The 81,973-nt window shown below is 71.3% G+C and carries 79 protein-coding genes, 5 tRNA genes and 1 riboswitch (1 of these 85 running past the window's edge); of the genes, 66 read left to right on the forward strand and 18 right to left on the reverse strand.

Annotated elements, in window-relative coordinates; all coding sequences use genetic code 11:
* From gltX to ACFUJR_RS02980, 7 genes are all read left to right on the forward strand, one after another.
* Positions 1–124 carry the end of a glutamate--tRNA ligase gene (gene gltX, locus ACFUJR_RS02950; protein ID WP_383177963.1) on the forward strand. It extends 1,349 nt beyond the left edge of the window, so only the last 124 of its 1,473 coding nucleotides appear in the window; the start codon falls outside the window, past its left edge; the stop codon is at positions 122–124.
* A gap of 228 nt (positions 125–352) precedes the next feature.
* Positions 353–1,075 carry an HAD family hydrolase gene (locus tag ACFUJR_RS02955; RefSeq protein WP_383170767.1) on the forward strand — a complete coding sequence of 241 codons (723 nt, stop codon included), beginning with the start codon at positions 353–355 and terminating at the stop codon, positions 1,073–1,075.
* 93 nt (positions 1,076–1,168) lie between these two features.
* Positions 1,169–1,240 (forward strand) — tRNA-Gln (locus ACFUJR_RS02960).
* Between the two features lie 40 nt (positions 1,241–1,280).
* Positions 1,281–1,353, forward strand: a tRNA-Glu gene (locus ACFUJR_RS02965).
* A 61-nt stretch (positions 1,354–1,414) separates the two neighbouring features.
* Positions 1,415–1,490: transfer RNA gene (locus ACFUJR_RS02970), tRNA-Glu, on the forward strand.
* An 18-nt stretch (positions 1,491–1,508) separates the two neighbouring features.
* A tRNA-Gln gene (locus tag ACFUJR_RS02975) sits at positions 1,509–1,580 on the forward strand.
* Between the two features lie 43 nt (positions 1,581–1,623).
* Positions 1,624–1,699 (forward strand) — tRNA-Glu (locus ACFUJR_RS02980).
* A gap of 126 nt (positions 1,700–1,825) precedes the next feature.
* Here the strand turns inward: ACFUJR_RS02980 and ndgR are convergent.
* Positions 1,826–2,542: an IclR family transcriptional regulator NdgR gene (gene ndgR, locus ACFUJR_RS02985; RefSeq protein ID WP_005311436.1), complete on the reverse strand. Its 717-nt coding sequence runs from the start codon at positions 2,540–2,542 to the stop codon at positions 1,826–1,828.
* A gap of 140 nt (positions 2,543–2,682) precedes the next feature.
* On the opposite strand from ndgR, the gene leuC reads away from it, so the two are divergent.
* The 4 genes from leuC to ACFUJR_RS03005 all read left to right on the forward strand — a co-directional run bounded on the left by leuC (position 2,683) and on the right by ACFUJR_RS03005 (position 5,851).
* Positions 2,683–4,107, forward strand: a complete 1,425-nt coding sequence (leuC, locus tag ACFUJR_RS02990) for a 3-isopropylmalate dehydratase large subunit (RefSeq protein WP_383170770.1) — start codon at positions 2,683–2,685, stop codon at positions 4,105–4,107.
* 6 nt (positions 4,108–4,113) lie between these two features.
* Positions 4,114–4,707, forward strand: a complete 594-nt coding sequence (gene leuD / locus ACFUJR_RS02995) for a 3-isopropylmalate dehydratase small subunit (protein WP_352190338.1) — start codon at positions 4,114–4,116, stop codon at positions 4,705–4,707.
* A gap of 104 nt (positions 4,708–4,811) precedes the next feature.
* Entirely contained in the window at positions 4,812–5,039 is a 228-nt protein-coding gene (locus ACFUJR_RS03000; RefSeq protein ID WP_383170774.1) for a hypothetical protein, read from the forward strand.
* 143 nt (positions 5,040–5,182) lie between these two features.
* Positions 5,183–5,851, forward strand: a complete 669-nt coding sequence (locus ACFUJR_RS03005) for an HU family DNA-binding protein (RefSeq protein ID WP_383170777.1) — start codon at positions 5,183–5,185, stop codon at positions 5,849–5,851.
* A 207-nt stretch (positions 5,852–6,058) separates the two neighbouring features.
* Here the strand turns inward: ACFUJR_RS03005 and ACFUJR_RS03010 are convergent, their stop codons facing one another.
* Both ACFUJR_RS03010 and cofC read right to left on the reverse strand, forming a co-directional pair.
* Complete coding sequence (locus tag ACFUJR_RS03010; protein WP_383170780.1) at positions 6,059–6,268, reverse strand: hypothetical protein; 210 nt, start codon at positions 6,266–6,268, stop codon at positions 6,059–6,061.
* 10 nt (positions 6,269–6,278) lie between these two features.
* Positions 6,279–6,941, reverse strand: a complete 663-nt coding sequence (gene cofC / locus ACFUJR_RS03015; protein WP_383170782.1) for a 2-phospho-L-lactate guanylyltransferase — start codon at positions 6,939–6,941, stop codon at positions 6,279–6,281.
* Positions 6,942–7,103: 162 nt separating this feature from the next.
* On the opposite strand from cofC, the gene ACFUJR_RS03020 reads away from it, so the two are divergent.
* From ACFUJR_RS03020 to ACFUJR_RS03030, 3 genes are all read left to right on the forward strand, one after another.
* Positions 7,104–7,856, forward strand: coding sequence for a lysophospholipid acyltransferase family protein (locus ACFUJR_RS03020; protein WP_383170785.1), 753 nt, complete (start codon positions 7,104–7,106; stop codon positions 7,854–7,856).
* The gene (locus ACFUJR_RS03025; RefSeq protein WP_383170787.1) at positions 7,853–8,854 is read left to right on the forward strand and encodes an NAD(P)H-dependent glycerol-3-phosphate dehydrogenase; all 1,002 of its coding nucleotides are present in this window, start codon (positions 7,853–7,855) and stop codon (positions 8,852–8,854) included. Before ACFUJR_RS03020 ends, ACFUJR_RS03025 begins: the two co-directional genes overlap by 4 nt.
* 89 nt (positions 8,855–8,943) lie before the next feature.
* Positions 8,944–10,083 (forward strand): D-alanine--D-alanine ligase family protein, encoded by a 1,140-nt coding sequence (locus tag ACFUJR_RS03030; RefSeq protein ID WP_352190332.1) that lies wholly within the window; start codon positions 8,944–8,946, stop codon positions 10,081–10,083.
* 9 nt (positions 10,084–10,092) lie between these two features.
* On the opposite strand, the gene ACFUJR_RS03035 is transcribed toward ACFUJR_RS03030, so the two are convergent.
* Both ACFUJR_RS03035 and ACFUJR_RS03040 read right to left on the reverse strand, forming a co-directional pair.
* Positions 10,093–10,587 (reverse strand): DUF3515 domain-containing protein, encoded by a 495-nt coding sequence (locus ACFUJR_RS03035; protein ID WP_383170840.1) that lies wholly within the window; start codon positions 10,585–10,587, stop codon positions 10,093–10,095.
* Between the two features lie 23 nt (positions 10,588–10,610).
* Positions 10,611–10,844 carry an Lrp/AsnC ligand binding domain-containing protein gene (locus ACFUJR_RS03040; protein WP_352190331.1) on the reverse strand — a complete coding sequence of 78 codons (234 nt, stop codon included), beginning with the start codon at positions 10,842–10,844 and terminating at the stop codon, positions 10,611–10,613.
* Between the two features lie 185 nt (positions 10,845–11,029).
* Here ACFUJR_RS03040 and ACFUJR_RS03045 point away from each other — a divergent pair, with 185 nt between their 5' ends.
* Positions 11,030–11,992, forward strand: coding sequence for a thiamine-phosphate kinase (locus ACFUJR_RS03045; RefSeq protein ID WP_383170791.1), 963 nt, complete (start codon positions 11,030–11,032; stop codon positions 11,990–11,992).
* Positions 11,989–12,804 carry a bifunctional hydroxymethylpyrimidine kinase/phosphomethylpyrimidine kinase gene (gene thiD, locus ACFUJR_RS03050; RefSeq protein ID WP_383170794.1) on the forward strand — a complete coding sequence of 272 codons (816 nt, stop codon included), beginning with the start codon at positions 11,989–11,991 and terminating at the stop codon, positions 12,802–12,804. The genes ACFUJR_RS03045 and thiD overlap by 4 nt, the downstream gene beginning before the upstream one ends.
* Positions 12,805–12,931: 127 nt before the next feature.
* Here thiD and rpmB read toward each other — a convergent pair whose 3' ends face one another.
* Positions 12,932–13,117, reverse strand: a complete 186-nt coding sequence (gene rpmB, locus ACFUJR_RS03055; protein ID WP_003957616.1) for a 50S ribosomal protein L28 — start codon at positions 13,115–13,117, stop codon at positions 12,932–12,934.
* A 240-nt stretch (positions 13,118–13,357) separates the two neighbouring features.
* Between rpmB and ACFUJR_RS03060 the strand changes: the two genes are divergently transcribed.
* A complete protein-coding gene (locus tag ACFUJR_RS03060) occupies positions 13,358–14,938 on the forward strand; it encodes a DAK2 domain-containing protein (protein WP_383170843.1) in 1,581 nt (526 codons plus the stop codon).
* A 362-nt stretch (positions 14,939–15,300) separates the two neighbouring features.
* Here the strand turns inward: ACFUJR_RS03060 and ACFUJR_RS03065 are convergent, their stop codons facing one another.
* Together ACFUJR_RS03065 and ACFUJR_RS03070 are read right to left on the reverse strand one after the other, a co-directional pair.
* Entirely contained in the window at positions 15,301–18,168 is a 2,868-nt protein-coding gene (locus tag ACFUJR_RS03065) for a tetratricopeptide repeat protein (RefSeq protein ID WP_383170797.1), read from the reverse strand.
* Positions 18,165–19,976, reverse strand: a complete 1,812-nt coding sequence (locus tag ACFUJR_RS03070) for an HSP90 family protein (protein ID WP_383170800.1) — start codon at positions 19,974–19,976, stop codon at positions 18,165–18,167. The genes ACFUJR_RS03065 and ACFUJR_RS03070 overlap by 4 nt, the downstream gene beginning before the upstream one ends.
* Positions 19,977–20,143: 167 nt before the next feature.
* Between ACFUJR_RS03070 and recG the strand changes: the two genes are divergently transcribed.
* The 8 genes from recG (at position 20,144) to mutM (ending at position 27,566) form a co-directional block, all read left to right on the forward strand.
* Positions 20,144–22,372, forward strand: a complete 2,229-nt coding sequence (recG, locus tag ACFUJR_RS03075; RefSeq protein WP_383170803.1) for an ATP-dependent DNA helicase RecG — start codon at positions 20,144–20,146, stop codon at positions 22,370–22,372.
* 70 nt (positions 22,373–22,442) lie between these two features.
* Positions 22,443–23,027, forward strand: coding sequence for a 16S rRNA (guanine(966)-N(2))-methyltransferase RsmD (gene rsmD, locus ACFUJR_RS03080; protein WP_383170806.1), 585 nt, complete (start codon positions 22,443–22,445; stop codon positions 23,025–23,027).
* 26 nt (positions 23,028–23,053) lie between these two features.
* The gene (coaD, locus tag ACFUJR_RS03085; RefSeq protein ID WP_383170846.1) at positions 23,054–23,545 is read left to right on the forward strand and encodes a pantetheine-phosphate adenylyltransferase; all 492 of its coding nucleotides are present in this window, start codon (positions 23,054–23,056) and stop codon (positions 23,543–23,545) included.
* Positions 23,546–23,655: 110 nt separating this feature from the next.
* On the forward strand, positions 23,656–24,735 hold the full coding sequence (locus ACFUJR_RS03090) for an ATP synthase F0 subunit B (protein ID WP_383170809.1): 1,080 nt from the start codon (positions 23,656–23,658) through the stop codon (positions 24,733–24,735).
* Positions 24,736–24,919: 184 nt separating this feature from the next.
* Positions 24,920–25,525, forward strand: coding sequence for a YceD family protein (locus tag ACFUJR_RS03095; RefSeq protein WP_383170812.1), 606 nt, complete (start codon positions 24,920–24,922; stop codon positions 25,523–25,525).
* A gap of 2 nt (positions 25,526–25,527) precedes the next feature.
* The gene (gene rpmF, locus ACFUJR_RS03100; RefSeq protein ID WP_030496967.1) at positions 25,528–25,701 is read left to right on the forward strand and encodes a 50S ribosomal protein L32; all 174 of its coding nucleotides are present in this window, start codon (positions 25,528–25,530) and stop codon (positions 25,699–25,701) included.
* Positions 25,702–25,720: 19 nt separating this feature from the next.
* On the forward strand, positions 25,721–26,548 hold the full coding sequence (rnc, locus tag ACFUJR_RS03105) for a ribonuclease III (RefSeq protein ID WP_383170816.1): 828 nt from the start codon (positions 25,721–25,723) through the stop codon (positions 26,546–26,548).
* 157 nt (positions 26,549–26,705) lie between these two features.
* Positions 26,706–27,566, forward strand: a complete 861-nt coding sequence (gene mutM, locus ACFUJR_RS03110; protein ID WP_383170819.1) for a bifunctional DNA-formamidopyrimidine glycosylase/DNA-(apurinic or apyrimidinic site) lyase — start codon at positions 26,706–26,708, stop codon at positions 27,564–27,566.
* On the opposite strand, the gene ACFUJR_RS03115 is transcribed toward mutM, so the two are convergent.
* Together ACFUJR_RS03115 and ACFUJR_RS03120 are read right to left on the reverse strand one after the other, a co-directional pair.
* The gene (locus ACFUJR_RS03115) at positions 27,556–27,939 is read right to left on the reverse strand and encodes a winged helix-turn-helix transcriptional regulator (RefSeq protein ID WP_383170822.1); all 384 of its coding nucleotides are present in this window, start codon (positions 27,937–27,939) and stop codon (positions 27,556–27,558) included. The genes mutM and ACFUJR_RS03115 overlap by 11 nt on opposite strands.
* Positions 27,940–28,024: 85 nt before the next feature.
* A complete protein-coding gene (locus ACFUJR_RS03120; protein ID WP_383170825.1) occupies positions 28,025–28,861 on the reverse strand; it encodes a CAP domain-containing protein in 837 nt (278 codons plus the stop codon).
* 166 nt (positions 28,862–29,027) lie between these two features.
* Here ACFUJR_RS03120 and ACFUJR_RS03125 point away from each other — a divergent pair, with 166 nt between their 5' ends.
* From ACFUJR_RS03125 to ACFUJR_RS03140, 4 genes are all read left to right on the forward strand, one after another.
* Entirely contained in the window at positions 29,028–29,309 is a 282-nt protein-coding gene (locus ACFUJR_RS03125; RefSeq protein WP_352190318.1) for an acylphosphatase, read from the forward strand.
* A 393-nt stretch (positions 29,310–29,702) separates the two neighbouring features.
* Positions 29,703–29,918 carry a hypothetical protein gene (locus ACFUJR_RS03130; RefSeq protein WP_352190317.1) on the forward strand — a complete coding sequence of 72 codons (216 nt, stop codon included), beginning with the start codon at positions 29,703–29,705 and terminating at the stop codon, positions 29,916–29,918.
* A gap of 195 nt (positions 29,919–30,113) precedes the next feature.
* The gene (smc, locus tag ACFUJR_RS03135) at positions 30,114–33,677 is read left to right on the forward strand and encodes a chromosome segregation protein SMC (protein WP_383170828.1); all 3,564 of its coding nucleotides are present in this window, start codon (positions 30,114–30,116) and stop codon (positions 33,675–33,677) included.
* A gap of 205 nt (positions 33,678–33,882) precedes the next feature.
* Complete coding sequence (locus ACFUJR_RS03140; RefSeq protein WP_383170831.1) at positions 33,883–35,316, forward strand: sugar porter family MFS transporter; 1,434 nt, start codon at positions 33,883–33,885, stop codon at positions 35,314–35,316.
* A gap of 48 nt (positions 35,317–35,364) precedes the next feature.
* On the opposite strand, the gene ACFUJR_RS03145 is transcribed toward ACFUJR_RS03140, so the two are convergent.
* Positions 35,365–36,342: an LLM class flavin-dependent oxidoreductase gene (locus ACFUJR_RS03145; protein WP_383170834.1), complete on the reverse strand. Its 978-nt coding sequence runs from the start codon at positions 36,340–36,342 to the stop codon at positions 35,365–35,367.
* 267 nt (positions 36,343–36,609) lie between these two features.
* Between ACFUJR_RS03145 and ftsY the strand changes: the two genes are divergently transcribed.
* Entirely contained in the window at positions 36,610–37,836 is a 1,227-nt protein-coding gene (ftsY, locus tag ACFUJR_RS03150; RefSeq protein ID WP_383170837.1) for a signal recognition particle-docking protein FtsY, read from the forward strand.
* 65 nt (positions 37,837–37,901) lie between these two features.
* Here ftsY and ACFUJR_RS03155 read toward each other — a convergent pair whose 3' ends face one another.
* A complete protein-coding gene (locus tag ACFUJR_RS03155; protein ID WP_383181079.1) occupies positions 37,902–38,555 on the reverse strand; it encodes a bifunctional DNA primase/polymerase in 654 nt (217 codons plus the stop codon).
* A 418-nt stretch (positions 38,556–38,973) separates the two neighbouring features.
* Between ACFUJR_RS03155 and ACFUJR_RS03160 the strand changes: the two genes are divergently transcribed.
* From ACFUJR_RS03160 to ftsH, 6 genes are all read left to right on the forward strand, one after another.
* Positions 38,974–40,449, forward strand: a complete 1,476-nt coding sequence (locus ACFUJR_RS03160; protein ID WP_383181082.1) for a hypothetical protein — start codon at positions 38,974–38,976, stop codon at positions 40,447–40,449.
* Positions 40,450–40,805: 356 nt separating this feature from the next.
* Complete coding sequence (locus ACFUJR_RS03165; RefSeq protein WP_383181076.1) at positions 40,806–42,152, forward strand: ammonium transporter; 1,347 nt, start codon at positions 40,806–40,808, stop codon at positions 42,150–42,152.
* Positions 42,149–42,487 (forward strand): P-II family nitrogen regulator, encoded by a 339-nt coding sequence (locus ACFUJR_RS03170; protein ID WP_101390346.1) that lies wholly within the window; start codon positions 42,149–42,151, stop codon positions 42,485–42,487. Before ACFUJR_RS03165 ends, ACFUJR_RS03170 begins: the two co-directional genes overlap by 4 nt.
* 26 nt (positions 42,488–42,513) lie before the next feature.
* On the forward strand, positions 42,514–44,964 hold the full coding sequence (locus ACFUJR_RS03175) for a [protein-PII] uridylyltransferase (protein WP_383450203.1): 2,451 nt from the start codon (positions 42,514–42,516) through the stop codon (positions 44,962–44,964).
* A gap of 232 nt (positions 44,965–45,196) precedes the next feature.
* Positions 45,197–46,750, forward strand: a complete 1,554-nt coding sequence (ffh, locus tag ACFUJR_RS03180) for a signal recognition particle protein (protein WP_383181151.1) — start codon at positions 45,197–45,199, stop codon at positions 46,748–46,750.
* A gap of 138 nt (positions 46,751–46,888) precedes the next feature.
* On the forward strand, positions 46,889–48,811 hold the full coding sequence (gene ftsH / locus ACFUJR_RS03185; protein WP_383180432.1) for an ATP-dependent zinc metalloprotease FtsH: 1,923 nt from the start codon (positions 46,889–46,891) through the stop codon (positions 48,809–48,811).
* A 133-nt stretch (positions 48,812–48,944) separates the two neighbouring features.
* Here the strand turns inward: ftsH and ACFUJR_RS03190 are convergent, their stop codons facing one another.
* Positions 48,945–49,694 (reverse strand): class I SAM-dependent methyltransferase, encoded by a 750-nt coding sequence (locus ACFUJR_RS03190; RefSeq protein ID WP_383180429.1) that lies wholly within the window; start codon positions 49,692–49,694, stop codon positions 48,945–48,947.
* A gap of 381 nt (positions 49,695–50,075) precedes the next feature.
* Here ACFUJR_RS03190 and ACFUJR_RS03195 point away from each other — a divergent pair, with 381 nt between their 5' ends.
* The 18 genes from ACFUJR_RS03195 (at position 50,076) to ACFUJR_RS03280 (ending at position 63,322) form a co-directional block, all read left to right on the forward strand.
* Positions 50,076–50,669 (forward strand): hypothetical protein, encoded by a 594-nt coding sequence (locus ACFUJR_RS03195; protein ID WP_352190305.1) that lies wholly within the window; start codon positions 50,076–50,078, stop codon positions 50,667–50,669.
* 180 nt (positions 50,670–50,849) lie between these two features.
* Positions 50,850–51,290 carry a 30S ribosomal protein S16 gene (gene rpsP / locus ACFUJR_RS03200; RefSeq protein ID WP_383180425.1) on the forward strand — a complete coding sequence of 147 codons (441 nt, stop codon included), beginning with the start codon at positions 50,850–50,852 and terminating at the stop codon, positions 51,288–51,290.
* Positions 51,291–51,292: 2 nt separating this feature from the next.
* Positions 51,293–51,532: an RNA-binding protein gene (locus tag ACFUJR_RS03205; RefSeq protein WP_005311361.1), complete on the forward strand. Its 240-nt coding sequence runs from the start codon at positions 51,293–51,295 to the stop codon at positions 51,530–51,532.
* Between the two features lie 85 nt (positions 51,533–51,617).
* Complete coding sequence (gene rimM / locus ACFUJR_RS03210; protein ID WP_383180422.1) at positions 51,618–52,163, forward strand: ribosome maturation factor RimM; 546 nt, start codon at positions 51,618–51,620, stop codon at positions 52,161–52,163.
* Positions 52,163–52,984 carry a tRNA (guanosine(37)-N1)-methyltransferase TrmD gene (gene trmD / locus ACFUJR_RS03215; RefSeq protein ID WP_383180419.1) on the forward strand — a complete coding sequence of 274 codons (822 nt, stop codon included), beginning with the start codon at positions 52,163–52,165 and terminating at the stop codon, positions 52,982–52,984. Before rimM ends, trmD begins: the two co-directional genes overlap by 1 nt.
* A gap of 130 nt (positions 52,985–53,114) precedes the next feature.
* A complete protein-coding gene (rplS, locus tag ACFUJR_RS03220) occupies positions 53,115–53,465 on the forward strand; it encodes a 50S ribosomal protein L19 (protein WP_315893860.1) in 351 nt (116 codons plus the stop codon).
* A 71-nt stretch (positions 53,466–53,536) separates the two neighbouring features.
* Complete coding sequence (gene lepB / locus ACFUJR_RS03225) at positions 53,537–54,298, forward strand: signal peptidase I (protein WP_383450205.1); 762 nt, start codon at positions 53,537–53,539, stop codon at positions 54,296–54,298.
* Positions 54,291–55,349: a signal peptidase I gene (gene lepB, locus ACFUJR_RS03230; RefSeq protein WP_383177390.1), complete on the forward strand. Its 1,059-nt coding sequence runs from the start codon at positions 54,291–54,293 to the stop codon at positions 55,347–55,349. Before lepB (ACFUJR_RS03225) ends, lepB (ACFUJR_RS03230) begins: the two co-directional genes overlap by 8 nt.
* Positions 55,264–56,199 carry a signal peptidase I gene (gene lepB, locus ACFUJR_RS03235; protein WP_383177431.1) on the forward strand — a complete coding sequence of 312 codons (936 nt, stop codon included), beginning with the start codon at positions 55,264–55,266 and terminating at the stop codon, positions 56,197–56,199. The genes lepB (ACFUJR_RS03230) and lepB (ACFUJR_RS03235) overlap by 86 nt, the downstream gene beginning before the upstream one ends.
* 63 nt (positions 56,200–56,262) lie before the next feature.
* Positions 56,263–57,024 carry a signal peptidase I gene (gene lepB, locus ACFUJR_RS03240; protein ID WP_383177393.1) on the forward strand — a complete coding sequence of 254 codons (762 nt, stop codon included), beginning with the start codon at positions 56,263–56,265 and terminating at the stop codon, positions 57,022–57,024.
* Between the two features lie 20 nt (positions 57,025–57,044).
* Positions 57,045–57,572: an NUDIX hydrolase gene (locus tag ACFUJR_RS03245; protein WP_383177396.1), complete on the forward strand. Its 528-nt coding sequence runs from the start codon at positions 57,045–57,047 to the stop codon at positions 57,570–57,572.
* Between the two features lie 55 nt (positions 57,573–57,627).
* Positions 57,628–57,936, forward strand: a complete 309-nt coding sequence (locus tag ACFUJR_RS03250; protein ID WP_005311352.1) for a DUF2469 domain-containing protein — start codon at positions 57,628–57,630, stop codon at positions 57,934–57,936.
* A 121-nt stretch (positions 57,937–58,057) separates the two neighbouring features.
* Positions 58,058–58,552 carry a YraN family protein gene (locus tag ACFUJR_RS03255; protein ID WP_383177399.1) on the forward strand — a complete coding sequence of 165 codons (495 nt, stop codon included), beginning with the start codon at positions 58,058–58,060 and terminating at the stop codon, positions 58,550–58,552.
* On the forward strand, positions 58,552–60,165 hold the full coding sequence (locus tag ACFUJR_RS03260) for a YifB family Mg chelatase-like AAA ATPase (RefSeq protein WP_383177402.1): 1,614 nt from the start codon (positions 58,552–58,554) through the stop codon (positions 60,163–60,165). Before ACFUJR_RS03255 ends, ACFUJR_RS03260 begins: the two co-directional genes overlap by 1 nt.
* Positions 60,162–61,325: a DNA-processing protein DprA gene (gene dprA, locus ACFUJR_RS03265; RefSeq protein ID WP_383177405.1), complete on the forward strand. Its 1,164-nt coding sequence runs from the start codon at positions 60,162–60,164 to the stop codon at positions 61,323–61,325. Before ACFUJR_RS03260 ends, dprA begins: the two co-directional genes overlap by 4 nt.
* 239 nt (positions 61,326–61,564) lie before the next feature.
* Positions 61,565–62,401: an RNA polymerase sigma factor WhiG gene (whiG, locus tag ACFUJR_RS03270; protein WP_383177408.1), complete on the forward strand. Its 837-nt coding sequence runs from the start codon at positions 61,565–61,567 to the stop codon at positions 62,399–62,401.
* A 53-nt stretch (positions 62,402–62,454) separates the two neighbouring features.
* Positions 62,455–63,012 (forward strand): TetR/AcrR family transcriptional regulator, encoded by a 558-nt coding sequence (locus ACFUJR_RS03275; protein WP_383177434.1) that lies wholly within the window; start codon positions 62,455–62,457, stop codon positions 63,010–63,012.
* A 46-nt stretch (positions 63,013–63,058) separates the two neighbouring features.
* Positions 63,059–63,322, forward strand: coding sequence for a hypothetical protein (locus ACFUJR_RS03280; RefSeq protein WP_383177411.1), 264 nt, complete (start codon positions 63,059–63,061; stop codon positions 63,320–63,322).
* On the opposite strand, the gene ACFUJR_RS03285 is transcribed toward ACFUJR_RS03280, so the two are convergent.
* Positions 63,292–63,783, reverse strand: coding sequence for a M23 family metallopeptidase (locus ACFUJR_RS03285; protein WP_383177414.1), 492 nt, complete (start codon positions 63,781–63,783; stop codon positions 63,292–63,294). The genes ACFUJR_RS03280 and ACFUJR_RS03285 overlap by 31 nt on opposite strands.
* 255 nt (positions 63,784–64,038) lie before the next feature.
* Here ACFUJR_RS03285 and rpsB point away from each other — a divergent pair, with 255 nt between their 5' ends.
* The 11 genes from rpsB (at position 64,039) to ACFUJR_RS03340 (ending at position 75,908) form a co-directional block, all read left to right on the forward strand.
* A complete protein-coding gene (gene rpsB / locus ACFUJR_RS03290) occupies positions 64,039–64,935 on the forward strand; it encodes a 30S ribosomal protein S2 (protein ID WP_383177417.1) in 897 nt (298 codons plus the stop codon).
* 123 nt (positions 64,936–65,058) lie between these two features.
* Positions 65,059–65,895, forward strand: coding sequence for a translation elongation factor Ts (gene tsf / locus ACFUJR_RS03295; RefSeq protein ID WP_383177420.1), 837 nt, complete (start codon positions 65,059–65,061; stop codon positions 65,893–65,895).
* Positions 65,896–66,053: 158 nt separating this feature from the next.
* Positions 66,054–66,818 carry a UMP kinase gene (gene pyrH, locus ACFUJR_RS03300; protein ID WP_383177424.1) on the forward strand — a complete coding sequence of 255 codons (765 nt, stop codon included), beginning with the start codon at positions 66,054–66,056 and terminating at the stop codon, positions 66,816–66,818.
* Between the two features lie 131 nt (positions 66,819–66,949).
* Complete coding sequence (gene frr / locus ACFUJR_RS03305; RefSeq protein ID WP_158990977.1) at positions 66,950–67,507, forward strand: ribosome recycling factor; 558 nt, start codon at positions 66,950–66,952, stop codon at positions 67,505–67,507.
* Positions 67,507–68,592, forward strand: coding sequence for a phosphatidate cytidylyltransferase (locus ACFUJR_RS03310; protein ID WP_383177428.1), 1,086 nt, complete (start codon positions 67,507–67,509; stop codon positions 68,590–68,592). The genes frr and ACFUJR_RS03310 overlap by 1 nt, the downstream gene beginning before the upstream one ends.
* Before the next feature lie 216 nt (positions 68,593–68,808).
* Positions 68,809–70,425 (forward strand): MFS transporter, encoded by a 1,617-nt coding sequence (locus ACFUJR_RS03315; RefSeq protein WP_383179370.1) that lies wholly within the window; start codon positions 68,809–68,811, stop codon positions 70,423–70,425.
* Between the two features lie 85 nt (positions 70,426–70,510).
* Complete coding sequence (locus tag ACFUJR_RS03320) at positions 70,511–70,696, forward strand: CsbD family protein (protein ID WP_383179373.1); 186 nt, start codon at positions 70,511–70,513, stop codon at positions 70,694–70,696.
* 109 nt (positions 70,697–70,805) lie between these two features.
* The gene (rlmN, locus tag ACFUJR_RS03325) at positions 70,806–71,912 is read left to right on the forward strand and encodes a 23S rRNA (adenine(2503)-C(2))-methyltransferase RlmN (protein WP_260227729.1); all 1,107 of its coding nucleotides are present in this window, start codon (positions 70,806–70,808) and stop codon (positions 71,910–71,912) included.
* Between the two features lie 29 nt (positions 71,913–71,941).
* Positions 71,942–72,049: riboswitch (TPP riboswitch) on the forward strand.
* Between the two features lie 87 nt (positions 72,050–72,136).
* A complete protein-coding gene (locus ACFUJR_RS03330) occupies positions 72,137–73,216 on the forward strand; it encodes a thiamine ABC transporter substrate binding subunit (protein ID WP_383179385.1) in 1,080 nt (359 codons plus the stop codon).
* Between the two features lie 47 nt (positions 73,217–73,263).
* Positions 73,264–74,880 (forward strand): ABC transporter permease, encoded by a 1,617-nt coding sequence (locus ACFUJR_RS03335; RefSeq protein ID WP_383179387.1) that lies wholly within the window; start codon positions 73,264–73,266, stop codon positions 74,878–74,880.
* The gene (locus ACFUJR_RS03340; protein WP_383179376.1) at positions 74,880–75,908 is read left to right on the forward strand and encodes an ABC transporter ATP-binding protein; all 1,029 of its coding nucleotides are present in this window, start codon (positions 74,880–74,882) and stop codon (positions 75,906–75,908) included. Before ACFUJR_RS03335 ends, ACFUJR_RS03340 begins: the two co-directional genes overlap by 1 nt.
* Before the next feature lie 445 nt (positions 75,909–76,353).
* Here ACFUJR_RS03340 and ACFUJR_RS03345 read toward each other — a convergent pair whose 3' ends face one another.
* The 4 genes from ACFUJR_RS03345 to ACFUJR_RS03360 form a co-directional block, all read right to left on the reverse strand.
* Entirely contained in the window at positions 76,354–77,499 is a 1,146-nt protein-coding gene (locus ACFUJR_RS03345) for a hypothetical protein (RefSeq protein WP_383179379.1), read from the reverse strand.
* Complete coding sequence (locus ACFUJR_RS03350) at positions 77,481–78,209, reverse strand: ABC transporter ATP-binding protein (protein WP_383179382.1); 729 nt, start codon at positions 78,207–78,209, stop codon at positions 77,481–77,483. Before ACFUJR_RS03350 ends, ACFUJR_RS03345 begins: the two co-directional genes overlap by 19 nt.
* Positions 78,210–78,371: 162 nt before the next feature.
* On the reverse strand, positions 78,372–79,751 hold the full coding sequence (locus ACFUJR_RS03355; RefSeq protein ID WP_383181316.1) for an aspartate aminotransferase family protein: 1,380 nt from the start codon (positions 79,749–79,751) through the stop codon (positions 78,372–78,374).
* On the reverse strand, positions 79,736–80,242 hold the full coding sequence (locus ACFUJR_RS03360) for an Lrp/AsnC family transcriptional regulator (RefSeq protein WP_383181319.1): 507 nt from the start codon (positions 80,240–80,242) through the stop codon (positions 79,736–79,738). Before ACFUJR_RS03360 ends, ACFUJR_RS03355 begins: the two co-directional genes overlap by 16 nt.
* Positions 80,243–80,434: 192 nt before the next feature.
* Here ACFUJR_RS03360 and ACFUJR_RS03365 point away from each other — a divergent pair, with 192 nt between their 5' ends.
* Positions 80,435–81,871, forward strand: coding sequence for a gamma-aminobutyraldehyde dehydrogenase (locus ACFUJR_RS03365; RefSeq protein WP_383181322.1), 1,437 nt, complete (start codon positions 80,435–80,437; stop codon positions 81,869–81,871).
* Positions 81,872–81,973: the final 102 nt, after the last annotated feature.

The following is an 81,973-nucleotide window of genomic DNA, read 5'->3' on the forward strand; positions in this document are numbered from 1 at the left end:
CCCGGTCCGCGTCGCGGTCACGGGCCGCACCGTGGGCCTGCCGCTCTTCGAGTCCCTGGAGATCCTGGGCAAGGAGAAGACCCTCACCCGCATCGACGCGGCGCTGGCGAAGCTCGCGGGCTGAGCCCTTCGCGCACGTCCCGAGGGGAGGTGGGGGGGGGGGGCGCCGGTGAGGGTGGTGGGGTGGGTGGATACCCCTACCCCCCCCTCCCCCCTCCCCCACGTCGTCGGCCACGGCGTGGACGCCGGGGCCGGCTGCCTCTGCGACCTCTCGCCGGCGGAGCCTTCCCCGGCACCGAGGACGAGGACTGATCGACCACGTCCGAACGGGCGGGGGGAGTACGGTCGAGCCATGGCCATCCGTGCGGTCCTCTGGGACGTGGACGACACGATCTTCGACTACTCGCGTGCCGACCTGGCCGGCATGCGCGACCACCTCGCGGCCGAGGGCCTGGTGGACGGATTCGACTCCGTCGACCAGGCCCTCCGTCGTTGGCATGAGATCACGGTCGTCCACTGGCGGCGCTTCGAGGCCGGTGGCGTGGACTTCCACGAGCAGCGGCGCGAGCGGGTGCGGGCGTTCCTCTCGGTGCCCGGCCTGGTCGCCGCGGAGGCCGACGCCTGGTTCGAGCGGTATCTCGCGCACTACGAGGCGGCCTGGGAGCTCTTTCCCGACGCCGTCCCCGTGCTCGACCTGCTCGCGGGTGACTACCGTCACGCCGTCCTGTCGAACGCCTCGATCCACAACCAGGACCGCAAGCTGCGGGTGCTGGGCGTACGGGACCGCTTCGAGGCCGTCGTCTGCGCCGCGGAGCTCGGGGTCGCCAAGCCGGCCGCGGAGGCCTTCCACGCCGCCTGCGCCGCCCTCCAGCTGGCCCCGGAGGAGGTGGCGTACGTCGGCGACCAGCCGGACATCGACGCCCTGGGCGCGGACGGGGCGGGCCTGCGGGGCATCTGGCTGGACCGGGCCGGGACCGGCGGACGGCCCGAGCTGACCCGGATCACCGACCTCCACCAGCTCCCCGGACTGCTGCGCGGGGATACCCGTTTTGGAGCGCCGGACACCTTCGGGTAATGTTCTTCCTGCGCCGAGGGGAGCAAGCCGAAAGGCAGAAACCCACGAAGCGCAACCCGAACAAGATCCCCCATGGCGGGGATCGAGTTTTGGTGGCCTATGGTGTAATTGGCAGCACGACTGATTCTGGTTCAGTTAGTCTAGGTTCGAGTCCTGGTAGGCCAGCTCGCAGAGCTCATCTGCATCCGCGGATCTGATCCGCAAAGCCCCCGTTGTGTAGCGGCCTAGCACGCTGCCCTCTCAAGGCAGTAGCGCCGGTTCGAATCCGGTCGGGGGTACAGATCCTTCCCGCGGGATCACCTGGGTCGCACCCGGTGAACCCGATGCAGGATCGCTAGGGCCCCCGTTGTGTAGCGGCCTAGCACGCCGCCCTCTCAAGGCGGTAGCGCCGGTTCGAATCCGGTCGGGGGTACCAACTGGTCTCAACCACCAGTGGCCTATGGTGTAATTGGCAGCACGACTGATTCTGGTTCAGTTAGTCTAGGTTCGAGTCCTGGTAGGCCAGCGTAGTAAAATCATGCGATTCCGTCGCGTGGTTTAAAGATCTTGCCCCCGTTGTGTAGCGGCCTAGCACGCCGCCCTCTCAAGGCGGTAGCGCCGGTTCGAATCCGGTCGGGGGTACCAAGCGAAGAAGCCCTTCCCTTCGGGGGAGGGCTTCTTCGTCGTCTCGGACGTGAGCGCACAACTCCGGCCCACCGCTGCGGCGTTGAAGCGGTGGGCCGGTCGTAGGGGCAGGAGGGGTGAAGCGCGTCAGCCGTTGCGGCGGAGCGCCTCGGAGAGGCGGGCGGCGGCGTCGATGACCGCCTGGGCGTGCATACGGCCAGGGTGGCGCGTCAGGCGCTCGATCGGCCCGGAGACCGACACGGCGGCCACCACGCGGTTCGAGGGGCCGCGTACGGGTGCGGAGACGGACGCGACGCCCGGCTCCCGCTCGCCGATCGACTGGGCCCACCCGCGGCGCCGTACGCCCGAGAGGGCCGTCGCCGTGAAGCGGGCACCCTGAAGGCCGCGGTGGAGCCGCTCGGGCTCCTCCCAGGCCATCAGGATCTGCGCCGAGGAGCCCGCCTTCATCGTCAGCGTGGAGCCGACCGGCACCGTGTCCCGAAGGCCGGACAGCCGCTCGGCCGCCGCCACGCAGATGCGCATGTCACCCTGGCGCCGGTAGAGCTGGGCGCTCTCGCCGGTGACATCGCGCAGATGCGTCAGTACCGGGCCCGCCGTGGCGAGCAGGCGGTCCTCACCGGCCGCGGCGGCGAGCTCCGCCAGGCGCGGTCCGAGGATGAACCGGCCCTGCATGTCGCGCGCCACCATCCGGTGGTGTTCCAGTGCCACGGCGAGGCGATGTGCCGTGGGTCTTGCGAGTCCCGTCGCCGCGACCAGACCTGCGAGGGTGGCCGGACCGGACTCCAGGGCGCTCAGGACAAGGGCTGCCTTGTCGAGAACACCCACGCCGCTAGAGTTGTCCATGCAACGATATTCACGTCTCACTCTGTGAAACGCAAGTTCAATTTTCCAGGGATCTTGCGACCCTGGTGAGGCGGCCGCACAACGGCTCGCGAAACGGGTCTCTAGTTGTGCCGACGCAGACGTCGGCCGGAGGGAAAGCGATGGGTAGGACACTCGCGGAGAAGGTCTGGGACGACCACGTCGTCCGGCGCGCCGAGGGCGAGCCCGACCTCCTCTTCATCGATCTGCACCTGCTGCACGAGGTGACCAGCCCCCAGGCGTTCGACGGCCTGCGTCAGAACGGCCGGCAGGTGCGGCGCCTCGACCTCACCATCGCCACCGAGGACCACAACACCCCGACCCTCGACATCGACAAGCCGATCGCCGACCCGGTCTCCCGCGCCCAGTTGGAGACGCTGCGGAAGAACTGCGCCGAGTTCGGCGTACGGCTGCACCCGCTGGGCGACGTCGAGCAGGGCGTCGTCCACGTCGTGGGCCCGCAGCTGGGCCTGACCCAGCCCGGCACCACCGTGGTCTGCGGCGACTCCCACACCTCCACGCACGGCGCCTTCGGCGCCCTGGCGTTCGGCATCGGCACCAGCCAGGTCGAGCACGTCCTGGCCACCCAGACGCTGCCGCTGGCCCGCCCCAAGACCATGGCGATCACGATCGACGGCGAGCTGCCCGAGGACGTCACCGCCAAGGACCTGATCCTGGCGATCATCGCCAAGATCGGCACCGGCGGCGGCCAGGGCTACGTCCTGGAGTACCGCGGCTCCGCCATCGAGAAGCTCTCGATGGAGGCCCGGATGACCATCTGCAACATGTCGATCGAGGCCGGCGCCCGCGCGGGCATGATCGCCCCGGACGAGACCACCTTCGCGTACCTGAAGGGCCGCGCCCACGCCCCCGAGGGCGAGGACTGGGACGCCGCCGTCGCGTACTGGAAGACCCTGAAGTCCGACGAGGACGCGGTCTTCGACGCCGAGGTGGTCATCGACGCCGCCTCTCTGGCGCCGTTCGTCACGTGGGGCACCAACCCCGGCCAGGGCGCGCCGCTTTCGGCGAACGTCCCCGACCCGGCTTCGTACGAAGACGCTTCGGAGCGCCTGGCCGCCGAAAAGGCCCTGGAGTACATGGGGTTGACCGCCGGACAGCCGCTGCGCGACATCAGGGTCGACACCGTCTTCGTAGGCTCCTGCACCAACGGCCGCATCGAGGACCTGCGCAACGCCGCCGCCCTCCTGGAGGGCCGCAAGGTCGCCGACGGCGTCCGGATGCTGGTCGTCCCCGGCTCGGTGCGCGTCGCCCTGCAGGCCGTCGAGGAGGGCCTGGACAAGGTCTTCAAGGAGTCCGGCGCCGAATGGCGGCACGCGGGCTGCTCGATGTGTCTGGGCATGAACCCCGACCAACTGGCGCCCGGTGAGCGCTCCGCGTCCACCTCCAACCGCAACTTCGAGGGCCGGCAGGGCAAGGGCGGCCGTACCCACCTGGTCTCGCCCCAGGTCGCCGCCGCCACCGCCGTACTGGGCCACCTGGCCTCCCCGGCCGATCTGTCCGACGTCGCTACGCCCGCGGGGGTCTGAGGAACCATGGAAGCTTTCACCACGCACACCGGCCGGGCCGTCCCGCTGCGCCGCAGCAACGTCGACACCGACCAGATCATCCCCGCGCACTGGCTGAAGAAGGTCACCCGCGACGGCTTCGAGGACGGGCTGTTCGAGGCCTGGCGCAAGGACTCCGAGTTCGTGCTCAACCGCCCCGAGCGGCAGGGCGCCACGGTCCTGGTGGCCGGCCCCGACTTCGGCACCGGCTCCTCCCGTGAGCACGCCGTCTGGGCGCTGCAGAACTACGGCTTCAAGACCGTCATCTCCTCCCGCTTCGCCGACATCTTCCGCGGCAACTCGCTGAAGAACGGTCTGCTGACGGTGGTCCTCGACCAGCCCACCGTGGACGCCCTCTGGGAGCTGACCGAGGCCGACCCGACGGCCGAAATCACTGTTGACTTGGAGCGCCGCAAGGTGCTGGCGGCAGGGATCGACGCCGACTTCGAGCTCGACGAGAACGCCCGCTGGCGTCTCCTGAACGGCCTCGACGACATCAGCCTCACCCTTCAGAACGAAGCCGACATCGCCGCCTACGAGGCGTCGAGGCCGGCCTTCAAGCCCCGTACAATTACGGCCTGAGCAGCGCTTTTCCACGACTGCGCCCCCCGCCCTCCGGTGGGGGGCGCAGTCGCTTGTTGAGACCCCGTCGGGCGACAACTCGCCCTAGATGGCACAATCGGTGCATGGAACGCGACAGCCAACTCGAGCTCTACGAGGCAGTCGCCGCCCGATTGAAGGAAGCGCACACAAAAGTGCGCGCACTGCAAGTCCCGGAGGGCGTAAGGATGGCGCTGTCCCGGAAGCTGCTGGTCGTCACGGCAGCGGCGAAGCACGATCTCGCGGACGCGGCAACGCGTCTCGACCGGTTGATGAAGGACCTCGACGAGGGCCGATTCCCTGAAGACGACTGACACCAGGAACTCCGCAACGGGACTTCCGCGTTGCGGCACTAGGGTGATTAGCCCGTTTCGTGTTTGATTTGCGGTATATACATGCCTAACGTGCGAAAAAGCTTGAACACTTTCGTTCTGGCAATGTCTCCGAAGGGGAAGACGTGAACAAGGCGCAGCTCGTAGAAGCGATTGCCGACAAGATGGGCGGTCGCCAGCAGGCGGCCGACGCCGTCGACCACGTGCTCGACGCCATCGTGCGTGCCGTGGTCTCCGGAGACCGGGTGTCGGTCACCGGCTTCGGCTCGTTCGAGAAGGTCGACCGCCCGGCCCGGTACGCCCGCAACCCGCAGACGGGTGAGCGTGTGCGGGTCAAGAAGACCTCGGTTCCGCGCTTCCGTGCGGGTCAGGGCTTCAAGGACCTGGTCAGCGGCTCGAAGAAGCTCCCCAAGGGTGGCGAGGTCGCGGTCAAGAAGGCGCCCAAGGGCAGCCTGATGGGCGGCGCCTCGGCGACCGTGAAGAAGGCGGCGGCCAAGAAGGCCACCACCGCCAAGAAGGCGGCCGCGAAGAAGGCCGCCCCGGCGAAGAAGACCGCCGTCAAGAAGACCACGGCGGCGAAGAAGACCGCCGTCAAGAAGACCACCGCGGCGGCCAAGAAGACCACGGCGGCGGCGAAGAAGGCGACCCCGGCGAAGAAGACCACCACCGCGGCGGCCAAGAAGACCACCGCCAAGAAGACCGCGCCGGCGAAGAAGGCCACGGCGAAGAAGGCGCCCGCCAAGAAGACGACGGCGCGCAAGACCACCGCCAAGAAGACCGCCGCGAAGAAGTAGGAGTAAGCGGCACAAGGGTCGAGGGCCACTCACACGCCGGGCCGGGCTCCCCTCGGGGAGCCCGGCCCGCGGCGCGTCCACACGTTCTCCGACCGCGCCCCACGCCCTGCTCGGCCGCGGTCCCACGCCCTCTGCGGCGTCATCCCGCACCCTGTCAGGCCGTCGACCGGCGCACCCTGTCCGGCCCAGTGGCGCCGGACCGGTCGCTCAGAGGGTCTGCAGCGTCACCAGTGTGATCCGCAACCCCGCGCCGGCCGCGCCGGGCTCCGTCTCGATCCGCACCCGCTGCCCCGGACGCAGCAGCCGCAGCCCGCCCGCGTCGAAGGCATCGGCCCCGAACTCCACCGGGGTGCCGTCGTCGAGCAGCACACTGCCGCTGCGGGTCTCGGGGTCGTACGTGTACGCGGTCGCCTGCATGGGCCGCAGCCTATCCGGCCGCGCGATCGCCGGCCGCACGATCCCAGCGTGCGGCCGTCCGTGGGCCGATCCCCAACGCCAGTGCGGCCGCCAGATCCTCACCGGTGTCCACGTCCCGGCGTACGGAATCCACCCCGGTCAGTCTGATTTCCACCGCCCCCGACGACAAATGCCTGAGCCGCGAAGCACCTCCGAAAGCGGGCGCCAATTCCACCCCCGGGCCCGCCGAGAGGAATGTCGTACCTATTTCGGCGGCATCCGCGAGAAATGTCCGGGGGAATTCACGGGCCGCTTCCAGGACCCGGGCGAGCTCCCCCGGCCGCAGCGCGGGGAGGTCCGCGTTCAGCGCCGCCACGCGCGCGTGGGGGCGGGCGTCCCGTACCGCCTGCGCCCCGTGCGCCAGCGCCGCGTTGAGCCCGGCGGCCGGGGAGTCGGGCACGATCCGCGCCCCGAGCGCCGCCAGTGCCGCCGCGGCAGCCTGATCATCCGTGACGACCGCCACATCCCGCACCCGCCCGCACTGCAGCGCCGCGGCCACCGTGTCCTGCGCGAACGCGAGCGCGAGCCGTGGACGCAAGCCGTTCCCGGCGGTCGCGGCGAGCCTGCTCTTCGCCCGAGCAAGGGGCTTCAGGGGCACGACCAGGGACCAGCGGTCGTCCGGATCGATGTTCATCGCGGCCCATTGTGACCCGACACCACGCTCCCGCGTCCGACGGGCCGGAGAGCCCGGCGCCCGGCGCCCGCGCGATCCCGGGGCGTACGGTGTTCTCGACAGACCAGGAGCATGGGGCGACACTTGGCCCCCTGCACGCCAGTCCCAGAGGAAGGTGCACGAGTGTCCCGCCGCAGAATCGGCTTCTGGTACCGCCTGGCGGCGGTCATCGCCAAACCCCCACTGGTGGTTCTGTTCAAGCGGGACTGGCGCGGAACGGAACACATTCCGGCCGACGGCGGATTCATCACCGCCGTCAATCACAACTCGTATCTGGACCCGCTGTCCTACGCGCATTTCCAGTACAACACCGGACGTGTCCCGCGCTTTCTCGCCAAGGCCGCCCTCTTCAAGGGCTCGTTCGTCGGCACCATGCTGCGCGGCACCGGACAGATCCCCGTCTACCGCGAGACGACCAACGCCCTGGACGCCTTCCGGGCCGCCGTCGAGGCCATCGAGCGCGGCGAGTGCGTCGCCTTCTACCCCGAGGGCACCCTCACCCGCGACCCCGAGATGTGGCCCATGGCGGGCAAGACCGGCGCCGCCCGCGTCGCGCTCCTCACCAAGGCCCCGGTCATCCCGGTCGCCCAGTGGGGCGCCAACCTCGCGATGCCTCCGTACGCCAAGGAGAACAAGCTCAGCCTGTTCCCGCGCAAGACGCTGATCGTGCAGGCCGGTCCGCCCGTCGACCTCTCCCGCTTCCACGACCTGGAGCCCACGCCCGAGGTGCTGCGAGAGGCGACCGAGGTCATCATGGCGGCGATCACGTCGCTTCTGGAGGACGTCCGGGGCGAGAAGGCGCCGACCGAGCCGTACGACCACCGCAAGGCGCGACTGGAGCAGCGGCGCAAGGCCGCCGGGGAGGGCATGAAGTGACCAAGGCAGCCGTATTCGGAACCGGGTCCTGGGGTACCGCCTTCGGCATGGTGCTCGCCGACGCGGGCTGCGACGTGACGCTCTGGGGCCGCCGCGCCGAGCTCGTCGAAGCCGTCAACACGACCCGCACCAACCCCGACTACCTCCCGGGTGTCGAACTCCCCGCGAACGTCAGGGCCACCACCGACCCGGCCGAGGCCGCCCACGGCGCCGACTTCACCGTCCTCGTCGTGCCCTCGCAGACCCTCCGCGCCAACCTCGCCGAGTGGGCCCCCAAGCTGGCCCCCGACACCGTCCTCGTCTCCCTGATGAAGGGCGTCGAACTCGGCACCGCCGAGCGGATGAGCGAGGTCATCATGGAGGTCGCCGACGTGCCCGCCGAGCGCGTCGCCGTCCTGACCGGTCCCAACCTGGCCAAGGAGATCGCCGCCCGGCAGCCCGCCGGTGCCGTCGTCGCCTGCGCCGACGAATCGGTCGCGCAGCGGCTCCAGACCGCTTGCATGACCCCGTACTTCCGCCCGTACACCAGCACCGACGTCGTCGGCTGCGAGCTCGGCGGCGCGGTCAAGAACGTCATCGGGCTCGCCGTCGGCATCGCCAACGGCATGGGTCTCGGTGACAACTCCAAGGCCACGCTCATCACCCGCGGCCTCGCCGAGACCACCCGGCTCGGTCTCGCGATGGGCGCCGACCCGCTCACCTTCTCCGGCCTCGCCGGCCTCGGTGACCTGGTCGCCACCTGCTCCTCGCCGCTCTCCCGGAACAACACCTTCGGCACCAACCTGGGCCGCGGGATGACCCTGGAGGAGACCATCGCGGCGACCAAGCAGACCGCGGAGGGCGTCAAGTCCTGCGAGTCAGTGCTCGATCTGGCCCGCCGCCACGGGGTCGACATGCCGATCACCGAGACGGTCGTCTCGATCGTCCACGAGGGCAAGCCGCCGATCGTCGCCCTCAAGGAACTGATGTCGCGCAGCGCCAAGTCCGAACGCCGCTGAGACGGTGCCGGGACGGATGCCGGCCCGGACGCGCGCGGCGGGCCGGGGCTCTTAAGCGGATCGAACACGCAAGGTACGCTCAACGCGATATGAGCGAGAACACCCAGAGCCCCCGCAAGCCGCGCGTGGCCGTCGTCTTCGGCGGACGCAGCTCCGAGCACGCCATCTCCGTCGTCACGGCCGGTGCCGTCCTCAAGGCCATCGACCGGACCAAGTACGACGTGCTGCCCATCGGCATCACCACGGACGGGCGCTGGGCGCTGACCGCCGACGCCCCCGAGCGGATGGCGATCGCCGACCGCACCCTGCCGAACGTCACGGACCTCGCCGAGTCCGAGCAGGGCGGCGTGGTCCTCTCCGTCGACCCGGCCAACCGTGAGGTCGTGTACACCGAGCCCGGCTCCGTGCCGAAGGCCCTGGGCGAGGTCGATGTCGTCTTTCCGATGCTGCACGGCCCGTACGGCGAGGACGGCACCCTCCAGGGCCTCCTGGAACTCTCCGGCGTCCCCTACGTCGGCGCGGGCGTCCTCGCCTCCGCCGTCGGCCAGGACAAGGAGTACATGAAGCGGGTGTTCACGTCCTTCGGGCTGCCCGTCGGCCCGTACGAGGTCATCCGGCCGCGCGAGTGGGAGCAGAGCCCCGCGGCCGCCCGCAAGAAGATCGTCGAGTTCGCCGCCGACCACGGCTGGCCGCTCTTCGTGAAGCCGGCCCGCGGCGGCTCGTCCATGGGCATCACCAAGGTCGACGACCTCTCGGGTCTGGACGAGGCCATCGAGGAGGCCCGGCGCCACGACCCCAAGATCCTCGTCGAGTCGCTGCTGCGCGGCCGTGAGATCGAGTGCGGTGTCCTGGAGTTCGAGGACGGCCCGCGCGCGAGCGTGCCGGCGGAGATCCCGCCCGTCACCGACCACGACTTCTACGACTTCGAGGCCAAGTACATCGACTCGGCGTCCGGCCTCGTCCCCGCGCCGATCGGCGACGAGGCCACCGCGGAGGTCCAGCGGCTCGCGGTCGCCGCGTACGAGGCCGTCTCCTGCGAGGGTCTGGTCCGCGCCGACTTCTTCCTCACCGAGGACGGCGAGTTCGTGATCAACGAGATCAACACCATGCCGGGCTTCACCCCGATCTCCATGTACCCGCGCATGTGGCAGGAGAGCGGTGTCGGCTACCCCGAGCTGGTGGACCGCCTGATCCAGGCGGCCCTCAACCGCTCCACGGGCCTGCGCTAGCGGAAGGCGCTAGTCGCACTCCGGTTCCAGGGCGCAGGGAACGGTCTTCTGCACGGGGGCGGCGAGATCGACGAGCGGTCCGATGTCATGGGCGTACCGCTCGTCGAGACTCACCTCGATGTACGTCTCGCGATACACCGAGGTGAACCGGGGGCCGTCGCCCTCCCGCTGCTCCAGCATCCAGCGCACGCCGTCCACCGAGACGCCCTGCGTCTGCGGATCGCTCATCTTCTCGGGCCGGGGGACCCCGCAGCGCAGTACGATCGCCGCATCCCCCCACCCGGCGGTCAGCTCGGAGCCCGGCTCAGGATCGTTCCGTTCCAGACCCGCCACGGTGTCGGGAAGTTCCTTCGCCAGAGCCTGGCAGAGGGTCGCCTCCCCGGCCGGCGGGCTGGGAACCGGGATCGAAGCCTTCGCGTCCGTGGAGGAGCAGCCCGCGGCAGTCAGCAGCAGCAACGCGGCCGCGACGGCGGCGGGCAGGCCGAAGGGCCGGTGAGAAGACATCACCGGCCAAGGGTAGACGGGGGCTACAGATGCACGACCGGGCAGGTGAGGGTCCGCGTGATGCCTTCCACTTGCTGGACCTTGGCGACCACCATGCGGCCGAGTTCGTCGACCGTGTCGGCCTGGGCGCGGACGATGACGTCGTACGGGCCCGTCACGTCTTCCGCCTGGATCACTCCCGCGATCTTGGAGATGGTCTCGGCGACGGTCGACGCCTTGCCCACCTCGGTCTGGATGAGGATGTACGCCTGTACCACGGAACCTCCAGGGCGGCCACGAGGATCTTGTGGGAGAAAGAGACGCCACGGTACCGCGTCGCCGCGGGCCGCGGGGAGACCTGCGTGCCCCGAGGCGCCCACAGTGTGGCGTAGACAAGACAGCAGTTGACGGTCTAGACGGTTCCTCATTGACGGTACCGCACGACAACACGAGGTGAGACGCGGTGAAGGGCACAGTAGGAGAGTTGGGGGAGTTCGGGCTCATCAGAGAGCTCACCTCCCGGCTCACCTCCACCCCGGCGGTGCGGATCGGACCCGGCGACGACGCCGCGGTCGTCTCCGCACCCGACCGGCGCGTGGTGGCCAGTACGGACATCCTGCTCGAAGGGCGTCACTTCCGCCGCGACTGGTCGACGGCGTACGACGTCGGCCGCAAGGCCGCCGCGCAGAACCTCGCCGACATCGCCGCCATGGGCGCCGTCCCCACGGCGCTCCTCCTCGGCCTGGTCGTCCCGGCCGAACTCCCGGTCACCTGGCCGGCCGAGCTGATGGACGGCCTGCGGGACGAGTGCCAGGTCGCGGGCGCGGCCGTCGTCGGTGGCGATGTCGTCCGCGGCGACACCATCACCGTCGCCATCACCGCCCTCGGAGACCTGCGCAACCACGACCCGGTGACCCGGGGCGGAGCCCAGCCGGGCGACGTCGTCGCGTACACGGGCTGGCTCGGCTGGTCCGCGGCCGGCTACGCGGTGCTCTCCCGCGGCTTCCGCTCCCCGCGCGCCTTCGTCGAGGCCCACCGGCGGCCCGAGCCGCCCTACCACGCGGGCCCCGCGGCCGCCGGTCTCGGCGCCACCGCCATGTGCGACGTCAGCGACGGGCTCATCGCCGACCTCGGCCACATCGCCGAGGCCAGCAAGGTCCGCATCGACCTGCGCTCGGGACTCATCGACATCCCCACCCAGATGAACGACATCGGCCAGGCCGTGGGTGTGGACCCGCTGCAGTGGGTGCTCACCGGGGGAGAGGACCACGCGATCGTGGCCACCTTCCCGCCGGACGTGAAGCTGCCGGCCCGCTGGAAGGTCATCGGCGAGGTCCTGAACCCCTCCGCGCTGCCGCAGGTCACCGTGGACGGGGCGCCCTGGCACAGCACGGGCGGCTGGGACCACTTCGGGGGCCACGAATGACGCCGCCGCCGCTCGTCCTGACCGTCGCCGGATCCGACTCCGGCGGCGGCGCGGGCATCCAGGCCGACCTGAAGACGATGCTCGCCCTGGGCGTCCACGGCATGAGCGTGATCACCGCCGTCACCGCGCAGAACTCCCAGGGCGTGCGAGGCGCCTGGGAGCTGCCCGAGGAGGCCGTACGGGCCCAGTACCGCGCCGTCGTCGACGACATCGGCGTCCAGGCCGTCAAGACCGGCATGCTGGCCTCCGCCGCGCTGGTGGAGACGGTCGCGGAGCTTCTCGCCGGGACGGACGCCCCCGTCGTCGTGGACCCGGTCGGCGTCTCCAAGCACGGCGACCCGCTGCTCGCGGCCTCGGCGCTGGACTCCGTACGGACGAAGCTGCTGCCGGTCGCCACCGTCGCCACGCCCAACCTGGACGAGGTGGCGCAGCTCACAGGCGTACGGGTCGGCTCGGAGGCGGATCTCCGGGAGGCCGCGGCGGCGATCCTGTCGTACGGGCCGCGCTGGGCGCTCATCAAGGGCGGGCATCTCGACGGGTACGCAGGGCGGGCGGGCGGGAACGAGGCCGTGGACCTGCTCACCGACGGCGGCGAGGAGCACTGGCTGCGCGCGCCGCGCCACGACAACCGGCACACCCACGGCACGGGCTGCACGCTCGCCTCGGCGGTCGCGTCGGGTCTCGCGAAGGGGCTCGCCGTACCGGAGGCGGTGCGGGAGGCGAAGGCGTACGTGACCGGGGCGATCGCGGCCGGGTTCGCGCTCGGCGCGGGGATCGGCCCGGTGGACCACGGCTGGCGGTTCCGCGCCTAGCGGGTCGCGCTCCGGCGGGTCGCGCCGCCGGGGCGCCGGCCCCCGGGCATGGCGAAAGGCCGGTTCACCAAGGTGAACCGGCCTTTCAAGGCAACCGCAGGGGCTGCGCTACGACGAAACGTCGGCGTTAGCGCGAGACCTTGCCGGCCTTGATGCACGAGGTGCAGACGTTGAGCCGCTTCGGCGTCCGACCGACCACGGCACGCACACGCTGGATGTTCGGGTTCCAGCGACGAGACGTACGGCGGTGCGAGTGCGAAATGTTGTTGCCGAAGCCCGGCCCCTTGCCGCAGACGTCGCAGTTGGCAGCCACGGGTCACTCCAAAGACTTCAGATTTACAGTGAAATCCGGCGCACCGGAATCAGAGTTCTGAAGTGGCTTGCCGGGGGAATGGCCCGACTCTCGCCGGGCAACCGAAGCAGCATACAACGGCTGCTCCCGTAGAACGAAACTACCACGGACATCGCGGCCCCCGCCCCGGCCCCAGGTCACGAGCGGGTCTACCCTGCGGTGAGCTCACCCCGGACGGCCGCCAAGCAGGAGGATCACCAGTTGCCGCAGACCGCGCAGACCCTGGACGCCGCGGCGGTCCGATCCTGGTGTGTACGGGCGCTGGACGCGCTCGGCCGGGAGCGCGAGGAGATCGACGCGATCAACGTCTATCCGATCGCCGACGGGGACACCGGAACGAACCTGTACCTGACGGTCGAGTCCGCGGCCCAGGCGGTCGAGGCGGTCTTCGCCGCGGACGATCCCGACGCGGGTGAGGCCGTACGCGCCATGGCGCACGGCGCCCTGATCGGGGCCCGGGGCAACTCCGGAACGATTCTCTCGCAGCTCCTGCGCGGCATGGCGTCCGTGCTCGCCGACGGGCGGGACGGTGATCACCTCGCCCGCGCCCTGACGGCGGCGGCCCGCGCGGCCCGGGAGGCCGTGGCGCACCCGGTCGAGGGAACGATCCTGACCGTGGCGACGGCGGCGGCGGACGCGTGCGGGGGAGGCGGAAGCCTGGTGGCGGTGGCCAGAGGGGCGTACGAGGGGGCCAGGACGGCCCTGGAGGCGACCCCCGGCCAGCTGGCCGTCCTGGAGCGCGCGGGCGTCGTGGACGCGGGCGGACGCGGTCTGGTGGCGGTCCTCGGGGCGCTGGTGGAGACCGTGTCGGGCGAGGCGCAGCTCCGCCCGCCGAGCCGGGCGGTGCCCGCCTCCTCGCCGGAGGACTGCGCCCCGAAGGGCGGCCCGGCCTTCGAGGTGATCTACCTCCTGGAGGCCGACGACGCGGCTGTGGGCCGGCTGCGGACCAGGCTGGACGCGCTCGGCGACTCCCTGGTCGTGGTCGGCGGGGACGGACTGTGGAACGTGCACGTCCATGTCGACGACGCGGGGGCGGCCGTGGAGGCGGGCGTGGAGGCGGGTCGTCCGTACCGGATCCGTATCACGCACTTCGCGGGCGCCTCGGAGGCCCGGGAGCGGCTGCAGCGGGCGGTCGTGGCGGTCGTCCCGGGCGAGGGGCTCGCCGGCCTGTGCGCGGAGGCGGGTGCGACGACGGTGCTGGCCGGTCCGGGGGCGCCGCCGGCGAGCGGGGACCTGGTCGACGCGATCCGGCGGGCCCACGCGCGCGAGGTGGTGCTGCTGCCCAACGACACCGACCTGCGCCACACGGCGGGCGCGGCGGCCGAGCAGGCCCGCGCGGAGGGCATCCGGGTCGCCCTGATCCCGACCCGGGCGGCCGTCCAGGGCATCGCGGCGCTGGCCGTCCACGAGCCGGACCGGCGCTTCGACGAGGACGTCGTGGCGATGACCGCGGCGGCGGGCGCGACCCGCTACGCGGAACTCGCCGTCGCCGAACGCCAGTCCTTCACCTCGGCCGGCGTCTGTCAGGCCGGCGACGTCCTCGGCCTGATCGAGGGCGACGTGGCGGTCATCGGCCAGGACCTCGCCGAGACGGCCCGCACGGTCCTGGACCGCATGCTCTCGGCGGGCGGCGAACTGGTGACCCTGATCGTCTCGGACGAGACCCCGCCGTCCCTGTCGGAGTCCCTGGAACGCCACGTCCGCGAGACGTACCTGGCAGTGGACACCGCCACGTACCACGCGGGCGCGGGAGCCCCACCACTCCTGATCGGCGTGGAATAACCGCGGCCCGAGCCGTGCCCCACGGCGGGCGCGCAACGGCCCGCGCCGAGCTCCCACGGACGGCGCGGGTGTGCGGGCCGGGGCCGTGCTGGTCCCTCGCGGCGCGAAGTCGCGGCGCGTCCGGGCGCGTGTGGCCCGCGTCGGCGCCTCGCGGGGCGACGCCACGGCACAGGCTTGCGGGCTGGGGCCGTGCTGGTCCCTGGCGGCGCGAAGTCGCGGCGCGTCCGGGCGCGTGTGGCCCGCGTCGGCGCCTCGCGGGGCGGAGCCGCCGCCACCGCGCAGGGGGTTCGGGGGCGGAGCCGCCGTTCCCGTCAGGGTTTCGGGGAGGGGCGGGGTGGGGAGTCTCCGCCCCACCCCACCCGTCACGAACTCGCCCGTTCCAGGACCGACTGCGCCTCCGCCCGGCGTGCCGGGGCCGGGGGGTCCGCTGTCGTGGCGTACTCCGCCAGGACGCCCCGCGCAAGCGTCACCGCCGGCGACGGGTCGTCCAGGCCCAGGTGGAGCCAGGCCGACAGGAGCTCCGCGGCCGTGCGGGGGTCGCGGTGCTCGGGGCCCGCCTCGGTGAAGGCCGAGACCGCCCGCGTCGCGTACGACAGCGCCGCCCCCGCGTCCGTCTCCCCGAGCAGCTCCGCCGCCTGGAGGTACGTGTCCCCCCGCGCCACCACGTCCGCCCCGCACGCCTCGACCGCCGCGTCCATCAGCGCCCGGCCCTCCCCGTCCGCGCCCGCGATCCAGGCCCGGACCCGCAGGGTCCGTACATACGCCGCCGTGTCGCCCAGCGCGCTCCACAGCTCGCCCGCCCGTTCGTACGCCGCCGCGGCCTCCGGCCGCAGCTCCGCCGCGAGCAGCGCCTGCGCCGCCAGGTTCGCGAGCATCGCGTGATCCCGCTGATCCGGCCACGCCTTCGCCAGCTCCGCCGCGCGCAGCCACTGCTCCGCCGCCGCCCGGGGTTCGTTCAGCTTCGAGAGGCAGTCGCCGAGCCACCACAGCGTCTGGACGACCATCCCTCCCCCCAGGGCTTCGTCCTGGGGGGACCCCCAGCCGTGCTCCTCCACCGACAGGTCCGGCAGGACCGCCTCCAGAACCGCCGCGGCCTCCTCGACCCGCGACTCCCGAAGCAGCCAACCGCCCAGCTGATGCCGGGCGTACGCGCCGATGCCCCGGCTCTCGCCCGCCTCGTCGGCCCAGTGCGCCGCCTCCAGGGCGTGCGCCGCCGCCTCGCCGAACCGTCCCGCCTCGGCGAGGACTTCGGCGAGCTGGAGCCTGAGCCGGGTCTGCCCGGCCGCGTCGGCGTGCTCGGCACCGTGGTCGAGGGCCGCCCGGGCCGCCCGTTCGGCCGTCTCCAGGTCACCCCTGTGCAGGGCGATCCGCGAGAGCCGGGCCTCCGGCTCCACCGCGTACCAGGGCATCCCGGCCCGGTGGTACAGCTCCGCCGCGCACGTGTACTGCCGGGCCGCCGCCTCCGCGTCCCCCTCGTGCGCGGCCAGATCGCCCCGTACGGCCTCGGCCTCGGCGACCCGGTCCACGACCAGCGGATCGTCGGCGTACGGCGCGGTGAAGGCCAGCAGCTCGTCCACGGCCCGCGCCAGCTCCCCGGCGCCGTCGTGGCCGGATCCGTCGTGGCCGTCGCCGTCATGGCCGGCGCCGTCGTCCGTGTGCAGCCGCAGCAGCCCGATCCGCACCCGGCTCAGCAGTGCCCCCGCCGCCTGCCGGGGCGTGGCCGCGCCCTCCGCGTGCAGCGCGAGCACCCGGCCGATCGCCTCGTCGACCCCCTCCGCCGCCTCCGTCACCCGGCCGTCGAGCGCGAGCGCGTACGCCGCCCTGGCCCGGGCGGCCGCCGCTTCACCCCGCTCGCCGGCCGACTCGTAGCCCTCCGCCGCCCGGTGGAACAGGCCGACCGACTCCGCCGGACCGAGGTCCATCGCCATGGCCCGGTGGTCGTCGAGCTCGGCCCGCCCGAGCGCGTCCAGGTCGACCTCGGCGGCCTCCACCGCCACCCACGCGGCACGCGCGGCCGGATTCCGCTCCGACGACAGCCGGCGCGCCTCCGCGAGCAGGTCACGCGGCTCCGCCGCCTCCGGCACTCGCGCGTGCGCCGGCCTCGGCACCGGACCCGCCGCCCGTACCCCCAGCGGCAGCCGGTCCAGGAGCGGCTGAGCGTCCATCCGGGCCCGTACGAGCTCGCCGACCCGTCCCGTCCCGTTGCGTTCGTCGAAGCGGCGGGCGATCGCCAGCGCCTCCCCGCGCGCGTGGGCGGCCAGTTCGGCCGCGGTCCACGGCGCGTCCCCGGCCCGCGCGGGCCCCGGGACCGACTGCCCGCCGAGCCCCAGCGTCACCAGCCGGTCCAGGAGAAGCGCCGTCACGGCCAGGAAGTCCATGTGGCTGTCCGGATCGCCGCCGTCGGTGAGGTACGCCGGCCGCTCCGCCAGGATCTCCAGACCCCGCGCCTCGTTGCCGGTCAGCGCGCAGAACTCGATGTGCTCCGCCGCCGCACCGCGCATGCTCTCCATCGGCCGCACCAGCCGGTAGCCCCGCAGATGGTGGGCGCGGGCCTCGTCGATCCGGCCGAGCCGCACCAGCGGCAGCAGCGAGGAGGCCAGGACCGCGTGCGGCTCGTGCGCGCAGGTGTGCTCGCCCGCAAGGACCGGCGCCCAGGTCCGCAGGGCCTGCTCGTCGTCGCCGAGCTCCACCGACCACACGCCCTGCCCGTGCAGTTCGCAGGCGAGGCAGTCCGCCATCCGGTCCCGCTCGGCCGCCAGCCACGCCGCGTACGCCCGCCCGGCCCGCTCCAGGTCGCCGATGTGCCGCGCCACCCGGAACTCACCCTGCCGCACGGCCCGTTCGGAGTGCCCCGCCAGCCGGTAGCGGTGCTCCATCTCGCCGAGCCACTTCTCGATCGACGCGAGCGGGATATGGGGCTGGTCGAGCATGCCGCTGGAGACCCACTTGAAGACCCAGTGCAGGGAGTGCGTCTCGTAGGCGTCGAAGTCCGCCGGGTTGTCGTCCCACATCCGCAGCAGCCGCGAGAAGGGCACGAACATCTTCGCCTTCTCGGAGCTGTAGTTGTACGCCTGGAGCTGATGGCCCAGCGCCTCGACGACGGCCGGCGGCTCGCCGATCAGCTCGGCCTCGGCGAGGAGCTGCTCGGCGCGCGCGTTGCGCGCGGGTCCCTCCGGCTGCTGGGCGTTGTCCCGCATCGCCTCGCGGAGGGCCTCGAAGGTCAGGGTCATGCGTCGTTCTCCCCGTGGTGTGCGGCCCAGGCGAGCAGCCCCGCGAAAGCCCGGTTGAGCAGTGCCGAGTCCGCCGGGCGCAGCGGCCGCTGCGCCATCAGCAGGGCCTGCCCGTACAGCGCCTCGACGGCCGTCCCCGCCAGCTCCGGGTCGTCCAGCGAACCGATCCGGCGGATCAGCGGATTCAGGTGGTTGAGGACCAGCCGGGCCCTCGGCGCGCTGCCGCGCAGCGAGCCGAGGATGCCGGCCCACAGGTCGTCCGCCCGCTCCTCGGCCTCCGCCCGGGCCTGCTCGTGGCGGGCCGCCCGGTCGTCCAGGTGCAGCGCGGGCACGGTCAGCGGGTGGAAGGAGCGCAGCGACACGTCGCAGCCCAGCGGGTCCAGGGCGGCGCGCGCCACCGACAGGAACGACGAGAGGGCCAGCTCCTGCGCCGGGTCGACCGAGTCGAGATGCGCGGTCACCGTGTCGGCGTCGAGCTCCGCGACGACGGTGCCGGGACGGACCTCGGGGAGACGCTCGACCAGCTCCGTGTCGTACGTGTAGCCGCCGTTGACCACGCCGATGCCCTGAGCGGTCGCGATCGCGGCGACCTGCCGGTACTCCTCGACGGTCCGGGTGTAGTGCACGACCGGGTGGCGGCGGGCGAACTCCTCCAGCGAGAGCCGGCCGTCCGTCGTCTCGAACGGCAGCCACGGCAGCATCGTCCGCAGCATCTCGCCGTCGTGCCGGGCCAGCGACTTCACCCCGAGGTGGTGCACGGCCAGGAACTCCTCCAGACGCTCCGGGGCGCCGGCGGCCAGCTCGTCCAGCCAGTTCCGTACGGCGGCGCCCAGGGCGTCCCGTACGCCCGCCAGCGTCTCGTCCTCGTACAGCGCCTCGCGCGACGCGGTCGGCCGCAGACAGTCCGTGTCGAGGACGCAGCGCACGAAGAACGCCCAGTCGGGCAGCAACCCGTCGGCCCGTTCGGTGAGCAGCATTCCCTTGAGGTGGACCCGGTGGCCGGCGCGCTGGGCGGGGCTGACGGCCGACGGAAGGACGTACGCCACCCCCCGGATCCCGGCCAGCGGAAGATCCAGGTCGATCGAGTCGAGCGGGGTGAAGCCGAAGACGTCCCGGCAGTGCCCGGCGAGTGCGACCCGCCGGGCCGCGGGGCTCGGATACGAGCGGTCCCAGGGCGCGGGCAGATCGGTGACCGGCGCGTCCCCCACCCGTACTTCGTACGGAAGGAGCGAACCGTACTCGCGCGCCAGCGCGAGGACCCGCTCCTCGGTCAGCCACTCGCCGGAACCGGGGCGCGCGGTGAGGTGCACGGTGGTGCCCGGCTCGGTACGCGCGCCGTCCGGGAGCGTGCGGACGGTGTACGAACCGTCGTCGCGTGCCGTCCACTCGACCGGCGGGGCGGTGGGCGTACGGGCGCTGCGGCTGACCACCCGGATCTCGGCGGCGACCACGAAACAGGCGAGCAGCCCGATGCCGAACTGCCCCAGGAACTCGGTCCTGGCGCTCGCGATGCCGGCGGCGTCCGCCCGCTTCGAACTGCGACCGATCGTGGCCAGCAGGCTGTGGACGTCCTGCTCGGTCAGCCCGATGCCGCTGTCCTCGACGCGCAGGCTGCCGCCGTCCGCGTACAGCCGGACCCGTGCCGGGCCGTCCGGCTCCTCGGCGCGGCGCGCGGTGATCGCGTCCACCGCGTTCTGCAGCAGTTCGCGCAGGTAGACCCGGGGGCTCGAATAGAGGTGGTGGGAGAGGAGATCCACGAGTCCGCGCAGATCGACCTGGAAGGTGTGCGGTGTCTGATCAGCAGTCATCGTCGCTGCGCCGGTGGGGGAGAGACGACGGCGCGGGTCGGGCGATCCCGGCGGGCGGTGATCGCGGGGCGGCACGGGGGGAGACGCGTCATCCTAGGGGGCACGGCGCCGACGTGACCAGGAGATATCCGCAGCCTGCGGGACGGGTGTCAGTCCGGTGGTGTGCAATGGAACGCGTGCCAGTGCTCGACGAACCTCTGAAGAAGCTCCTCGGCGCCGCCACCGCGAAGGTGATGGCCGAGCACCTCGACCTGCGTACGGTCGGGGATCTCCTCCACCACTACCCCCGGCGGTATGCCGAGCGCGGCGAACTCACCGCCCTCGCCGACCTGCCGCTGGACGAGCACGTCACGGTGGTCGCGCAGGTGGCCGACGCCCGCGTGCTGACCTTCAACAAGGGCGGCCGGGGCAAGGGCCAGCGCCTTGAGGTCACCATCACCGACGGCAGCGGGCGGATGCAGCTCGTCTTCTTCGGCCGGGCCGTCCACTTCCACCAGAAGGAGCTGCTGCCGGGCCGGCGCGGGATGTTCGCGGGCAAGGTGGGCGTCTTCAACCGCAAGCTCCAGCTCACCCACCCCGAGTACAAGCTCCTGGACGCCGAGAGCAGCGACGAGACGGTCAAGGCCTTCGCGAACGAACTGCTGCCCATCTACCCCGCCTGCAAGCAGCTGGAGTCCTGGACCATCGAGCAGTCCGTCTCCATCGCCCTGGACTCCCTGGCCGCCACCGGCTGGGCCGGGCTCGCCGACCCGCTGCCGCCGGCCCTGCGCGAGGGCCGCGGCCTCGCCGAACTGCCCGAGGCGCTCCAGAAGGTCCACCGGCCCCGCACGAGGGCCGACATCGAGGTCGCCCGGCAGCGGCTCAAGTGGGACGAGGCCTTCGTCCTCCAGGTCGCCCTCGCCCGCCGCCGGCACGCCGACACCCAGCTGCCGGCCGTCGCCCGCCGGACCACCCCCGGCGGAATCCTCGACGCCTTCGACGCCAAGCTGCCCTTCACGCTCACCGACGGCCAGAAGAAGGTCTCCAAGGAGATCTTCGACGACCTCGCCACCGAGCACCCCATGCACCGCCTCCTCCAGGGAGAGGTCGGCAGCGGCAAGACGATGGTGGCCCTGCGGGCCATGCTCGCCGTCGTCGACAGCGGGGGACAGGCCGCGATGCTGGCTCCCACCGAGGTCCTCGCCCAGCAGCACCACCGCTCGATCACCGAGATGATGGGCGAGCTCGCCCAGGCCGGCATGCTCGGCGGGGCCGATCAGGCCACCAAGGTCGTGCTGCTCACCGGCTCCATGGGCGCCGCCGCCCGCCGGCAGGCGCTCCTCGACCTGGTCACCGGCGAGGCCGGCGTCGTCATCGGCACGCACGCGCTGATCGAGGACAAGGTCCAGTTCCACGACCTCGGCCTCGTCGTCGTCGACGAGCAGCACCGCTTCGGCGTGGAGCAGCGCGACGCCCTCCGCGGGAAGGGGCACTCCCAGGGGGAACGGCGGACGCCCCACCTGCTGGTCATGACCGCCACCCCGATCCCGCGCACGGTCGCCATGACCGTCTTCGGCGACCTGGAGACCTCCGTCCTGGACCAGCTGCCCGCCGGACGCTCCCCGATCGCCAGCCATGTGGTCCCGGCCGCCGACAAGCCGCACTTCCTCGCGCGGGCGTGGGAGCGCGTGCGCGAGGAAGTGGAGAACGGACACCAGGCGTACGTGGTCTGCCCGCGCATCGGCGACGACGAGGACGAGAGGCAGAAGCGGAAGGCGTCCCCCGAGGACGAGGCCGAGAAGCGGCCGCCGCTCGCCGTCCTGGAGGTCGCCGAGAAGCTCCGCGCGGGCCCCCTCGCCGGACTCCGCGTCGAGGTCCTGCACGGCCGGATGCACCCCGACGACAAGGACACCGTCATGCGCCGCTTCGCCGCGGGCGAGGCGGACGTCCTGGTCGCCACCACCGTCATCGAGGTCGGCGTCAACGTCCCCAACGCCACCGCCATGGTGATCATGGACGCGGACCGCTTCGGCGTCTCCCAGCTCCACCAGCTCCGCGGTCGCGTCGGCCGTGGCTCCGCCCCCGGCCTCTGCCTCCTCGTCACGGAGATGCCCGAGGCGAGCCCGGCCCGCCAGCGCCTCGGCGCCGTCGCCTCCACCCTCGACGGCTTCGAGCTCTCCCGCATCGACCTCGAACAGCGCCGCGAGGGCGATGTCCTCGGCCAGGCCCAGTCCGGCGTCCGATCCTCCCTGCGGATGCTCACCGTCCTCGACGACGAGGAGGTCATCGCCGCCGCCCGCGAGGAGGCCACCGCCGTCGTCCTCGCCGACCCCGACCTCAGCGACCACCCCGAGCTGCGCACCGCCCTGGACGCACTCCTGGACAAGGAGCGGGAGGAGTTCCTGGAGAAGGGGTGACGGCACACCTCGCCCACCGGCCATATCGTGGAGGCACAGGAGCCCTGAAGCACAAGGACAAGGACCTCAGATGACCCGCGTGATCGCCGGTACCGCCGGCGGACGCCGACTGGCCGTGCCGCCCGGCAACGGCACCCGCCCGACCTCCGACCGGGCGCGCGAGGGCCTCTTCTCCACCTGGGAGTCGCTCCTCGGCACCCTCCACGGGACCCGTGTCGCCGATCTGTACGCGGGCTCGGGCGCCGTCGGACTCGAGGCGCTCTCCCGGGGCGCGGTGCACGCCCTCCTCGTCGAGGCCGATGCCCGTGCCGCCCGGACCGTCCGCGAGAACATCCGGTCGCTCGGGCTCCCCGGCGCCGAACTCCGGACCGGCAAAGCGGAACAGATCGTGACAGGAGCGGCGCCCGACGCCCCGTACGACCTGGTCTTCCTCGACCCGCCCTACGCCGTCTCGGACGACGATCTTCGCGAGATCCTCCTCACACTCCGCTCCGGGGGCTGGATCGCCGACGATGCCGTCGTCACCGTGGAGCGCAGCACCCGAGGCGGGGAGTTCGCCTGGCCGGCCGGTTTCACATCACTCCGGGCCCGTCGCTACGGCGAGGGAACGTTTTGGTACGGTCGCGCCGCCTCTACGTGCGAAGACGCACGATGACCGGACCGGAGAGCGAGGGACCCAAGTTGCGCCGCGCCGTCTGTCCGGGGTCATTCGACCCCATCACCAACGGACACCTCGACATCATCGCCCGCGCCTCCAAGCTGTACGACGTCGTGCACGTCGCGGTGATGATCAACCAGTCCAAGCGAGGACTGTTCACGGTCGACGAGCGGATCGAACTGATCCGCGAGGTCACCGCCGACTTCGGAAACGTCGAGGTCGAGGCCTTCCACGGCCTGCTCGTCGACTTCTGCAAGCAACGTGACATCCCCGCCATCGTCAAGGGTCTGCGCGCGGTCAGCGACTTCGACTACGAGCTGCAGATGGCGCAGATGAACAACGGGCTCTCGGGCGTCGAGACCCTGTTCGTCCCCACCAACCCGACGTACAGCTTCCTGTCGTCCTCCCTGGTCAAGGAGGTCGCCGCCTGGGGTGGCGACGTCTCCCACCTGGTCCCGCAGGCCGTCCTCGGCAGGCTCACCGAGCGCCTCGCCGAGCGGCGCGCCGAGCAGTGACCCCCCGCGACCGTCCCTGACGGTCCGTCACCTGGTGTCGTACGGGGGACGACTGCCCTTACAGTCGTCCCGTCCGTCTCCATCCAGCTGTAGAGAGTGGCGAGCACCCGGTGGACGTGCAGAAGAAGCTCGACGAGATCGTTTCGGCGATCGCAAACGCCCGCTCCATGCCCATGTCGGCGTCCTGCGTGGTCAACCGCGCCGAGCTGCTCGCCATGCTCGAAGAGGTACGGGAGGCCCTGCCGGGCTCCCTGGCCCAGGCCCAGGAACTCCTCGGCGGCCGGGAGCAGATGGTGGAGCACGCCCGTCAGGAGGCGGAGCGGATCATCGAGGCCGCCCATGCCGAGCGCGGCTCGCTGATCTCCGACACCCAGGTCGCCCGCCAGTCCCAGGACGAGGCGGACCGGATCCTCTCCGAGGCCCGTCGGGAGGCCGAGGAGATCCGCGCCGAGGCCGACGACTACGTCGACTCCAAGCTCGCCAACTTCGAGGTCGTCCTCAACAAGACCATCGGCTCCGTCGACCGCGGCCGCGAGAAGCTGCTCGGCCGCGGCCCCGGCCTGGACGAGCAGGGTTACGCCGACGACGACGCCCCGGAGTACAGCGCGGACCCGCAGACCCTGATCCACCGGGCCGACGAGTACGTCGACGCCAAGCTCGGCGCCTTCGAGGCCGTGCTCTCCAAGACCCTGGAGGCCGTCGGCCGCGGCCGGCAGAAGCTGCACGGGCGGATCGCCACGGACGACCTCGGCGCGCACATGGCCGCCCAGGACGCCGCCGGCGGCGGCAGGCCCACCAGTGACGCCGACTACCTGGCCGGCCTCGCCGAGCTGGCGGACCCGGAGCCGGTGCAGCAGCCCGTCACGCAGCAGGCCCCGCAGATCCCGGCGCAGCAGCCGGACCCGTACGGGTACCAGCAGCCGCCGCAGGACGCCTACGCCTACCAGCAGGCCGACCCCTACGCGTACCAGCAGCAGCCGGACCCGTACACCGTCGCAGGCTCCGGCTCCACCGGAGCGGTTTACGCCGCGCCCTCGTACGAACAGCAGTACGGCTACGAGCAGCAGCCGCAGGCCCCGCAGCCGCAGGCCGCCGCGCTGGACGAGACCAGCTTCTTCGACACGAGCATGATCGATCTGGAGCAGCTGCGCCGGTACGAGCAGGGTCACGGCCACGGCCAGGGACACTGAGCGCTCGGCTCCACGGCCCCGGATTGGGCCCTGAGCGAAGCGTCCAGTATCCTGGCTCTTCGGTCGCGCGTATGCCCGCGATCCATGCTGCCCGCTTCGTCTCTCGATTCGAACACGGCAGCCCCCTCACGATCCGAAAGCAGGAAGAGCCCTGAGCACGCGCCTTGACCACCGCAACCCCCTCGTGTTCGACACGCACGAGCTGGGGCGGCGTCCTGGTGCCCTTCAGCGGATCTCCCGTTCGGTCGAGGCCCCCAAGAACTTCGGTGTCGAAGGGGTCGTCGGCGTGCCGGAAGGCGCGCCGGTGGAAATCGACCTCCGCCTCGAGTCGGTCATGGAAGGGGTGCTCGTCACAGGCACCGCCCGTGCATCGGCCGAGGGGGAGTGCGTAAGGTGTCTGGAGCCCGTCGAGTTCGATCTCGACGTGGACTTCCAGGAGATGTTCTCGTACCCCGACTCCGACGACCGGGGCCGCTCCAAGGCGGCCGCGGACGACGAAGCCGAGGACGACGAGGACATGATCCCCCTCGAGGACGGCATGTTCGACCTCGAGCCCGTGCTGCGTGATGCGGTGGTGCTCGCACTGCCGATGCAGCCGGTGTGCCGGGAGGACTGTGCGGGTCTGTGCTCCGAGTGCGGAGCCGACCTGAACGACGACCCGGACCACCACCACGATGCCGTCGACATGCGTTGGGCGGCACTGCAGGGACTCGCCGGTTCGCTGGGAACCGATGAGAAGGACAACATGAGCGGCGCCGAAGCTGGCGTCGACGAGAAGCAGGAGAAGTAGCCGTGGCTGTTCCGAAGCGGAAGATGTCGCGCAGCAACACGCGCCACCGCCGGTCGCAGTGGAAGGCTGCGGTCCCCACCCTGGTTTCGTGTGAGCGTTGCCAGGAGCCGAAGCAGCAGCACATCGCGTGCCCGAGCTGCGGCACCTACAACAAGCGCCAGGTCCTCTCGGTCTGAGTGGCTGGTGAGAGGCGCGATGTCTGAGTCCAACAAGACGGACAATGCCTCGTCCCACACGCTTCTGGAAGGGCGGCTCGGGTATCAGCTCGAGTCCGCCCTTCTGGTGCGTGCGCTGACGCACCGCTCGTACGCGTACGAGAACGGCGGTCTGCCCACCAACGAGCGTCTCGAGTTCCTCGGGGACTCCGTGCTCGGCCTGGTGGTCACGGACACGCTGTACCGCACCCACCCCGACCTGCCCGAGGGCCAGCTGGCCAAGCTGCGGGCCGCGGTGGTCAACTCGCGTGCGCTGGCGGAGGTCGGTCGCGGCCTCGAACTCGGCTCCTTCATCCGGCTCGGCCGGGGCGAAGAGGGCACGGGGGGCCGGGACAAGGCATCCATCCTCGCCGACACCCTTGAAGCGGTGATCGGCGCGGTCTATCTCGACCAGGGCCTCGACGCGGCCTCGGAGCTGGTGCACCGGCTCTTCGACCCGCTGATCGAGAAGTCCTCGAACCTCGGTGCAGGACTGGACTGGAAGACCAGCCTCCAGGAACTGACCGCGGCCGAGGGTCTGGGTGTTCCGGAGTACCTCGTCACGGAGACGGGCCCGGACCACGAGAAGACCTTCACTGCTGCCGCCCGCGTCGGTGGTGTCTCGTACGGCACCGGCACCGGCCGCAGCAAGAAGGAAGCGGAGCAGCAGGCGGCGGAGTCCGCATGGCGCGCGATCCGCGCGGCGGCGGACGAGCGTCTCGCGGCCGCGAAGGCCGCGGCGGAGGCGGGCGAGACCGACCCGACCGGCTCCGGCGAGCAGCCTACGAGCGGCGGGGCGCCGACGTCCGCCGGCCTTCCGTCGGACTGACCGCTCCTTCGAGCAGGAACCACCCGCCCGCCCTCCGGTTCCGGAGGGCGGGCGGACCTGTCTCCGCGTGCGGACTCCGCCGCGGCCCCCGGCCCGGGACGACGCGCGCCCCGGCGGTAGGCTGCGGCCATCGTCCACCCCACCCCCGGAGGAGCCCGTGCCCGAGTTGCCCGAGGTCGAGGTCGTACGGCGCGGTCTGGAGCGCTGGGTCGGCGGGCGGACCGTGGGCGAGGTCGAGGTGCTGCACCCCCGGGCGGTACGCAGGCACCTGGCCGGCGGCGCGGACTTCGCCGCCCGCCTCAAGGGCCACACGTTCGGGATCGCGCGCCGGCGCGGCAAGTACCTCTGGATCCCGCTGGCGGACACCGGGGCCTCCGTCCTCGGCCACCTCGGGATGAGCGGTCAGCTGCTCGTCCAGCCCGAGACCACCCCCGACGAGAAGCATCTGCGCATCCGGGTCCGGTTCGAGGACGGCCTCGGCACCGAACTGCGCTTCGTCGACCAGCGCACCTTCGGCGGACTCTCGCTCCACGACAACACCCCCGACGGGCTGCCCGACGTCATCGCGCACATCGCCCGCGATCCGCTGGACCCGGAATTCGACGACGCCGCCTTCCACACCGCCCTGCGCCTGCGCCGTACGACGATCAAGCGGGCGCTGCTCGACCAGACGCTGATCAGCGGGGTCGGCAACATCTACGCGGACGAGGCGCTCTGGCGCGCCCGGCTGCACTACGACCGGCCGACCGCCACGCTCACCCGGCCCCGCTCGGCTGAACTCCTCGGCCATGTACGGGACGTGATGAACGCGGCCCTCGCCGTCGGCGGGACCAGCTTCGACAGCCTGTACGTCAACGTGAACGGCGAGTCGGGCTACTTCGACCGGTCGCTCGACGCCTACGGGCGTGAGGACGAGCCGTGTCACCGCTGCGGCACCCCGATGCGACGCCGGCCCTGGATGAACCGGTCGAGCTACTTCTGCCCGCGCTGCCAGCGCCCGCCGCGCGCTACGGCGTGACGGCCGCCCGGCCCGTGTCGTACCGCTCGCGCGCCGACAGGACCTGCGGCATCCGGCCCTCCACCAGCTCGATCAGACCGACGAGCCGCTCGGCGACCTCGCGTCCCAGCGGTGTGAGGGTGTAGTCCACCCGCGGCGGATTCGTCGGCTGCGCCTCGCGGTGCACGAGCCCGTCCCGCTCCAGGGCGTGCAGGGTCTGCGACAGCATCTTCTCGCTCACCCCGTCGACCCGGCGCCGCAGCTCGTTGAAGCGGAACGTCCCCTCGTACAGCGCGCCGAGGGTGAGACTGCCCCACCGCCCGGTCACATGCTCCAGGGTGACGCGCGACTGGCAGGCCCGGGCGAACACGTCGAAGGCGAGGTCGTCACTCATGTCCTTCACCGTACTGCGGCACAGCGCTCACCGCCGGGTTGCGCTCACCACAGGGATGCGCGCCCGGCGGCCGACCGGCCCCGGCTCAGTAGCCGAAGTCCTGCGTCCACCAGGGACCGCCGTCGGCGAAGTGCACACCGACGCCGAGCGTCGTGTAGTCGCAGTTCAGGATGTTCGCGCGGTGGCCGTCGCTGTTCATCCAGGACTCCATCACCGCCGCCGCGTCCACCTGGCCGCGGGCGATGTTCTCGCCGCCCATGCCGGAGACGCCTGCCTGCGACGCCCGGTCCCACGGCGTGTCGCCGTCGGGGTCCGTGTGGTCGAAGAAGCCCCGCGCGGCCATGTCGGCGCTGAAGGCGCCCGCCAGCGCAGCGAGAGCGGGGTCCGAGCGCACCGGGGTGCAGCCCACCTTGGCCCGCTCCTGGTTGACCAGCCGGACGACCTCGGCCTCGGCGGCCGCGGCGCGGCTCAGGGTCGGCGCGGCCGTCGGTGTCGTGCGGGTCGGCACGGGCTTCGCGGTCGTCGGAGCCGGCTTCGGCTTCGCCGTCTTCGTCGGGACGGCCGTCTTCGTCGGGGTCGCCGTCTTCGACGGCTTGGCGGCCGTCTTCGACGGGGTTGGGGTGGCGGTCGTCTTCGACGGCTTGGGCGAGGGGGTCGCGGCGGGGGAGGTCTTGCCGGTACCCGGCCCCTGGCCGGCCGGGGTGGACGACGGCGTCGCCGACGAGCCGCCCTGCGTCGTCAGCTCGGGAGCCTGCCGGGACTCGCTCTGCTCCGTGCCGGAGCCGACGCTGCCCACGGTGTGCGTGTCCCCACCGGGCAGCAGGCCCGAGGCGACGGCGATCGCGCCGACCGCCACCGCGGCGGAGGCACCGAGCAGTCCGGTGCGCACGGGCGCGCTGCGCCTCCTGCGATGGCGTCCCATCCCTGTGCCTCCCTGATCTGGTACTGCCGGCTTTGCTGATCTTTGCTACTGCGGGCTATTCGAATGCGACGCGCCCGAACGGGTGAGCCGCATTCGGTCGGGACTGTACGCCATGACGCCTGGGGGCGGTGTGCTCTGTGTGTAATTGGCCCGCTAGCGTTCAGCCATGAACGAAGACGTGCGGCTGACCGCCTGGGTGCGCGGCCGAGTACAGGGAGTGGGCTTCCGCTGGTTCACCAGGGCAAACGCACTGGAGATCGGCGGCCTCGTGGGCTTCGCCCTCAATCTCGACGACGGCCGGGTGCAGGTCGTGGCCGAGGGGTCGAGTGAGAATTGCCACCGTCTGCTGGAGTGGCTGCGCTCCGCCGACACTCCCGGGCGTGTGGACGGAGTCACTGAGATCTGGGACACCCCGCGCGGCGGTTACGACAGCTTCGCGATCCGCTGAGGATCACCCTTACGGCGCTCCGTCCGATGGCCCGCTCGGCCTTCGGGCGGACGTTCGGCGAAGGGGCGCCGACGGGGAAATGGCCTGATGGTTGCCAAGAAGGGCTTGCGATGCCAGGCTGCGCGAGGAAGGATGATCGCTACGCCCCTGTGGCGCCGAGTTGCGAGGTCCAGCCGCCTGTTGTGCGGCCGTAGACCCCCGGGCGTCCCTTGATACGGGGCGTGATCGTGTTGACCGTCAAACTTTTTGGTGAGACTCTGGAAGCCCCGCGCACCTTAGCTGTTTGGCAGTAAGAACCGGCACGACATGAAGCACTGCCGAGCACCGCGGGTGCGAAATCCCTCACGACCCACACCGCTTCGGTCGGTCACTCAGTGTGGAGGACCATCCATCATGGCAAAGGCGCTTCTCGGTTACGTCGGCGGCTCCGACCCGCGACTCCTCGCCGAGATGCGACGGCTTCAGCAGCGCGTCCAGGATCTCGAATCCGAGCTTGTACGGATTCAGTCCGAGAACGACGCGCTCAACGCTGCCGCCGCACAGCATGGCGAGTCGCTGCTCGACAGCATCGACCTCGACGTTCCCAAGGCGGAGCCTGCGCTCACCTGACCGTCACGATCCCCCGTGACTGTCTGCCCCGTGCCGGGGCAGGGTGAGAAACACTCTCGCTGGCAGAGTCAGATATGCAAGGGACGCTCAGGCGTCCCTTCTTTCTTGGGTCCCCCACGTCCCACCCCTCCTCACCGAGGGTGTGCCCTGCACCTTCATGGGTGAAACGCGCAACCACAGGTAGAGTCCGGGGGCGTGCATCTCAAGGCCCTGACGCTCCGCGGTTTCAAGTCGTTCGCATCCGCCACCACGCTGCGGTTCGAACCGGGAATCACGTGTGTCGTCGGGCCCAACGGATCGGGCAAGTCCAATGTGGTGGACGCGCTCTCCTGGGTCATGGGCGAGCAGGGCGCCAAGTCCCTGCGCGGCGGCAAGATGGAGGACGTCATCTTCGCCGGCACGACCGGGCGGCCGCCGCTCGGCCGCGCCGAGGTCTCGCTGACCATCGACAACTCCGACGGCGCGCTCCCCATCGACTACGCCGAGGTCACGATCACCCGGATCATGTTCCGGGGCGGCAGCAGCGAGTACCAGATCAACGGCGACACCTGTCGGCTGCTCGACATCCAGGATCTGCTCTCCGACTCCGGTATCGGCCGCGAGATGCACGTCATCGTCGGCCAGGGCCAGCTCGACTCCGTCCTGCACGCCGACCCGATGGGCCGCCGCGCCTTCATCGAGGAGGCGGCCGGCGTCCTCAAGCACCGCAAGCGCAAGGAGAAGGCGCTGCGGAAGCTCGACGCGATGCAGGCCAACCTCGCGCGCGTGCAGGACCTGACCGACGAACTGCGCCGCCAGCTCAAGCCGCTCGGCCGCCAGGCGGCGGTCGCCCGCCGGGCCGCCGTCATCCAGGCGGACCTGCGCGACGCCCGGCTGCGACTGCTCTCCGACGACCTCGTACGCCTCCAGGAGGCGCTGAAGGCCGAGGTCGCCGACGAGGCCGCGCTCAAGGAGCGCAAGGACGGAGCCGAGAGCGAGCTGCGGGCCGCCCTCGCCAAGGAGGCCGAACTCGAGGACGAGGTCCGCCGGCTCGCCCCGCGGCTCCAGCGTGCCCAGCAGACCTGGTACGAACTCTCCCAGCTCGCCGAGCGGGTGCGGGGCACGGTCTCGCTTGCCGACGCGCGCGTGAAGAGCGCCACCGCCCAGCCGCCCGAGGAGCGCCGGGGCCGGGACCCGGAGGACATGGAGCGCGAGGCCGCCCGCATCCGCGAGCAGGAGGCCGAGTTGGAGGCCGCCCTGGAGGCGGCCGAGCGGGCGCTGGAGGACACCGTCGCCCACCGCTCCGACCTCGAACGCGAACTCGCGGTCGAGGAGCGCCGGCTCAAGGACGTGGCGCGCGCGATCGCCGACCGGCGCGAGGGCCTCGCCCGGCTGCACGGCCAGGTCAACGCCGCCCGCTCACGGGCCGCATCCGCGCAGGCCGAGATCGACCGGCTCGCCGCCGCCCGGGACGAGGCCCAGGAGCGGGCCGTCGCGGCCCAGGAGGAGTACGAGCAGCTCAAGGCCGAGGTGGACGGCCTCGACGCGGACGACAGCGAGCGGGGGGAGCGGTACGAGGCCGCCCGCCGCGACCTCGCCGACGCGGAGGCCGCCCTGACGGCAGCCCGCGAGGCCGCCACCGCCGCCGACCGTCGCCGCGCCGCGACCCGGGCCCGCCACGAGGCGCTCTCGCTCGGGCTGCGCCGCAAGGACGGGACGGGAGCGCTGCTCGGGTCCCGTGACAGCCTGACCGGGCTGCTCGGCCCGGCCGCCGAACTGCTCACCGTCACCCCCGGTTACGAGATCCCGCTCGCCGCCGCCCTCGGCGCGGCCGCGGACGCCGTCGCCGTCTCGGGCCCCACCGCGGCGGTCGAGGCCCTGCGCCTCCTGCGCAAGCAGGACGCGGGCCGGGCCGCGCTGCTGCTGACGGGCGCGCCGGAGCCGGCCGTGGCCCCGGCCCAGGCCGCCCGGCCCGGCCTGCCTCCCCGCGCCGCCGACCTCGTCCGGGGGCCCGAGGAACTCATGGGCGCGGTGCGACGGTTGCTCGACGGGATCGTGGTGGTCGGCACCCTGGAGGAGGCCGAGGACCTCGTCCACGCGCACCCCGCGCTCACCGCCGTCACCGGCGAGGGCGACCTGCTCGGGGCGCACTTCGCCCACGGAGGCTCCGCCGGAGCGCCCAGCCTCCTCGAAGTACAGGCGTCCGTCGACGAGGCGGCCGCCGAGTTGGAGGAGCTGGAATCCCGCTGCGAGGAGCTGGCCGAAGCCCAGGGGACGGCGGCCGAGGCACGGCGTACCGCCGCCGCGCTCGTCGAGGAGCTGGCCGAGAGCCGCCGCGCCGCGGACCGCGAGAAGTCCCAGGTGGCCCAGCGACTCGGCCGGCTCGCCGGACAGGCCAGGGGCGCCGCGGGCGAGGCCGAGCGGACCGCGGCGGCCGCCGCCCGTGCGGACGAGGCCCTGGAGAAGGCGCTGTACGAGGCCGAGGAGCTCGCCGAGAGACTGCTCGTCGCCGAGGAGGCGCCGGGCGAGGAGGAGCCCGACACCTCCGTGCGCGACCGGCTCGCCGCCGACGGCGCCAACGCCCGGCAGACCGAGATGGAGGCCAGGCTTCAGCTCCGTACGCACGAGGAGCGGGTCAGGGGCCTCGCGGGACGGGCCGACTCCCTCGACCGGGGCGCCCGCGCCGAACGCGAGGCACGCGCGCGTGCGCGACAGCGGCTCGCCCGGCTGCGCCACGAGGCGGAGGTCGCGGCCGCCGTCGCCTCCGGTGCCCGGCAGCTACTGGCCCATGTCGAGGCCTCCCTCGTCCGGGCCGAGCAGGAGCGGGCGCTCGCCGACGCCGCCAAGGGGGCACGGGAGCAGGGTCTCTCCGCCGCCCGCGCCCGGGGCCGGGAACTGAAGGCAGAGCTGGACAAGCTGACCGACTCCGTCCACCGCGGTGAGGTCCTCGGTGCCGAGAAGCGGATGCGGATCGAGCAACTGGAGACCAAGGCGCTGGAGGAGCTGGGCGTCGAGCCGGCCGGCCTGGTCTCCGAGTACGGTCCCCATCAGCTCGTACCGCCGTCACCGCCCGCCGAGGGCGAGGAGCTGCCGGAGGACCCGGAGCATCCGCGCAACCGGCCCCGCCCGTTCGTCCGTTCGGAGCAGGAGAAGCGGCTCAAGGCCGCCGAGCGGGCGTACCAGCAGCTCGGCAAGGTGAACCCGCTGGCCCTCGAGGAGTTCGCGGCACTGGAGGAACGGCACAAGTTCCTCTCCGAGCAACTGGAGGACCTGAAGAAGACCCGGGCCGACCTTCTTCAGGTCGTGAAGGAGGTCGACATCCGCGTCGAGCAGGTCTTCAGCGAGGCGTACCGGGACACCGCCCGCGAGTTCGAGGGCGTGTTCTCACGGCTCTTCCCGGGGGGCGAGGGGCGGCTGATCCTGACCGACCCCGACAACATGCTCACCACCGGCGTCGACGTGGAGGCCCGTCCGCCCGGCAAGAAGGTCAAGCGCCTCTCGCTGCTCTCCGGCGGCGAGCGTTCGCTGACCGCCGTGGCCATGCTGGTCTCCATCTTCAAGGCCCGGCCCAGCCCGTTCTACGTGATGGACGAGGTGGAGGCGGCGCTCGACGACACCAACCTCCAGCGGCTGATCCGGATCATGCAGGAGCTCCAGGAGTCCTCGCAGCTGATCGTCATCACGCACCAGAAGCGGACGATGGAGGTCGCGGACGCGCTGTACGGCGTCTCCATGCAGGGGGACGGGGTATCCAAGGTCATCAGCCAGCGGCTGCGGTGATGATCAACTTTAAGTCTTGAACGCATGATGTCCGAAACTCGGTTTTAAGTCATACGACATCGCCTCTTGACTTCGAAACATGAAGGCATAGTCTCGGCAACGTTGCTTTTTTACCTTCACGTGGTGGGCGGCGTGATGCTGTGCGCCACTTGAAGGGCTCGCCCCCCACGCCCCGGCGACGCTGCCGGAGCCCGTAGGAGTCCATGTGACCAGCCCCGCGCAGGCGCCCACGCCGCCGCCGTCCGAAGGCCGAGCCGCCCACCCGGACCATCTCGGCCACGTCATCTTCATCACGGCGTCCGCCGCGATGGGAGGCTTCCTCTTCGGATATGACAGCTCCGTCATCAACGGCGCCGTCGAGGCCATCCGGGACCGTTACGACATCGGCTCCGGCACCCTGGCCCAGGTCATCGCCATCGCCCTGATCGGCTGCGCGATCGGCGCCGCGACCGCCGGCCGCATGGCCGACAGGATCGGCCGCATCCGCTGCATGCAGATCGCCGCCGTGCTGTTCACCGTCAGCGCCGTCGGCTCGGCCCTGCCCTTCGCGCTGTGGGACCTCGCCTTCTGGCGGATCGTCGGCGGCTTCGCCATCGGCATGGCTTCGGTGATCGGCCCGGCCTACATTGCCGAGGTCGCCCCCGCCGCCTACCGCGGCCGGCTCGGCTCCTTCCAGCAGGCCGCGATCGTCATCGGCATCGCCGTCTCCCAGCTCGTCAACTACGGCATCCTGCAGCTCGCCGACGGGGACCAGCGCGGCGAGATCGGCGGCCTCGAGGCCTGGCAGTGGATGCTCGGCGTGATGGTCGTCCCCGCCGTGCTCTACGGTCTGCTCTCCTTCGCCATCCCGGAGTCCCCCCGCTTCCTCATCTCTGTGGGCAGGACCGACAAGGCGAAGGAGGTCCTCTCCGAGGTCGAGGGCCATGGGGTGAACCTGGACCACCGCGTCGCCGAGATCGAGCAGGCCATGCGCCGTGAGCACAAGTCCACCTTCAGGGACCTGCTGGTCGCCGGCGGCCGTTTCAAGCTGCTCCCCATCGTCTGGGTCGGCATCGGACTCTCGGTCTTCCAGCAGCTCGTCGGCATCAACGTCGCCTTCTACTACTCCTCGACGCTCTGGCAGTCGGTCGGCATCGACCCCGCCGGCTCGTTCTTCTACTCGTTCACCACGTCGATCATCAACATCGTCGGCACCGTGATCGCGATGATCCTGGTCGACCGGGTGGGCCGTAAGCCCCTCGCCCTCGTCGGCTCCGTCGGCATGGCGATCGCGCTCGCCTTCGAGGCCTGGGCCTTCTCGGCCGACCTCGTCGACGGCAAGCTGCCGACCACCCAGGGCGTCGTCGCACTCGTCGCCGCCCACGTCTTCGTGCTCTTCTTCGCCCTCTCGTGGGGCGTGGTGGTCTGGGTCTTCCTCGGCGAGATGTTCCCCAACCGGATCCGCGCCGCCGCCCTCGGCGTCGCCGCCTCCGCGCAGTGGATCGCCAACTGGGCCATCACGGCCAGCTTCCCGTCCCTGGCGGACTGGAACCTCTCCGGTACGTACATGATCTACACGGTCTTCGCCGTGCTCTCCATCCCCTTCGTGCTCAGGTACGTGAAGGAGACCAAGGGCAAGGCGTTGGAGGAGATGGGCTAATCCCCGCTGCCCCTCTCCTCGCACTCGGAACTGCCCCGGCCCACGGTCCTATGCCGTGAGCCGGGGCAGCACCGTCTCGCCCAGCAGCCGCAGGGACCGCCACCCCTCCTCGACCGGCATTCCGCCGCAGAGCGGATGGAGCACCAGGCTCTCCAGCTCCTGCCCCAGCGCCGCGCACTCGTCCGGCGTCACGATCCGGTAGACCCCCTCGGCCCGCAGCTCCGCCACCGTCGTCGCCGCCGAGCGCACCGCCGAGCGGATGTCCCTCGACTGCCAGGAGGCGTACGTGCGCGCCTCGTGCAGGAAGTGCTCTCCGTACAGCTCCCAGGACCGCTCCGGATCCTCCGAGACGTGCAGCAGCGGGGTCTTCTCGGCCGGCATCATCGTCCAGCCCTCGGTGCCGTACTCCCGGCACTGCCGCTTGTAGTACGCCTCCAGCTCCGGCAGGTGCGCGCTCGGGAAGAGCGGCAGCCCGAGCCGCGCCGCCCGCCGCGCCGCCGCCTTCGACGAACCGCCGACGAGCAGGAGCGGATGCGGCCGGCTGAGGGGCCGCGGCGTGACGCGTACCGTACGGCCCTCGTACGTGAAGGGCTCACCGGACCACGCCTTCAGGAGGGTCTCCAGGAGCAGGTCCTGGAGCTTGCCGCGGCGGCCCCAGTCGACCCCGCGCTCCTCGTACTCCTCCGGCCGGTAGCCGATCCCCGCGACCGTCACCAGACGGCCTCCGCTGAGCAGGTCGAGGACGGCGATCTCCTCCGCGAGCCGCAGCGGGTCGTGCAGCGGGCCGATGATCGCCGAGACCGTGACCGCGATCCTCTTCGTGGCGCCGAAGACCGCGCCCGCGAAGGCGAACGGAGAGGGCAGCCAGTTGTTGACCGCGCCGTGGTGCTCCTCGGTCTGGACGGTGTCGACGCCGCGCTCGTCGGCGTAGGCGGCCATGGCGAGGGCCGCGCGATAGCGCTCCGAGAGGGACTCGGGGGTCGCGTGCGGATCGACGAGGTTGAACCGTACGACTGTGAAGGGCATGGGAAGTCCCCCTCCGCGCGTGGAAAGCCGACGAAGGGGGACGGTATCTGACACAGTGTCAGATGGGAACGGTCGGGAGCTCGCGGGCCTCGGCGGAGAACGCCACCCTGCAGGTCCCGGCCTCGGCGTTCATGCCCGCTTCATGCGAGGGGGCACAGCTCACAAAATTGAATGTCAACAAGTGAGCCCTGTGTTCGATGCGGAGCCCGATCCGACGCGGCGGCGAATCGTCCCTGGTGTGAACGGTCACGCCATACTGGACCCGTTATGGAACTCATTCTTGCTGTAGTCATCGCCCTGGTCGTCGCCGTCGCCGTGACCAGCGGGCTCGTGATCAGCGGCCGCAGGAAGAAGCAGCTGCCGCCGCCCGAGGCGCCGTCCGCCACGCCGACCATCACCGCTCCGCCCGCCGAGCCGCACGTCGGCGAAGAGGCGGAGACGCCGCGGGAAGAACCACGCCGCACCATCGAGGAGGTCGACCTCCCGACCGCGGAGGAGGCCGTCCAGGACCCCACCGCCGTCGAGGACCCGGTCGTCGCCGAGGCGCCCGCGCTCGAGATCGAGGTGCCGGAGCCGACCGCGGGCCGTCTCGTACGGCTCCGCGCGCGTCTCGCCCGATCGCAGAACTCCCTCGGCAAGGGGCTGCTCACGCTGCTGTCGCGTGACAACCTCGACGAGGACACCTGGGAGGAGATCGAGGAGACCCTGCTCACCGCCGACGTCGGCGTCGCCCCGACCCAGGAGCTGGTCGAGCGGCTCCGCGAGCGCGTCCGGATCCTCGGCACGCGTACGCCGGAGGAGCTGCGCGGCCTGCTGCGCGAAGAGCTCATCGCCCTCCTCGGCCCCGACTTCGACCGCTCCGTGAAGACGGAGAGCGACCCGGGCACCCCGGGCGTCGTCATGGTCGTCGGTGTCAACGGCACCGGAAAGACCACGACCACGGGCAAACTGGCCCGTGTCCTGGTGGCCGACGGCCGCTCGGTCGTCCTCGGCGCCGCCGACACCTTCCGGGCCGCCGCCGCGGACCAGCTCCAGACCTGGGGCGAGCGGGTCGGCGCACGCACCGTGCGCGGGCCCGAGGGCGGCGACCCGGCGTCGATCGCCTTCGACGCGGTCAAGGAGGGCATCGCGGAGGGCGCGGACGTCGTCCTCATCGACACCGCCGGCCGCCTGCACACCAAGACCGGCCTCATGGACGAGCTGGGCAAGGTCAAGCGGGTCGTCGAGAAGCACGGCCCGCTGGACGAGGTCCTGCTGGTCCTCGACGCCACGACCGGCCAGAACGGCCTGGTCCAGGCGCGCGTCTTCGCCGAGGTCGTCGACATCACGGGCATCGTGCTCACCAAGCTCGACGGCACGGCCAAGGGCGGCATCGTCGTGGCCGTCCAGCGCGAGCTGGGCGTCCCGGTCAAGCTCATCGGCCTGGGGGAGGGCCCGGACGACCTGGCCCCCTTCGAGCCGGGCGCCTTCGTGGACGCGCTCATCGGGGACTGAGGCACCCGCACCCGTGCGAAGGCCCCGCCGGTTTCCCGGCGGGGCCTTCGCACGTCGGAGCACGCTCAGAAGTGCGTCCGATGGCAGATGTACGCCAGTACACCCAGCAGCAGCCGCGCTTCCGGCGGCGCTCCCGCGGTGTCCAGCGTCGGCGGCCGCAGCCAGCGGACCGGGCCGAGGCCCGCGAGGTCCGACGGCGGCGCCGTCACGTGGTCGCCCGGCCCCAGGCCGCGCAGGTCCAGGTCCGCGTCGTCCCAGCCCATCCGGTACAGCAGCTGCGGCAGCCCCGCCGCCGCCCCCGGCGCGACGAAGAACTGCGCCCGGCCCGTCGGCGTCGCGCACACCGGCCCGAGCGGCAGGCCCATGCGCTCCAGGCGGACCAGCGCCCGCCGCCCCGCCGACTCGGCGACCTCGATCACGTCGAAGGACCGGCCCACCGGAAGCAGCAGCGCGGCGCCGGGGTACTCGGACCACGCCTTCGTCGCGTCGTCCAGACCCGCGCCCGCGCGGACCGGCTCGGCGAACGAGAGCGGATGTGCCCCCGGAGCCGTACAGGACGCGTCGCCGCAGGAGCACTGGCCGGAGACGGCCCGCGCGCCGGGGACCACGTCCCATCCCCACAGTCCGGTGTACTCGGCCACCGCTGTGCACTCAGTGGTGCGGACGCGGCGACGTGAGCCGGACCGCATCTCACGGATGCCGCCGATCGTGAAGCCCATGCCCCCTCCAACGGGTCGGACGCGCCGGTGGTTACGACCCGGAGCCCCGCTGTCACTCTCCGTCGCCCCGGGCGGCGCTCCGTCGCGGGCGAGGTGGTGCGCAACCGTGGCGTGCGCCTCCTCGCGCTACGGTCCGCCAACCATGGGTCGTCGCATGTCAAGTGAATCGTGTTCGGTGGCAGGGGAGTTCATTCGAAGGGGTGGCGAATGGTGGCGTTTCTTGAATCCGGCTCGCGGGACGGGTGATCGTAGGATTACTTTCGGTGCTCGAACCCGGAGTTGCTTGCGCGCGTGCGTATGCCGGAGGCAACCCGTTTTCCTGTTCGAAGGAGTGGAACCTCCGGACGGGAGCCGTAAGACACGGCATTCTGAATAGGGGTTCGCGCAACAGAGTCTCGACGTGGATGGGGGCGTTCCTGTGGGCGGCAACGGCGCAGACGGTACGACTGCCGGCAAGCGCCCGAACGAGCAGCTCAGCTCGTGGTTCGTGCGGAGCGGCTGGTCGAAGGGCGAACTGGCGCGCCAAGTGAACCGCAGGGCACGCCAGATGGGCGCGCACCACATCTCCACGGACACCTCGCGCGTCCGCCGCTGGCTCGACGGCGAGCAGCCCCGCGAGCCGATCCCGCGGATCCTCTCGGAGCTGTTCTCCGAGCGGTTCGGCTCGGTCGTGACCGTCGAGGACCTCGGGCTGCGCACGGCCCATCAGGCGCCGTCCGTCTCCGGAGTCGACCTGCCCTGGGCGGGCCCCCAGACCGTTGCCCTGCTCAGCGAGTTCTCCCGCAGCGACCTGATGCTCGCCCGACGCGGCTTCCTCGGCACCTCCCTCACGCTCGCAGCCGGACCCTCGCTCGTCGAGCCCATGCAGCGCTGGCTCGTACCCACCCCGGCCGGAGAGCCCGTCCCGGCCGCGCCGGCCGTTGACGGCCACCGCCCGGTCAAGCTGTCCGCGATCGAGCTCGACCTGCTCGAATCCACCACGGCGATGTTCCGCCAGTGGGACGCCCAGTGCGGTGGCGGACTGCGCCGCAAGGCCGTCGTCGGCCAGCTCCACGAGGTCACCGACCTGCTCCAGGAGCCCCAGCCGGCCGCCACCGCCCAGCGCCTCTTCACCTGCGCCGCCGAGCTGGCCGAACTGGCCGGCTGGATGAGCTACGACGTGGGCCTCCAGCCCACCGCACAGAAGTACTTCGTGCTCGCCCTGCACGCCGCGAAAGAGGCGGGCGACAGGCCGCTCGGCTCGTACATCCTCTCCTCCATGAGCCGCCAGATGATCCACCTCGGCCGGCCGGACGACGCCCTCGAACTCATCCACCTCGCCCAGTACGGCAGTCGCGACTGCGCCACCCCGCGCACCCAGGCCATGCTGTATGCGATGGAGGCCCGCGCCTACGCCAACATGGGCCAGCCCTCCAAGTGCAAGCGGGCCGTACGGATGGCCGAGGACACCTTCGCCGACGTCGGCCTCGACGGCGAGCCCGAGCCCGACTGGATCCGCTTCTTCTCCGAGGCGGAACTCAACGGCGAGAACTCCCACTCCTACCGGGACCTCGCCTACGTCGCCGGGCGCTCCCCGACGTACGCCTCGCTCGCCGAGCCCGTCATGGAGCGGGCCGTCTCCCTCTTCGAGAAGGACCCCGAGCACCAGCGTTCGTACGCACTCAACCTCATCGGCATGGCCACCGTGCACCTCCTCAAGCGCGAGCCCGAGCAGTCCGCCGTGCTGGTCGAGAAGGCGCTCGGCGTCGCCAGGAGCGTCCGCTCCGAGCGGGTCAACACCCGACTGCGCAAGACCGTCGACACCGCCGCCCGCGACTTCCGCGACGTCGCCGAGGTCGTCCAGCTCACCGACCGGCTGACCGCCCTGCTGCCCGAGACCGCCGAGGCGGTCTGAGCACCAGGCCCTCCAGACTCCGGCCGCGACAGCGTTCCTGTACTGACCGACTCGGCTCCCCCGCCGCCAGGACAACCGGGACGTCTGTCGCGGCCGGTCCCTTTCCCGCGCCCCCAACCGGCGCGGCTGCCGCGCCGGGCCACGGGCCGGGACCGTATCCCCGTTACACGCCCGTGACCCGGGGGTTCACAGCGGCGTAACACGCCCCACCCCTTCGTCACTGCGGTGAAACATCGGGCGGCATCGACGGAAACCGCGCTGCGCGAATCTCTGGCGCATAACCGGCCACCCCTCACGGCCAAGCCGCTCTCCGGCCCCGCCCCCGCACAGGCCGTACCGACGACGAGGAGACGCCGATGGCACCAGCCATCACGACCCTGGCCGCAGACGCCCCCGAGCTGTCTGCCGCCAACACCGGGTTCATGCTCATCTGCTCCGCCCTGGTCATGCTGATGACCCCGGCACTCGCCTTCTTCTACGGAGGCATGGTCCGCGTCAAGTCCACCCTGAACATGCTGATGATGAGCTTCATCAGCCTCGGGATCGTCACGATCCTCTGGGTGCTCTACGGCTTCAGCATCGCCTTCGGCACCGACAACGCCTCCCTCTTCGGCTGGTCGTCCGAGTACGTCGGCCTCAGCGGCATCGGCGTCAACCAGCTGTGGGACGGCTACACCATCCCGGTGTTCGTCTTCGCCGTCTTCCAGCTGATGTTCGCGATCATCACCCCCGCCCTCATCAGCGGCGCCCTCGCCGACCGCGTGAAGTTCACCGCATGGGCCCTCTTCATCGCCCTCTGGGTCACGATCGTCTACTTCCCCGTCGCCCACTGGGTCTGGGGCTCCGGCGGCTGGCTCTTCGAGATGGGCGTCATCGACTTCGCCGGCGGTACGGCGGTCCACATCAACGCCGGTGCCGCGGCCCTCGGCGTGATCCTCGTCATCGGCAAGCGCGTCGGCTTCAAGAAGGACCCGATGCGCCCGCACAGCCTCCCGCTGGTCATGCTCGGCGCCGGTCTGCTCTGGTTCGGCTGGTTCGGCTTCAACGCGGGCTCGTGGCTCGGCAACGACGACGGCGTCGGCGCGGTGATGTTCGTCAACACCCAGGTCGCCACCGCCGCGGCCATGCTCGCCTGGCTGATCTACGAGAAGATCCGCCACGGCTCCTTCACCACCCTGGGTGCCGCCTCCGGCGCGGTAGCCGGCCTCGTCGCCATCACCCCGTCCGGCGGCTCCTGCTCCCCGCTCGGCGCGATCGCCATCGGCGCCATCGCCGGTCTGCTCTGCGCCATGGCCGTGGGCCTCAAGTACAAGTTCGGCTACGACGACTCCCTGGACGTCATCGGCGTCCACCTGGTCGGCGGTGTCATCGGCTCCCTGCTCGTCGGCTTCTTCGCCACCGGCGGCGTCCAGTCCGACGCCAAGGGCCTCTTCTACGGCGGCGGCCTGGAGCAGCTCGGCAAGCAGGCCATCGGCGTCGTCGCGGTCCTCGCCTACTCTCTGATCGCCTCCGCGATCCTCGCGCTGATCATCGACAAGACGATGGGCATGCGGGTCAGTGAGGACGACGAGGTCTCCGGCATCGACCAGGTCGAGCACGCCGAGACCGCGTACGACTTCAGCGGAGCCGGCGGCGGCGCCTCCTCGCGCTCCACCGCCGCGCCCGTCCCGGCAGCTACGGAGACCAAGAAGGTGGACGCATGAAGCTCATCACCGCAGTCGTGAAGCCGCACCGGCTGGACGAGATCAAGGAGGCCCTGCAGGCCTTCGGAGTCCAGGGCCTCACGGTCACCGAGGCCAGCGGATACGGCCGCCAGCGCGGCCACACCGAGGTCTACCGCGGTGCCGAGTACACGGTCGACCTCGTCCCCAAGATCCGTATCGAGGTCCTCGTCGAGGACGACGACGCCGAACAGCTCATCGACGTCGTGGTCAAGGCGGCCCGGACCGGCAAGATCGGTGACGGCAAGGTGTGGAGCGTGCCGGTCGAGACCGCCGTACGGGTCCGCACCGGCGAACGCGGTCCGGACGCACTGTAAGCACGGAGCACGTAAGGAGCTGCTGGGTGACGAGCGTCGACACGAGCACACGAGCGGAAGACTCGGGACCCAGCGGCTACGCGGCGGCCCGGCTGCGCCTTCTCACCGAGAAGACGCGGTCCGGGCCGCCGCGCCGTGCCGCCCTGGCCCGGCTCACCGACGACTGGCTGACGGGGCTGTTCACCGCCGCGAGGCCGCCACGAGGGGTGGCGCTCGTCGCCGTCGGCGGCTACGGGCGCGGCGAACTCTCCCCGCGCAGCGACCTGGACCTGCTCCTGCTGCACGACGGAACCGCCGACGCGGGCGCCGTCGCCGGCCTCGCCGACCGGATCTGGTACCCGGTCTGGGACCTCGGCCTCGCCCTCGACCACTCCGTCCGTACCCCCGCCGAGGCCCGCAGGACCGCCGGAGACGACCTCAAGGTCCACCTCGGCCTCCTCGACGCCCGGCCGGTGGCCGGCGACCTCGGACTCGTCGCCGGACTGCGCACGGCCGTCCTCGCCGACTGGCGCAACCAGGCGCCGAAGCGGCTCCCGGAGCTGGACGCGCTCTGCCGCGAGCGCGCCGAGCGCATGGGGGAGCTGCAGTTCCTCCTCGAACCCGACCTCAAGGAGGCCAGGGGAGGGCTTCGCGACGCCCAGGTACTGCGCGCCGTCGCCGCCTCCTGGCTCGCCGACGCCCCGCGCGAGGGCCTGGACGAGGCCCGCCGCCGCCTCCTCGACGCCCGCGACGCGCTCCACCTCGCCACCGGACGGGCCAGCGACCGGCTCGCCCTCCAGGAACAGGACGCCGTCGCCGACGAGCTCGGCCTCCTCGACGCCGACACCCTGCTCCGCGAGGTGTACGAAGCGGCGCGGATCATCTCGTACGCCACCGACGTCACCTGGCGCGAGGTCAACCGGGTCCTGAAGGCCCGCTCCGCCCGCCCCCGCTTCCGCGGCCTCCTGGGCGGCAGGTCGGGGGGCGGAAGGCCGCCCGTCGAACGCACCCCGCTCGCCGAGGGCGTCGTCGAGATGGACGGCGAGGTCGTCCTCGCCCTCAGCGCCAAGCCCGAACGCGACCCCGTGCTGCCGCTGCGCGCCGCTGCCGCCGCAGCCCAGTCCGGGCTCCCGCTCTCCCTGCACGCCGTACGCCGCCTGGCGGCCGCCGCCCGGACGCTGCCGGTGCCGTGGCCCGCAGAGGCGCGCGAGGAGCTCGTCACCCTGCTCGGCGCGGGGGAGCCCACCGTGCCCGTCTGGGAGGCGCTGGAGGCCGAAGGCCTCGTCACCCGGCTGCTGCCCGACTGGGAGCGCGTCCGCTGCCGCCCGCAGCGCAACCCCGTCCACACCTGGACCGTCGACCGGCACCTCGTCGAGACCGCCGTACGCGCCTCCTCGCTGACCCGCCGCGTCGGCCGGCCCGACCTGCTGCTCGTCGCCGCGCTCCTGCACGACATCGGCAAGGGCTGGCCGGGCGACCACTCCGTGGCCGGCGAGACCATCGCCCGCGACCTCGCGACCCGGATCGGCTTCGACCGCGCCGACGTGGCCGTCCTCGCCACCGTCGTACGCCACCACCTGCTGCTCGTCGAGACCGCGACCCGGCGCGATCTGGACGACCCCGCCACCGTCGAGGCCGTCGCCTCCGCCGTCGGCACCGCCGGAGCCCTGGAACTGCTGCACGCCCTCACCGAGGCCGACGCGCTGGCCACCGGTCCGGCCGCCTGGTCCACCTGGCGCGCCTCGCTCGTCGCCGACCTCGTCAAGCGGGTCGGAGCCGTCCTCTCCGGAGAGCCCGCGGCGGAACCCGAGCCCGCCGCGACCAGCGCCGAACAGGAACGCCTCGCCATCGAGGCCCTGCGGACCGGAGAGCCGGCCCTCGCCCTGCACACCGAGCCCGAGAGCGCCCCCGAGGACGGCGAACCGGAACCCGTGGGCGTCGAACTCCTCATCGCCCTGCCCGACCAGCCCGGCGTCCTGCCCGCCGCGGCCGGCGTCCTCGCGCTGCACCGGCTGACGGTACGGGCCGCGGACCTGCGTGCCGTCGAGCTTCCCACCGCACTCGGCGCCGGCGCCGTCCTGGTCCTGAACTGGCGCGTGGCCGCCGAATACGGCTCCCTGCCGCAGGCCTCACGGCTCCGCGCCGATCTCGTACGGGCCCTGGACGGCAGCCTGGACATCCCGGCCCGGCTCGCCGAACGCGAGGCCGCCTACCCCCGGCGGCGCGGTCTGACCGCCCCGCCGCCCCGCGTCACCGTCGCCGCCGCCGACTCCCGGCTCGCCACCGTCATCGAGGTCCGCGCCCAGGACGCCCCCGGCCTGCTCCACCGCATCGGCCGGGCGCTGGAGGGCGCCGACGTGCGGGTGAGGAGCGCCCATGTCTCGACGCTGGGCGCGAACGCCGTCGACACGCTGTACGTGACACGTCCCGACGGCTCTCTCCTGGCCGAGGAGGAGGCCGCGGACGTCGCGCAGGCGCTGGAGAAGGCGCTGCGGTGACCCGTGACACGGGGGCGCGCCGGTCGTTGAGTACGGCGTGCTCCCTGTGGGGCGATGGGGTGATCCGCAGGTCAGGGGCCGGTCGGCCGGGCCCGACGTCCGTTCCCCGGCACGAGCGGGCCGACGCCTCCGGTCGCCGGATTCGGCGGGCGGGGGCACGTCCTTCGAGCGGCCAGATACCCTTGAGGGCAATCCGTCCGCCTGCCCCCGACACCGAGGATCCGCGACCGCCGTGTTCGATACCCTCTCCGACCGCCTTGCAGCGACATTCAAGAACCTCCGGGGCAAGGGCCGCCTGTCCGAGGCGGACATCGACGCCACCGCGCGCGAGATCCGGATCGCCCTGCTCGAGGCCGACGTCGCGCTGCCCGTCGTCCGGGCGTTCATCAAGCAGGTCAAGGAGCGGGCCACCGGCGCCGAGGTCTCCCAGGCGCTGAACCCCGCCCAGCAGGTCATCAAGATCGTCAACGAGGAGCTCATCGGCATCCTCGGCGGCGAGACCCGGCGCCTGCGGTTCGCCAAGACCGCGCCCACCGTGATCATGCTCGCCGGCCTCCAGGGCGCCGGTAAGACCACCCTCGCCGGAAAGCTCGGCCTCTGGCTCAAGAGCCAGGGCCACTCCCCGCTGCTCGTCGCCTGTGACCTCCAGCGCCCCAACGCCGTCACCCAGCTCGGTGTCGTCGCCGAGCGCGCGGGCGTGGCGTTCTACGGCCCGCAGCCGGGCAACGGCGTCGGTGACCCCGTCCAGGTCGCGAAGGACTCGATCGAGTACGCGCGGACCAAGATGTACGACGTCGTCATCGTCGACACCGCCGGCCGCCTCGGCATCGACCAGGAGCTGATGCAGCAGGCCGCGGACATCCGCGACGCCGTCAGCCCCGACGAGGTCCTCTTCGTCGTCGACGCCATGATCGGTCAGGACGCGGTCAACACCGCCGAGGCCTTCCGCGACGGCGTCGGCTTCGACGGCGTCGTGCTCTCCAAGCTCGACGGTGACGCCCGAGGCGGTGCCGCGCTCTCCATCGCGCACGTCACCGGCCGCCAGATCATGTTCGCCTCCAACGGCGAGAAGCTGGACGACTTCGACGCGTTCCACCCGGACCGCATGGCGTCCCGCATCCTCGGCATGGGCGACATGCTCTCGCTCATCGAGAAGGCCGAGCAGACCTTCAGCCAGGAAGAGGCCGCCAAGATGGCCTCCAAGCTGGCGTCCAAGAAGGGCCAGGAGTTCACGCTCGACGACTTCCTCGCCCAGATGGAACAGGTCCGCAAGATGGGCTCCATCTCCAAGCTGCTCGGGATGCTCCCCGGCATGGCGCAGATGAAGGAGCAGATCAACAACATCGACGAGCGGGACGTCGACCGCACGGCCGCGATCATCAAGTCGATGACGCCGGGCGAGCGTCAGGACCCGACCATCATCAACGGCTCGCGCCGCGCCCGTATCGCCAAGGGTTCCGGCGTCGAGGTCAGCGCGGTCAAGGGGCTCGTCGAGCGCTTCTTCGAGGCCCGCAAGATGATGTCCCGCATGGCCCAGGGCGGCGGGATGCCGGGCATGCCCGGCATCCCGGGGATGGGCGGCGGGCCCGGCCGTCAGAAGAAGCAGGTCAAGCAGGCCAAGGGCAAGCGCAAGAGCGGCAACCCGATGAAGCGCAAGGCCGAGGAGGAGGCCGCCCAGGCCCGCCGCGAGCAGGCGCAGCAGGGCGGCGCGTTCGGCCTCCCGGCGGCGGGGCAGAACCCGGGCGACTTCGAGCTGCCGGACGAGTTCAAGAAGTTCATGGGCTGAGCAGCTTCCCGAAAGGGCCCGGGGCGGTGTGAAACCGCCCCGGGCCCTTTTTCACTCCTTCACCCCGTCTGACATGCCGGAATTGTTCGCTCTCTCGATACTGGGGTCCGGCCCCACCGTCGGTGTGAGGAGAGCAGCGTGCCCAACTCCGTACCTCCGCGCGACCGGACGGACCAGCCCTGGCGCTCGGAAGGGGCCCCGCCGCCGCAGCCGCCGAAGAGGAAGATGCCCGGAGGGTGGGGAGGGCTCGTCCTCGCCGCCCTGGTCGTCTATCTCATCGCCAACCTCGTGCTGTCCTTCTTCAACAGGGGCGACGAGCCGACGATCTCGTACACCGAGTTCAGCAAGCAGGTGAACGCGGGCAACGTCACCAAGATCTACTCAAAGGGTGACGCCATCCAGGGCGAGCTGAAGAACAGACAGCCCCTGCCCAACGGCGACAAGGGCGACTACTCCAAGTTCGTCACCCAGCGGCCCGCGTTCGCCGACGACGAGCTCTGGGACGAGCTGACCGCGAAGGGCGTCACGGTCACCGCCGAGCCCGTCGTCCAGGAGCGCAGCTTCCTCGCCAACCTGCTGATCTCGCTCGCGCCGATGCTGCTGCTCGTCGCACTGTGGATCTTCATCGCCCGCCGGATGAGCGGGATGGGCGGCGCGGGCGGCATGCTCGGCCGCAAGGCCCCGCCCAGACCCGTCGAGCTCGAACCGGGCGCCCGGCGCACCACCTTCGAGGACGTGGCCGGCATCGACGAGGTCGAGGGCGAACTCAACGACGTCGTCGACTTCCTGAAGAACCCCGCCGCCTACCGCGACATGGGCGCCAGGATGCCGCGCGGCGTGCTTCTCGCGGGACCGCCGGGAACCGGCAAGACCCTCCTCGCCCGTGCGGTCGCCGGCGAGGCCGGCGTGCCGTTCTTCTCCGCCTCCGCGTCGGAGTTCATCGAGATGATCGTGGGCGTCGGAGCCTCGCGGGTCCGTGAGCTCTTCGCCGAGGCGCGCAAGGTGGCGCCGGCCATCATCTTCATCGACGAGATCGACACCATCGGCCGCGCGCGTGGCGGCGGCTCCGGCATGGGCGGCCACGACGAGCGCGAACAGACCCTCAACCAGATCCTGACCGAGATGGACGGCTTCACCGGCTCCGAGGGCGTCATCGTCCTCGCCGCCACCAACCGCGCCGACGTGCTCGACCCCGCGCTCACCCGGCCCGGCCGCTTCGATCGGATCGTGCACGTGAACCCGCCCGACCGCGGGGGCCGCGAGGCCATCCTCAGGATCCACACCCGGGACATCCCGCTCGCCCAGGACGTCGACCTGGTCCAGGTCGCCCGGACGACGCCGGGGATGACCGGCGCGGAACTCGCCAACCTCGCCAACGAGGCCGCCCTCCTCGCCGTCAAGCGGCAGCAGAAGGCGGTCACCGCGTCCGACCTCTCCGACGCCCTGGAGAAGGTCCAGCTCGGCGCCGAGCGGCCGCTGGTGATGCCCGAGGAGGAGCGGCGCCGCACGGCGTACCACGAGAGCGGCCACGCCCTGCTCGGGATGCTCCAGCCCGGCGCGGACCCGGTCCGCAAGATCACGATCGTGCCGCGCGGACGTGCCCTCGGCGTCACGCTCTCCACGCCGGACGCCGACAGGTACGCGTACACCGAGGAGTACCTGCGCGGCCGGATCATCGGCGCGCTCGGCGGGATGGCCGCCGAGCAGGTCGTCTTCGGGGTCGTCACCACGGGCGCCGAGAGCGACCTGGAGCAGGTCACCGGCATCGCCCGCGGCATGGCCGGCCGCTGGGGCATGAGCGAGCGCGTCGGCCGCCTCACGGCCATCCCCGGCGACGCCCAGCAGGCGTACGGCCTCTCGGCGGCCCCCGCGACCCTCGACATGGTGGCCGAGGAGATGCGCCGGATCGTCGACGAGTGCTACGAGAGCGCCGTCCGCCGACTCCGCGAGAACCGCGACAAGCTCGACGCTCTCGCGACCGCCCTGCTGGCGAACGAGACCCTGGAGGAGGACGCGGCCTACCGCGCCGCGGGCATCACGCGCCTGAAGCAGGACCCCTGAAGGCCCGCACACGGGGCCCCTGGGGCCCGCCCCCGGCAGTTGCCCCCACCCCGCCGACGAGAGTCCCGGGACCAGCCCGGAACCGGCCCGCGAGCGCGGTGCGGAGCCCGGCCGCGCGCCCGGTCCGGGGCCGCTACGGCACCCGGGCGATCAGGTAGCGGAAGACGTTCGGCATCCAGACCGTGCCGTCGCGGCGGACGTACGGCTGCAGAGCCTCCGTGATCTCCTTCTCGACCTGGTCCGGGTCCGTGGCGCGGATCGCCGCGTCGAAGTCGCCCGTCGAGACGAGGCCCCGCACCGCGCTTTCCGGATCCGCGTAGCCGAACGGGCAGGACACCCGCCCCGAGCCGTCCGGCTTCAGGCCGGCCCGCGCCACCACGCCCTCCAGGTCGTCTCGGAACGCCGGCCGCCAGCCCGCCAGGCGCGCCGCGACCTTCAGCACCGACGCCGTCGCGCACCGCTCGGGCGGTCCCCAGCCCGCCAGCACAACCGCAGCGCCCGGTTGGGCCAGAGGAGTGACGCCCGCGAGATCCCGCCCCCGCTCCGCCGAGGCGTGGAAGGCCGTGATCACGTCGAACGGGGCACGGGACGCGCCACTCACGTCCGCCGGGCCGCCCTCGACGACCGTGTGCCCCGTCTCCTCCGGAATCCGCTCCCTCGCCAGCTCCACGCGCGCCTGGTCCCGGTCCACGCCGGTGACCCGCGCGCCGCGCGAGGCCGCGATCAGCAGCGCGAGGCCCGATCCGCAGCCGAGTCCCAGGACCTGTGAGCCGGGGCCCACCTCCAACCGGTCGTACACCGCCTCGTAGAGCGGTACGAGCATGCGTTCCTGGATCTCGGCCCAGTCGCGCGCGGGGTGGTGCGGGACGAGCGTAGGTGTCATGGAAAGCGCCCCAATCAGTGCCTGGTCGACAGCCCCCGTGAAGCAGGTGCCCGCATCCCCCCGTATGTCAGGGAACTGCCGATCCGTGCCCGCGTCCAGTGCTCGCGCCGCACCACTTCCTCTTCGGGGAGGGGCGGTGCGCCGATGTGACGCCCGACCCGGTACTGTCCCTGCATCGACCCCCCGGGGCGCGTACACCACCACTACGCGCCGGGGCGTATGCGCCGCTACGCACCACCTTGACGCGAGCCGCGCCACTTCTCCGCAGATCGGCGCACTGACCCTCGTCCGGACCCATCAAGGGCAACTGACGGGTACGTGCAAAATATTTGGGATGCCCCGGAATGGAACCCGGGGGCGCGTCGGCTCGTTGTACGCGACGTGAGCACGACACCACCTGTTCTCGCCGCAGAGCTGGCACAGGCGTGGGCCGACATTCAGCGGCACCACCCCGAACTGCCCGATCTTGCCGCGCCCGAGTCCCTGATCGGAGAGTCCTCGTCCGCCTGCGGCGCCGAGCTCTCCTTCGAACGGCTGCTCCACGAAGCAGTCCACGGCATCGCCGCCGCCCGAGGTGTCCGCGACACCTCACGCGCCGGCCGCTACCACAACCGCAGATTCCTGGCGATCGCCGAGGAGATGGGCCTGGACCACCCCGAGGAGCCGCACGCCAGCAGCGGCTTCTCCCTGGTCACGCTCAACCCCGAGGCGAAGCGGCGGTACCGGCCCACGATGGAGCGGCTGCAGCGCGCCCTCAAGGCCCACACCGTCGCGACGGCCGCGGACACCAAGCGCTCCTTCCGCGGCCCCGCCGCCCGCCACGGCTCCTCCGGCGGCGGAGTGCGCGTGAAGGCCGTCTGCGACTGCGGCCGCAACGTGCGCGTGGTCCCCTCGGTGCTCGCCCAGGCCCCGATCGTCTGCGGCGGCTGCGGCAAGCCCTTCCGTATCCCGGAATCGGTGGGCGCGGCCGGCTGACCCCTGACCCGCCCGGGTCGGGGGGCGCCACGGTCGTGTGGCACAATGGCTAGCTGTACTCGACAGTCGCATAGGACCCCTCTCTCCTCCGGCTGACGCGTCCATCGGGCACCCGAGTACCGCAACCCCACGTGGCATCTCATGTGCCCAACCACGTCAAGACCAGGAGACACCACTCCAGTGGCAGTCAAGATCAAGCTCAAGCGCCTCGGCAAGATTCGCCAGCCGCACTACCGCATCGTCGTCGCCGACTCCCGCACCCGCCGGGACGGTCGTGCGATCGAGGAGATCGGTCTGTACCACCCGACGTACAACCCGTCGAAGATCGAGGTCGACTCGGACCGCGCGCAGTACTGGCTGTCCGTCGGCGCCCAGCCGACCGAGCCGGTCCTCGCCATCCTGAAGCTCACCGGCGACTGGCAGAAGCACAAGGGCCTGCCGGCCCCGGCGCCGCTGCTGCAGCCGGCGACGAAGGAGGACAAGCGCGCCTCCTTCGACGCGTTCGCCAAGACCCTCGAGGGTGACGACGCCAAGGGTGAGGCCATCACCCCGAAGGCGAAGAAGGCCGACAAGAAGGCGGACGAGGCCGAGGTCGCGTCCACCGAGTCGACCGAGGCCTGAGCATGCTCGAGGAGGCTCTCGAGCACCTCGTGAAGGGCATCGTCGACAACCCCGACGATGTGCAGGTCGCCTCGCGCAACCTGCGCCGTGGCCGCGTGCTCGAGGTTCGGGTCCACCCCGACGACCTCGGCAAGGTGATCGGCCGTAACGGCCGTACCGCGCGTGCGCTGCGCACCGTCGTGGGCGCCATCGGCGGCCGTGGCATCCGTGTCGACCTCGTCGACGTGGACCAGGTCCGCTGAAGCAAGTTGGACACACCGGCACGGGCCGGGGAGGGCCTTCGGGTCCGCCCCGGCCCGTCGTCGTCGGACAGGAGAGAATGAAGTCGTGCAGCTGGTAGTCGCGCGGGTCGGCCGCGCCCACGGCATCAAGGGCGAGGTCACCGTCGAGGTACGGACGGACGAGCCCGAACTGAGGCTCAGCCCCGGAGCGGTCCTGCTCACCGATCCCGCATCTGCGGGACCCCTGACCATCGAGACCGGTCGCGTCCACAGCGGTCGCCTGCTCGTCCGCTTCGAGGGCGTACGCGACCGGAACGGCGCCGAGGCCCTCCGCAACACCCTGCTCATCGCCGACGTCGACCCCGATGAGCGGCCCGAGGAGGACGACGAGTACTACGACCACCAGCTCATGGACCTGGACGTCGTGCTCGCCGACGGCACCGAGATCGGCCGGATCACCGAGATCTCCCACCTGCCGTCCCAGGACCTCTTCATCGTCGAGCGGCCCGACGGCACCGAGCTGATGATCCCCTTCGTCGAGGAGATCGTCACCGAGATCGACCTGGAGCGGCAGCGGGCCGTCATCGAGCCCCCGCCCGGACTGATCGACGACCGCGCCGAGATCGCGTCCTCCCGCGAGGAAGAATCCTGATGCGGCTCGACGTCGTCACGATCTTCCCGGAGTACCTGGAGCCGCTGAACGTCTCCCTGGTCGGCAAGGCACGCGCGCGTGGACAGCTCGACGTCCACGTCCACGACCTGCGGGAGTGGACCTACGACCGGCACAACACGGTCGACGACACCCCCTACGGCGGCGGCCCCGGCATGGTCATGAAGACCGAGCCGTGGGGCGATGCCCTGGACCAGACCCTCGCCGACGGCTTCGAGGCGGGCGCCCACGGACCCGTCCTGGTCGTCCCCACGCCCAGCGGTCGCCCCTTCACCCAGGAGCTCGCCGTCGAGCTCTCCGAGCGCCCCTGGCTGATCTTCACGCCTGCCCGCTACGAGGGCATCGACCGGCGCGTCATGGACGAGTACGCGACCCGGATGCCGGTCTACGAGGTCTCCATCGGCGACTACGTCCTGGCCGGCGGGGAGGCCGCCGTCCTGGTCGTCACCGAGGCCGTGGCGAGGCTGCTGCCCGGCGTCCTCGGCAACGCCGAGTCCCACCGCGACGACTCCTTCGCCCCCGGAGCCATGGCCAACCTCCTCGAAGGCCCCGTGTACACAAAACCCCCCGAGTGGCGCGGCCGTGCCATCCCCGACGTGCTCCTCAGCGGGCATCACGGGAAGATCGCGCGCTGGCGCCGCGACGAGGCGTTCCGGCGTACGGCGGCGTACCGGCCCGACCTGATCGAGCGCTGTGACCCCTCCGTCTTCGACAAGAAGGACCGGGAGACGCTCTCCCTGCTGGGCTGGGCCCCGGAGCGCGGCGGCCGATTTTGGCGCAGGGCCGACGCCGTGGAAGAATAGGCCGCTGCTGTGTGTCCGACGAGCGCCCCTGCCACAGGGGGACGACGCCCGCCCGGTACGCACGGCGCTTCATCGTCTTCTTCGAACGTTCCGCTGATGACCTGTGGCATCAGCGAGGAAAGAGACCACCATGGCCTCCCTGCTCGACTCGGTCAACGCGGCTTCGCTCCGCTCCGACCTCCCCGCCTTCCGTCCCGGCGACACCGTGAACGTCCACGTGCGCGTCATCGAGGGCAACCGCTCCCGTATCCAGCAGTTCAAGGGTGTCGTCATCCGCCGCCAGGGCTCGGGCGTCAGCGAGACCTTCACGGTCCGCAAGGTCTCGTTCTCCGTCGGTGTCGAGCGCACCTTCCCGGTGAACAGCCCGATCTTCGAGAAGATCGAGCTCGTCAGCCGCGGTGACGTCCGTCGCGCCAAGCTCTACTACCTGCGTGAGCTGCGCGGCAAGGCCGCCAAGATCAAGGAGAAGCGCGACAACTGAGCTCCGGCTCACCGTTCGCGCGGGGCTTCGGAGCACTGACTCACAGGGCGGCCGGATAGGCTCTGCCCTCGATGGACACCGAAGCACAGCACACGGAGCGCGACCGCTCCTCCGAGACGGAGGAGCGGTCGCGCTCCGCGCGTATGTCCGGGCCGGGGCGGTCCGGACGGTCCTGGCGCCGTACGGGGATCCTCGGCGGCGTCTGTGTTCTCTTCCTGCTGCTCCTCAGCCACTTCGCGCTGCAGCCCTTCCTGATCCCCAGCCGCTCGATGGAGCCGACGCTCCGGGTCGGGGACCGGATCCTGGTGAACAAGCTGGCGTACCGTTTCGGCGACCAGCCCCGCCGCGGGGACGTCGTCGTCTTCGACGGCACCGGGTCCTTCCTCCAGGAGGTGCCCGAGGAGAACCCGGTCAGCGCGCTCATGCACGGCGCCGCCGCGGCCCTCGGCCTCGCCGAGCCCGCCGAGACCGACTTCGTGAAGCGGGTCGTGGGGGTCGGCGGCGACCGCGTCGTCTGCTGCGACGCGAACGGCCGGCTCACCGTCAACGGCACGCCCGTCGAGGAGTGGTACGTCCAACTGGGCGACGCGCCGTCGAAGGTTCCCTTCGACATCGTCGTACCGCAGGGCACCCTGTGGGTGATGGGCGACCACCGCAGTCAGTCGAGCGACTCCCGGGACCATCTCGGTCAGCCGGGCGGCGGCATGGTGCCCGTCGAGCAGGTGATCGGCCGCGCCGACTGGATCGGCTGGCCCTTCGGCCGCTGGTCCGGCGTGCCGGAGACCGGCGCCTTCGACGCCGTACCCGCTCCCGCGGCGGGCGGCCATGGGTAACCGGGGCAGGGCGGCGGGGCACCGCGCCGACACCCCGCTGCCCACCGGCACACGGTCCCCGGACGCCGGCCGTCCGCTGCCCGGGCGGGCGGAGCGGCGCAAGCTCGCCCGCAAGGTCAAGCGCCGACGGCAGCGCTCGGCCGTCAAGGAGATCCCGCTCCTCGTCATCGTCGCGGTGCTGATCGCGCTCGTCCTGAAGACCTTCCTGGTCCAGGCGTTCGTCATCCCGTCGGGCTCGATGGAACAGACGATCCGGATCGACGACCGGGTCGTGGTCGACAAACTCACCCCCTGGTTCGGCTCCACACCGCAGCGCGGTGACGTCGTCGTCTTCAAGGACCCCGGCAACTGGCTCCAGGACGCCGGACCGCCCGCGGACGACCCGGTCGGTGTCAAGCAGGTCAAGCAGGCCCTGACCTTCATCGGACTGCTCCCGTCGGCAGACGAACAGGACCTGATCAAGCGCGTGGTGGCGGTCGGCGGCGACACCGTCGTCTGCTGCGACAAGGACGGGCGGATCACGGTCAACGGCGTACCGCTCGACGAGCCGTACCTGCATCCGGGGAACGAACCCTCGAAGATCAAGTTCAGGGTGACGGTGCCCCAGGGCCGGATCTTCGTGCTGGGCGACCATCGCTCGGACTCCGCCGACTCGCGCTTCCATCTCGAGGAGAAGGACCAGGGGACGATCTCCGTGGACGACGTCGTCGGCCGCGCGGTGGGCATCGTCTGGCCGGTGAGCCACTGGCGGCGCCTGGAGGAGCCGGACACGTTCGCGGCCGTACCGGACGGTCGTTCGGGATCTGTGTCCGCGGGCGGGGTGTCGCATAGTGTGTCTTGGCGGAATCTGAACGGATTGCCCTGGCTCCCGACCCCTGCGGAACTCCCGCTCGTTATGGGAGTGGTGGGCCTGTCCCTGTTCTGGGGCGGGCATATGCACGGACTGAGGAGTGGATGTGGGGGATGTGGCCGTCGGCGCACGATCCGGACACGACGATCCCGAGGAGAGGCCCGAGCGCCTCGCCGAGTCGTCGGTGGCCATGAGGGATGACTCCGGCGGCCGGTCGGACGCCGACCCCGCGGACGGCTCGGCCGACGCCGGCGGCACCGGACAGGGCGGCGAGCCCGGCGATGCTCCCAAGAAGCCGCGTTCCTTCTGGAAGGAACTGCCGCTGCTGATCGGTATCGCCCTGCTGCTCGCGCTGCTGATCAAGACCTTCCTGGTGCAGGCGTTCTCGATCCCCTCGGACTCGATGATGAACACGCTGCAGCGTGGCGACCGGGTCCTGGTGGACAAGCTGACCCCGTGGTTCGGCTCCGAGCCGGAGCGCGGCGAGGTCGTCGTCTTCCACGATCCGGGCGGCTGGCTGGAGGGTGAGCCCACTCCGGACCCGAACGTGCTCCAGGAGTTCCTCTCCTTCATCGGCCTGATGCCCTCCGCCGAGGAGAAGGACCTGATCAAGCGGGTCATCGCGGTGGGCGGCGACACGGTCTCCTGCAAGGAGGGCGGCAAGGTCATCCTCAACGGCAAGGCGCTGGAGGAGGCCTCGTACATCTACCCCGGCTCCTCGCCCTGCGGTGACAAGCCCTTCGGGCCGATCACCATCCCCGAGGGCAGTATCTGGGTGATGGGCGACAACCGGCAGAACTCGCTGGACTCCCGCTACCACCAGAACCTCGCCGGCGGCGGCACCGTCCCGACCGACCAGGTCGTCGGCCGCGCCGTCGTCGTGGCCTGGCCGGTCACCCGCTGGTCGACGCTGCCCGTGCCGGAGACCTTCGACCAGCCGGGGCTCAGCCAGGCGCTGGCCGTCGCCCCGGGCGCGGCCGGTCTGGCCGGCGCGCTGCCGCTGGTGCTGTGGCGCAGGAAGAGGCTCACGGCTCGGCATACCGCCGAGTAGGGGCGCCCGGGTAGGGTGCCGTCCCAGATCGTCGAACCGACCTTCGAGGTGGGGAGCGCTGGGATGAGCGGAACCATACGTACGGAAGGCGGCCGCGGCCGCCTCGGCAGCGTGCTGTCGGGGCTGGTCGTGGCCGTCGGCTGTGTGCTCTTCCTCGGCGGCTTCGCCTGGGGCGCCGTGGTCTACCAGCCGTACAGCGTGCCCAGTGACTCGATGACGCCGGCCCTGGCGGTCGGGTCGAAGGTCCTCGCGCAGCGGATCGACGGCGACGAGGTGCGGCGCGGTGACATCGTGATCTTCAACGACCCGCTCTGGGGCGACGTGCCCATGGTCAAGCGGGTCGTGGGCGTCGGCGGCGACACCGTCGCCTGCTGCGACAAGGACGGGCGGCTCACGGTCGACGGCAGGCCGATCGAGGAGCCGTACACCCGGCCCGGCGCCCCGGCCTCGGGGCAGAAGTTCTCGGCGACCGTGCCGGAGGGGAAGCTCTTCCTGCTCGGCGACGAGCGGCACAACTCCCTCGACTCCAGGACCCATCTCGAGGAGGCGGGCCACGGCTCCGTGCCGAGCTCCGCGGTCACCGCCCGGGTCGACGCCGTCGCCTGGCCCGAGACGGACCTCGTGGAGCGTCCCACGGCCTTCGCGGCGCTGCCGGGCGGGGTCTCGGAGCGCGGACCGGTCGAGCCGCTCTTCTACGCGATCGTCGGCGGGTGTGTACTGATCCTTGCCGGGGCCGCGTACGGCCCGGTGGCGCGGCTGGTGGGCGGACGTTCCGCGGGCCGCTCGGGAGACCGGCCGTCGGGCAGGAAGACGGTGGACGCGTGACGGGTGGAGACGGTGGCCGCGTGACGGGTACGGAGGGTTCGACCCGGTCGGACCGGCTCGGCGGGCGGGAGCTGCGGCGGGTGGCGCGGGTCGTTCTGCTCGACCCCGACGACCGCATCCTCCTCCTGCACGGTTACGAGCCCGACGACCCGGCCCAGACCTGGTGGTTCACGCCGGGCGGCGGCCTGGAGGGCGACGAGACCCGGGAGGAGGCGGTGCTGCGCGAGCTGGCGGAGGAGACGGGGATCACGGACGTCGAACTGGGGCCGGTCCTCTGGCAGCGGCTCTGTTCCTTTCCGTTCGACGGGCGGCGCTGGGACCAGGACGAGTGGTACTACCTGGCACGAACCAGGCAGACCGTGACGGTCCCGGGCGGGCTCACCGAGCTGGAGCAACGCAGTGTCTCGGGGCTGAGGTGGTGGACCTCCGCCGAACTGTCGGCGGCGCGTGAGACGGTGTACCCGACCAGACTCGCCGAGCTGCTGCACAGGCTGCTCGACGAGGGACCGCCGAGTTCACCGGTGGTGCTCGCCCCGGAAATCGCCTAACGGTGCGAGTGGCTGGCGCACAATAGGTGGACGCACGGCTGAAGGGGAACATGCCATGAGCGCCGAGGACCTCGAGAAGTACGAGACCGAGATGGAGCTGAAGCTCTACCGGGAGTACCGCGATGTCGTCGGGCTGTTCAAATACGTGATCGAGACCGAGCGTCGGTTCTACCTCACCAACGACTACGAGATGCAGGTGCACTCGGTCCAGGGTGAGGTGTTCTTCGAGGTGTCCATGGCCGATGCCTGGGTCTGGGACATGTACCGGCCGGCCAGGTTCGTCAAGCAGGTCCGCGTCCTCACGTTCAAGGACGTGAACATCGAGGAGCTCAACAAGAGCGACCTGGAGCTTCCCGGCAGCTGATGCCGCAGCCCGGTGTGAACCACCCGGACGAGTGACGAGGTTCTCCACAGGCGGCCGGTTGTCCACCGGCCCGCACACGGAACGTGGCGAGGCGTCACAGTCGGTGCCGGAGGTGGTACCGATGAACGCACCGAGCGCACCGAGCGCATCGAACGCGACGAACGCGAAGAGCACGACGAGCACGACGCGCACGACGAGCACGTCAAGCGGGCCGGGGACACCGAGCGGGCCGGGGACGTCGTCGAGCCGGAGGAACCCGAGGAACGCCCTCGGACGGTACGGGGAACAGCTCGCGGTCCGCAGGCTGGCCGAAGCGGGTATGAGCATCCTCGCGCGGAACTGGCGCTGCGGACGCACCGGAGAGATCGACATCGTCGCCCGGGACGGGGACACGGTCGTCGTCTGCGAGGTCAAGACCCGGCGTGACGGTGCCTTCGAACACCCCATGGCCGCCCTCACCCCGGTCAAGGCCGACCGGCTCAAACGCCTCGCTGCCTGCTGGCTCGACCGCCACGGCGGACCACCGCCCGACGGGGGCGTCCGCATCGACCTCGTCGGCGTCGTCCTGCCCCGTCGGGGCGCCCCGGTCGTCACACACGCCCAGGGGGTGGCGTGATGGGATTCGCCCGCACCTGTTCCGTCGCCCTCGTCGGCGTCGAAGGCGTCGTCGTCGAGGTCCAGGCCGACCTGGAAGCCGGGGTCGCCGCGTTCACCCTCGTCGGACTCCCCGACAAGAGCCTCAGCGAGAGCCGCGACCGCGTCAGGGCAGCCATCGTCAACTCCGACGCCGAATGGCCCCAGAAGAAGCTCACCGTCGGACTCAGCCCCGCCTCCGTCCCCAAGGGCGGATCCGGCTTCGACCTCGCCGTCGCAGCCGCCGTCCTCGGCGCCGCCGAGCGGATCGACCCCCGGGGCATCGCCGACCTGGTACTCATCGGCGAGCTCGGGCTCGACGGCCGCGTACGGCCCGTGCGGGGCGTCCTGCCCGCCGTCCTCGCCGCCGCCGAAGCCGGCTACCGCCAGGTCGTCGTCCCCGAACAGACGGCCGGCGAAGCCGCGCTCGTCCCCGGGGTCTCCGTCCTCGGAGTCCGCAGCCTGCGCCAGCTCATCGCCGTCCTGACCGACGAACCCGTTCCCGAAGAGGAACCCGCCGAGGAGGGCCGCCCTGACGCCATGCTCGCCGGACTCCTCGTCCCCGGCGCCGGCGTCGGCACCGGCCTCTCCGCCGACCCCCTCGACGGACCCGACCTCGCCGACGTCGCCGGCCAGCACGGCGCCCGCCGCGCCCTGGAAGTCGCCGCCGCGGGCAGCCACCACCTGCTGCTCTCCGGACCGCCCGGAGCCGGGAAGACCATGCTCGCCGAACGGCTCCCCGGCATCCTGCCTCCACTCACCCGCCAGGAGTCCCTCGAAGTCACCGCCGTGCACTCCGTCGCCGGCATCCTCCCGCCCGGCGAACCGCTCGTCCGGCGCGCCCCCTACTGCGCGCCCCACCACTCCGCGACCATGCAGTCCCTCGTCGGCGGCGGCAACGGACTCCCACGCCCCGGCGCCGTCTCCCTCGCCCACCGCGGAGTCCTCTTTCTGGACGAGGCGCCGGAGTTCTCCGGGAAGGCGCTCGACGCACTGCGGCAGCCCCTCGAATCCGGGCACGTCGTCGTCGCCCGTGCCGCCGGAGTCGTCCGGCTCCCCGCCCGGTTCCTGCTCGCACTCGCCGCGAACCCCTGCCCCTGCGGACGGCACACCCTGCACGGCGCCGGCTGCGAGTGCCCTGCCTCCCTGATCCGCCGCTATCAGGCCCGGCTCTCCGGTCCGCTCCTCGACCGCATCGACCTCCGTGTCGAAGCCGAACCGGTCACCCGCTCGGACCTGCTCGGCCAAGGTGGACGCGGCGAACCCACCGCCACCGTCGCCGACCGCGTCCGCGAGGCGCGCGCCCGCACCGCCGCCCGGCTCGCCGGCACCCCGTGGACCGTCAACAGCGAGGTGCCGGGCCACGAACTGCGTACCCGCTTCCTCGTCCGCCCCGGAGCCCTCGCCGCGGCGGAGCGGGACATCGAACGCGGCCTGCTCACCGCCCGCGGCCTCGACCGGGTCCTGCGCGTCGCCTGGACCGTCGCGGACCTGGCGGGCCACGACCGGCCCGACGCCCAGGATGTCCACCTCGCCCTCGAACTGCGCACCGGCATCGCCCGGGGCGTACCGGTGGGAGCGGGGGACCGCGCATGACCTCCGACGACGAACGCCGCGCCCGCGCGGCCCTCACCCGCGTCGTCGAACCCGGCGACACCCACGCCGGCCGGTGGCTGCGGCAGTACGGAGCCCCCGGGTTCCTGGATCGGCTCCGGGACCCGGCAGGAGCCCAGGAGGTCTCCCCGTTCCCCGGCACCGGGGAGAAACGGGTCGACGGGTGGCGGCGCCGGGCCGCCGCCGTGGAACCACGGCGGGACCTGGACGCCGCCGAGCGACACGGCGGCCGGCTTGTCGTCCCCGGCGACCCGGAGTGGCCCCGCCAGCTCGACGACCTCGGCGACGCCCGGCCCGTCGGGCTCTGGATCCGGGGCCCGGCCGACCTGCGGACCTGGGCGCTGCGCTCCGTCGCCGTCGTCGGCGCCCGCGCCTGCACCCCCTACGGCGCCCACATGGCCACCACGCTCGCCTCCGGGCTCGCCGAACAGGGCTGGGTCGTCGTCTCCGGCGCCGCCTTCGGCATCGACGGCGCCGCCCACAGGGGAGCCCTCGCCGCCCAGGGCGCCACCGTCGCCGTCCTCGCCTGCGGCGTCGACCTCCCCTACCCCCGCGGCCATGCCGGACTCATCGGACGCATCGCCGAACAGGGACTCGTCATCGGCGAGTTACCACCGGGCAGTCACCCCACACCCAGCAGATTCATCCTCCGCAACCGGGTCATCGCCGCCCTGACCCGTGGCACCGTGGTCGTCGAGGCCGAGTACCGCAGCGGCTCCCTCGTCACCGCCCGCGCCGCCGCACGGCTCGGCCGCCACACCATGGGGGTGCCCGGCGCCGTCACCAGCGGCCTCTCCGCGGGCGTCCACGAACTCCTGCGCGGCGAGGCCACCCTCGTCACGGACGCCGCCGAAGTGATCGAACTCGTCGGGGACATGGGGCAACTCGCCCCGGCGCGGCGTGGACCCGTCCTGCCCCGGGACCTCCTCGGCCCCGACGCCGTCCGCGTCCTCGAAGCAATCCCCGCGGGCCGCCCCGCACCCGTGAGGACGATCGGCGACCGGGCCGGCACGTCCACCGACGACACCCTCGCCCGACTCTACGAACTGCACTCCCTGGGGTTCGTCGAACGGCAAGGAGATGACTGGCAGTTGACGAACACCCCCACGGAAGGGGCGAATGTGCGGCGAGGCGGTACTTGACCCGGAGCATTCGGGTGAAATGGTGATGGTGATGAACCAGCCAGTTCTCCAGGCCGCACCCCGGCGGCCGAAGCACGCCACCATCCGGGTTCGAAAGCGTGGCCGAGGGCAGCCACCCGGAGCGGTGCGATCCGCAGAGGTTCGCACACCGCGACGGTCCAGTCACGCTACGCTCACCGGGATTCCCTGCCGGACACCCAGACCGACCAACCCGCCAGCAGAACGGCTCAAGGCAACGCATGCCCCAGCACACCTCCGGGTCTGACCGCGCTGCGGTGCCCCCAGCAGCCCGGGGCACCGTGCGACCACCCGCACCGACATCGCTCGACGAGCTGTGGCGGTCGTACAAGGACACGGGCGACGAGCGGCTGCGAGAACAGCTGATCCTGCACTACTCGCCGCTGGTCAAGTACGTCGCGGGCCGCGTCAGCGTGGGGCTGCCCTCCAATGTGGAACAGGCCGACTTCGTCTCCTCCGGGGTCTTCGGACTGATCGACGCCATCGAGAAGTTCGACGTCGAGCGGTCGATCAAGTTCGAGACCTACGCGATCACTCGCATCCGGGGCGCGATGATCGACGAACTCCGCGCCCTGGACTGGATCCCTCGCTCCGTACGGCAGAAGGCGCGCAACGTCGAGCGCGCCTACGCCACCCTCGAGGCCAAGCTCCGCCGGACCCCGACCGAGAGCGAGGTCGCGGCCGAGATGGACATCGCGCTGGAGGACCTGCACGCGGTTTTCAGCCAGTTGTCCCTCGCGAACGTCGTCGCTCTGGAGGAGCTGCTCCACGCGGGCGGCGAGGGCGGCGACCGGCTGTCGCTGATGGACACCCTGGAGGACACCGCCGCCGACAACCCGGTCGAGGTCGCCGAGGACCGCGAGCTGCGCAGGCTCCTGGCCCGCGCCATCAACACCCTCCCCGAGCGTGAGAAGACCGTCGTCACGCTCTACTACTACGAGGGCCTCACCCTCGCCGAGATCGGTCAGGTCCTCGGCGTCACCGAGAGCCGCGTCAGCCAGATCCACACCAAGTCCGTCCTGCAGCTGCGCGCCAAGCTGGCCGATGCGGGACGCTGAGCGCGCGCGGCCGGTCGTATGGTGGAGCCGTGCCCAGGATTCGAGCGGCCTCCGTGGCCGAGCACCGGACGATGCAGCGCGGCGCCCTGCTGGACGCCGCGCGTTCCCTGCTGTCCGAGGGCGGTACGGAGGCGCTGACCTTCCCCGCCCTCGCCGAGCGGACGGGCCTCGCCCGCTCCTCGGTGTACGAGTACTTCCGCTCCCGCGCGGCCGTGGTCGAGGAGCTGTGCGCCGTCGACTTCCCCGTCTGGGCGGCCGAGGTCGAGACGGCGATGGCGGCGGCCGACACCGCCGAGGGCAAGGTCGAGGCGTACGTCCGCACGCAGCTTGAGCTCGTGGGGGACCGGCGTCACCGTGCGGTGGTCGCGATCTCCGCGAGCGAGCTCGACGACGGCGCACGCGAGAAGATCCGCGCCGCCCACGGCGCCCTCGTCGCCATGATCGTCGAGGCCCTCGCCGACCTGGGCCAGGCCCAGCCCCGTCTGGGCGCGATGCTCCTCCAGGGCGTCGTGGACGCGGCCGTGCGTCGTATCGAACTGGGTGCGGCCGAGGACCCGGACGCCATCGCCGAGGCCGCCGTCTCGATGGCCCTCCGCGGCGTCAGCGGCTGACCGGCCCGCGACGGACCGGACCGCGGGCCTCGCCTCGATCACCTTCGTGCGCCACGTCGACGGCCTGCGTCATCTCTTCGAGAGGAACGGCGAGCAGTACGGCCGCCCCGCGTCTGGCCGTTCGGACGGCCAGGTGCGGTGCCTCTGGGCGCCCGGCCTCGGCCGGCACTGCGAGATCGCCGACGGCCTCGTCACCGCTCACCCCGTGAACGGCACCGGCGACGAGCCCGAACCTCCGGCCACCGTGTGGCGCAGCTTCAAGGGCGACCGCTCCTACCTCTACGACCTGGTGCTCTCCGGGAGCGGCTGATCCGTCACCGGGAGCAGCCTCGACGGGGCTCGGTGCAGGAGCAGCAGGGGGTTCAGGTAGGTGTCGCCGCGCAGCAGACCCCAGTGCAGACAGGACTCCGGACAGTGGGGGTTCCCGGGCGGCGGGGGAGTGAGCGTGGCGACCGGGTCGCCACGGGTGACCGCGGTGCCGGCCGTGACGCGCGGTTCCACCGGTTCGTACGTGGTGCGAAGGGGCGGCTCTCCGGTGCCCGGCACCGTGATCGTGAGGACTCCGCGGCCGGCCACCCTGCCGGCGAACGTGACCACCCCCGACGCCACCGCGCGGACCGGGGTGCCCACCGGTGCGGCCAGGTCGACCCCGCGGTGCCCGGCCGCGTAGGGGCCGGCCGGTGGTTCCCAGCCACGGACGATCTCCGGACGCGGCGGCCCCAGGGGCCACATCAGCGCCAGGGCGAGAAGCAAGTGCGTGATGAGGTGCATGGGGACACCGTCCCGCAGCCGCCCGATTCGCGTTGATCATGGTTGATATCTGTGGAATACCGGCCGGTTGTGGACAGCGCCGTCACCCGGCACCCCCGGGGTCCCGTACACTTCCTATGGCGATCCGGGTCACCGGGTCGACTTCGCACGCCCCGCCACACAACCCTCACCGGTCGTGGCAGCGCCTTTCGGTCCCTTGCGGCATGGCGCGCCGGGGTGTCAGGACATAACCGAGAAACACAAGGAGATACGGCCATGGCCGTCGTCACGATGCGGGAGCTGCTGGAGAGCGGCGTCCACTTCGGTCACCAGACCCGTCGCTGGAACCCGAAGATGAAGCGCTTCATCTTCACCGAGCGCAACGGCATCTACATCATCGACCTGCTCCAGTCGCTGTCGTACATCGACCGCGCCTACGAGTTCGTCAAGGAGACCGTCGCGCACGGCGGCTCCATCATGTTCGTCGGTACGAAGAAGCAGGCCCAGGAGGCCATCGCCGAGCAGGCGACGCGTGTCGGCATGCCGTACGTCAACCAGCGTTGGCTCGGTGGCATGCTCACCAACTTCTCCACCGTCTACAAGCGTCTGCAGCGCCTCAAGGAGCTCGAGCAGATCGACTTCGAGGATGTGGCCGCGTCCGGCCTCACCAAGAAGGAGCTCCTGGTCCTCTCCCGCGAGAAGGCCAAGCTGGAGAAGACCCTCGGTGGTATCCGCGAGATGCAGAAGGTGCCGAGCGCCGTCTGGATCGTCGACACCAAGAAGGAGCACATCGCCGTCGGTGAGGCGCGCAAGCTCCACATCCCGGTCGTCGCGATCCTCGACACCAACTGCGACCCCGACGAGGTCGACTACAAGATCCCGGGCAACGACGACGCGATCCGCTCCGTCACCCTGCTCACCCGCGTGATCGCCGACGCCGTCGCCGAGGGCCTCATCGCCCGCTCCGGCGCCGCGACCGGCGACTCGAAGCCGGGCGAGAAGGCCGCCGGCGAGCCGCTCGCCGAGTGGGAGCGCGACCTGCTCGAGGGTGAGAAGAAGGCTGACGAGGCCGAGGTCCAGACCTCTGCCGAGACCGAGAAGGTCGCCGACGCCGAGGCCGCCACGGCCGCCGAGGCTGTCGAGGCTCCGGCCGCCGAGGCCGAGCAGGCCTGACCCACGACCCGACCTTCACAGGTCAGGTCCGGTTGGTTGTATCGGATGTCGACGGCGGAGGCACGCGTTGCCTCCGCCGTCCACCCGTAGATCTTTCAGACTTCGAGAGAGAAACTCAGACTCATGGCGAACTACACCGCCGCTGACGTCAAGAAGCTCCGTGAGCTCACCGGCGCCGGCATGATGGACTGCAAGAAGGCTCTGGACGAGGCCGACGGCAACGTCGACAAGGCCGTCGAGGCCCTGCGCATCAAGGGCCAGAAGGGCGTCGCCAAGCGCGAGGGCCGCTCTGCCGAGAACGGCGCCGTCGTCTCCCTCATCGCCGACGACAACACCTCCGGTGTCCTCGTCGAGCTGAAGTGCGAGACGGACTTCGTCGCCAAGGGTGACAAGTTCCAGGCCGTCGCCAACGCGCTCGCCGCTCACGTCGCCGCCACCTCCCCGGCCGACCTGGAGGCGCTGCTCGCCTCCGAGATCGAGCCCGGCAAGACGGTCCAGGCGTACGTCGACGAGGCCAACGCCAACCTGGGCGAGAAGATCGTTCTCGACCGCTTCGCGCAGTACGCCGACGGCTTCGTCTCGGCCTACATGCACCGCACCATGCCCGACCTGCCCCCGCAGATCGGTGTTCTCGTCGAGTTCGACAAGGAGAACGCCGAGATCGCCAAGGGTGTCGCGCAGCACATCGCCGCCTTCGCGCCGAAGTACCTCACCCGTGAGGACGTCCCGGCCGAGGTCGTCGAGACCGAGCGTCGCGTCGCCGAGGAGACCACCCGCGCCGAGGGCAAGCCGGAGGCCGCGCTCCCGAAGATCGTCGAGGGTCGCGTCAACGGCTTCTTCAAGGACGCCACGCTGCTCGGCCAGCCGTACGCGCTGGACAACAAGAAGTCCGTCCAGCAGATCCTGGACGAGGCCGGTGTCACCCTGAAGCGCTTCACGCGCATCAAGGTCGGCATCTGAGTCCGTACGCGACGGACACCGGACCCGGGTAGGGTCTGAAGCAGTCGCCCACGCTCGCGTAGGACGACCGCAGTTCTGACGAGGAGGCCATTGCCGTACGGGAAACCGCAAGGACCCACCGGCAATGGCCTTCGTCGTATGTGCACGAGGAGATCTCCATGAACCAGAGCGCCGTACAGGGCGACGACAACCACGCCAAAAAGGCCGGCCGCTTCATGCTGAAGCTGTCCGGTGAGGCATTCGCCGGAGGCGGCGGTCTCGGCGTCGACCCCGACGTGGTGCACAAGATCGCCCGCGAGATCGCCGCAGTCGTACGCGACGGGGCGGAGATCGCGGTCGTGATCGGCGGCGGCAACTTCTTCCGCGGCGCCGAGCTGCAGGTGCGCGGCATGGACCGGGCCCGCTCCGACTACATGGGCATGCTCGGCACCGTCATGAACTGCCTCGCCCTCCAGGACTTCCTGGAGAAGGAGGGCATCGACTCCCGCGTCCAGACCGCCATCACCATGGGTCAGGTCGCGGAGCCGTACATCCCGCTGCGGGCCGTGCGCCACCTGGAGAAGGGCCGCGTGGTCATCTTCGGCGCCGGCATGGGCATGCCGTACTTCTCCACCGACACCACGGCCGCCCAGCGTGCCCTGGAGATCGACGCCGAGGCCCTGCTCATGGGCAAGAACGGCGTCGACGGGGTCTACGACTCCGACCCGAAGAAGAACCCGGACGCGGTGAAGTACGACGCGCTGGAGTACGGCGAGGTCATTTCCCGCGACCTCAAGGTCGCCGACGCCACCGCCATCACGCTGTGCCGCGACAACAAGCTGCCGATCCTCGTCTTCGAACTGCTCGCCGAGGGCAATATCGCGCGCGCGGTGAAGGGTGAGAAGATCGGCACTCTCGTGAACGACCAGGGCACCCGGGCCTGAGCCTCGGCTCGAACCGGGTACCTCCCCTCCCTCAGTGCCTGAACGGCCTGGGGGGACCCCATGGGGATGGACAGGGCCCTGCCGGTCGTACACCGTGCAGGACAAGACGCGACGACACGCAGGAGCAAGTGGTGATCGAAGAGACCCTCCTCGAGGCCGAGGAGAAGATGGAGAAGGCCGTCGTGGTCGCCAAGGAGGACTTCGCCGCGATCCGCACCGGGCGTGCGCACCCGGCGATGTTCAACAAGATCGTGGCGGACTACTACGGTGCGATCACGCCGATCAATCAGCTGGCGTCGTTCTCGGTTCCCGAGCCGCGCATGGCGGTCGTGACCCCGTTCGACAAGAGCGCGCTGCGGAACATCGAGCAGGCGATCCGTGACTCGGACCTCGGCGTCAACCCGAGCAACGACGGCAACATCATCCGTGTGGTGTTCCCGGAGCTGACCGAGGAGCGCCGCCGCGAGTACATCAAGGTCGCCAAGGGCAAGGCCGAGGACTCCAAGATCTCCATCCGCTCCGTCCGCCGCAAGGCGAAGGAGACCATCGACAAGCTGGTCAAGGACGGCGAGGTCGGCGAGGACGAGGGCCGCCGCGGCGAGAAGGAGCTCGACGACACCACCGCGAAGTACGTCGCGCAGGTGGACGAGCTGCTCAAGCACAAGGAAGCCGAGCTGCTCGAGGTCTGATGAACGACTCTTCCTGGGGGGCCCCGGCCGGTTCCGGCTACTGGGGGCCCGACCAGGGGCCTGCCCCGGCGGGTCCCGCATACGATGGGCTGCAGGCGGCGCAGACTCGGCCCATGCCCATCGTGCCCGACGTCCCCGCCGGCGATCACCAGGACGACCACGATCGGGGGGCCGCTCAGCCGAGCGGTCCCCTGTTCCGTGACGAGACGCCGAACGAGCACCCGCAGGAGCCCATGTCCAGCCCGTCCCAGCCCGCTGCCCCGCAGAAGAAGAGCGCGGGGCGCGATCTGGGCGCCGCCATAGGGGTCGGTGTCGGTCTGGGCGCCGTCATCATCGCGTCCCTGTTCATCTGGAAGGCCGCGTTCGTCGGCGTCATAGCGGTCGCCGTCGTGGTCGGTCTGTGGGAACTCACCTCCCGCCTCCAGGAGCGCAAGGGCATCAAGGCGCCGCTCGTCCCGCTGGCGGTCGGCGGCGCGGCGATGGTCGTGGCCGGGTACGTCCGCGGTGCCGAGGGGGCCTGGGTCGCCATGGCCCTGACGGCGCTCGCGGTGCTCGTGTGGCGGATGACGGAACGGCCCGAGGGCTATCTGAAGGACGTCACGGCGGGCGTCTTCGCCGCGTTCTACGTGCCGTTCCTGGCGACGTTCGTGGCGCTGATGCTCACGGCCGACGACGGCGCGGAGCGGGTGCTCACCTTCCTGCTGCTCACGGTCGTCAGCGACACCGGCGCGTACGCGATCGGCTGGCGTTTCGGCAAGCACAAGCTGGCTCCGCGGATCAGCCCCGGCAAGACCCGCGAGGGCCTGGTGGGAGCGGTGACGTTCGCGATGGCGGCGGGCGCGCTGTGCATGGAGTTCCTCGTCGACGGCGGCTCGTGGTGGCAGGGCCTGCTGCTCGGCCTGGCGGTGGCGGCGAGCGCGACGCTCGGTGACCTCGGCGAGTCGATGATCAAGCGGGATCTCGGTATCAAGGACATGGGCACCCTGCTTCCGGGCCATGGCGGCATCATGGACCGTCTTGACTCGCTGCTGCCGACGGCTCCGGTGGTCTGGCTGCTGCTGGTGCTGTTCGTCGGTACGACCTGATCCGCACGCTCGCTCACGAGGGGCCCGTCGCTTAACGAGCGACGGGCCCCTCGTGCGTCGAGCGGTGCGGCGGCGGTGCGTCGAGTGGTGCTTCGGGCGGCGCTTCGGGCGGTGCGGCGGCGCGGTCGACGGGCCGGTCGCCTCCTGTGCCGCCATGCGGTGGACGGCTGCGGCGGGTCTCGGCCCTCTCCGCCTCGTCGTTGGCACGATGCGCCCATGGCATCCAGGGGAGGAAGTCCGAAAGCTCCGGCGGGGGCGCGTCTCGTCCTGCTGACGCTCGCGGCCGGTCAGTTCCTGATGGCGCTGGACAGCTCCGTCATGAACGTGTCCATCGCGACGGTCGCCGACGACGTGGGGACGACGGTCACCGGCATCCAGGGCGCGATCACGGCCTACACGCTCGTGATGGCGATGTTCATGATCCCCGGGGGCAAGATCGGGGCGCTGATCGGCCGCAAGCGCGCCTTCATGATCGGCTGCGTGATCTACGGCTGCGGTTCCCTGACCACGGCGCTGGCTCCGAACCTTCCCGTGCTGCTGGTCGGCTGGTCGTTCCTGGAAGGGATCGGGGCGGCGCTCATCATGCCCGCGATCGTGGCCCTGGTGGCCGGCAACTTCGCCACGGAGCGTCGACCCACCGCGTACGGGATCGTGGCGGCCGCCGGAGCGGTGGCCATCGCGCTCGGGCCGCTCGTCGGAGGCGTCGCCACGACGTACTTCTCCTGGCGCTGGGTCTTCGCCGGCGAGGTCCTGGTGGTGCTCGTCATCCTGGTGTTCGCCCGCCGCATCGCCGACGCCGTGGGCGAGACGCGCTCGCGGATCGACCTCGTCGGAGCCGTACTGTCGGCCCTCGGGCTCGGGATCTTCGTCTACGGCGTGCTCCGCTCGGACGAATGGGGCTGGTTCCGGCCCAAGCCGGACGCCCCCTCGTGGCTCGGCGTCTCGATGGTCGTGTGGACGATGCTGATGGGCCTGCTCCTGGTCTGGCTCTTCCTTCGCTGGGAGGCGCGGATCGCGGCCCGCGGCCGGGAACCGCTCGTCGACCCGGCCATGCTGCAGAACAAGCAGCTCACCGGCGGTCTGACGATGTTCTTCTTCCAGTACCTCGTCCAGATGGGCGTGTTCTTCGTCGTCCCCCTCTACCTGTCCGTCGCCCTGGGCCTGTCCGCGCTCGCGACCGGGGCGCGGATCCTGCCGCTCTCGCTGACGCTGCTGGCGGCGGCGGTCCTGATTCCCCGGTTCCTCCCGGACGTCTCGCCGCGGAGGGTGGTGAGGCTCGGGGTGTTCGCGCTGCTCGCGGGCGCGGTCGCGCTGATGGCGGCGCTCGACGCCGACGCCGGCGCGGAGATCGTCACCATCCCCCTGCTCTTGATCGGCCTCGGCATGGGCGCGCTGGCGTCGCAGCTCGGTTCGGTCACCGTGTCGGCCGTTCCCGACAGCCGGAGCGCGGAGGTCGGCGGTGTGCAGAACGCCGTCACCAACCTCGGCGCCTCGATCGGTACGGCGCTCGCCGGGTCACTCCTGATCGGCGCGCTCACGGCGTCGTTCCTCACGAGCGTCGAGCAGAACCCGGCGATCCCGGCCGACGTCAAGAGCCGGGCGGCCGTGGAACTCCAGAGTGGCGTCCCGTTCCTCTCGGACGCCCAGCTCAGAGCGGCACTCGAAGAGGCAGGAACCTCCGACGCGGTGACCGAGGCAGCCCTGGACGCGAACGCGGCCGCCCGTCTGGACGGGCTGCGGGCGGCCCTGGCGATCCTCGCCCTCTCCTCGCTCCTCGCGCTGTTCTTCACCCCGCGCATCCCCTCCACCCAACCGGGCTCGCCACGGACCTGAGGATGCGGACCCGCTCCACAGGGCGCCACGGACCGTGCGGACCTAGCGTGGACGTAAGCCGATGGGCCACTGAAGGGATCAGACGATGAGCAACGCCATGGACAAGGCCAAGGGCAAGTTCAAGGAGGTCACCGGAAAGTTCACCGGCAACGAACGACGGGAGAGCGAGGGCAGGACCGACCAGGCGAAGGCCAAGTTCCGCGAGACGGTGAAGAGCGTCCGCGAACGCGCCGAGGGCATCAAGGACTCCCTCAAGCGCGACCACTCCTGACACGCTCCGACCTCAGGAGCCGGCCCCCGCGCCGCCTCCGGCGCGGTCCTGCCGGCCCGAGCGCCGCGGCCCCAGGTCACGCTCGCGCGTCTGCGACACTGGTACCACCATGCCCAAGCCCGGAGAACTCACTTTCGTCGCCCCCCGCGGAGCCAAGAAGCCGCCGCGGCACCTTGCCGACCTCACGCCCGCCGAGCGCAAGGAGGCCGTCGCCGCGATCGGCGAGAAGCCGTTCCGCGCCAAGCAGCTGTCCACTCACTACTTCGCGCGGTACGCCCACGATCCCGCCGAGTGGACCGACATTCCCGCCTCCTCCCGCGAGAAGCTGCAGGGGGAGCTGCTGCCCGACCTGATGTCCGTGGTCCGGCACATCTCGTGCGACGACGACACCACCCGTAAGACCCTGTGGAAGCTGCACGACGGCACGCTCGTCGAGTCCGTGCTCATGCGCTACCCCGACCGGGTCACCATGTGCATCTCCTCACAGGCCGGCTGCGGGATGAACTGCCCGTTCTGCGCCACCGGCCAGGCCGGGCTCGACCGGAACCTGTCGACCGCCGAGATCGTGCATCAGATCGTCGACGGGATGCGCGCCCTGCGCGACGGCGAGGTGCCCGGGGGACCGGCGCGGCTCAGCAACATCGTCTTCATGGGCATGGGCGAGCCGCTCGCCAACTACAAGCGGGTCGTCGGCGCGGTCCGCCGCCTCACCGACCCCGAGCCGGACGGGCTCGGTCTCTCGCAGCGCGGCATCACCGTCTCCACCGTCGGCCTCGTGCCCGCCATGCTGCGCTTCGCCGACGAGGGCTTCAAGTGCCGGCTCGCCGTCTCGCTCCACGCGCCCGACGACGAGCTGCGCGACACCCTCGTGCCCGTCAACACACGCTGGAAGGTCCGCGAGGTCCTCGACGCCGCCTGGGAGTACGCCGAGAAGTCCGGTCGCCGGATCTCCATCGAGTACGCCCTGATCCGTGACATCAACGACCAGGCATGGCGGGGCGACCTCCTCGGGCGGCTGCTCAAGGGCAAGAGGGTCCATGTGAACCTGATCCCGCTGAACCCGACGCCCGGGTCGAAGTGGACCGCGTCCCGGCCCGAGGACGAGAAGGCCTTCGTCGAGGCCATCGCCGCCCATGGTGTCCCCGTCACCGTCCGTGACACCCGCGGCCAGGAGATCGACGGTGCCTGTGGACAGCTCGCGGCGTCGGAGCGCTGACCTTGTAGTCTGTGCTCGAACACATCTCCATATTCCGACAGGGGAGCGCCACAGCGCTGAGAGTGCGGTCACCGGACCGCAGACCCTCTGAACCTTGCCCAGGTCATTCTGGGTAGGAAGTTCGGTCGCAACTCGAGCTGTTGCGCCCTGCCCACCTTCGGGTGGGCAGGGCCGCGTCTCTTCCTGGTCACACCCAGGAGGACTTTTCCGTGAACACCAAGAAGATGGTCGCCACCGGCGTGGCCGCCGCGCTGGGCGTCACCGCGCTCGCCGCGTGCGGCACCGAGGACGGCGGAGGCGCCGCGGGCAAGAGCGGTGAGCCCGCGCCGAAGACCGTGACCCTCGTGAGCCACGACTCCTTCAGCGCCTCCAAGGAGGTCCTGGCGGAGTTCACCGAGCAGACCGGCTTCACGGTCAAGGTCCTCAAGAGCGGCGACGCCGGCGTGGCCGTCAACAAGGAGATCCTGACCAAGGGCTCCCCGCAGGGCGACGTCTTCTTCGGCGTCGACAACACCCTGCTCTCCCGCGCGCTCGACAACGGCATCTTCGTGCCGTACGAGGCCAAGGGCCTGGACGCCGTCGCCGCCGAGGCGAAGATCGACAAGGAGCACCGGGTCACCCCGATCGACACCGGTGACATCTGCGTCAACTACGACAAGAAGTACTTCGCCGACAAGAAGCTCGCGCCCCCGCAGACCTTCGACGACCTGGCCAAGCCGGAGTACAAGGACCTGCTCGTGGTCGAGAACCCGGAGAGGTCCTCTCCCGGCCTCGGCTTCCTCCTCGGCACGGCCGCCCGGTACGGCGACGGGGGCTGGCAGGACTACTGGAAGAAGCTCAAGGCCAACGGCGTGAAGACCGTCGACAGCTGGGAGCTCGCCTACAACCAGGAGTTCTCCGGCTCGGCCGGCGGCCGGCAGGCCAAGGGAGACCGGCCGCTGGTCGTCTCCTACGCCTCCAGCCCGCCGGTCGAGGTCCTCTACTCCGAGCCGCAGCCGAAGGACGCGCCGACCGGCGTCTCCACCGGCACCTGCTTCCGGCAGATCGAGTTCGCCGGACTGCTGAACGGCGCGAAGAACCCCGAGGGCGGCAAGGCGCTCATCGACTTCCTGATCTCGAAGAAGTTCCAGGAGGACATGCCGCTGCAGATGTTCGTCAACCCGGTGACCGAGGGCGCCCGGCTGCCCGAGCTCTTCACCAAGCACGGCGTGGTCATCGACAAGCCGCAGACCATGGCGCCCGAGAAGATCGCCGAGAAGCGTGACCAGTGGATCCAGTCGTGGTCCTCGCTCGTCCTGAAGTAGTCCGTAAGCGGTCCGACCGCCGGGGAAGCGCGGCGCGGCTCGGCCTGATGGTCGTGCCCGTCGCCTTCTTCACCCTCTTCTTCGCCTGGCCCGTCGTCTCCATCGTCGAGCGGGGGCTGCGGTCCGACGGCGCCTGGCGGTTCGACCGGTTCGGCGAGACGCTCAGCCGGCCGGAGATCCTCGACGTCCTCTGGTTCACGCTCTGGCAGGCGCTCGCCTCCACCGCGCTGACCCTGCTGATCGCGCTGCCCGGCGCGTACGTCTTCGCGCGCTTCGACTTCCCCGGCAAGGGTCTGCTGCGCGCGGTCGTCACCGTGCCCTTCGTGATGCCGACCGTCATGGTCGGTACGGCCTTCCTGGCGCTCGTCGGCCGCGGCGGGCTCCTCGACGAGCTGTGGGGGGTGCGCCTGGACACCACCGTCTGGGCGATCCTCCTCGCGCACGTCTTCTTCAACTACGCCGTGGTCGTCAGGACCGTCGGCGGCCTGTGGGCGCAGCTCGACCCGCGTCAGGAGGAGGCCGCCCGCGTCCTCGGCGCCTCCCGGTTCACCGCCTGGCGGACCGTGACCCTGCCGGCGCTCGCCCCCGCCGTCGCCGCGGCCGCGCTGATGGTGTTCCTGTTCACCGCGGGATCGTTCGCCATCGTCCAGATCCTCGGCGGACCGGCGTACTCCACCCTGGAGACCGAGATCTACCGGCAGACGGTCGACCGCTTCGACCTGACGACGGCAGCCGTCCTCACCCTCGTCCAGTTCGTGGCAGTCGGCGTCGTCCTCGCCGTGCACGCCCGGACGGTACGGCGCCGGGAGACGGCCCTGAAGCTCGTGGCGCCCGAGCAGACCGCGCGGCGGCCCAGGGGCTTCGGTCAGTGGGCGCTCTTCGGCGGTGTCCTGCTCTCCATCCTCCTGCTGCTGGTGCTGCCTCTCGCCGTGCTCGTCGAGCGGTCCTTCGACACTCCGGGCGGGTACGGGCTCGACTACTACCGGGCCCTGTGGTCCGTCGACCCGTCCGGGACCTTCCTCGTGCCCATGGTCGACACGATCGGGAACTCCCTCCAGTACGCCCTCGTCGCCACCGCCCTCGCCCTCGTCATCGGCGGACTCGCGGCGGCCGCCCTGACCCGGCGGGCCGGCCGGCTGGTGCGCGGCTTCGACGCGCTGCTGATGCTGCCGCTCGGCGTCTCGGCCGTCACCGTCGGCTTCGGCTTCCTGATCACGCTCGACGAGCCCCCGCTCGACCTGCGGGCGAGCTGGATCCTCGTGCCGCTCGCCCAGGCGCTCGTCGGCGTCCCCTTCGTCGTACGGACGATGCTGCCCGTCCTGCGTGCCGTCGACGAACGGCTGCGGGAGGCGGCCGCCGTGCTCGGCGCCTCGCCGCTGCGGGCGTGGCGCGAGGTCGACCTGCCGCTGGTGCGGCGGGCGGTGCTCATCGCGGCCGGGTTCGCGTTCGCGGTCTCCCTGGGCGAGTTCGGCGCGACCGTCTTCATCGCACGGCCCGACAATCCGACGCTTCCCGTCGCGGTGGCCCGGCTGCTCGGCCGGCCCGGCGAGCTCAACTACGGTCAGGCCATGGCCCTTTCGACGATTCTGATGGTGGTGTGCGCGGTGTCCCTGCTGCTGCTCGAACGGCTCCGCGCGGGCCGGACCGCCTCCGGGGAGTTCTGATGCTGCACATCGAGGGCGCGACCGTACGGTTCGGGGAGCGGGCCGCGCTCGACTCCGTGGACCTGGAGGTGGCCGATCACGAGATCGTGTGCGTGCTCGGGCCGAGCGGCAGCGGCAAGTCCACGCTGCTGCGGGCCGTCGCCGGACTCCAGGCGCTCGACGGTGGGCGGGTGCTGCTCGACGGCGCCGACCAGACGGGGGTGCCCGTGCACCGACGCGGCGTCGGGCTGATGTTCCAGGACCACCAGCTCTTCCCCCAGCGGGACGTGGGTGGCAACGTCGCCTTCGGGCTCCGGATGCACGGGGTGGAGCGGGCCGAACGGGACGCGCGCGTAGGTGAGTTGCTGGAACTCGTCGGACTGCCCGGGGCCTCCGGACGGGCCGTCGCCGCGCTCTCCGGGGGCGAGCAGCAGCGCGTGGCGCTCGCCCGAGCCCTCGCTCCCCGCCCCCGGCTGCTGATGCTGGACGAGCCGCTGGGCCAGCTCGACCGAGGCCTGCGGGAACGGCTCGTCATCGAACTGCGCGGCCTCTTCGGCCGGTTGGGTACGACGGTGCTCGCCGTCACCCACGACCAGGGGGAGGCCTTCGCGCTCGCCGACCGGGTCGTGGTCATGCGGGACGGCCGGATCGCCCAGTCCGGGACACCACTGGAGGTGTGGCAGCGGCCGGCCTCCGCGTTCGTGGCGCGGTTCCTCGGCTTCGACAACGTCGTGCCCGGGACGGTGAGCGGCGCGGCCGCCGACACCGTGTGGGGCAAGGTCCCCGTGCCGGACGGTTCGCCCGAGGGCCTGCGGCAGATCCTCGTACGCCCGGGCGGGGTCCGGCTCGTGGCCCCGGCCGACGGCCTGGCGTGCACGGTCGAGACCCGTACGTTCCGCGGCACGCACGTCGCGGTCCTGCTCAGGCCGGCCGAAGGACCGCACCTGGAGGCGGAGTGCACCCTCCACGGCGCGCCGGAGGTGGGCGCGGAGGTGGGCGTGACCTTCGCCGCCGAGGAGGTCGTGGTTCTCGCGGGGGACCGGCTGTGAGGCGCCTTCGTGGCGATGCGGCCGGCGAGCGGGTTCGGCGGCTCGTGGCCGTGGAGCCGGGTGGGGACGCCCACCGAGTCGCCGCCCTTCGGCCGGCGAGCGCGGATGTCGAACGCGGACGTCGAACGCGGCGTGCGCGCAGTCGCTGACGGACGGGGAGAACGACGAAGCCCTGGCGAGGAGTTCGAGCGCCTCGTCGAGGACGTCGTCGGCGAGCGGCCAGGTGTACGCCCCCTGGCTCGCGGCCTCCATCGCCCCGGCGGCCACCCCCGGACGCCCGCCCCGTCGGACCCGCCCCGTCGGACCTGTCCTGCCGGACCCGCCCGTCGGCCCCGCCCTGCCGGGTCCCGGCAGGCGCGGGACCCGGTCCTGCGGCGTGCGTCCCCGGTGAGGTAGCGGTCCTGCGGTGCGCGGGGGCCGGTCCTGGGGCGTGCGTCTCCGGCGCTCAGGCTCCCAGCGGGACCGCTGCCAGTCGGCCCACCAGGATCGTCAGCGGCAGGAAGACCGCGAGCAGCGCACCCGCGCGCATGAGCGCCGCCGTGCGCAGGACCGTGGGCGGGGCGCCGATGCGGACCAGGGCCTCGGTCGTGTGGGCGCGGCACTGCCGGGACTCCAGCGCCGCGGTCAGCAGCGTCGCCGTGGTGCAGCTCAGCACCAGCACCGCGCCCAGTCCGGTCAGCGGACCGAAGTCGTCCGTCCCCGTGTCGTAGAGCGTCGTCGCCGCGACCGCGCCAGAGGCCACGGCGCACACCACGCCCAGCGGCCGCCCGATGCGGCGGGACTCGTCCATCAGGACGCGGCCGGCGAGGAGCCTGATCGCGCCCGGGCGGACCGTCTGGAGCAGCCGGCCGCACCAGTGGGTGATGCCGGGGCCGGCCATCGCGAGGCCGATCGTGGTGAGGATCCAGCCCGCGAGGACCCCCGCCGGGTTGACGTCGAGGCGCCCCGGGAGCGGCAGCCCGCCGCCGTCGGCGCTCTGCCCCGCGTACGTCTCGACGGCGAGGCCGACCGCGAGCAGGGCCACGCCCCAGGGCAGTCCCGAAGGCGCCGTCCGCTCGACGCCGTCGGGGGCCGCGGGGCTCTTCCCCGGCCGCAGGGCGAGGCCGGCGGCCGTGGAGGCGGCCACCGGGAGGACGGCGAGGAGCGTGAGCGCGGCGGCGAGCGGGACCGGGCGGCCCGCGGCGAGCAGCTCGGCGGCCGCGCCGTCGAACGGCAGCCCGGTGATGTCGCCACGCAGGTGCAGGTAGAACAACAGTGCGACCATCGAGCCGAGTGTGCAGGAGACAGCCGTCGAGGCCGCGGCGATCGCCGTGAGCCGGGCCGGGCCGAGTCCGATCGCCGAGAGCCCGGGGCGCGGCCGGGTGCTGGGATCCGTACGGGCGACGGCGACCGCGAACTGCACCGTCGCGGCCATCGGGACCACGCACCACAGCAGCCGTAGGGTCGCGGCGGCCGACCGGTCCGGGTGACCCACGGCGTACCCGAGCGTGCACAGCAGCAGGAAGCCCACCCCCGCGGCCGCCGCGGCGACCAGGAGGCGCCGCATCAGCACGACGGGGTGGGTCCCGCGGACTAGACGGAGAGCGAGCACGCGGCGACGCCCTCCGCCCCGTTGGCCGGTGACGTGGAGCCCACCCGGCGGCCGTCGAGCAGGGCGACCGAGCGGTCGGCGAGGGCCGCGACGCCCGGGTCGTGGGTGGCGAGGAGCACGGTGATCCGGTGCGAGCGGGCCGCGGCCGTGAGCGTACGGAGCACCTGGGCTCCGTCGGCGCGGTGCAGCGAGGCGGTCGGCTCGTCGGCGAAGAGCACGGACGGGGTGGTGACCAGCGCCCGGGCGATGGCGATCCGCTGCCGCTGCGACTGGGTCAGCGCGTGCGGACGCCTACGGGCACAGGCACCGATGTCGAGCCGCTCCAGCCACTCCAGGGCGGAGGCCTTCGCGGTCCGGTGCGAGACCCCGCGGAGCAGGAGCGCCAGGGCCGCGTTCTCCCAGGCGGTCAGCTCCGGTACGAGTCCGGGCTCGGGGTCGATCCAGCTGAACCGGTCGCGGCGCAGCCGTTCGCGCTGGACCGGGGTCATGGTGTGCACCGGGCTGCTGTTGAACCAGACCTCGCCCTGCTGGGCGACGGTCTGCCCCGACAGGCAGCGCATCAGGGTGGTCTTGCCGCTGCCGCGCGGGCCGACCAGGGCGAGGATCTCGGCCTCGCGCACACCCAGGGAGACGCCGGTCAGGACGTCCGAGCCCTCCAGGGTGCAGTGCAGGGAACGCGCCCAGAGCACGTCGTTGTCCGGTGGGGCCATCGCGTACACCTCGATGTCGGATCCGATTCTTGCGTTCCCCCGTCCGAGGGAACGAAGGGACGGGCCTGTCGGTCACTGGGCACCGTAAGGATGTCCGGGGTCACGCCGTGAGGGCGGCGTGAGGTCCTGCGTCCCCGCGCGGGGCGGGGACGGCGGGAAGGGTCAGAGCTTGGTCCACGCCTCGGTCAGCACCGAGCGCAGGATGCCTTCGATCTCGTCGAAGGTGCCCTGGTCGGCGATGAGCGGCGGGGCCAGCTGGATGACCGGGTCGCCACGGTCGTCGGCACGGCAGTAGAGGCCGTTCTCGAAGAGCGCCTTGGAGAGGAAGCCGTAGAGCACGCGCTCGGTCTCCTCGTCCGTGAAGGACTCCTTGGTGACCTTGTCCTTCACGAGCTCGATGCCGTAGAAGTAGCCGTTGCCGCGGACGTCGCCGACGATCGGCAGGTCGTGCAGCTTCCGCAGCGTCGAGAAGAAGGCACCCTCGTTGTCCAGCACGTGCTGGTTGAGGCCTTCCTTGTCGAAGATGTCGAGGTTGGCGATGGCGACCGCCGACGACACCGGGTGGCCACCGAAGGTGTAGCCGTGCAGGAAGGTGTTGTCACCCTTGTAGAACGGCTCCGCGATGCGGTCCGAGACGATGCAGGCGCCGATCGGGGAGTAGCCCGAGGTCATGCCCTTGGCGCAGGTGATCATGTCCGGCACGTAGCCGAACTTGTCACAGGCGAACATCGTGCCGAGGCGGCCGAAGGCGCAGATCGTCTCGTCGGAGACGAGCAGCACGTCGTACTGGTCGCAGATCTCGCGGACCCGCTGGAAGTACCCGGGCGGCGGCGGGAAGCAGCCACCGGCGTTCTGCACGGGCTCCAGAAAGACGGCCGCGACGGTCTCGGGGCCCTCGAAGAGGATCTGCTGCTCGATCTGGTCGGCGGCCCAGCGGCCGAAGGCCTCCGGGTCGTCGCCGTGGATCGGGGCGCGGTAGATGTTCGTGTTCGGCACCTTGTGCGCGCCGGGGACCAGCGGCTCGAAGGGGGCCTTGAGGGCCGGCAGACCGGTGATCGACAGGGCGCCCTGCGGGGTGCCGTGGTAGGCGACCGCACGCGAGATGACCTTGTACTTGGTGTGCTTGCCCTGCAGCTTGAAGTACTGCTTGGCGAGCTTCCAGGCGGTCTCGACGGCCTCGCCGCCACCGGTGGTGAAGAAGACCTTGTTCAGGTCGCCCGGGGCGTAGTCGGCCAGGCGCTCGGCCAGCTCGACGGCCTTGGGGTGCGCGTACGACCACACGGGGAAGAACGCGAGCTCCTGGGCCTGCTTGTACGCGACCTCGGCCAGCTCCTTGCGGCCGTGGCCGGCGTTGACCACGAAGAGACCGGCGAGCCCGTCGAGGTACCGCTTGCCCTTGTCGTCGAAGATGTAGGTGCCCTCACCACGCACGATGGTGGGCACGGGTGAGTTCTCGTACGACGACATGCGGGTGAAGTGCATCCACAGGTGGTCGTACGCGGTCTTGGACAGGTCCTGGGTCACGATTATCGAGTTCCCCACATATAGGTCTGCTTCTTGAGCTTGAGGTAGACGAAGCTCTCCGTGGAGCGCACGCCGGGGAGGGTGCGGATGCGCTTGTTGATCACATCCAGCAGATGGTCGTCATCCTCACAGACGACCTCCACCATCAGGTCGAACGAGCCCGCGGTCATGACCACGTACTCACATTCCGACATGGCAGTCAGTGCTTCCGCGACCGGATCGAGGTCACCCTCGACGTTGATGCCGACCATCGCCTGCCGCCGGAGTCCCACGGTGAGCGGGTCGGTGACGGCGACGATCTGCATGACGCCCTGGTCGAGCAGTTTCTGGACGCGCTGCCGGACGGCCGCCTCCGAGAGGCCCACGGCCTTGCCGATCGCGGCGTACGGACGGCGACCGTCCTCCTGGAGCTGTTCGATGATCGCCAGAGAGACGGCATCGATCGTCGGGGACGAACCGGAACCGGTTCTGGAGTTCGTGCTTTGACTGGCCACGCCTTCACTGTGCACCGAGACTCGTCGGTCTGGCAAGCCCGAAGCGATGAAATTCGTTGTTTGGGGTCACGGATGGCACTGAATCCGAAGTTGGCGGATGTCGGGCCTGTCGAAAGCGTCAGGGAAGCGATTAGGCTGGGGTGTCTCAGCAAACGGGACACCGCACGACGAAGTGCGACCGAAGAACGTGACAGGAGGGGTGGCAAAGTGACCACCGAGCTGCGCCGGCTGCGTAACTACATCAACGGGGAGTTCCGGGACGCCGCCGACGGACGGACCATCGATGTGGTCAACCCGGCCACGGGCGAGGTCTTCGCCACGTCTCCGCTCTCCGGACAGGCGGACGTCGACGCCGCCATGGACGCGGCCGCGGCCGCGTTCCCGGCCTGGCGTGACACCACGCCCGCCGAGCGCCAGAAGGTCCTGCTCAAGATCGCGGACGCCTTCGAGGAGCGCGCCGCCGACCTGATCGCCGCCGAGGTCGAGAACACCGGCAAGCCGGTCGCTCTCACCGCGAGCGAAGAGATTCCGCCGATGGTGGACCAGATCCGCTTCTTCGCGGGTGCTGCCCGGCTGCTCGAAGGCCGCTCGGCCGGCGAGTACATGGAGGGCATGACCTCCATCGTCCGCCGCGAGCCCGTGGGCGTCTGCGCCCAGGTCGCGCCGTGGAACTACCCGATGATGATGGCCGTGTGGAAGTTCGCCCCGGCGCTCGCCGCGGGCAACACGGTCGTCCTCAAGCCGTCGGACACGACCCCCGCGTCGACCGTCCTGATCGCCGAGATCATCGGCCAGATCGTCCCCAAGGGTGTCTTCAACGTCATCTGCGGCGACCGCGAGACCGGCCGGGCGATGGTCGAGCACCCGACCCCGGCGATGGCCTCCATCACCGGTTCGGTACGTGCCGGCATGCAGGTCGCCGAGTCGGCGGCGAAGGACGTCAAGCGCGTCCACCTGGAGCTGGGCGGCAAGGCCCCGGTCGTCGTCTTCGAGGACACCGACATCGCCAAGGCCGTCGAGGACATCTCGGTGGCGGGCTTCTTCAACGCGGGCCAGGACTGCACGGCCGCGACCCGTGTCCTCGTGCACGAGTCCATCCACGACGAGTTCGTGGCGCAGCTCGCCAAGGCGGCCGCGGACACGAAGACCGGCCAGCCGGACGACGAGGACGTGCTCTACGGCCCGCTGAACAACGCCAACCAGCTGAAGCAGGTCTCCGGCTTCATCGACCGCCTTCCGGCCCACGCCAAGGTCGAGGCCGGTGGCCACCAGGTCGGCGAGAAGGGCTACTTCTACGCCCCGACCGTCGTCTCCGGCCTCAAGCAGGACGACGAGATCGTCCAGAACGAGGTCTTCGGCCCGGTCATCACGGTCCAGTCGTTCCGTGACGAGGAGCAGGCCCTGGAGTTCGCCAACGGTGTCGAGTTCGCCCTCGCGTCCTCGGTCTGGACGAAGGACCACGCCCGCGCCATGCGGATGTCGCGCTCGCTCGACTTCGGCTGCGTGTGGATCAACACCCACATCCCGCTGGTCGCGGAGATGCCGCACGGCGGCTACAAGAAGTCCGGCTACGGCAAGGACCTCTCGGCGTACGGCTTCGAGGACTACACGCGCATCAAGCACGTGATGACGTCCCTGGGTTAGCCGGGCCGCGCGCGCCGGCGGGTCCGTTGCTCCCGCACGCCCGGAAAGAAAGGTCGCAACGGGGGGATCCGGGTCTTTTTTTGCGGCGCGAGGCCAGCTCAA

It is taken from the genome of Streptomyces sp. NPDC057271 (assembly GCF_042668715.1).
Taxonomy (GTDB): Bacteria; Actinomycetota; Actinomycetes; order Streptomycetales; family Streptomycetaceae; genus Streptomyces.

What these genes read in the sequence shown, in the direction of transcription:
- ACFUJR_RS03065 (WP_383170797.1), bottom strand. Translation starts at nt 18,168, where the DNA reads ATGACCCTGACCTTCGAGGCCCTCCGCGAGGCGATGCGGGACAACGCC.
- rsmD (WP_383170806.1), top strand. Translation starts at nt 22,443, where the DNA reads ATGACCCGCGTGATCGCCGGTACCGCCGGCGGACGCCGACTGGCCGTG.
- ACFUJR_RS03120 (WP_383170825.1), bottom strand. Translation starts at nt 28,861, where the DNA reads ATGGGACGCCATCGCAGGAGGCGCAGCGCGCCCGTGCGCACCGGACTG.
- leuD (WP_352190338.1), top strand. Translation starts at nt 4,114, where the DNA reads ATGGAAGCTTTCACCACGCACACCGGCCGGGCCGTCCCGCTGCGCCGC.
- ACFUJR_RS03070 (WP_383170800.1), bottom strand. Translation starts at nt 19,976, where the DNA reads ATGACTGCTGATCAGACACCGCACACCTTCCAGGTCGATCTGCGCGGA.
- ACFUJR_RS03000 (WP_383170774.1), top strand. Translation starts at nt 4,812, where the DNA reads ATGGAACGCGACAGCCAACTCGAGCTCTACGAGGCAGTCGCCGCCCGA.
- cofC (WP_383170782.1), bottom strand. Translation starts at nt 6,941, where the DNA reads ATGAACATCGATCCGGACGACCGCTGGTCCCTGGTCGTGCCCCTGAAG.
- ftsY (WP_383170837.1), top strand. Translation starts at nt 36,610, where the DNA reads ATGGAACTCATTCTTGCTGTAGTCATCGCCCTGGTCGTCGCCGTCGCC.
- ACFUJR_RS03115 (WP_383170822.1), bottom strand. Translation starts at nt 27,939, where the DNA reads ATGAGTGACGACCTCGCCTTCGACGTGTTCGCCCGGGCCTGCCAGTCG.
- rlmN (WP_260227729.1), top strand. Translation starts at nt 70,806, where the DNA reads ATGCCCAAGCCCGGAGAACTCACTTTCGTCGCCCCCCGCGGAGCCAAG.
- ACFUJR_RS03145 (WP_383170834.1), bottom strand. Translation starts at nt 36,342, where the DNA reads ATGCCCTTCACAGTCGTACGGTTCAACCTCGTCGATCCGCACGCGACC.
- ACFUJR_RS03155 (WP_383181079.1), bottom strand. Translation starts at nt 38,555, where the DNA reads ATGGGCTTCACGATCGGCGGCATCCGTGAGATGCGGTCCGGCTCACGT.
- recG (WP_383170803.1), top strand. Translation starts at nt 20,144, where the DNA reads ATGGAACGCGTGCCAGTGCTCGACGAACCTCTGAAGAAGCTCCTCGGC.
- ACFUJR_RS03035 (WP_383170840.1), bottom strand. Translation starts at nt 10,587, where the DNA reads ATGTCTTCTCACCGGCCCTTCGGCCTGCCCGCCGCCGTCGCGGCCGCG.
- pyrH (WP_383177424.1), top strand. Translation starts at nt 66,054, where the DNA reads ATGAACCAGAGCGCCGTACAGGGCGACGACAACCACGCCAAAAAGGCC.
- ACFUJR_RS03250 (WP_005311352.1), top strand. Translation starts at nt 57,628, where the DNA reads ATGAGCGCCGAGGACCTCGAGAAGTACGAGACCGAGATGGAGCTGAAG.
- thiD (WP_383170794.1), top strand. Translation starts at nt 11,989, where the DNA reads ATGACGCCGCCGCCGCTCGTCCTGACCGTCGCCGGATCCGACTCCGGC.
- ACFUJR_RS03320 (WP_383179373.1), top strand. Translation starts at nt 70,511, where the DNA reads ATGAGCAACGCCATGGACAAGGCCAAGGGCAAGTTCAAGGAGGTCACC.
- whiG (WP_383177408.1), top strand. Translation starts at nt 61,565, where the DNA reads ATGCCCCAGCACACCTCCGGGTCTGACCGCGCTGCGGTGCCCCCAGCA.
- rplS (WP_315893860.1), top strand. Translation starts at nt 53,115, where the DNA reads ATGGCCTCCCTGCTCGACTCGGTCAACGCGGCTTCGCTCCGCTCCGAC.
- ACFUJR_RS03125 (WP_352190318.1), top strand. Translation starts at nt 29,028, where the DNA reads ATGAACGAAGACGTGCGGCTGACCGCCTGGGTGCGCGGCCGAGTACAG.
- ACFUJR_RS03310 (WP_383177428.1), top strand. Translation starts at nt 67,507, where the DNA reads ATGAACGACTCTTCCTGGGGGGCCCCGGCCGGTTCCGGCTACTGGGGG.
- ACFUJR_RS03285 (WP_383177414.1), bottom strand. Translation starts at nt 63,783, where the DNA reads ATGCACCTCATCACGCACTTGCTTCTCGCCCTGGCGCTGATGTGGCCC.
- lepB (WP_383450205.1), top strand. Translation starts at nt 53,537, where the DNA reads ATGGACACCGAAGCACAGCACACGGAGCGCGACCGCTCCTCCGAGACG.
- rpsB (WP_383177417.1), top strand. Translation starts at nt 64,039, where the DNA reads ATGGCCGTCGTCACGATGCGGGAGCTGCTGGAGAGCGGCGTCCACTTC.
- trmD (WP_383180419.1), top strand. Translation starts at nt 52,163, where the DNA reads ATGCGGCTCGACGTCGTCACGATCTTCCCGGAGTACCTGGAGCCGCTG.
- leuC (WP_383170770.1), top strand. Translation starts at nt 2,683, where the DNA reads ATGGGTAGGACACTCGCGGAGAAGGTCTGGGACGACCACGTCGTCCGG.
- ACFUJR_RS03350 (WP_383179382.1), bottom strand. Translation starts at nt 78,209, where the DNA reads ATGGCCCCACCGGACAACGACGTGCTCTGGGCGCGTTCCCTGCACTGC.
- ACFUJR_RS03165 (WP_383181076.1), top strand. Translation starts at nt 40,806, where the DNA reads ATGGCACCAGCCATCACGACCCTGGCCGCAGACGCCCCCGAGCTGTCT.
- ACFUJR_RS03130 (WP_352190317.1), top strand. Translation starts at nt 29,703, where the DNA reads ATGGCAAAGGCGCTTCTCGGTTACGTCGGCGGCTCCGACCCGCGACTC.
- ACFUJR_RS03170 (WP_101390346.1), top strand. Translation starts at nt 42,149, where the DNA reads ATGAAGCTCATCACCGCAGTCGTGAAGCCGCACCGGCTGGACGAGATC.
- ACFUJR_RS03255 (WP_383177399.1), top strand. Translation starts at nt 58,058, where the DNA reads ATGAACGCACCGAGCGCACCGAGCGCATCGAACGCGACGAACGCGAAG.
- dprA (WP_383177405.1), top strand. Translation starts at nt 60,162, where the DNA reads ATGACCTCCGACGACGAACGCCGCGCCCGCGCGGCCCTCACCCGCGTC.
- ACFUJR_RS03010 (WP_383170780.1), bottom strand. Translation starts at nt 6,268, where the DNA reads ATGCAGGCGACCGCGTACACGTACGACCCCGAGACCCGCAGCGGCAGT.
- ndgR (WP_005311436.1), bottom strand. Translation starts at nt 2,542, where the DNA reads ATGGACAACTCTAGCGGCGTGGGTGTTCTCGACAAGGCAGCCCTTGTC.
- ACFUJR_RS02955 (WP_383170767.1), top strand. Translation starts at nt 353, where the DNA reads ATGGCCATCCGTGCGGTCCTCTGGGACGTGGACGACACGATCTTCGAC.
- lepB (WP_383177393.1), top strand. Translation starts at nt 56,263, where the DNA reads ATGAGCGGAACCATACGTACGGAAGGCGGCCGCGGCCGCCTCGGCAGC.
- rnc (WP_383170816.1), top strand. Translation starts at nt 25,721, where the DNA reads ATGTCTGAGTCCAACAAGACGGACAATGCCTCGTCCCACACGCTTCTG.
- lepB (WP_383177390.1), top strand. Translation starts at nt 54,291, where the DNA reads ATGGGTAACCGGGGCAGGGCGGCGGGGCACCGCGCCGACACCCCGCTG.
- ACFUJR_RS03315 (WP_383179370.1), top strand. Translation starts at nt 68,809, where the DNA reads ATGGCATCCAGGGGAGGAAGTCCGAAAGCTCCGGCGGGGGCGCGTCTC.
- tsf (WP_383177420.1), top strand. Translation starts at nt 65,059, where the DNA reads ATGGCGAACTACACCGCCGCTGACGTCAAGAAGCTCCGTGAGCTCACC.
- ACFUJR_RS03205 (WP_005311361.1), top strand. Translation starts at nt 51,293, where the DNA reads ATGCTCGAGGAGGCTCTCGAGCACCTCGTGAAGGGCATCGTCGACAAC.
- ACFUJR_RS03260 (WP_383177402.1), top strand. Translation starts at nt 58,552, where the DNA reads ATGGGATTCGCCCGCACCTGTTCCGTCGCCCTCGTCGGCGTCGAAGGC.
- ACFUJR_RS03190 (WP_383180429.1), bottom strand. Translation starts at nt 49,694, where the DNA reads ATGACACCTACGCTCGTCCCGCACCACCCCGCGCGCGACTGGGCCGAG.
- ACFUJR_RS03330 (WP_383179385.1), top strand. Translation starts at nt 72,137, where the DNA reads ATGGTCGCCACCGGCGTGGCCGCCGCGCTGGGCGTCACCGCGCTCGCC.
- ACFUJR_RS03030 (WP_352190332.1), top strand. Translation starts at nt 8,944, where the DNA reads ATGAGCGAGAACACCCAGAGCCCCCGCAAGCCGCGCGTGGCCGTCGTC.
- ACFUJR_RS03335 (WP_383179387.1), top strand. Translation starts at nt 73,264, where the DNA reads ATGGTCGTGCCCGTCGCCTTCTTCACCCTCTTCTTCGCCTGGCCCGTC.
- ACFUJR_RS03340 (WP_383179376.1), top strand. Translation starts at nt 74,880, where the DNA reads ATGCTGCACATCGAGGGCGCGACCGTACGGTTCGGGGAGCGGGCCGCG.